Consider the following 110,636-nt stretch of genomic DNA (forward strand, 5'->3'; position numbering starts at 1 on the left):
GGCGAGGCCGCATCCCCAACGCCAACGACTCGGTGCACGGCTCCTACGGTGACCTGCGGGCGATCGATGACTGGGCCTACGGCTCGGACGGTGCGGTCGCGGTCGCACGCCTCGATCCGCTCGCGCCGCACGTGACCATCGCGAAGACCTCGTCGGTCGACTCCGCCACTCCGCTGCTCCGCGGCGCCCGCGTGCCCTACCGGGTGACGCTGACCTCGGACGGGACCGGGGACTACTCCGACGCCGCCGTCATCGACTACCTCGACAAGGGCGTGCTCGACGACGCCGAGCTCGACTCCGGCTCCCTCCGCGCCTCGCAGGGCACGGCCACGATCGATGCGGAGACGGGCCGCATCTCCTGGGCGGCCGGCAGCCTGCCGGTCGGGGCGACGGCCGAGCTGACCTTCGACGTGATCGTGACCGGCGAGGGGGACCGCGCGCTGACGAACACGGCCTGCCTCGCCGATGCGCCCTTCGCTCCCGCCTCGTCCGGCACGGGGACCGACGCGAACCCCTGCGCCACCGTCCCGCACGACATCGGCGAGGGGTCGCTCCTGATCCGGAAGACCGCGTCCCAGGCGAGCGCCGAGCACGGCGGCACGGCGGGCTTCGACATCGTCGTGGAGAACACCGGAACGGTCGACGCGACGGACGTGACCGTGACCGACGTCCCGACGCTCGACCACCTGCTCGAGGCGACCATCGAGAACGGCGCCGGAGGAACGCAGCCGGCCACGGAGCCCGTCACGGGTCTCGACATCCCCGCCGGCGGCCAGGTGTCGCTGCACGTCAGCGGCCGGGTCGCCGACGGGTACGACGCCGCGACCCTGCCCAACCGCGTCTCGATCACCCACCAGCCCGAGGGCTTCGACCCGCCGACGGTCGAGAACGCCTGCGCTGACGAAGCGACGTCGTCCTGCGCCGAGATCCCGGTGCCGCCCGTCGAGGGAAGGCTCTCCATCGAGAAGACGGCGATCGGGAATCAGGTCGACCACGGCGGGCGTGCCGGGTTCCGGATCGTGGTCGCCAACGAGGGGGCTCGGCCGGCGGACGGGGTGACCCTCACCGACATCCCCGAGCTCGCGCACCTGAGCGACGTCACGATCTCCCGGGACGGCGGCCCGGCGTCGTCCGACCTGACTGTCGAGAACCTGTCTCTGGCCCCGGGAGCGTCGACGACGTTCACCGTGACCGGACGGGTCGCCGACGGCGTGGACGCGTGGACCATCCCCAACCGGGCACGCCTGACCGAGGTCCCAGAGGGCTTCGATCCGACGACCGTCCTGCACCCGTGCGCGGACGACGGCGGAGCCAGCTGCGCCCAGGTGGCGGTGCCTCCGGTCGGACTCGTGCCGACGGTGCTCGCCTCGACGGGAGCGGCGGCCGGGCCCCTCGCGGCCGGAGCCGGCGCTCTGCTCCTGGCCGGCGGCGCCCTGACGGCGCTGCGCCGTCGCTCGACCCGCACCTCGTGAACCGGAGCCCGGGCCGCTGCAGCGCGGCTCGGGCTTCCGGACCCTCTCCTCGAAAGGCACTACTGCATGACCGAGCACGGCCTCCCGTACCGCATCACCGAGCGCTTCCCTCTCCCCGATGGACGCGTCGGTGTCAGCACCTGGTGGTCCGCCGACCCGGAGCAGCTGGAGCAGCAGCTCCGCACGCGCTCCGGGCATCCGCATCCCGAGAGGGAGCCGGTCCGGAGACTGCACCTCGCGACCGCGACGATCGTGCTGATCGAGGAGCGGACCGCGGGAGGCTTCCGCCCGCTCGACCCCCACCTCCGGGCCCGCACCGATCCGCGCTGGCGCCGGGCTCTCCTCCGGTCGCGCAGGTCGGCCCGGCTCCGGCAGATCATCGGCCCGCGGGACCTGCCGAGGACGGATCCGCCGGTCGAGGTGTCACGGCACGTCGATGCGACACGTCGAGTGTGAAGGAGGCGGGCGGAGAGCTCGGCACCTGATGCGCGGTGAGGGTCTCCCCGCAAGGACGCCGTCGGGTCAGGCGGCTTCCTCGAGGTCGTCCTCGACTGCGACGGGCGCGTCGACCGGGGCGCACGGGGGAGCCGACTCGGCCGGGGGCGCCGAGGCCGCGATGCGCGAGCGCTCGAGCCCGGCGAGGAGCACGGCGAAGGCCTCCTCGAGCTCGGCGGTGTCGCGGAGCAGGACGCGCTCACCGCTCGTCGGATCGAGGCGGACCGTCCGATAGGCCGGGCGGGGGAGGTCGGAGACCAGGGTGATGATGCCGAGGACGCCGCCGCTGCGGCGGGCGCGCGCGGTCCAGCGGTTGGCGTGGGTGCGGAGAAGGATCATGACCGGGGCCGTCCTCGGTGACGTGGTGCAGGAGCGGGGGAGGGGGGTGTCGCTGGCGGTGCGGGGATCCTCTCGAAGCTTGCTGCACGAAGGGCCACCGCTTCCTGTGCTTGACAGCAGAGCCGAGCAGCGGTCACCGGCGCCGGGCGGCCGCCGCGGCCTGCAGGGCCCGCAGGAACTCGGGGACGACCGGGTTCCCGGTGTCTCGGGCGAGCACACCGATCTCACGGCTCGCGACCGGATCGTCGATCGGGATCTCGCGGACGTCGTCGTCGACCGAGGACGGGCTCGGCGGCAGGATCGTGAGTCCGAGGCCGGCTGCCGCGAGTCCTCGGGCGGCGCGGTAGTCGCCGACCTCGAACGCCGGCACGGGGTCGCGGCCGTCCACGGCGAGCAGGCGCCGGGCCGACTCGTGGAGGCCGTAGCCGGGCGCCAGCATGATCAGGTCGAGGCCGCGGAGGTCCTCCACCGTGACCGAGCGCCGCGAGGCCAGCGGATGACGGGGGTCCACGACCGCGAGGAGAGGCTCCGAGTAGAGGGTCGTCGTGGTGGTGCCGGGGAGATCGGGCGGATCCGCGACGATCGCCAGCTCGGACTCGCCTTCCGCCACGGCCCGCAGGCAGAGGGCGCGGGAGCCGTGACGGAGCCCGAAGCCGACCTGCGGCCAGCGGCGGCGGAACCGGCGGATCACATCCGGCACGAAGCTCTCCCCGAGGAGCGTCTGGAAGGCGAGGTCGATCCGGCCGTGCTCCACGTCGCCCGCCTGTCGCACCTCCGCGAGCCCGGCGCGGATCACCGACATACCGTCCTGAGCGGCCTCGGCGAGACGGGTCCCCGCCTCCGTCAGCACCACTCCGCGGCCCTCCCGGCGGACCAGGGGAGTGCCGACCAGGGCGGACAGCCGGGCGAGCGACCGGCTCGCGGTCGGCTGCGGGATCCCGAGCTCGGCGGCCGCCGCCGTGACGCTCCCGGTCTGGGCGACCGCGACGAGCAGGGGCAGGAGGCGGAGGGTCGCGGGCCAATCGTCGGACACGCCACCACCCTAGATCCGGACATGACCAGAACGCATGAACAGTACGAGAAAGGGCATTAGTCATGCACCCGCAGGCGGTCTACCGTCGGAATCATGAGTACCGCCGCACGCCTCCGACCGATGCGCGCAGCGGCGCCCTTCTCGCCGCGGCGGCTGACCATCGCCCTCCTCGCCGCCGGAGTCGCGACCTTCGCCGAGCTCTACGCCGTGCAGAGCGTCCTCCCGCAGCTCGCGCGGGAGTGGGCCCTCGCCCCGTCCGACGCCGCGCTCACCGTCTCGGCCGCGACCCTCGGGCTGGCGCTCTCGGTGCTGCCGTGGGCCTCGGTGGCCGAGCGCATCGGACGGCTCGAATCCATGCGGATCGCGGTCCTCACGTCGGTGGTCCTGGCGCTGCTCGCCTGCGTCGCCCCGACCTTCGAGCTCCTCCTCGTCCTGCGCTTCCTCGGGGGAGCGGCACTGGGTGCCGTCCCGGCGCTCGCCGTCGCGGCGATCCACGACCGGGTCGGAGGCGCCGGAGCGACGGCCGCCGCGACGGCGTACGTCTCCGGGACCACGATCGGCGGTGCCGCCGGACGCCTGCTCGCCGGACCGCTCGCGGCGGCGCTCGGATGGCGCGGAGCCCTGCTCGTCGTGACGGCCGTCTGCGCAGCGGCGGCGATCGTCTTCGCCGTGCTCGCGCCCCGGGGCGGCGGCACGCGCGAGACTGCTCCCGGCGGCTGGCGAGCGAAGACGGCGCAGGTGCTCCGCGATCCGATGCTCGTCGCGATCGCGCTGCAGACGTTCCTCGCGGTCGGCGTGTTCGTCGCGGTCTACAACTACCTGGCGTTCCGGCTCGAGGCGCCGCCGTTCGCGCTGGCGCCCGCGCTCGTCTCCCTCCTCTTCGCCGCCTACCTCGCGGGAACCGTCTCCTCCCGGCTCGCGGGGAGATGGGGTCCGCGGATCGGTCCCCGCCTCGTCATGCGGATCGGCGTCGCCCTGATGATCGTCGGACTGCTGGTGATGCTCGCCGAGAACGTCGCCGTGGTGATCGCGGGACTCCTCGTCTTCACGGCCGGCTTCTTCGCCCTGCACGCGACCGGCGCCGCCTGGACGGGAGCGCGCGCGGCTCCGACACTCCGCGGGCACGCCGGCGCGGTCTACACGATCGCCTTCTACGCGGGCTCGGCCGCCGGCGGCTGGCTCCTCGGCCTGGCCGTCGGATCCGGTGGCTGGCCGGCGCTGACGGCGGTGACGATCGGCCTGCTGCTGGTCGGAGCGGGGATCGTCAGCCTCCCGTCGCGCACCACCGCGGCCGGGCGCTGAACCCCCGCCTCCGCCGACCGCACCCCGAGCTCCGCCCGGCACCTCCCCGCAGCGGGCGAGGTGCGACATGATGGCCCGACTGCACGAAGCGGGGGACGGCATGGCGCGGAGCACCGGAGCGGACGGCTCCCCACGCGAGAGCGGTGGGACGGACGAGGGCGGCACCGACCCGCGCTACCACGCGGGCTTCCAGCGCGGCTACGACGGACGCGGCGCCGAGCGGCGCGGCAGCGGCGAGGAGCGCCTCCGCTCCCCGTTCCTGTCGGGCGGGGCCGCGGGCACCGGGCGCTCGGCCGGCCGGAGAGGCGGCCGGTCCGCTCCCGAGCACGAGGACGTGCGATCGGTCGGCGGCCCGACGGGCTCCCGAGCCTCCGGCCGACGGACGGCTCCGGAGCGCGAGAGATCGGCGGTGCGGGCCGTCCCGACACCCGCGGAGCCGACCGCGCCGCGACCCGCGGAGCCGACAGTCCCACTCCCGACCGAGTCGACCGTCCCGCTCCCCGCCGAACCCGACTCCGCTCCCGGCGACGCGGCACCCGACTCCGGTGACCGTCACGACGCGACCGGCGCCGACCCCCGCCCCGCCGTCCCCACGCGCCGCATCGCCGGAGCCCTGGCGGTCGTCGGCGCCGTGAGCGTCCTCGTCGGACTCCTCGCCCTCTGGAACAGCTCCCACAGCTGGTACGACTACTCGCCGTCGCAGAGCGCCTTCGGGCCCGAGCAGTACCTCCGCGTGCTCAGCGACAACGCGATCGGACCGTTCCTCACCGTCGGCCTGATCGCCCTCGGCCTGGCGGTCGTGGTCCCGCTGCTGAGGGCTCCCCGCCGATGACGCGGGTCCGCCTGCTCTGGGCCACCGCGATCGCGGTCACCGTCGTCCTCTGGGCCGCAGTGCTCGCGCTCCCGGTCGTGGTCCTCCTGCTGCCGAACCAGTACCAGGGCGACTCGATCACGGTCCCGCCGGAGCTCTACGTGCGGCAGGCGCTCGCGATGGTCGCGCCGCCGCTCCAGACCGCCGCCCTGGTGATGCTGGGGGCGCTGATCGTCGTCGCAGTCGCGCGGCGCCCGCCGGCGAAGGCCCGTACGACGGAGGCGGCGAGCGGCTGGGACGACGCCGTCCTCCTCGACCCGGACGGCCGCGAGCAGCGCGGGACAGGCCCCGCAGGCCACTGAGCATCCGCTGCTCGATCGGAATCCGCCTCCCGCGAGCACCCGCTCCTCCCCGGTCGGAAGCCGCTCCTCCGGACGCACCCGCCCCTCACGCCGGCAGCAGCTGGAACCGCTCCCGCGCCGCTCCGCCGGCGACGAGGTCCGCGAGCAGCTCGCCCAGGACCGGGCCGAACTTGAAGCCGTGCCCCGAGAACCCGGTCGCCAGAGTCACGCGGCCCACGCGGTCGAGCACGAAGTCCTCGTCGGGCGTGCTGTCGTAGAGGCAGCTGATCGGAGCGGCGCTCGCCGCGTCCACGCCCGGGATCCACTCCGCGACGTAGCCGACGAGGCGGGCGAGCGCTCCGGGCTCGGGCTCGAAGGTGCGCTCGTCCGGATCGACGACGACTCCGGTGCTGTGTTCGCCCACCTTCACCCCGACTCCGGGCGTTGCGAGCCCGTAGACGACGGGCAGGCCGGCGCGGTGGTGGGCGAAGCTCGGCCACGAGTCGAGGGGGAGCTCCGTCGCGAAGTGCGCGGGCTGCTCCTGCGTGACGCGCAGCGGAGGGAGGCGTCGGCCGGCCGCGCGGACGAGGCCGTCCACGAGCGGAGGCGTCCAGGATCCGCCGGCCACGACGACCGCGTCGGCGTCGAGGGCGCCGTCGGTGGTCAGCACGCGCACGTCGTCGGCGCGCTCCTCGATGCCCAGCACGCGCGTCCGCGTCCGGAGGACGGCGCCGCGTCCGAGGGCGGAGTCGAGCATCGCGTCGATCGCGGCCGCCGCGTCGAGGCGTCCGCCCTCGGGGTGCAGCAGGACGTCGGTCTCGAAGCGGAGTCCCGGCCAGCGCCGCTGCGCCTCGTCCGCCCCGATCCGCACCACGGTGATCCCGTCGCGCAGGAGGACAGCCTCGACGGCGGCCAGGACGGCGGGGTCGCCGTGGTCGATCGCGCCGACCGGGTGCAGCAGGCGGCGGCCGGTCTCGGCCTCCAGCCGTGCCCAGGCGCGCCCGGCCCGTCCGGTGAGGGCGCGGTAGTCGTCCTCGAGGTAGCCGCGGCGGAAGATGCGCGTCTCGCCGTGGGACGAGCCGCGGTCGTGGCCCCGCTCGAACTGCTCGACGAGCACCACGCGATCGCCGCGCTCGGTGAGGGCGCGGGCTGTCGCCGCTCCGACCAGGCCGGCTCCGACGACGACGACCTCTCGGGTCACGGGGTCTCCCCGGAGCCGCGGCGCACGCCGAGCAGGACGACCAGGCGGAGGAACCCGACGAGTCCCATGCCGATCAGCGCGGCGATGAGCATCAGCACGGCGATCCCGGCCACCCAGGTCGTGTCGCCGGTCACCGACTGCGCCGCGAACTCGGTGCAGAACAGCGCCAGCCCGGCGTAGCTCAGGATGAGGACGGTGATCGTCCCGGGACGGCGGAGGCGCTGCGCAGGCGTCCGCCAGAGGGCCGGCGGCTCGAGCCAGCGGCGCAGCAGCCGGATCACGAGGGTGCCGACGAGGCCGAGGAAGCCGGCCGCGATCAGGATGATGCCCGCGCCGCCGAGCCCCGACGCCTCGACGCCGGCCAGCTCGAGGGCGATCCCGATCGCGACGCCGACGGCTCCGGCGCCCCCCGCGATCATGGCCGCCCACACTCCGAAGCCGCCGCGGAGGACGCTCTCACGCTCGGGACGTGACGGGTCGGCGTCCATCGGACGCTGCTGACGCGGACGGATCGGCGCAGGGGGAGCCGACGCCGGCGCTGCTGCCGGAGCGGCCGCGGCCTCGGACACGCCCCAGATCGGAGCGGCGTCCGGCGTCTGCGACTCGATCACGTTCTCGCGCACCGGCACGTAGCGCAGCGGCGCGTCGATCCGCACCTGCGGCCGCCCGCGCACGACGATCGTCGCCCCCAGGTCGGCCCCGCGCTCCAGCGCGACGGGTCCGAGGAGGAGCCCGACCGCCGGATCGATCCGCCACGCGTCCGACCGGGGAGCCGACCCGTACCACTCCGCCGACACGGCCCCGCCGAGATCGACCGAGATGGGCCGCCCGTCGCTGTAGCTCGTCGCCGGCACGAGCGAGCGGCCGGAGTTGCGCACCCGCGCGCCCACCCGCCACCAGTCGTCCCCGGCGTGCGTCAGCCGCACCTCGACGTCGACCAGCGACGCCGGCACCGCCCGCCGCCGTCCGATGACCACCGCGACGACCGCGAGCCCGGCGATGACCAGCCCGCCGAGCAGGCCGACCACTCCGATGAAGATCTCCATGGGAGCAGTCAAGCAGGCGCGGGTCGACGACGCGGGCGCGACGAGGTGGCCTCCGGGAGGCTCGATCCCGGCCGTCGACGCTGTCGCTCCGCGCGGCCGCCCCCTGTTCCCGACCCTCCGCCCGACCGTCGAGCCCGGAGCGGGCCACTCCGCATACTGAGGAGGCGCGTCGCGTCGACCGCATCGCGGGTCTCATCGCAGGAGGGTCGATCATGCGCCACTGGCCTACGTTCCCCGTGCGCCGGCGCCCTCGTCGACGGGCCGGTGCGATCCTCGCTCTGCTGGGAGCTGCGGCGCTCGCCGTCGCCGCCGTCGCGCTGTCGGACACGGCGGGAGGAGGCGGACCGGAGGTGGTGTCCTCCTCGGCCGGTGCTTCTGCGGCGTCGAGCAGTCCCGCTGCTCCCGCGCCGAGGAGCCTCTCAGCGGACGTCGAGCCGTCCGCTCCGGAAACGGAGCTGTCCGCTCCGGAAACGGAGCCGTCCGCTCCAGAAACGGAGCCGTCAACTCCGTCCCTCGCGACGCTGGCCGCTCTCCCCTCGGTCGAAGGCCCCGCCGCCGTCCCCTACGACCGCGACCTCTTCGGACAGGCGTGGTCGGACGTCGACCGCAACGGCTGCGACACCCGCAACGACGTCCTCGGCCGCGACCTGCTCGCCCCCGTGTTCAAGCCCGGCACCCGCGACTGCAAGGTCCTCACCGGCACCCTGATCGACCCCTACGACGGCGCCTCGGTCGCCTTCGTCTCCGGGACCGACACCTCCCGCCTCGTGCAGATCGACCACGTCGTCGCCCTCGGCTGGGCGTGGCACCACGGCGCCTGGTCGTGGACGGACGAGCAGCGCCTCGCCTTCGCGAACGATCCCGCGAACCTCGTCGCCGCCTCCGAGCAGACCAACCGCGCGAAGAGCGACGCCGGCCCGGGGGAGTGGCTGCCACAGGCCGCGGAGCTGCGCTGCGGGTACGTGGAGCAGTTCGTGGAAGTGCTCAGCGTCTACGGGCTCGGGATCGACGCGCGGGACCGGGCGGCGTCGGAGGCGGTGCTGGCGGGGTGCGGGGAGTGAGGGGCCGGTCCGGCCGTCGCGAGCGGAGCGTCGGCGACGGATGTCGGTTGCGCCGGCCAGAATGGCTGAGCCGAGAGGGGGCCCGATGACCGGGAGCGCGTACGAGGACTTCGACTACGAGGGGGAGCTGCCGATCGTCTGGAGGCGGGCTCTCCCCTGGCTCGAAGGGCACGCGACCGCCGACAGGGCGGAGCTCCGCTCCGTGCTCGCGGAGGCGGACCCCTCGGATCCGAGCGCGCGCTCGGCCGTCGTCGAGCACATCGTCGAGCACAGGTCCGCTTCGACCATGGGCGAGCTCTTCCCGTCCGTCCGGGTCCGCGGCCTGCCCGAGCGCATCGACAGCGTCCGGCTCGCCAACGTCCTCCTGAGGGAAGGACTCGTGGACTTCGAGGCACTGGCGCCGATGCGCGTCCGGGGGCTCATGGTCGTGCGCGGCATGGGCGCCCGCAGCCTCACGGATCTCCTGAGCTGGTACGTCGGAGAGGCTCTCCGGACCGGAGAGGACCGTGCGGCGCCGCTCGCCGAGCAGTCTCCGCCGTCTCGACGTTCCCGTCAGGCGGCCGAGGCCACCCCGCGCACGCGGCTCCTCGATGCGCTCCACCTCGCCTCCGCCTGGAACGAGGCGCTCGGCCTCAGCGACGAGCCGCTCCTCGCCGGTTCCCGGGACACGGCGAACGCTCCGGCCGAAGTCGTCGAGGCGTGGTCTCTGCTCGACTCGCTCACCTCTGCGGACTGGAGCGGAGGAGCGCCGGCAGCGACGCTCGCCGAGCAGCTCGGAGTCCACCTGTCGGAGCTGGACGACCGTCAGCGGGTGATCCTGCTCGAGCGGCACACAGCCGGTCGCCGCGCGACCCTCGACGTTCTCGGGGAGCGGTTCGGCGTCACTCGCGAACGGGTCCGCCAGCTCGAGGTGCGCCTGCGCGCCGCTCTGCCCCTCTGGCTCGAGCGCGATCAGGCGCTGGCCTTCCGCGCCTCCGCGGTGAGGGCCCGCATCGGAGCGCTGTCCCACCTCGACGGGCTGTCCGACGTCCCCGGACTCCTGGACGAGATCGACGACGACGGCACGTCGGCGCTCGCCGTGCTGGACGCCGTCGACGACGGTTTCGAGGGCGACGGCGCCTGGTTCGCCGCGCCCTCTCTCGGGGCCGCACGCGCCGAGACGGCCGTCCGGTTCGCCGACCTCGTCGATCCTCACGGCGGAGCGACCCACGCGGAGGTCCTCGCCTCCTTCGCCGAATGGACGTCGCTCAGCGAGAAGAGGGTCGTCGAGTGGATGGCGATGCTGGGCCACGTCCGCATCGGGGACGTCTGGACGAGTTCGCGTCGGAGGTCGATCGGCGATCTCGCAGTCGTCCTGCTGAGCAGCGAGGGCGAGCCGAGGTCCGTCGACTGGATCGAGGCCGCTTTCGAGGGCGAGCGCGAGGTCCGGTCGATCCGCAACGCCCTCGCAGCCGACGCGCGTCTGGTCCGGGTCGGCCGCGACGACTGGGCGCTCGCCGAGTGGGGCGGAGAGGCCTACACGAGCATCAAGGACGCCATCGCCGCAGAGGTGCGCCGCAACGACGGAGCGGTCGCGCTCGACGCGCTCCTGGAGGATCTACCGGAGCGGTTCTCGATCTCGGCGAACAGCATCAGGACCTACGCCGGAGGCTGGCCCTTCGTCGTCCAGGCCGGAGTGGTGCGCTTCGCGGAACGCAGAGCAGTCGTCCGGACGAAGCCGGGGATGACCAGGAACCTGTACTTCCTCGACGAGGGGCGCATCGCCTTCCGCATCGACGTCACCGGGGAGCACCTGCGGGGGAGCGGGACCATGCTCTCGTCCGGAGTCGCCCTCGCGCTCGGCGTGGCCCCCGGGGAGACCAGGCAGTGGAGCGGGGACGGGTGGGGTCTGACGATCACCTGGGCCCGCACGCAGCCGATGATGAGCACCCTCCGCGCAGGGCTCGCGACCATCGACAGCGCGGCCGGAGACAGCGTGCGGCTCGTCTTCGACGGCGAGCACGTGACCGTGGCCGGCATCGAACGGCCGGACGACCTGCTCGCCGTCATGGGCATCACCACCGCGGACTCCTCGACGATGGCCCGCGCGGTCGGCCTGCCCGAGGAGGCGAGCCGTGAGGAGCTCGAGGCCCGGCTGGAGGATCGGGGCGAGGGGGAGCTCGCGAGCGGGCTGGCTGAGGCCGGCCTGGGCTGAGGGGAGGGCGGCGGGGCGACCGCCTCAGTAGGCGTCCGCGGCGATGAGCCCGTGCTCCGCTACACGAGCCAGTGCTGCGAGAGCCCTCGTGGCCTGCCGCTCGGTCGGGGGCTTCCCCGGAGCAGTGAGGCGCTCGATCTGGGCGCGCTCGATCGGGCTGACGATACCCCGCTCGACGCCCTCGCCTAGGGCAGTCGTCCACACCGCCGACGGGACGTCGAGCACGCGCTGGACAGGATCCGCCTGAGGTGCCGGGTCCAGATCGGACTGGGGGGCCTCTGCGGCAGCATGCGCTCCTCCCACCTCGACCAGCTCGTCGACAAGGGCGGCAGGCAGGACGAACCGTCTCTTCTTGGCCGAGTCCCAGCACGCGACCTGCTTCGCCCACTGCGTCACGTTGATCTGCAGGCGGTAGGGGTCGGTAAGCACTCCGTGCATGGCATGCGCGAGGTCGAGGAGGACAGCCTCAGTGCGTGGTCCGAGCCGTTGCTCGCGCCAGACCCGCTCGAAGTCGAATCGGTAGCCGGGCATCTGTCGTCCGAGCTCGTAGGCGAACTTGGATATGGTGTAGGCGACGATGTTCGCGAGGTAGCCGGTCGAGTACCAGTCCGACTGCATGACCGCGGCGCGCAGCCGGTTGTACATGATGACCTTCGCGATGCTGTGCCGGAAGTACTCGTCGTCCACGGCGTCGGAGGCCTCTTTCCAGAGCCGGTCCGTCTCGGCGGCGAATGCCACGAAATTGCTCTGCGCACCCCTGCTGACCTCGTGGGGCTTCTGGTCCCAGGAGAAGGCGAACTTCGCCCAGTCCGTCTTCGCGATCACCTGGGCCCGGGGGAACTCGAGCTCGAACCGCTTCTGCTCCGGCGCCGAGCGCGCATTCTTCGAGTTCTCGTACTGCCCGCGGGTCCGCTCGTAGAACCAGCCGGTCGTGAACTGTGCACCGTCCTTCGCTGGTGCCTTGACTCGGAGACTGATCTGCTCGAGCTTCACGTGGTACGGGCTGTTCGAGAAGAAGTCGGCCTCGCTGACCTTGTTCTGACTGTTCGCGTAGCGGGAGACCTTCGCAACGAGTTCCTGAGCCTTGACAGGGGCAACCTTGACGAGCTTCATCTGGACGAAGACGCCGTCGAGCGACCTGTCCTTCGCCTGACGCACGAAGTGAGCGAGGGAGGACGTCGTCTGGCCTCCGTTGACGATCTGCCAGTTGTCGATCGCGGTCAGGTACGTCCCCCCGTCGCGCTGCTCGACGGTCACGTCGGAAGCGGTCGTGGTCAGGCCGTTGTTGTAGGCAAGGAACATCTCGGGCTCCTCAGCCAGCGTGGTCTGGATCCCCTTGTTCACCTTCCCCCGCGCACTCAGGAAGGTCCTCACATTCGATTCCAGCAGCTGGCTGCCGAACCGCTGGAAGGCGTCGGCGAGCACGCGGCCGGGGAGGACGGCGAGGTAGCTCTGAGCCTCCGCGCCGTTCTCCGCTCCGACCAGGCAGGGGAGGCCCTCGGGCATCCACTCCGTCAGGTCGAGCCGGATGTCATCCCGGCCGCTCTCCGAGGCGGCCAGCTCCTCGAAGCGGCGCAGATCCCAGATCGAGTAGGACGCAGGCCTGTCGAGGACGACCTCATCGTTGATCGTCGTGACCCTGGCGCTCAGAGTGGCATCGGTCACGAGGAGGAATTTGAAGCGCTGGAATCGGGCCAGATTGTCCCTCAGATACGCGGCATAGTCAGCCTCTCGGGAGCTGGGCTCGAGGTGCTCGGTGAGCCATCCGTCGAGTGCGTGCTCCAGGAAGGCGGCACCAGCGCCGAAGATCTTGTCCGACTCGGACTTCGTCAGCACGGCGCCCGTCGTCCCACGGAACGTCCCGACGATGATCACCAGCGAGTCGTCCGCGGAATCCTCTGCGGAGCCGAGGAGCTCGAGCTTCCTGCCCCGTCGCCCGATGCACCGCAACGGCTCGACCGTGGCATCGAAGACGACCTCGGCGTCCTCGAGACGCTCCACGAGCTCCTCGCCGAAAGCCTGGACTGCGAAGGAGGACGAGCCGGCGGCGCGCAGGGCGATCTGCTCGCGGAGATCTTCCTCGAATGTCATTGGTGCGTACCTCGTGTTGCTGATCAGTGCAGTCGGAGACTGGCGGTGAAGTCGGACAGCGACGTGATGTCCAGGCGGTAGCTGACGCTCCTGACGGCGGCCGGCACCGAGTGCGCGCGGATGCGCGGGAAGCCCTCCAGGACGTCGAAGGCGAGCATCTCGCCGAGGCGGAACCACCAGTCGGCGTAGTACGCATCGTCGCGGTCGAAGCCCAGCGTCTCGACCGCGTCCCGCCACAGCTTCCGGGAGACAGGATCAGCATCGGCGGCCTCTGCGAGCGCGTCGAAGAGCTGAAGGAGATTCCTGGCCTCGCCGTCGTCGGCGTTCGAGCGCTCCATCGGAAGGACCGCGAGCTGGAGAGTCGTGTTCGCGGGCTCGAGCTGCTGAAGACTCGAGATCGTCACCTCCATCGACGGCAGGCGTGCTGACTTCACCTCGACGCAGTGCCCCGAGGGGAAGATGAAGTCCTTGCTGTTGCCGTAGGGGCCGCTCCAGGCGCGGAGAGCGCCCGACAGGGAGTCCGCTTCGTCTGCAAGGCTCTCGAGCATCGAGAGCTCGGCCATCAGTCCGCGGAGCGCATCCTCTCCCAGACGGCCCCGGGGCCTGGCGAGGAGGTCCCGGAACGACTCCAGGCTACGCGCGAAGATGTCCACGCTCGCTGAAGCGCCGTCCGCTCTCCCGCTCTCGTCCAGGAGGTACTGGCACAGCGCCAGGAAGGCCGGCTGCACCTCTGAGTCCGACGAGCTGATCCTGAGGTAGCTCGTCGCGGAATGCACGGACTGCGTGAGCTGGACGTTAAATCCTCGACCGCCGTCGATGAAGTAGGCCGGCATAGACGGAAGCTCGAGGACGAGCGCAGGTTTCTGCTGGCTGTTCTGCGCGAAGACGCGCAACCACAGGTGCCGAAGCTTGACTACCTGGCCATCCGTCCCTCTCAATACCGCAGCGAATGCCTCGTCGAGTCTCACTCCTCGTCCCCCGCGAGCTCCTCGTCGTCGGGAAGTCCCAGGTTGAGCCGGGCGAAGACGGTGTTCGCGACGAAGCGAGCGACTCGATGCTTCTTGCTCCCAGCCCGCTCGGCGTCGTCGGGTGAAACAGGAAAAGCCACCACTACAGCGATCAGGGGGTCCTCCGGGGTGAACTGCAAGTCTGACTTGCGATCGCCGCCAGCTTCATGCTTCGACAGCATTTCAGAAGAGGAGTTCTTGTTGATCACAGAGAAGACGAGGAGAAGGGGGCGTACCAGCGCGCCCCTGATAACGTCCTGGTCGGACAGGCGCCTCTTCTTGCCCGAAACGTCGACCTCGAGCCCGTCCTCCAACTCGAGGATGCGAGCCGTGTCCATCGCGTTACGAATATCTGCGCCAGCTGCTACTCGCCGATTCCCGAAGCGCACCGAGCCGCCTGAGGCCGCCTCGAGGTTGTTGCGAATGCTCGGTTTAATCGCCCGGGGCAGTCCGAGCACGTTCGTCGTCTCATCATGCCGGCCTTCAACGAAGCCGACGTCCCAGGTCTCCGAGTTGACTGCATCGGCCAGGTGCGCGGCGAGCTGGGCCTTCCCACCGCTCTTGTTCGTCCTCCCGAAGAAGGTCTCGCTGTCGTGGCCGCGGAAGCGCGAGAAGAATCGCGCAACCACCTCGGCAGGCACGTTCGACCACACCATCGAGGAGCGCGTCTCATCCGGACCGCTGCCCGCATCCTCCTGCAGCGTCTCGGCCAGCTCCCTCGCCGCGTCCAAGTTCCTCTTCCTGTCGAGGGGATCGTTCGACAGCACATGAGACTCGAACGATGCGCCGTCGATGTCGACCTCCCCCTCGATCTGCGCGGCGTGCTTCTGCTTGTTCGCTGCGGTGATGAGGAACGCCTCGGGATGCCGTCGCATCTTCAGGCCGAACTGCTGAGGCGTCATCTTCAAGGAGTTCATCAGCCGCAGCGAGCCCCGCAGGTCGTCGGAGACGTCGGCGACGTACTTGAAGAGATCCACCACTGTGGAGTCGATCCAGACTCGGACAAGGTCCTCGTAGCCCGGACGGTAGCCGAACCACCGTCCCATCTGGAGGAGCGTGTCTGCTGCGGCGGCCTTCCGCACGAAGTAGCTGACCTGGAGCCCCTCGAGGGTGAGACCTCGAGCCAGCACATCGCCTCCGACGAAGATCGTCGGGAGCCGGGACTCGGCCTCCCGATCCTCTCGGGACATCTCGCTCAGCCGCTTGTTGCGCGGGCCCATCGTCCCGCTGTTGACGAGCACGACGCTCACCTCCTCGACGATTTGGAGGAGCAGCGGTCGCAGCTCGGCCCAGGAGGCTTCGTCGGCGAACTCGCCGTCGAAGGTGTCCTTCAGGATCGAGGCGGCTGTCGTCGTGTCGCCCTCCTCCTCCGGCATGGCGTACTCAGCCAGCACCGCCCGCCGGACATCGTCCACGAAGTTCTGGACCTCCGCGGTCACATTCGACTGGACGTCGTTGAAGCGCGAGACGTTGATCATCATCGATGCCGGTCGCACTGATCCATCGCGCCGGCGCCGGATGGCTGTCCCGACGAGGAACGCGCTGATGGCCTCAATCAGCGTGCCGGGGAGCTCGTCGAGCTGCGCCGTCCGCTTGTGAGTGAAGGGCAGCACCTCCAGGCAGTCCTGGACGTCGGTCCTGATCCGCGGGTCGGAGCCCCCCGCGTCGCGACCGAAGTACGCCTCGACGCCCGTGTAGTTCGAGGGGCTCTCCAGGGCCTGGATGAAGTCGCGAGGGAAGAGGTCCTCCTCGACAGAATCGTCGATCAGCACATTCGCGAAGGGCGTCGCCGTGATGCCGAGGTAGGAGCTGCGGCTGGAGGTGGCGAGCAACCGGCGGATGACGCGGTTGACTGCCGCCGCGTCATCCTCGGTCTTGGTGTTGACTGACGCCCAGTCGGCCTCGTCGTCGACGACGACGAGCGGCGCGGTGAGCTTCCCCTGGTGAGCCTGTCCGACGAGGTAGTTGGCGAGGTTCGCGAGCACTCGGGCGTTCTTCTTCACGACGAAGATCGTCGGAGTGTCGCCGCCCAGCGCTACGACCCCGGCGTTCTTGCTCGCCGCGCTGAAGTCGGAGCGGGTCGTCGTGAGTATGTTGCTCTGGATGGACCCGTCGATCGCTCCGACCCCGATGCGCATGTTGGCGTAGCGGGAGTCGATGTTGTCGGCGATGTACACCGAATCGACGCCGGTCATGTCCTTGTCGAGGCGCTGCTGCGTCTGACGGCGGAGGTCCTCCGTGTGTCCGCCGATGACGACGACGATCTTGTAGCCGTAGTCGATGGCCTTGTTGAGGATGCCCAGATAAGTCGCTGTCTTCCCCGACTGGACCTCGCCGATGACAAGTCCGCGACGGGCCCACTCGCCGCCCACTTTGGGATCGCCCATGCGCTCGAGGATGATGTCCGTCTGCTCGTCGAGCTTCCTGATGACGGTCGGGCCCCACTCCCGGTTGACGAGGAGCTGCTGGTACGCGTTCCAGCGCTTCGTCTCAATCGTCTTCTTGCGCTTCTCCAGCCACTCCGTGAAGGTCGTCGGGTCGACGACGACCGGCCCGATGATGATTGTGACCTCGTGGAGCTCCGTCACTCGTGCGATGACGGCGTCGACATCCCCTGGTTGCAGGTGCGGACCGACGATCGGCGCGAACAGGCGCGCCTTCGTCTCGAGCTCGTCCAGCTCGATTGAGTCATCGTTGACGAGCAGACCGGTGAGCATGTCCAGGAGCTTCTTCTTGTCCTTCTCGACGGCGGTGGTCGTCATGCGGGTGCGCTCCAGATCTGAGTGATGAGTCCGTCGAGGTCCTCGACGCGGTCGAAAGGCTCCGTGGCGCGGAGAGTGGAGGCCACCTGCGCCGGAGGAAGGTCGCCGAAGCCGCCCGAACGGCGGAGTGCCGCGAGCTGCGCGAGAACGTCGGCGGTAGCTGCCGCCGGTGCGGTGCTCGTCTGGCCCTTGGCGGCTTCGATGTAGAGATCCGCGGTCGGGAAGGTCTGGGCGAGATCGGTCAGCAGCCGGGAGAGCTGGCGCTTCTGCTCGTCGGTCATCGTCTCCTGCAGGGCCGCGACGAGCGGGTGCTCGGCGTTCACCTGGTAGCGGGAGCCCTCTCGATCGGTGATCTTGTCCCACATCCTGGCGATGGTCTCGCCGGACACGCGCCTTCCTCGGAACGTGTGGACCCGCTTGCTGCGATCGATGACCTTGTCCATGACCCGCCGGAAGTGGAGGCGGAAAACCTGAGGCGGCTCCGCACGTGACTTCTTGATGTCGAGCTGCCAGAGGTGGTCGACGGTGTTCGGGATGTCGACCATCACGCGGGACTGCTTGGAGAGCTCCTCGCGACGGGAGAGCCCGAACCAGTGGCCGTAGGAGATGAGGCGGCGGTTCCGGTAGATGTAGAAGCCCTGGCGCTCGCGCATCCCGGCGCTCAGATCCCAGCGCTCGCGGTCCTTCTTCGAGAGTGCCGACGGGTGCGGGAGCGTGTAGGCCTGGAACTCGATCCTCTGCCCCTCGATCGTGAGCGGCTCGCGGTGGGACTGCTGCGTCCGAGGGTTCTTCGACAGGAAGGGATCGAGCGCCGGAACGTCGAGGCCGTTGACGCTGATGACGAGGGGGCTGCGCGTTCCGTCGTCGAGGAACCGGTGGAAGGTGAGGGAGAGGTGGCCCCTGAGGTCGGCCAGCCGCTCCGCCATGACGAGATCCGGCCGTGACGCGGCGCCGAGCATGTAGTCGAGCTCCTGCCACACGATCAGCGTCCCCGACGGTCGGGAGAGAAGCGCATCCGCCCGGGGAAGCGACGTGTACTCGTTCTCGGCAAGCACGCTCAGGGACCATTCACCCGACGAGAGGACGTGGTCGATGTCCCACTGGAGAGCCGTCGTCTGAGCGTTCTTTCGGGTGAGCACGGTCAATCGCCGCGCCTGCGAGAGCGATGCGGTCTTGAGGCCGAGGCCGAACCGTCCGAGGTCGTTTCCCGCTCTCGTCGTCGTGCGCGCGCTGCCGGCGAGCTGCAGTGCTGTCCGAGCCTCGTCGGGGCTCATCCCCGCGCCGTCGTCCAGGACGGTGAGGAATGAGGAGTCCACCGGGTCGCCGACGATCTCGACTCGGACCGCCCCAGCGCTGATGCTGTTGTCCACCAGGTCTGCGATAGCCGCGTGGAACGAGTACCCGACGGAGCGCATCGATTCGAGCAGCTCCACGCCGGGAACAAGAATCTCGTGCTGCAAGCCGCCCCCTCGATGAACTCATCGACAGCCTAAGGGCAGGAAAGGACACTGAGTTTTCCGCGGAATGCCGAGGCCGGGTGCGATGAAGCAGGAGATGAGGCGCAAGCTGGTGGGCCTTCGGGCATTCCCGCACCCGTGCAGCCGACTCCTCCGGGAACGGTAAGCTGCTCCTGGCCCGACGGGGCATCGCGCGTGCTCAGCGGGGAACGCTCGCGCGGCGGTGCGCAGCTGCTCCGCTCTGCGCATGTCAGTGGCAAGCCGCACACTGTGTCGGGGTCGAACGAGAGGCAGCACGTGGACTTCAAGATGGGTGAGCTCTTCTGCGGACCGGGCGGGATGGCACTGGGTGCGCATCGCGCTGCGCAGGGGCTCGATGTTGGCCTCGAGCACGTCTGGGCCAACGACTACGACGCGGACACCTGTGAGACCTACCGTCTGAACATCCCCGGCGCCAGCCGGGAGTCCGTGATCCACGGCGACGTCCGCACCCTCGACACCGCTGCGCTCGACCCGATCGACGGCTTCGCCTTCGGATTCCCGTGCAACGACTTCAGCCGTGTCGGCGAGCGCAAGGGGATGATGGGGCGCTTCGGGCCGCTCTACAAGTACGGCGTGAACGTGCTGAACGAGCACTCGCCGTCCTGGTTCGTCGCCGAGAACGTGGGCGACCTGAAGGGCGCGAACGACGGCCACTCCTTCCGTCGGATCCTCCGCGAGCTGGAGGAAGCGGGGGACCAGGGCGGATACGTCCTGACTCCGCACCTGTACAAGTTCGAGCAGTACGGGGTGCCCCAGCGCCGGCACCGCATCCTCATCGTGGGCATCCGGAGGGACCTCGACGTCGAGTTCCGCATCCCGGCGGTGGAGCCCTATGCGCACATCGACAACTCGGCGGGCAATCGGCTCGAGAACCCGCCTATCGGCCCCGACGTGACTCAGAACGAGCTCGCCAAGCAGAAGCCCTGGGTCATCGAGCGGCTCACGCACATCAAGCCGGGGCAGAGCGCGTTCACTGCGGAGCTCCCTGAGCACCTCCGACTCAACGTCACAGGCGCGACGATCAGCCAGATCTACAAGCGTCTCGAGAGGGACAAGCCCTCGTACACCGTCACTGGTTCGGGCGGCGGCGGTACCCACGTCTACCACTGGGATGAGCCGCGAGCGCTGACGAATCGCGAGCGCGCCCGACTCCAGACGTTCCCGGACCAGTACCAGTTCGTCGGGGGAAGGGACAGCGTGCGACGCCAGATCGGCATGGCCGTGCCGGTGGAGGGGGCGGAGGTCGTCTTCTCCGCGCTCTTCAAGTCATTCCTCGGGGTGGACTACGAGACGACGCACACCAACCTTCCCCGCTCTGTCGCGAGCGTCCTGAGCTGAGGCCGGACCGCGGAGTGGGGGCAGAGTCGTGGGCGAGCACGCCCGGCTCCCGCCGGTCCATGCTCGGCAACAAGCGAAGGGACACCCGTCCTGAGCTCGAGGTGCGCCGTCGACTCCATGCCAGGGGGCTCCGCTACAGGGTCGATCACGCTCCGCTGCCGGGACTGCGGCGGCGTGCAGACGTCGTCTTCACCGCTCGTCGGATCGCGGTCTTCATCGATGGCTGCTTCTGGCACAGCTGCCCCGAGCATGCCACGCAGCCGAAGCGGAACGACGGCTACTGGACGGCCAAGCTGCAGGCGAACACCGCGCGGGACCGCGACACGGATGAGCGCCTGACTGGAGCGGGATGGCAGGTGCTCCGCTACTGGGAGCACCAGGATCCGGATGAGGTAGCGGCAGATGTGGAGAGCGAATGGCGCAAGGCGGTCCTGCGCGGTGCGCGACTCAATCCAGGTGGAATGCCGTGATCAGGACCTCGATGAGTTCGCGCGCCATCTTCTCGTCGAGCTGGAGGGTCTGACTGCTCTTGGGGCCGGACTTGCGGTCATCTGATCCGAAGGTCGACAGATGGACGTAAGTCCGGCCGTCATCGGACTGGATCTCCTGGAAGGTGCAGTCGACCTCGGTCGGATGAACGGTGACCCGCTGGTCGCCGCGCTCCAGCGATCTGATCCTGGCCATTGTTTGCTCTTCTCCATGCTCATCCGGATGAGGTCGACGACTACTCTCGCACCGACGCGGCAGAATGATGTTGTCCCGCTCTTAGTGACGAAGGCTCGTGTCGGTCCGATGAATGATTGCGCTCACCCATAAACCCCCCCTCTTTGACGCCCCACCCACCCCCGTGTTAGCGTCGCTCTCGGACATGTGACTGGTCGTGCAGGCAGGATCCGACGAAACGCGTAATGAGCGTCGTCGGGTCCTTTTTTTGTGCCCGGACGCCTCCTGACGCTCCGCCGGAGCACCGATGACGGTGCCGGTTTGGGCGGGGACGGCGACGGACGGCCGGGCAGCACAGCGCAGGGAAGCGCGCGTCCCCACACACCCGGAGGAGTACCGATGAGTACCCAGGAGAGCGCGAGGGCGATCCTCGAGCACGTCGGCGGCGCCGCCAACGTGGCGAAGCTGCAGCACTGCTCGACCCGTCTGCGGTTCGCGCTGGCGGACGACGCGAAGGCCGACGTCGAGGCGTTGAAGGCGGTGCCCGGCGTGATCGGCGTCGTCACCGGCCCGCAGACGCAGGTCATCGTCGGCAGCGGCGTCAGCGAGATGTACGCGGCGGTCGAGAAGCTGCGCGGCGGCACCACCGCATCCGCGGAGCAGGCGAAGCAGCCGCGGTCCCTCAAGCGCCTCGGCGCGACGATCATGGACTTCGTGGTCAGCGTGTTCACGCCGATCATCCCGGCCATCGCGGGCGCCGGCATCTTCAAGTCGTTCCTCGTCCTCACCTCGGCGCTGGGCTGGCTCGACCCGGCCTCCGACAACTTCAAGCTGCTGTCCGCCATCCCGGACGCGGTGTTCGGCTTCCTGCCGTTGCTCGTCGCCTACACGAGCGCGAAGAAGCTCGACGTGAACCGGCCGCTCGCGCTCGGGCTCGTCGGCGTCCTGGTCTTCCCGGCGTTCACGACGCTGCTCAACCAGGAGGGCGGCGTCGCGCTCTTCGGCATCCCGGTGCCGGTCATCGCCTACAACGCCCAGGTGTTCCCGGCCATCCTGGCCGTGCTGCTGCTCTCGGTCGTCGAGCGCTTCTTCACGAAGCACTCGTGGGGCCCGATCCGCACGTTCTACGTGCCGCTGATGTGCCTCGTGATCGTCGCCCCGGCCACGATCTTCCTGCTCGGCCCCCTCGGCTACTGGCTCGGCTCGATGCTCACCGGCGCGATGATCGGCCTCTACGGGGCGCTCGGCTGGGTGGCCGTCGCGCTGCTGGCCGGCGTGCTCCCGCTGATCATCTCGGTCGGCATGCACAAGGCGTTCATCCCGCCGACCATCGCGACGATGGCCAGCGCGGGCAAGGACACCTTCTACCTCGCCTCCTCGCTCGCCCACAACGCGGCGGAGGCCGGCTCCAGCCTCGCGATCGCCCTGCGCACCAAGAGCGCGACCCTCCGCGCCACCGCCTTCTCGGGCGGCCTCTCGGCCCTCTTCGGGATCACCGAGCCGGCGCTCTACGGCGTCACGCTGCAGAACAAGCGCGCCCTCGTCTCCGTCATCACGGGCAGCGTTGTCGGAGGCGCCTACATCGGCGCCACGCAGGTCGCTGCGTTCGCGCTGGTCAGCCCCGGCGTCGCGAGCATCTCGATGTTCATCGACGGGCTGAACCCCTGGAACCTGCTCAACGCCGTGATCGGCCTGCTGATCTCGGTCGCCGTCTCGTTCGTCGTCTCCTTCGTCATCTGGCGCGACGACGCCTCCGCCAGCGTCCAGGCGCTCGGCGACGTGGCGGCCGACGCCGGGAGCCCGCTCGCGCTGCAGGCGCCGCTCACCGGCTCCGTCATCCCCCTCTCGGAGGTTCCGGACCCCGTGTTCTCGGCCGGCGTGCTCGGCGAGGGGCTGGCGATCCGCCCCACCGACGGAGCCGTCCGGGCGCCGTTCGCCGGCGAGGTCATCGCACTGCTGTCCTCCCGCCACGCCGTGGGGCTGCGCCGCGCGGACGGCGTCGAGGTGCTCATCCACGTCGGCATCGACACGGTGCAGCTGGACGGCGCGCCGTTCGAGGCGCACGTCGCGGTCGGCGACCGGGTCGAGGCCGGGCAGCTCCTCCTCACCGCCGACCTGGCCGCGATCACCGCGGCCGGCTACGACACCACGACCCCGGTGCTCGTGACCAACTCCGCCGAGTACACCGTGCTCGTCGAGGCCGCCGAGCGGATCACCGCCGGCGACCGGATCATGACCGTGACGCAGAGAGAGAAGGAGCTCGCCGATGGCGCTTCCTGACGGATTCCGATGGGGCGGCGCCCTCGCCGCCAACCAGGTCGAGGGCGCGTGGCGCGAGGGCGGGCGCGGCCCGGCGGTCAGCGACGTCGCCTCCTACAAGCCGAAGGCGGACCCGAAGGAGTACGCGATCCACCACCGCAACACGGTGGAGAGCATCACGGCGGCGATGTCCGACGACGACACCGAGTACTACCCCAAGCGCCGCGGCATCGACTTCTACCACCGCTACCCCGGCGACCTCGCGCTGTTCGCCGAGATGGGCTTCACCACCCTCCGCGTCTCGATCGCCTGGACCCGCCTCTACCCGACGGGGGAGGAGGCGGAGCCGCTCGAGGAGGGCATCGCCTACTACCTCGCCCTCTTCACCGAGATGCGGCGCCTCGGGATAGAGCCGCTGGTCACGCTCTCGCACTACGACCCGCCGCTCGCTCTCGCGCTGAAGCACAACGGCTGGGTCGACCGCCGCACGATCGGGCTGTTCGAGCGCTTCGCCCGCACCTGCTTCGAGCGCTTCGGCCACCTCGTCGACATGTGGCTGACCTTCAACGAGATCGACGGCATCATCCGCCACCCGTTCACTTCGGGCGGGATCATCGAGGAGACCGTCGAGGGCAGCGTGGAGCAGGCCTGCTACACGGCGCTGCACCACCAGTTCGTCGCCTCCGCCTCGGTCACGAGGACGCTGAAGGAGCTGTGGCCCGAGTCGCGGATGGGCTGCATGCTCACGATGCTGACCACCTACCCCAACACCTGCCACCCCGACGACGTCGCGGCGACGCAGGCGAAGGAGCGGATGCTCTACCTCTGCACCGACGTCCAGGCGGGCGGCGCCTACCCGCGCCTGGCGCTGCGGGCGCTCGAGAGCCGCGGAGTCGAGATCCCGTTCGAGGCGGGCGACGCCGAGCTGCTGCGCGAGCACCCCGTCGACTTCATCTCGTTCAGCTACTACATGTCGATGACGGAGTCCGTGCGCCCCGACGCCGAGCGCACCCCCGGCAACACGGTCCTCGGCGTCAAGAACCCGTTCCTCGAGTCGAGCGAGTGGGGCTGGCAGATCGACCCCGTCGGGCTACGGATCTCGCTGATCGACCTCTACGACCGCTACGGCAAGCCGCTGTTCATCGTCGAGAACGGGCTCGGGATGCGCGACGAGCTGACCGAGGACGGCCGGGTCCACGACCCGTACCGGATCGACTACTTCCGCGCGCACTTCGAGCAGATGATCCAGGCGGTGGACGAGGGCGTGGAGCTGCTCGGCTACGTGAGCTGGGCGCCGATCGACCTGATCAGCGCCTCCAGCTCGCAGATCTCGAAGCGCTACGGGTTCGTCTACGTCGACATGGACGACCTCGGCCACGGCAGCACCGAGCGCTACCGGAAGGACTCGTTCTTCTGGTACCAGAAGGTCATCGCCTCCAACGGCGCGGATCTGGGATGATCCTCCTCTGCCCGGAGGCGCCGTCCGGCTCTCCGGGCAGAGGCCCCGCCACCCCCACCCCAGCCCTGACGCGGCCGTCGACGGAGACACGCATGCAGACCATCAAGAAGGTGCTCAACTCGAGCGTCGTCCTCGTCGTCGACGAGCGCGGCGTCGAGCGCGTGCTCCTGGGCAGGGGGATCGGCTTCGGAGCGAAGGCCGGCGAGGCGATCGAGCCCTCGAGCGTCGACCAGGTGTTCGTGGCGCTGGACGACTCGGATCAGCGCAACCTCGTCGAGCTCCTGGCGCAGATCCCGCCGGAGTTCGTCGAGCTCACCCGCGCGGTCGTCGCCGACGCGGAGGAGCAGGGGCTGAAGCTCGACCCGCACGTGTACCTCGCGCTCACCGACCACCTGCACTTCGCGGTGGAGCGGCAGCGGCGCGGGCTCTCGGTCGCCAACCGGCTGGCCTGGGAGATGCGGACGGTCTACCCCGTGCAGTACGCGGTGGGGGAGCGGGCGGTCGAGCGGATGCGCGAGCGCCTGGACGTGGAGCTGCCCGCCGACGAGGCCGCGAACGTCGCCTTCCACCTCGCCAACGCGGAGCTCGGCAAGGTCGGGATCGACTCGCTCCGGATCGTGCAGCTCATCCGCTCGGTGACCGCGATCATCCAGCACTCCAGCGGAGCCGCGCTCGACCGCGACGACCTCCGCTCCGCCCGCTTCGTGGCGCACCTGCAGTACTTCGCCGAGCGCTTCTTCTCGGGCGGCCTGCTCGAGAGCGAGGACGACTTCCTCTTCACCAGCCTCAGCGCCCGCTACCCGCGCGCGATCGCCTCCGCCGAGCGGGTCCGCTCCTTCGTGGCGGCCGAGTACCAGGCCGCCCTGCCCAACGAGGAGGTCGCCTTCCTGGCCCTCCACATCGCGCGCGCCGCTCCGGAGTAGCGCGCTGACCCCGGAGAACCGCATGCACCGCACCACCCCCGCCTGCCCGACCACGCCTGCGAGCGCGCGCCCGTGACCGGCACGATCCACCTCGTCCGCCACGCCGAGACCCTCTTCAACGTCGCCGGCCAGCTGCAGGGCTGGTGCGACTCGCCCCTGACCGAGCGCGGCGAGCGCCAGGCGGCGGCCCTCGGCGAGCGGATGCGCGAGGTGCCGCTCGTCGCGGCGTTCACGAGCGACCTCACCCGCACCCGCACCACGGCGGCGGCGGCGCTCGCCGGGCACCCGTCGCTCGAGGCCGAGCCGATGGTCGAGCTCCGCGAGTGGCACTTCGGCGCCTTCGAGGGGCAGCCGAACGCCTCGCTCTGGGAGCCGGTGTTCGCCGATCACGGCTACTCCTACGTGCCCTCCTCCGCCGACTGGCCGCGGATGACCGACGCCGGTCTCGACTCGGTGCTCGACGCGATCCACCGCCACGACCCCTCCGGCCGGGCCGACAGCGGTGCCACCGTGCAGGCCCGCGTGGAGGCCGCGATCGCGCGGTTCGTGCCGGCGGCCGAGCACGGGGACGTGCTGGTCGTGACGCACGGAGCGGTGCTCGGGAGCATCCTCCGCGCGCTCGACCCCGCGCACCGGCCGCAGCGGGGCTACCCGAACTGCGCGGTCGTGTCGGTGACGGACGGCGTCATCGGCGAGGTCGACGGGAGCTGCGCGACGGCCTGACCCCGCCCCTCCTCCTCCACGGACGCCCCTGTGCGCTCCGGTCGCCGACCGGACGAGCACGGGGGCGTCCGTCGTGCTCGGGACGCAGGCGGCCCGCACCCGGGCCGCCCCCGGACCTGCACGCGCGGCCGCCTCGGGACCTGCACGTCCGGTGATGCGGGACCTGCACTTTCGGCCACCTCGGCGCTGTACCGAAGTACAGGAGCCCGTCGCGAGAGCGTCCGTAGCGTCTGAGGAGTCAAGAGAAACGACTTCGAGGAGATGACATGCGAGGGCTTCAGCTCAGCGGCGTGAGCCGTGCATTCGGCGGCCACCGGGTCCTGCACGACGTGGACCTGTCCGTGGGCCGCGGCGAGATCGTCGGCTTCATCGGCGGCAACGGCGCCGGCAAGACCACGACGATGCGGCTGATCCTGGGCCTGCTCACCCCCGACACGGGGACCATCACCTGGGACGGCGCGCCGATCACCGCCGAGGACCGCCGCTCGATCGGCTACATGCCGGAGGAGCGCGGCCTCTACCCGCAGATGCGGGTCCGCGAGCAGGTGATCCACTTCGCTCTGCTCGAGGGGCACGACGCCCGGGGAGCCCGTGAGACCGCCGAGGAGGTGATCGACGCGCTGGGCCTGGCCGAGCGGGCCGACACGCTGGTGCAGGACCTCTCGCTCGGCAACCAGCAGCGCGTGCAGCTGGCCGTGTCCCTGGTGGGCGATCCGTCGCTCCTGGTGCTGGACGAGCCCTTCTCGGGGCTCGACCCGGTCGCCGTGGAGACGATGGCCGGCCTGATCCGGCAGCAGTCCGCCCGCGGCGTCGGCGTGCTCTTCTCCTCCCACCAGCTCGACCTGGTCGAGCGCCTCTGCGACACCGTCTGCGTGCTCGACTCCGGCCGTGTGACCGCGAACGGAGCGGTGGCCGAGCTGCAGGACGACGGCCGCAGCCGCTGGCAGCTGCAGTTCTCCCGCCCCCTGGACGACCTGCTCGTCGCCGAGCTCGGCGTCACACCGGGACTGTCGGCCGAGCCGGTCCCCGGTGAGCCGGAGTCGCTGCTCGTCTCGATCGAGGGCAGCGGCCGGGACGTCCCCGAGCAGGTGCTCGCGACCCTCACCCGCCACGGCGGCCTCCGGAGCATCCGCACCGAGCAGCGCTCGCTGACCGAGCTGCTGTCCGAGCGGCTCACCGCCGCCTCCACCCCTGCGGCCGAGCGCCGCCTCGAGATCCAAGGAGCAGGACGATGACCACCACGCACCCCCGCGCCGCCCACGCCCGGACCGCCGAGAGCTCCGCTCCTCCGACGCCGGCCCGGGGAGCCGCGACGATCGTCCGCCGCGAGATCCTGACCCGCACCGGGAACCGCACGATCCTCACCGCGACCTTCGCGCTGGCCGCGATCGCCGGCCTCGGCGCCGGGATCGGCGGCTGGTTCCTGGTCGACGCGACGAGGGAGGCGGGGACCGTGGTCCTCGACACCCGGATCCTGTTCGCGACCGCGATGATCAGCGCCCTGCTCGCCGCGATGGTCTACTCCTCGTCGAGTCTGGCCTCGGGGGTGGTCGAGGAGAAGTCGTCCCGGATCGTCGAGATCCTGCTGACGAAGATCGGCGTCGCCCCGCTGCTCGCCGGGAAGATGATCGGCGTCGGCCTGGTGACCCTGGCCCAGCTGCTCGTGATCGGCGGCGCCGTCGTCGGCGGGTTCAGCGTGGTCGGCGGGTGGTCGGTCCTCGAGATCGAGCTCGGCCCGAGCCTGGTCTGGTTCCTCGTCTGGTTCCTGCAGGGCTACGTGCTCTTCGCGCTCCTCAGCACCCTGCTCGCCTCGACCGTGTCGAGGCAGGAGGACCTGGGCACCGCCGCCATGCCGCTCTCCGTCGTGCAGATGGCGCTGCTGATCATCGCGCTCTACGTGGTGCCGGCGAACCTCGACGAGGCCTGGGTGCACGCGCTCTCCTTCGTCCCCCTCTTCTCCTCCTACCTGATGCCGATGCGCTTCGGCCTCGACTCGGTCGGCACCCCCGAGATGGTGATCGCCGCCGTCGTCGCCGCGATCACGGTGCCGCTGCTGTTCCGCCTGGTCGTCCGCGTCTACCGCAACAACGCGCTCCGCACCGGCTCCCGCGTCTCGCTCCGCGCCTCCCTCAAGGCCGCCGACGCCTCCTAGGCCCGGCTCCCGATATCCACCACCACCACCCCTCGGAAGGACACCACCATGACCACCTCGCGCACCGCCTCGACCCGCCCCTCGCCCCTCAAGAAGCTGCTCGTCAACACCGCCCTCCTCGTCGGGGGAGCGGGCGGCGCCTACCTCGTCGTCACCTACCTCTTCTGATCCGCTCGACCGACCGAAGGACACGATCGTGACTCTCCTCGCGACTCCCGGGCTCCGCCCCGCGACCCCCGGGCACCGCCCCGCGGATCCGGCGGCCCTCCGGGCGGCGGCCTCGACCGAGCGGCTGCTCGGCGGCGGACGCCACCGCGTCGCCGCGATCGACCGCCCCGCCTTCGCCGGCCGGAACGCGTCGTGGACGATGACCCTCGACGACGGCGCCCGCGTCTTCGTCAAGCACGTCTCGCCCCGGACGGCGGGCCCCGCGGCCTTCCGCCGCTCCAGGGACTTCGCCGGCTTCGCCGCCCGGAGCCCCGAGCACGCCCCGGCCGGACCCCGCCTGCTGGCGGCCGACGAGGACGACTCCCTGCTGGTGTTCGAGCACTGCCCCGGCACCAGCCTGGCCCTCCTGCTCGTGGAGGAGCGCGTCCCCGCGGACTTCCCCGAACAGGCCGGCCGGCTCCTGGCCCGGCTGCACGCCGGCCCGGTGGCGGGCCTCACCGCGACCTCGCACCCCAGCCCTCCCGTCGAGATGCTGCGCGTCGGCATCCCGCACACCCGCTACGTCGACCTCACCCTCGCCGAGCTCGCCTTCTGGGGCGACCTGCAGCACGACGAGCAGCTCGTCTCGGCCACGGAGGATCTCCGCGAGTGGGAGAGCGGCAACCGCACGGCCCCGATCCACGGCGACCTCCGCCTCGACCAGTTCCACCTCCGCGACGGGCGCCTCCAGCTGCTCGACTGGGAGGAGTTCGGGATCGGGGATCCGGCCCGCGACCTCGGCACGCTGGCGGGGGAGTGGATCCACCGCGCGGTGCTCGACACCGTGACCACCCGGGAGGGCGCCTCCGCTCCTCCCCTCGCCTTCGACACCGCGGCCGCGGACGCCCGCATCGCGGAGCGGATGGCGGCACTGGTCCCGAGGATCCGGCGGATGTGGCTCGCCTACGCCGCCGAGACCGCCGGCGCGGACGACGCCCTCGCCGTCCGCGCCACCGCCCACCTGGGCTGGCACCTCGTCGACCGCACCCTCGCCCGGGCCTCGATGGTCTCCCGCCTCCCCGGGATCGAGCGGGCCGCCGCCGGCATCGGCCGCCGCGTCCTGCTCGCCCCCTCCGCCTACTCCACCGCCCTCGGATTCGACAGGAGCCCGCGATGACCGCCCTCACCACCCGCTCCGTCCTCGACGAGGCCGTGATCAGCGTCGACGCCGCCCGGCTGCGGGCCGAGGTCGACGGGACCGTGATCGAGGCCACCGGGCCGATCGAGCTGCGGGCCCGACTCGCCGCCACCGTCTACACCCACCTGCACCTCCGGAACCCGCTGCTCGGCGAGACCGCCGGAGGCGACGGCCAGGACCTCGCCCCCCGGCTGATCGACGCGATCCCGCACCGCACGGTCCTGCAGCCCGCTCCCTCCGGGGTGCTCGGCTCCGCCACCGTGCAGGGGGAGGAGCGCCGGGTCGTCGAGCTGGGCCGCGTCCGGGTCCTCGTGCCCGAGGTCGATCTCGTCCGCTCCGCCGACGGGGCCGTCGCCGGCGTCCGGCTGCCGAGCTGGCGCACCCGCACCACTCCCGGCTACCTCCTCGCCCTCGGCCCGATGGGACTCGATCCCGCCGACCGGGTCGTGCGCCTCTCGCTCGTCGCCGACTCGGCGGAGGACGCGCTCGCCCTGTGGGGCCCGCTCCTGGAGGCGCTCGCCGCCTCCGGAGCCCGCCACCAGGCCAAGGCGCTCTCGGACCCGCGGGCCTTCCCCCGCTCCGACGCCCTCGTCGTCTACCTGCCCGCCGACTCCGCCGACGACGTCGCCCGGAGGATCACTCCGCTGCTCGATGCCCGGCCCTCGCCCCGCACCGCCGTCTCGGCCTTCGCCGAGAGGCTCGCCGACGGCCTCGCCTACGCCGAGGACCCGGCCGACGAGCGCTCCTCCTACCGCGGACTGAGCTTCGGCCAGCACCGCTCCCGCGTCCTCGCCGAAGCGCTCCTGCGCTCCTCGGCCGAGACGATCCCCGCCGCCGACGCCTGGGCCGACGCCGCCCGCGCCGCGCGCATCGACCCGGACCGCCCGGGACTCACCGCCCGCTAGGGCCCCACGAACCTCCCCTCGATCCCGAGGGGACCACCACCTCAGCCCGAGGTACTCCACGAAAGGGACACATCATGACCACCATCTCCACCGACGCCCAGTCCGCCGACCTCACCGCCCTCGCGGGAGCGCACGACACCTTCGCCACCGTCGACGAGCTCGGCTCGGACGCCGCGACCGAGGCGCCCGCCACCACGCCCCTGTGCGTCGGCATCATCGTCGGCGCCACCCTCGGCGCGGGCTGCTGACCCGGCCCTCCTCCCGCCCGGGTGCTCCCGCAGCACCCGCTCCCCGGCCCTCCGGCCGGACCACCCGCACCACTCCCCGCACGACCCGGCGGATCCGCCGCCACCACTCATCCAAGGAGAACACCATGTCGACCATCACCGCCCAGACCGTCCAGTCCGCCGACCTCGCCGAGCTCGCCACCGCCCACGACACCTTCACCGCCGCCGACGAGATCGGCACCGACGCCGCCTCCGAGGCGCCCGCCACCACCCCGTTCTGCGCCGGCGTCATCATCGGCGTCACCCTCACCGCAGGGTGCTGACGGGCACGGGGCGACCGGTCCTCGACCGCGTCGCCCCGGCCCCTCCCGGGCGCGTGCCGTCCGCTCGCGCCGTCCGCCCATCCCCGTCCGCCCTTTCCGCGGGCACGGTCCGCCCATCCCCGTCCGCCCTTTCCGCGGGCACGGTCCGCCCGTCCGCCGCCGTCCTCACCGCCGGCCGCGACCCGATCCGCCCTCCCGCCCGCCGCCCTCTGAGGAGACCGCCATGACCACCCCGCCCGGTGCGCAGAGCGCCGCACTCTCCGACCTCTCGCTCGGCCGCTTCGGCTACTCCCGGGTGGCCCTCGTCCTGACCGGCTCCGCCATGACCCAGGTCATGCCCTACTGGATCCAGTGGGCGCGCGCCGCCGCTCCGGCGACCGAGTTCCGCGTGCTCGTCCGCGACTCGGCCTACCGCTTCACCACCCGGCACAACCTGGAGTCGCGACTGCGCGGCCGGATCCAGGACGACCGCTGGGACGACGAGATCGTCGTCGCCCACGTCGACCTCGCCGAGTGGGCCGACCTCATCCTGATCTACCCGGCCACCCTCGACTACGCCTCGCGCCTCGCGCACGGCATCACCGACTCCCCGTCGCTGCTCGCGGCCCTCACGACGGAGGCGCCGGTGTGCATCGCTCCGTCGCTGCCGCCGCGGGCGCTCGGCAACCCGGTCGTCGAGTCCACCCTCGCGCTGCTGCGCGAGCCGGCCAACTTCACCGTCATCGACCCCGTGCCCGGGCCGAGCGAGTCCAGCGACACGGCGCTCGCCTGGGTGCCGCCCGCGTTCCCCGCGGTGCTGCGCCACCTGGAGTCGCTGCGCACGGCACCGGCGGCCGCGGAGGAGGCGAGGTCGGCGTGAGCACCACCGCCCCTCCGCGGGCCCTCGTCACCGGGCTGCTCGTCACCGAGCTCTCGGAAGGACCCGACGGGACCACCGTCTGGACCCGCCGCCTCGGAGAGCAGGCGCCGCTGCCGTTCTCGCCGGTGCCCGTCCGCCTCGCAGCGCCCGATCCCCGGATCGTGCCGGGAGGCGCCGACCCGTCGATCCGCCGCTACCGCACCACCGCCCGCGCCCTGCTGCCCGCGCTCCTCCACGAGCTGTCGGAGGAGGCGCTCGTCTCCGTCGGCCGCGAGTGGAAGGGCGCGCTGGACGCGCTCCACGGCGCCCGGCCCGCCGGGGAGCCGCTCCCTCCGCGTCCGCTGCAGCGCGCCCGCGGCTGGCTCGCCGGTGGCTGGGCGCCCGCCGCCGAGGAGCTCGGCGCCGGCGGTCTCCTCGAGCTCGCCGACTGGGCGGAGGCGGTCGTCGCCTCGCCGGCCGCGGTCGTGGTCCACGGCCACCCCGGCCTCGCCCACCTCGTCGTCGGCGGGACCCGCGTCGCTCTGCTCACGGGCGAGGACGTCGGGCTCGCCGACCCGGTCTGGGACGCCGCCTGGGTGCTCGGGGAGCTCGCAGAGCTGCACGCCTTCCACCCCGCGCTCCGCCCGGCCCTCGACGCGCTCCGCCGCGGACTCTCGCTCGAGGAGGACCACGACGCCGAGCTGCTGCGCGTCGGCACCGCGTTCCGGCTGGCCCAGCACGCCGTCGACTGGCACCGCTCCGGGGGCGCCAGCAGCGATCAGGCGCGGCTGCTGCTGCGCCTGTCCGCCGCACAGCTGGGGGAGCGGGCGGAATGAGCGCCCGCGACGTCCCGACCCTGTCCGCCGCCCTGCCCTCCGGCGCCCGCGCGCTCGTCGTGCACCGGCCGGAGGTCCGCAACGACTCGGTCGCCCTCGCCGTGCCCGCCGGTATGCGCCACGAGCGCGACGGCGAGGAGGGGATGCTGCACCTGATCGAGCACCTCGTCTACCAGGACAGCGAGGGGGTCGCCGGTCTCGTCCGGCAGACCCGCGTCGCCGAGAGCGGCGGCGTCCTCGGCGGTCACACCCACCTCGACTACTCCGAGTTCTTCGAGACGGGCTCTCCCGGGTCGGCCGCCGTGATCGCGGAGCGGCTCGTCGAGCAGGTCTTCCGCCCCGCCTTCCTGCCGGAGCAGATCGCGGAGCAGATCCGCGCGGTCGCCTCTGAGCGGGCCGCGCGCCTCGCCCCCGCTCCGGGCGGCGTGCTGCCGTGGCCGCACCTGACCGCCCGCTACTGGGCCGACGCCCCCAACGCGCACGACGGCAGCGGCGACCTCGACCTCGAGGGCCGCGCGACCGAGCCCGTCCTGCGCGCGCTGCACCGGCGCCACTACAGCCCGGCCGGCTCCGTGCTGGTCGGCGTCACGGCCGACGACCCCGCCCGGCTCCTGGACCGCCTGGTCGCGGCCCTCGCGGAGGCGCCCGATCGCGCGGCAGGACCGGTCGCCGTCCCACCTGGGACGGCCCGCCCCGAGTACCGCGCCGAGCCCGCCGCCCGCCGGCTCGCCGCGACCGCCGCCGCGCCGTCGACCCGCGTCTCCGACGAGCTGCTCGGCGACCTGATCGCCGCCGAGGCGCTCGCTGCGCAGGCCGGACTCGACGCGAGCGCCGGACTCTTCGGCCCGGGCGACACCGTCGCCGACGACCTCTTCGTGCTGGTCGACGACACCGCCGTGCCCGTCGATCCGTGGCACCGCCTCCGCGCCCTCGCGGTGAGCGACGACTCCGCCCTCGAGCACGCCCGGCATCGCGCGGTGCTGCGTGCGGAGCGGCTGGTGCACGACGACGAGCGTCTGGCCCGCACCGTCGCCCGGGATGCCCTGCTGCGCGGTGCGCCCGGCTTCGCGGGCGAGCTCGTCGACTCCCTCGCCGCGCGGCCGCCGCGCCCGCTGCTCGCGGACGCCGCGGCCCGCCTGGCCGAGCAGCCCTTCGCCGCACTGGGCGTTCCCGCCGCCTCCACCCCTCCAGGAAGGAGGAGCCCATGACCGCCGCACCCCCGCTCGCCGTCGTCGACGAGCGCTCCCGCTTCGCCGTCGTCGCCCTCGGCTGGCGCGACCCGGCCGGAGACGACGGGCCCGACCGCGCTGCCCGCCTCCGCTCGGCCGTTCCCCCCGGAGCGGTCTCGCTCGCGTGGACGGCGACGGCCGGGGCGCAGAGCCTCACCGCGGTGCTCCCTCCGGAGGGCGCCGCGGCCTGGACCGCCCTGACGCTCGAGCGCGCCCAGGGAGCCGGGGATCCGGTGCTCGCCGTGGTCGGGCCCGAACGCGCCGTCTGCGAGACGTCCCGGCCCGTCTCCGTGCCCGCCGCGGCTCCGCTGCCGAGCGCTCTGCACCAGTCCCGCGAGCAGGGCTACGAGAGCACGATCGTCACCGGCGCGGACCCGTCCGGCGAGGTCGGCCACGCCGCGACATTCCTGGCGCTGTGCCGCCTCACCGCGGGGGCCGAACCGCTCGTCCCCGCCGCACTGCGCTCCGCCGGCGGCGATGCGGTCGCCCAGGTCGCGCGGGGCCTGCGCTCGAGCCGCCCCTCCCTCACCTGGCAGGTCGTCTCCCCGGCCGGCCAGGGCATCCCGACCCTCGAGACCGTGCTGCGCACCGTCCTCGACGGCCGCGCCGCGCACGGGGAGGGAGCACGCGCCGCGCACGCGTTCGCGCGGGCGAACCTCCTCCGCGCCTGGCGGTCGCCCGAGACGCTCGCGCGCACCCTGGTGGAGTACGAGGTGATGGGCTGGGGCGGCGCCCTGGTGCTCGATCCGGAGCCGGCGCTCGCCGCGGTCGACGAGAGTGCGCTCGAGCGGGCGGTCGCGGGGCTCGTGCGGCCCGTCGCCGACGTGGTCGGCTGGGGCTGAATCCGGCGGGCTCGATCAGCTCCGGCCGGGACGCGTCCCCAGGTCGACGAGCCCGTGCTCGATCGCCGAGACCAGGATCTGCACCCGGTCGCGCACGCCCAGCTTCTCCATCACCTTCACGAACCGCGCCTTCACGGTCGACTCGGTGACGAACAGCTCCTGCGCCATCTCGCGGTTGCTCATCCCGCGGGCGAGCAGGCGGATCACCTCGAGCTCCTTCTCGGTGAGCGCCTCGAGCAGATCGGGGTCCGGCACCGTCTCCGCCGGCACCGACTCCTCGAGCCCCTTCACCACGTGGCGCGTGACCTCGGCGGAGAGCACGGACTCGCCCGCGAGCACCGCGTGCACCGCCGCGATGATCTCCCGCGGCTTCGTGTCCTTGACCAGGTAGCCGGAGGCGCCCGCGCGGAGGAGGTCGACGACGTAGCGGTCCGTGGTGAACGTGCTGAGCCCGAGGATCGCGATGCCCGGGTGCTCGGCGTGGATCCGCTCGGTCGCAGCGACGCCGTTCATGACCGGCATCTGCATGTCCATCAGGATCAGGTCGGGCTGGAGCGTCGCCGCCTGCTGCACCGCGATCCTCCCGTCGGAGGCCTCGCCCACCACCTCGATCGCCGGGTCCTGCGAGAGGTAGTCGCGGAGGATCTCGCGGGTCATCGATTCGTCGTCCACCAGCAGCACGCGGGTCATCGCTCTCGTCCTTCGTCGGTCGCCCCCGCGACGAGCGCACCGGACGCCCGGCCCTCGAGGGGGATGGTCATGGTCGTGGTCCAGCGGCCGCCGCGGGCTCCCGCGTCCAGCCGCCCGCCGAAGACGGCGCAGCGGGCCGACATCGCCTCGATCCCGAGGTGCGAGGAGACGATCGGAGCCGCGGAGGCGATCGCGTTGGAGGAGCTCAGCTGCACCTCGCCCCCCGACACCTCGAGCCGGAGCTGCACCTCACCGGCGGTGTCGCCGTGCTTGAGCACGTTCGTGCCCAGCTCCCGGACCGTGCGCCGCAGCACCTGGCGGAGGCTCGCGGGCACCTGCGCCACGGAGCCCGCCACGTCGAGGCGGACCCGGAAGCCCGCGCGCTCGATCGCGTCGGCGACGTTCCGCACGTCGTGGACGAAGCCGACAGCGGTGGTCGTGGCGCCCGAGACCTCCGGGGTCCCGAGCAGGTCGGAGTCGCCGCGGGCGGGAGCGCCTGCCTCGTCCTCGTCCTGGAGGAGCGTCACGAGGCTCCGCAGATCCTGCAGCGCCTGCTGCGCCGCGTCGCCGATGCTCTCGAGGATGCGCTCGGTCTTGGCCGGGTCCTCGACCGAGGTCGCGCGGCGGGCCTGCATGGCGATGATGGTGACCTCGTGCGCGACGATGTCGTGCAGCTCGTGCGCGAGCCGGGTCCGCTCCTCGTTGCGGATCCGCGCCTGCTCCTCCTGGATGCGGTCGGCCCGGCGCTCGCTCCGCTCGCTGCGGCCCCGGAAGGCGTTCAGGCCCAGCCCGGCGGTGCCGCCGAAGAGGACGAACGCGCCCAGGACGTAGACGGCCGTGCCCATGGCGCGGTCGACGAGCAGCACCGCGGGCAGGAGGACGAGGGTGCCGAGCACGAAGACGAGCCCCGCGCGCCAGGGGAGGAGGAAGGTGACGAAGCCGACCACCACGATGGTCGGGAAGATCAGCGCCGCGAGCAGCAGCGGCGGGGCGCCGAGCATCAGGACGACGGCGTAGACGAGGTAGAGCGAGACCGCCGCGGGGATCGCGCCGGCGAGCAGCGCCAGGAGCGGCAGGTAGGGGAGCGCCAGCTCGATCCAGCCGCGGACCGACGTGAGGTCGACGCTGCCGCCCATCAGGTCGATGACGACGAGGAGCGTGAAGGAGCCGAGGAGGAGGGACCGGGTGATCCAGCCGCCGGGCAGCGTCCGCACGTCGTTCGTCCACCGCGTCGTCCCCACCACGGGACCAGGGTACCGAAGCCTTCTCCGAGCCCCGTCGGCCTTCCGTACAAGGGCGGACTGGTCTTTCGTACAGGAGCGGTGCGACGGGGCGTCGCCATGCTGGTGGAGCGGTCGAGCCGATCGCACCCCTCGATCACAGGAGAACGACCATGGCCCCGATCCTCGCCGCCGCCGCACTCGCCCTCGGAGCCGTCCTCGCTCCCGCCGCTGCTCCCGCCGCTGCTCCTGCCGCCGCTCCCGTGCAGGCCGCCTCGTCCGCCGGCGTGCAGACGGTCGCCGCCTCCTACGAGCTGCCGAAGGTGCAGAAGCCGGGCGGCATGGAGTCGATCCAGGACCGCGGCGCCCTCTGCAACCTCTTCGGGATGTGCTGAGCGCAGCTCTCGGACCGGGTCAGCCCTTCAGCGGGTCGTTGCCCCAGTTCATCAGGGAGTAGCGCCACTTCGTCTCGGTGACATCGCCCGAGGGACGCTGCTTCGCGTGCCGGTGCACGTAGCCGACGACCTTCGTCATGTGGGCGTAGTCGTCGTCGCTCAGGTCGGCCTGCTTCGTGCCGAGCAGGTCGACGATGCGGCGCCCGCTCTCGTGGCCGACGGACTCGCCGCCGCCCTCCGGCTTCTGGCCGACCTCCTTCGACTCGTCGGTGCCGAGCCACTCCTCGAGCTCCTTCGCGGTCATGTTCACGGCGTCGTGGAACTCGTCGCGGGTCGTCCGCTTCTCGTCGTTGGTGGGCATCGCGGGGCTCCTCGGGTCGGTCGGTCCGGGTCGGTCGGTGACCTCCAGCGGAGCGTGTCGGAGGGGGAGAGGTCAAGCCCCGTGCGCGGTTCCAGGGCGCGCGTAGCGTCGGAGGAGTCCGCACCAGCCGACCACCGCCGACGTCCGCCGCCGGCAGAGAAGAGGCCCACATGCCCTCCCGCAACACCCTCGTCCGCAGTCTCCACGACCTCGGAGCCGCCGCCTGGTTCGGCGGCTCGCTCATGGGCGCCGTCGGCCTGAACGGCGCCGCGTCCACCTCGTCCGACCCGGCGGAGCGCCTCCGCCTCTCCTCGAACGGCTGGGCCCGCTGGACCCCTGTGCAGCTCGCCGCGATCGCCGCCCACGGCGTCGGCGGCATCGGACTCGTCCTCGCCAATAAGACCCGCCTGGCCAACCAGCAGGAGAGCCGCACGAACACCGTCGTCAAGACCGTCGTGACCGGGCTCGCCGGTGCCGCCTCGGTGATCGCCGCGGTCGCCGGAGCGACGCAGGCCAAGCACGCAGACGAGGGCGCCCCCGGCGTGACCGAGGCGTCGGAGCGGAACTCGCAGGAGCTGACCACCGCCCTCCGCGTGCAGAAGGTCACCCAGTGGGCCATCCCCGTGCTGACCGCCGTCATCATCGTCCTCGGCGCCCAGCAGGGCGAGCAGCAGCGCCCCGTGAAGGGCCTCTTCGAGACCACGGCGCGGATGTTCCGCAAGTAGTCCCCGCGCTCGCGCGCAGACCGTCGGCCGAGAGTGCCCGCCGTCCCCGAGGGTGGAGGGCGGCTGCTCTCGGCCGACGTTCTGCGTGCGGGGTCCGGCTAGCGGCAGTGTCCGCGGCTGCTGCGGGGTCGCCGTGGGGATCGCCGAGGCGGACGCGCCTGTGCTGATCTGCTCGGCGACCACCCCGCCGTGAAGGGTGATGCGGCAGCTGATCCCGCCCTGGTCATCGGAGTATCAAGGCGCCGATCCAGCCGATCAGGGAAGCGGGGGCGGGGCCGACGCCGGTCCTCCTCGGACGGGGGCGGCGCAGTCGTCGAACGTTTGAGGGCCCGACCGAGGCCGAGGAGTGGCGTGGAATCGCCCGGACGCACGGAGGCGGTCCGATTGACCCCGCTATCTCTACATAGGTAGCGTCATCCGTGTGCAGCCACTCCCTCGCCTCACGTCCGCCACCGCGGACGTCCTCCGGACCCTCCTCGATGCCGACGGCCCGACCTGGGGCATGGTCGTGATCAAGGCCACCGGGCGACCGGCGGGCAGCGTCTATCCGATCCTGGAGCGGCTCGAGGGAGCGGGCTGGGTGGTCTCGGAGTGGGAGGCCGCGAGCGAGCGGAGCGGCCCGCGTCGCCGGCTCTACGAGCTGACCGCGGAGGGCGCCCCGGCAGCCCGGGCCGCCGTCGAGCGGATGCGGTCGACCGCGCGGACGGCGCCGCGAGCGGCGGAGGCGACCGCATGAGCGCGCTTCTGCGGCTCCTGTCGCTGCTGCTGCCCCCGCTCGCCCGCGAGCGCTACCTCGAGGAGTGGCGGGCCGACCTGGCCGGGGCCGCCGAGCTGGGACTGCCCCGGCGCGGCGTCGTCCTCGGAGCGCTCGCCCTGCTGGTGAGCGTCGACCGCGACCTGCCCGCGCACACCGGCGAAGCGCGGGGCACGCTCCCGCGCCGCCTCGCCCGCCGCGGACTCGCGCTCTTCGCCGCGGCCGCGCTGATGCTCAGCGGCATCGCGCTGACCGGCGGCGGGATCGTCCCCGAGCCGGGTGCCGCCTCCGACACAGCCCTGGCCGCCGTCGGCGCCGTGCAGACCGCGGTGCTCGTCGCCGCCGTCGCGGTCGCGGTCCTCGGCGCGGTCCACCTCCTCGGCGCTGCGGCGTCGGCCCGCACGGTGCTCGCGCGGATCTCCCTGGTCGCGGCCGTCGTCGGCCCGGTGCTCACCGCGGCCGGCCTCCTCCTCCCCGGACCCCTCGCCCTCGTCGGCCTGCCCGTCTCCCTCGCCGGGCTCGTCTGCGGGGCGATCGTCCTCGGCGGCTCGAGGACCATCGCCCTCGCACCGCGGACGGCGACCCGCGCTCAGCGCCTCCCCGTCGCCCTCGCGGGCCTCGCGCTCGTGGCGGGCGTCACGGTGGTGGGCGCCGTCGATCTGCTGGTCTGGAATCCGCAGGCGAAGGTCCCCGGCGTGGCCCTGGCGGAGATCTACGCGACCATGTCCGAGCGCGACGGCTTCGAGTTCGGCTCCCACGCGATCTGGGTCACCGGGTGGGCCGCGTTCTGGACGGCCGCCGCGATCGTCGTGACGGTCGGCGCCCTGGTCGGCCGGAGGTCGCCGCTCACTCCGCGGCGGATCGCGGTGCTCATGCTCGCCCTGGTCGCCGGCGCCGTCGTCTTCCGCTTCTTCGCCGGGTTCGGCTTCGGGATGTCGGTCGCCGACACCTTCGTCACCTCCGGCGGCGACGGCTCCCTGGTCTCGGCGATCCTGCCGCCGCTCGGACAGCTCGCGCTCGCCGGCGCCGCGATCGCGGTGGGCTGGGCGCCCCGAGTCGCCCGACCGGCGGCGGCCTCCGCGGCCTGACAGTGCTCGTGCCGGAGGAGGGCTTCGCCCGGGCGGCTCAGGATGCGCGAGATCGGGGCGGCCTGCCGACGTACTTCCCTCCGTGGTGAACACGAACGGCCCGTTCCGGCGCGGCCGAGCGCCCTCCGACCTACTCCAACCGGCGCAGGAAGCGGGCCGGCTGGTCGAGGAAGCCGCGCCAGGTCCGCACCAGGTCGAGGTCGTCGTAGCGGCAGCGGCGCAGGCCCGTCTCGTCGAGCTCGTAGAGGTCGGCTCCGGGGAGGGCCGCGAGGATCGGCGAGTGCGTGGAGAGGACGACCTGCGAGCCGCCGGCGACCAGATCGCGCAGCTGCCCGATCAGGACGAGGCAGCCCGACACCGAGAGGGCCGACTCCGGCTCGTCGAGGAGCCACAGCCCGCTGATCCGGGAGCGGTTCGCCACGATGTCGAGGAACGACTCGCCGTGGCTCCGCTCGTGGTAGCCGCCGTCGATCCCCACCTCCTCCAGGTAGCTGAAGAAGCCGTGCATCGTCTCGGCGCGGAGGAAGAAGCCGCGCTTGGACGCGCCCGCCCCGCGGACCAGCTGGAGGTGCTCGGCCAGGTCCGACTCCGAGGCGCGGGAGGAGTGCATCGCACCCGTGGATCCGCCCTCCGCGTTCAGCCCGTAGGCGAGGGCGACCGCCTCGAGCAGCGTCGACTTGCCCGAGCCGCTCTCGCCGGTGATCACCGTCACCTGGCCGAGATCCCAGCCCTCGGCCAGCACCTGCCGCACGGGCGCGAGCGTCGCGGGCCAGCGCGCGAGGTCGGCGGGGTGCTCGGGTCGGGCCTGCACGCGGCGCACCGGGAGGGTCGAGAACACCCGGTCAGTCAAGCAGGTCGACGCTCCAGCCGGCCTCGGCCAGCGCGCGGGCCGTGTCGGCGCGGGGCGAGTAGGGGAGGTCGTCGGCGCCGACCACGCGGTAGTCGGTGTCGCCGGGGCCGACCCAGAGGACGGAGTCGGACGGGCCGGCCCGGTGCAGGGCGGCGCGGACGGCGTCGGCCGGCTCCGCGATCTCGAGCACCTCGCAGCGCTCGACGCGGCGGGCGCCGTCGACCAGGGCGCGGCGGATCCGCGCGGGGTCCTCGAAGCGTGGGTGGTGGTCGGTGACGATCACCAGGTCGGCGCGCTCGGCGGCGGCCCGGCCCATCGGCGCGCGCTTGCTCGGGTCGCGGTCGCCGTCGGCGCCGAGGAGGACGAGCACGCGGCCGGGCGTCACCTCGCGGAGGGCGTCGACGGTGCGCGCGACCGAGTCGGGGGTGTGCGAGAAGTCGAGGAAGACCCGCGGCCCGTCGGCGCCGGACACGAGCAGCGTCCGCCCGGGCACGGTGACGTCGATCCCTGAGCCGACCGCCGCGGCCACCCGGTCGCGCGCGTGGCCCGCCTCGATCAGCATCACCAGCGCGAGGGCCGCGTTCGAGGCCATGTGGCGTCCGAGGAGCGGGACGGAGGTGGTCGTCGACCAGCCGTCGCGGGCGGTGAGCCGGAAGCGGGTGCGGTCGACCGCGGTCTCGAGCACGTCGATCCGCCAGTCGGCTCCGTCCCCGGCGGAGAGCGTCACGACCGGGACGGAGGCCTCGCGGGCGACCCGGCGCCCCGCCTCGGTGTCGACGACCGCGACGCCGCGCCGGCTCCGCTCGGGCGTGAACAGGCGCTGCTTGGCGCGGAGGTACTCGTCCAGGTCGCCGAAGTCGTCGAGGTGGTCGTGGCTGAGGTTGGTGAACCCGGCGACGTCGAGCACGATCCCCTCCATCCGGGAGCGCACGAGCGCCTGAGCGCTGACCTCGATCGCCGCCGCCTCGACGCCGTCCTCCGCCATCCGGGCGAGGAGCGCGTGCAGCTCGGAGGCCTCGGGCGTGGTGAGGCGGCTGGCGACGACGTGGTCGGCGCTGCGGCGCTCGGCGGTGGAGCTCAGCCCCGAGACGACGCCCAGCTGCCGGAGCACCGCGTCGAGGAGGTGCACGGTGCTGGTCTTGCCGTTGGTGCCGGTCACGCCGAGGAGCACCGGCCCGCTCCTCGTGCCGTACACCTGCGCGGCGACCGGGCCGAGGGCGGTGCGGGGGTCGTCGCTGAGGAGGACGGGCAGTCCGGATGCGCGGGCCTCGTCGAGCCCGCCCGCGTCGGTGAGCACGGCGACCGCTCCTGCCGCCGCCGCGTCGGCCGCGAACCGGGCGCCGTGGCTCCTCCTCCCGGGGAGCGCGGCGAAGAGGGCGCCGGGGCCCGCCTCGGTGTGCGCGACGGTCACCGCGGTGATGCGGACGTCGGAGCCGTCGCCGTGGAGGCGGAGCCGATCGCTCGCGAGGTCGGCGAGCGCGACGCCGGCGGCGTGGAGCGGTTCGAGGAGCCGGAACACCGGCATGCGGGCCTCCTGCGGGGCGGGCGGGGCGGTATCGCCGAGGGCCCGCGGGCGCCGCCGGGCGACCGGAGGGGGAGGGCCGGGAGGCCCATGCCTCAGCCTGCGCGCCGCTCCCCCCATCGGGGAGGCCCTTGCCACCGCCCGGCCGGGCCGCTACCCGCCTCCGCCTACTGCCGCGAGAACGCCTCCTGGTACAGCGCCGCGAGCTCGGGGGAGCTCTCGCCGCTGAGGCCGCAGGTCAGGATCGTGTCGCCGTCGGCCGCGACCAGATAGTCGACCCCGGTCTCGAAGACGATGGGGGCCCCGTCCACCGCCGTCTCCCTGCCCTGGGTGACCGTGACGCCGTCGCCGACCTCGCCCGCGTAGCGCTCGAGCACGTGCAGGGTGACGGTGCTCCCGTCGATCGAGCGGACCTCGGCCCGGAACGCGAGCTGAGCAGGGGCCAGCGCGGCGGCCGTCACCGGCGAGCACGCGGCCATCGGCCCGCCCGTGCTCGGCAGGATCAGCGTCGAGGTGCTGCCCCCGCCCACGCCGAGCGCGAAGGGCAGCAGGAGGGAGGCGGCGGCCCCGGCGCTCAGCGCGCCGACTCCCACGATCAGCCAGGGGGAGCGGCGGCGGGAGTGCACCGTCCGCGTGCCCTCACCCGTCGCGGCGGCGATCTGCTCGGCGAGCTCGTCGCGGTCGAGCGCGGGGAGGCTCCGCGCGGGGTCGACCGTGCGGAGGAGGCGGCGGACGTCCTCGTCGTCGGTTCCGGTCATCGGAGTCCCCCTTCGGGCGCGTGCGGGTCGGTGGAGTCGTAGAGCTCGGCGAAGCGGCGCCGCGCGCGATGGAGGCGGATCGAGACGGCGTTCGCCGTGACTCCGAGGACCGCGGCGATCCCGCGGACGTCGAGCTCCTCCCACGCCCAGAGGCGCAGCAGCTCGGCGTCCTGCTCGCGCATCCGGGCGAGCACGAGGCGCACGGTCTCCTCCGCGCCCGACGCCTCGCCCTCGTCGATCTGCACCTGGGGCGGATCGACGACCGCGATCCGCTGGGCGAGCATGACCTGGCGGCGCTGCATCCGCCGGGCGTTCTGCAGCTGGAGCCGGGCGACGCCGATCGCCCACGGCACCGGGTCGTCCTCGGGCACGTCGGCGCTGCGGCGCCAGAGCGCCGAGAGCGTCGCGGCGAGCACGTCGTCGGCGGTGGCGGAGTCGGTGCGCCGCCAGAGGTAGCGGCGGACGGGATCGGCGACCGCGGCGGCGACCGCGGCGAACCGGTCGGGACCCGCGAGGGGAGCTGGCATGTGCCTCATGCTCCCTCCTGTCCGGGATCGGCGCACATCTTTCACCGGCGCGCCGGGCGGGACTCCGCGCTCTCCCAGCAGCGCGGGAGCGCGGGTCGGCGCTCAACGCCGCGAGGCGCCGACGAACTCCAGCCAGCCGGCCACGAACGGCTCGATGTCGTCCACCTCGTCCAGCGCGAGAGCGTCCAGATCGACTCCGCGGCACTCCAGCGTGAGGACGTGCCCGCGCACCCACGCGGCCGCGCGCACCGCGCCGGCTCCCTCCCAGACCTCGAAGGGCTCCGGAGCCCCGTCGACCGGGATCTCCGCGATCCGCGTGGGGGCGGGCAGCGCCTCCGGCTGCACGAACGAGACGGGCGCCTCCTCCCGGCAGCAGAGCAGCGCGACGTCGTGCCGCGGATCGCCGAGGGTCGTGCGGATCTCGACGGAGGGCCCCGGCCCGCCCGGGACCGCCTCGTCGGCGAGGAACGAGAGCCCCCGGGGGCCACCCGTCAGCGTCCACTCCGCCAGCAGCCGCGGACCGCTCCAGCCCGAGACCGCCCAGAGCGGGAGGTCGCCGAACGACCCGCGGATCCGCGCGACCCGCTCGGCGAGGTGCGCGGAGAACTCCTCCTCGCCGAGACGCCGCGCTCCGTCCATGGCCCGATCGTAGGTCGGGTGCCGCGGCACGGCCAGACCCCTCGCTACTGTGAACGTCGACCCCCGCCTCCCTTCCCCGCCGAGGAGCCCCATGCCCATCTGGACCCTGCACGGAGACGGCCGCACCGTCGAGCCCGGCGCCGTCGTCGCCCCCGGCGAGCGGCTCGCCTGGCCGGCGACGATCGCCATCGGCATCCAGCACGTCGTCGCCATGTTCGGTGCGACGTTCCTCGTGCCCGTGCTCACCGGGTTCCCGGTCGCCACGACCCTGCTCTTCTCCGGAGTCGGGACGCTGCTGTTCCTCCTGATCACGCGCAACCGGCTCCCCAGCTACCTCGGCTCGAGCTTCGCGTTCATCGCGCCCGTCACGGCCGCGACCACCGTCGGAGGGACGGGGTCGGCGCTCGCCGGAGTCGTCGCCGTGGGCCTCCTCCTGGTCGCCGTCGGCGTCCTCGTGCAGGTCGTCGGCCTCGGCTGGATCGACAGGCTGATGCCGCCGGTCGTCGCCGGCGCGATCGTGGCCCTGATCGGGTTCAACCTGGCTCCGACCGCGTACCTCAGCTTCAAGCAGGCACCGATCACCGGGACGATCACGCTCGCCGCGATCATCCTGTCGAGCGTGTTCCTCCGCGGCTTCCTCGGCCGCGTCTCGATCTTCCTCGGCGTGGTCATCGGCTACGTCGTCGCCCTGCTCCGGAACGAGATCGACTACTCCGCGGTCGGTGCGGCCGACTGGTTCGGCCTGCCGCCGTTCACCTTCCCCGACTTCGCCTCCGGATCCACGTGGTCGGGCATCGCGATGTTCCTGCCGGTCGTGCTCGTCCTCATCGCCGAGAACGTCGGCCACGTCCGCGGCGTCGCGACGATGACCGACGCCTCCGCCAACGCCAGCACCGGCCGGGCCCTGATCGCGGACGGAGTGGCGACCACCCTGTCCGGTGCCTTCGGCGGCTCCGGCACCACGACCTACGGCGAGAACATCGGAGTGATGGCGGCCACCCGCGTGTACTCGACGGCCGCCTACTGGGTCGCCGGCGTCACCGCGATCCTGCTCAGCCTCTCGCCCAAGGTCGGCGCCGTCTTCAACTCGATCCCGGCCGGAGTCCTGGGCGGCGCCACCACCGCGCTCTACGGCCTGATCGGCGTGATCGGCATCAAGATCTGGATCGACAACCGCGTCGACTTCTCGCGCCCGGTCAACCAGTACACCGCCGCGGTCTCCCTCGTGATCGCGATCGCCGGCTTCTCGTTCTCCTCCGGCGGCTTCGAGCTCGGCGGCATCGTCCTCGGCGCCGGCGCCGCCCTCGTGATCTACCACCTGGGCAACGCCATCGCCCGCTGGCGCCGCACCGGCGCCGACGACGGCGGCCCCCTCCCCGCCATCGGCCAGCTCGGCGGGGACCCGCAGGACCGCTGACCACGGCCTGCTCCGGCCTGCCGCTCCCGAGACGCCGCCGTGCCGTCCGGACGCCGCCCTCCCGCGGACGTCCCGGCGCGCACGGCGGCGTCTCGGCACCCGACGGAGCCGTCCCGGCGCGCGCACCGCAGCACCGCCTCCGCTTACCACGTTCGGGTCAGTCCGCAACCCGGTGCGCTCCCAGGCGGCTCCCGCCTAACGTCGAGCGTGACGACCGCAGCAGCGGAACGCCGCACACCGAGTGAGACAGCAAGGAGCACCACCGTGCCGCAGATCATCGAGACCGTCGACGTCAACGTCCCCGTGTCCGTCGCCTACAACCAGTGGACCCAGTTCGAGGAGTTCCCGCGCTTCCTCGACGAGGTCGAGTCGATCCAGCAGGTCACCGACACCCTCACCGTCTGGAAGGTGAAGGTCGGCCCCGTCGAGCGCGAGTTCGAGGCGAACATCACCGAGCAGCACCCCGACGAGCGCGTCGCGTGGAACAGCACCGGCGGCGAGACCGACCACGCCGGCGTCGTCACCTTCCACAAGCTCTCCGACACCGAGACCCGCGTCACCGTGCAGCTCGACTGGGAGCCCAAGGGCTTCCTCGAGACGCTCGGCTCGCTCGTCGGCGCCGGCAGCCACGCCGTGAAGAAGGACCTGAACAACTTCAAGGAGTACATCGAGAAGCAGGGCACCCCCGACGGTGCTTGGCGCGGCGACGTCGAGGCCTGAGCCGTGACCGACGCAGCCACCTCGTCCGAGGGCGAGAAGAAGGCGAACGGTCTCGGCGACGACGAGACCATCCCGCACTCCGAGGACGGGCTGGCGGTGGGGGTCTCCGGAGACTCGCACTTCAACCCCGAGGAGGACGCTCCCGAGGAGCCCTCCGAGAGCTGACGTTCTCCTCCGGGGAGCCCGACCGCTCTCCTCCGCGAGATGCCACTTGTGCACATGACACGCCACGAGGCGTGCGCACAGGTGGCATCTCGCGGTTGAAGGCTCAGCGCCAGGCCCGGGTGTACTGCGGGGGCACCGGCAGGTCCGCGCCGAGCTCGTGCGCCATCCGCACCGGAGCGTTCGGGTCGCGCAGCAGCTCGCGGGCGAGCAGCACGACGTCGGCGTCGCCGTTCGCGACCACGCCCTCCGCCTGCTCCGCCGTGGTGATGAGTCCCACGGCGCCGACCAGTGCACCGGTCGCCTTCCGCAGGTCGCGCGCGAACGGCACCTGGTAGAGCGGCGCCACCGGGATGCTGGCGTGCACGAGTCCGCCGGTCGACACGTCGAAGAGGTCCACGCCCTCAGCGCGCGCCCACTCCGAGACGGTGATCGTCTCCTCCAGCGTCCAGCCGCCCTCGGCCCAGTCGGTCGCGGAGAAGCGGACCAGCAGCACGAGCTCCCCGATCTCGGCGCGGACCGCGCGGACGACCTCGAGCAGCAGGCGCGCCCGGTTCTCGAGCGAGCCGCCGTAGGAGTCCTCGCGCGTGTTCGAGAGCGGCGACAGGAACTGGTGGAGCAGGTACCCGTGCGCGGCGTGCAGCTCGATCACGTCGAAGCCGGCGTCCGCGGCGCGGCGGGCGGAGGCGCGGAACGCCTCGACGAGGCCGGGCAGCTCCTCCGCGGCCAGCTCGCGCGGCTCCGCGTAGCCCTCGAACGCGACGGCCGAGGGAGCGACGGTCGGCCAGCCGCCGTCCTCCAGCGGCACGGATCCGCGTCCGCTCCACTCGCGGTAGGTCGACGCCTTCCGGCCCGCGTGGGCGAGCTGCACGCCGGCGAGCGCGCCCTGCCCGTGCACGAACTCGACGATCGGAGCCCAGGCGTCGCGCTGCTCGTCGTTCCACAGCCCGGTGTCCCAGGGGCTGATCCGCCCCTCGGGGACGACGGCGGTGGCCTCCGCGATGACGACGCCCGATCCGCCGCGCGCGAGCCCGCCGAGGTGCACGAGGTGCCACGAGGTGGGCACGCCGTCCTGCGCCTCCACCGAGTACTGGCACATCGGTGCCGCCCAGAGGCGGTTGCGGGCGGTCCTCGAGCGGAGCGTCAGCGGCTGGAACAAGGCGGTGTCGGTCATGTCTCTCCTGTCGTGCTTCTCCGCGGAACGCCGCTTCGGTACGCGATACGCCGGTGAGGGCGCACGCCGGCGGCATCTCGCGGAGGGGGTCACGTGCTCCAACCGGGAGGAGAGCCCGGCTATGCCCGGATCAGCGCGGCCAGGTCGACCCGGGCGCGTCCTGCCAGACGGTGCTCGGCGGAGCGAGCGACTCCAGCTCCTCGAACAGCGCGTCGGGGATCTCGAGCGCGTCGTCGGCCACGAAGGAGTCGTAGTGCTCGGCGGACGTGGCGCCGACGACCGTCGTCGTCACGCGGGGGTCGCGCGTCGAGAACTGCAGCGCGGCGGCGGCGAGCGGCACGCCCGCCCGCTCGCAGGCCGCTCCCATCGCCGCGACGGCGTCGACGATCTCGCGCGGCGCCGGCCGGTAGGCGTAGGAGGCGACCGGCTCAGGCCAGCGCACGAGGGCGCCTCCGCCGTAGACCGCCGCGTTGACGACGATCACGCCGCGGTCGACGGACGCGTCGATCAGCTCCTCGGAGGAGCGGTCGACGAGCGTGAAGCGGTTGTGGGTGATCACGGCGTCGAACAGGCCGGTGTCGACGTAGTGGCGCAGCATCGGCGCGGGTCCGCCCGAGATCCCGATCGAGAGGGCGACGCCCGCCTCCTTCATCGCGACGAGCGCGCGGACCGGGCCGTCCTCGGCGAAGGCCTCGTCGTACGAGATGCGCTCCGGGTCGTGCAGGTAGAGCAGGGGGAGGACGTCCATACCGAGGCGCTCGCGGCTCTCGTCGAGGCTGCGGCGCATCCGCTCGGCCGAGTAGCTGCCGGTGCTCGGGTCGCGGTCGAGCTTGGTGACCACGGTGATCCCCTCGGGGACGCCGCCGCGGGCCTGCAGGGCCTCGCCGATCAGGCGCTCGCTGTGGCCGCCGGCGTACTCGTTGGACGTGTCGACGACGGAGACGGCGCGGGTGGCGGCGTCGGAGTCGAAGACGCGCTCGAGGGCCGGCACCCGGTCGAGGTCGGCGACGCGCTCGGGGCGCCAGGAGGTGCCGAGGGTCAGCCGGGTGACGGTAACGCCGGACGGGCCGAAGGGCCGGAGGCGGGAGGACTGCGGAGTCATCCGCTCAGCCTGGCAGCGCCGGGGTCCTCCCCGCATCCCGCGGAGGATGAACGGTCAGTGGACGAGAGGGCTCTGCCCGACGACGCCGAAGCCCAGGAGCGTCGTCGCGAGCGTCCCGGCGGAGAGGTGGGCGATCCGGAAGACGGTGTCGGAGCGGCGCGGCCGCCTCCGAGGTCGACGAGGTGTCGTGCTCGACGGGATCCCTCCGCGGGGCCTTCCTCGGGGCGCGATGACCGGCGGCGGACCGGCGCGAGGCCGCCGTGACGGCCGGACGCGGGCCGGTGGTGCGGCCTAGGCTCGGCGCGTGACCGTCGATACCGCCGCCGCCGACTCCTCCGCCCGCTCCGCCGTGCTCGACGCTCTCGCCACTCCGGCGCTGGTGCTCGACGAGGCGGTGCTCGACCGCGACATCGCCGCCGTCGCCGCGGCTTCCCGCGAGCGGGGCCTGGCGCTCCGCCCCCACGCGAAGACGCACAAGTCGCTCGAGATCGCCCGGCGCCAGCTCGCCGCGGGGGCCGTCGGCCTCACCGTCGCGACCGTCTCGGAGGCCGAGGTCTTCGCCGCGGGAGGGATCCGCGACCTCTTCATCGCCTACCCGCTCTGGGTCGACGCCGAGCGCGCCGGGCGGCTCCGCCACGTCCTCGCGAGCGCCCGTGTGCGGGTCGGCGTCGACTCGGCGGAGTCGGCCGAGCGCCTGGCCGCGGCCCTGCCCGAGCGCGAGGGGCTCGAGGTCGTCGTCGAGATCGACTCCGGCCACCACCGCAGCGGCGTGCTCCCCGCCGAGGCCGGCGCGATCGCCGCGGCCGCCGTCTCGGCCGGGCTCGACGTCGCCGGCGTCTTCACCTTCCCCGGCCACAGCTACGCGGCCGGAAACGGAGCGGCGGCCGCCCGCGACGAGGCGCGCGCGCTCGCCGAGGCGGTCGCGTCGCTCGCGGCGTCCGGAGTCGAGGCCCGCGTGGTCAGCGGTGGCTCGACCCCCTCGGCGGCGTTCGCCGACTCCTCGGTGCTCACGGAGCTGCGCCCCGGGGTCTCGGCCCTCGGCGACGCCCAGCAGTGGGAGATCGGCACGATGGCGCCCGAGGACATCGCCGTCACCGTCCTCGCCACGATCGTGTCCCGCCGCGGCGACCACCTGATCGCCGACGCGGGCAGCAAGGTGCTCTCCTCCGATCGTGGCGCGGCCTCGAGCGGCTTCGGCCGCCTCCCGGAGCACCCGGAGGCGCGCATCCCGGTGCTCTCGGAGCACCATGCGACGATCACCGGTGTCGACCTGCCCGTGGGGACGCGGGTCCGGATCGCGCCGAACCACGTCTGCGTCGCGGTGAACCTGGCCGACGAGTACCGCGTCCTCCTCCGCGACGGCGGCGGCGCCGTCTGGCCCGTCGACGCCCGCGGGCGGAACAGTTAGGCGATCCGCGAGCGCGGGATCCGCAGGCCGAGCAGCGCGCTCGCCGCCAGCAGCACGAAGGCGGAGGCGAAGGCCGCGGTCGGCGATGCGGCGTCGGCGAGAGCGCCTGCGAGCAGCGGCCCGATCACGCCGCCCAGGTCGGACGCGGCCTGGAACACCGACACCGGCTTGCCGCCGCGCTCGCCCGCGGCGTCACCGACCAGCGCACCCGGGGCCGTGCCCATGAAGGCGGCCGCCGCTCCGTAGACGCAGAGCAGCACGACGAGCAGCCACAGCTCCGAGACGAACGGCATCGCCAGCATCGCCACCGCCGCGACGGAGAACCCGCCGATCAGCGCCGGGCGCCGGCCGACCGTGTCGACGAAGCGGCCGGCGGGCGCGAGCGCGATCGTCTGCACCACCGCGGCGATCGCGAACGCGATGCCGGTCCAGGCGGGCTGCCCGCCGAGCCCCTCGACGACGAGCACGGGGACGAGCGTCGCGCGGACTCCCATCGCCGACCAGCCGAGGGCGAAGTTCGCCAGCACCGCGCTCTGGTACCGGCGATCGCGGGCCACCTCGCGCAGAGGCTTCGTCCTCGCCGCGGCGGACGGTGCCGCGTCGCGCTCCGGCCGCTGCAGCAGGATCAGCGCGACGAGCCCCGCGATCGCGAGCGTGCCGGCGTAGAAGAAGAAGGGGGCGGTGAGCGAGATCGCCGTGAGCACGCCGCCCACCGCGGGGCCCGCCATGCCGCCGAGCAGGAAACCGCCCTGGTAGAAGCCGATCGAGCGGCCGCGCCGCTCCGGGCTCGCGGTGCGCAGGAGGAGCGTCATCGCCGCGACGGAGAACATCGCGGAGCCGATGCCGCCGACTCCGCGCAGCAGGAGGAGGTGCGGGTAGTCGGAGGCGAAGCCGACCAGCGCCGAGGAGAGCGCGACGATGCCGATGCCGACGGCGAGCACGACCCGCTCGCCGAACCGGTCGACGAGCGGCCCCACGAACGGATTCGCGACCAGCCGCATCAGCGCGAACGCCGAGACGACCGCGCCGACCGCCGTGTAGTCGACGCCGAAGCTGCGCACGTAGGTCGGCAGCACCGGCACGACGACGCCGAACCCCAGCATCACGAAGAAGGCGACGACCCCCAGCACGAGCACGTCCCGCGGCAGTCGCTCGCTGTCTCGGGAACGCCACGGGAATCGCACCTGTCGACGCTACCCCTTCTCGAGCGCCCGGCCCGCGCCTCGATGTGTCGAGTTCGCGCCGACCGTCCGACACCCTCTCCGCGATGGATACGGTCCCAGGACCCGGCGGATCTGCAGGCGAATGAGGAGACGTCATGAAGAGTTCTCTGTGGTTCGGGTCCGGTCTCGCTGTCGTCGCGCTGGCGCTGACGTCGGTTCTCGGGGCGCAGGTGGCCTCGGCCGCTCCGATTCAGCCGAACAAGAACTGCGAGTACGAGTTTCAAGGGGGGTGCGTGAAGTGGTACACCGGCGTCTCGACCTGCGATCACATCGTCGAGACCAGTGCCCCGGAACATCGCAAGAAGGCCTGCGCGGTCTGGGTCACGACGGGGACGATGCACATCGAGCGATGAACGATGGTGGACCGCACGACCGCCTCATCGGCGGTACTCGTATCCGTGCTGCTCCTCGTGGGCTGCACCGAGCCGGGAGGCGATCAGGAGGCCGCTCCCTGCGTCCCGCTCGAGCGCACGTGGAACGACTACGCGCCGGAACTCGATCCCGTTCTGCGTCCACCGTTTCGCGAAGCCCTCGAGGGCTTCGACGGAAGCTCCTCGAACTCGATCGCGTCCGACGCTGCTCGTCTCGCCACGAGCAATCTGCTCTCCGCGATCTCCGGGGATCGACGAGCGAGCGAGTACTTCTGGAACGCCATGGACCTGATCGGCCGTGAGTGCGCCGAGGCGGGAGTCCCGCTGTCGTTCGACCACCACAGCGAGCAGCTGACGACGGGGAGCAGCGCCGACCTTGGGCGCCCGCCCTGGGCTCTCGATCCGCCGCCTCAGCCGGAGAGCGGCACGATCGAGCCGACGATCCCGGAGTAGCTCACGTAGTAGAGGACGCCGTCGCGGTGGAGGACGCCGCGGCCGGGGTAGCTCTCGTCCGGTCCGTCGGGCCCGTCGAGGAAGCCCGGAGCCGCGGTGTCGTCGGCGGTGAACCCATCCGCGAGGAGCGCGGCGCTCCGATCCGGCCACTCCGCGTCCGGGACCGCCAGCTGCCCGACCACGACCGACACGTCGCCCTGGCCGCTCCACCGGCAGAGCACCCCGTCCTCGGCGATCTCCTGCACGACGGGGTAGTCGACGTCGTAGACCGTCGCCTCGGGCGAGAGGGCGAGGCCGTCCTCGGCGAGCGACGCCTCCTCCTCGGCCGTGAGCAGGTCCTCGCAGGGGAGCAGGGCGGTGGCCGGGGTCGCGGTGGGCAGCGGAGTCGCGCTGCCGGCGCTCGCGGTCGGCACGGCACTGCTCGGCGTCGGAGCGCTCGAGATCAGCGGTGGAGCTGTCGTCGAGGCCGTCCCCCCGTCGGCGCTTCCCGTGCAGCCGCTCAGCGCGAGCAGCCCCGCCGCGCAGGCGAGCAGCGCACCGGCGCCCCTCGCGGTCGTCGTCCGGATCATCGCGAGCCCCCTCGTCCGCGGCAGCCGCATCGCCGCCCCCTCGATCCTCTCCTCCGCCCTCGCCGGCTGTCCACCGCCCCCGGCCGGCGCAGAGGCGACTACCGCTTCGGCCCCGCGCCGATCGCCCAGACCCGCGGCGGCACGGTGCCGTTGACCGCGTGGTCGCCGACGATCCGCGCCTTGAACACCCACGGATTGTGGCTCGCGGCCGTGCGCGCGTTGCGCCAGTGCCGGTCGAGGTTCTTGCGGGTGCTCACCCCGGAGGCGCCCAGCGCGTCGAAGAGGTCGGAGGTCGCCCGGGTGGCCAGCTGCGTCAGGACGATCTGGGCCTGCGCCGTCTCGAGCTCGGCGAGGTCGTTCTGCCGCTCGTCCTCGAGCGGGTCGCCGTCGAGGGCCGCGTCGTGCGCCCGCTGCAGCGCGACCGCCGCGCGCTCCACGATCGCCGCTCCCGCATAGGCGGCGGCCGAGACCTGTCCCACCACCTGCAGAATCTGCGGATCCGCCGCGAACGACTCGGCGTTCCCGTGCGAGAAGATCCGGGTCCGCGCCCGCACCTCGGCCGCGATCTCGCGCTCGGCCCCCGCGATCGAGCCCGCCAGCACGGCCAGCAGCACCGCCTGGTAGAACGCGGTCTGGTAGCGGAACCGGGTCTCGAAGTCGATCACGTCCTCGGCCGCGACCACCGCCTCCGTGAAGGTGCTCGTCCCCGAGCCGGTGGTGCGCTGGCCGAAGCCGTCCCAGTCGTCGGCGTGCTCGACGCCCGCCTGGCGCGCGTCGACGATCGCGATCACCTTCTGCCCGGTGTCGGTGCGCTGGGCGAAGGTGTCGATCCAGTCGGCGAAGACGCTGCCGGTGGAGTAGTACTTCGTGCCGGTCACCGTGAACCGCGTCGGGTCGCCCTCGACCGGAGCGACCTTCGTCTGCACGTCGCCGATCGCGACCGTGCCGACCTCGGTCCAGGCGTTGCCGCCGAGCTCGCCGTCGGCGAAGCGCCGGAGCCAGCGCTCGCGGGTCCCGTCGGTCGCGAGCAGCCGGTCCTCGACCAGGGCGAAGTGGCCGCGGAGCGCCTGGGGCAGGTTGGAGTCGGCGGCGGCCAGCTCCGTCAGCAGGCGGAACAGCTGGGGGAGGCTCGCGCCGGCCCCGCCGGACTCCAGCGGCACGCGCACCGCGCCGAACCCGGCCTCCGCCAGCGCTCGGATCTGCGCGACCGGCAGCTGGCGCGCGCTCTCGCGCGCCGCCGCCCCCGCCGCGATCTCGGCGAACAGCGGCCGGAACCGCCCCGCCAGCTGCTCGTAGTCCACCTCGGGCACGGCCCGCACGTCGGTCGCGGTCATCGTCGGCTCCTGTTCCGCTGCGCCCACCTCGGGCCGCTCGTGCTCGACGGTAGGGGAGGAGCCCGGTCCGCGGTCCGCCCGTGACGCCCGGTGTCCCTCCGTGACCTCCGGTGTCCCTCCGTGACGCCCGGATCGGGGAATGCCTCGCCCCCGGGGCTGTTGGCCCAGGGGATGTCCTCCACCACTCCCGTCCCCCCGTCCGACCCCCGCAGCGCCCTCGTCGTCGGTGCGACCGGCATCGGCGGCTCCGCCCTCGTCGACCTGCTCACCGAGCAGGGCTGGCCGGTGACCGCCCTCTCGCGCCGCCCGATCGACGCGCGCCCCGGCGTCACTCCGCTCGCCGCCGACCTGCGCTCCGCCGAGGACCTGGCCCGCGTGCTCGCCGACCAGCGCCCCACGCACGTCTTCTTCACCGCCTGGTCGCGCCAGGCGACGGAGGAGGAGAACATCGCGGTCAACGGCGGCATGGTCCGCGACCTCCTCGCCGCGCTCGCGCACGCTCCCGTCGAGCACGTCGCGCTGGTGACCGGCCTCAAGCACTACCTGGGCCCGTTCGAGGCGTACGGGCAGGGCGCGATGCCCGACACCCCGTTCCACGAGGAGGAGGAGCGCCTCGACGCCCCGAACTTCTACTACGCGCAGGAGGACGAGCTCTTCGCCGCGGCCGGGCGCGCCGGGTTCACCTGGTCGGTGCACCGTTCGCACACGGTCATCGGGCACGCCGTCGGCAACGCGATGAACATGGGGCTGACCCTCGCGGTCGCGGCGTCGATCCACCGTGCCGAGGGCACCCCGTTCGTGTTCCCCGGCTCGCTCACGCAGTGGAACGGACTCACCGACATGACCGACGCGACGATCCTCGCCGAGCAGATGCTCTGGGCGTCGACGTCGGAGGCGGGCCGTGACCAGGCCTTCAACGTGGTCAACGGCGACGTCTTCCGCTGGCGCTGGATGTGGACCCGGATCGCGGAGCACTTCGGCGTCGAGCCGGTCGGCCCGGGGGAGGAGCCGCAGCCGCTCGAGCAGCAGATGGCCGGTGCCGAGCCCGTCTGGCGGCGCCTCGTCGACGAGCACGGGCTGATCGAGCCCGACCTCTCCCGCGTCGCCTCCTGGTGGCACACCGACGCCGACCTCGGCCGGAACCTCGAGGTCGTCACCGACATCGGCAAGTCCCGCCTCGCCGGCTTCACGGCGTTCCACCGGACGGTCGACTCGTTCACGGCGCTCTTCGACCGCTACCGCGCGGAGCGCCTGATCCCCTAGCGGTTCGCTGCGGCGCCCCTCGCGATGAGCACGTCCGGCGAGAGCTGGTGGCGCACGAAGCGGAGCGTGAAGCTGCGGCGGTCTCCTCCGGAGACCCGCTCGGCGAGGACGCGGATGCCGAGGACGGCGACGACGCGCCACTGCTCGGTCTCGTGGGCGACGACGGCGCAGAAGAGGTCGCCCGGGCGCACCTCGTCGACGGTGGTGGTGAGGCTGTTCGTTCCGTGGGTCATCTGGCCGCTCCTGGTTCCGGCGGACCTCGCGGACGGCGCTTCGGGTGCGCCGCGCAGCCGTCCGCCGGTCGCTCGAGAGGGGGGCCCGAGCGGCCGGCGGCCGGTCATGCGTGCGACAGCAGGGACGAGCCCGCCGGAACGACCCCGTGCCGCAGGAGCAGTGTAGGACTGCGACCCTGACCGTGGCGCGGAATGTCAACCACTTGCGAGCGCGCTCCCGGGGTTCTCAGGCCCGGAGACGACGGAACCCGCCTCCCGGGCGGGAAGGCGGGTCGTGTCGGTGTGCGGCGGCGGAGCCTGATCGGGAGCGGCTCCGGCGCGGAGGGTCAGGCGGCGGGCTCGGCGCGGCGCAGCGGAACGGCGGCGTTGCTCGTCGGCTCGGGCACGATGCGGAGGCCGGCGCCGCTGTTGGCGCGCTCCATGAGGGCCTCGACCCACTCCGGGTTGATCGTGGGCTGACGGCTGCCCTTGAACTCGAACTGGATCGGGATGGTCGGGTGCATCCATACGCCGCGGCGGCCGGTGCCGGCCTGGGGGCTCGCGTCGAGGGTGAGCAGGAAGCGCTCGTCGCGGCGGAACTTGTTGATGATGACGATCTGGAGGTGGGCGAGGGCGCGGTCCTCGACCTCGATGGCGGCGGGGGGAGTGCCGTACAGGATGTTGCCCATGGTGTGCTCCGATCTGACGTGCGAGTGGCTGACGTCCGTCACTCTATATCGCTAGAAAGACTTCCTACTAGTTGAGCTAGCTACTTACGTCGCGGACTGCGTTTTCTGTCCATCGCCGCCGGTCGCCTCGATTCTCCGACGGACCCGGGGCGCGGCAGAAGTCCCTCGGAGTGAACTCTCGGGGACGCACGGCCACGGCCGCGTGGACGCGCGTCAGGCGCGGCGCTGCTCCAGCACGCCGTCGGCGTACTCGCCGATCGGCTCGCCCGCGAGCTCCTGGGCGGCGTCGACCGTCTCGGAGTCGGCCGGGCGCTCGACGATGTCGCGCATCGTCTGCAGGAAGCGGATGACGGTCCCGGCCTCGGAGGGGTTGAGCGTCTCGGCCGCCTCGAGCATGCGGCGGTGCATCTCGTCGAGCGTCTCGCGCACCTCGCGGTGGGAGGTGGGGGTGGCGACGATGCGGATGGCCCGGCGGTCGCTCGGGTGCGGCTCCCTGACCACGTGCCCGCTCTTGACCAGCCGGTCGATCAGCACGGTCGTGGAGGCGGAGGAGATGCCGAGGTAGGAGGCCAGGTCCTTCGGGCTGACGTGCACGCCCTTCTGCTGGCGGCGCATGAGGAACTGCACGGCCAGCAGGTCGTTCTCGCCCATGCCCATGGATCCGCGGGTCCGTCGGCGCATCGCGGCCTCCGCCGTGCGGAAGGCGCGCATCGCGGCGAGGACCTCCACCGCTCCGGGCTCGGTCGCCTCACCCGAGAACCAGAAGGCCCCGGGTCGCTTCAGCGTGACCTCATCCATGCCGAACAGTCTAGACAGTCTCGTAGCAAGAACATCTAGACAAGCCAACCTCCCCCGAGGTGCTTGCCTGGAAGGGCGGCGACCACTACGAAGGGACTACTAGTTAGACGAGCTAGTGACTCATTCGCGAAGGGAGCTGCCCGTGCTGGACGAACTCGACCGCCTGCAGCCGCTCCTGGCCGACGTCGTGGATCCGCTGGTCGGCTCCACCCTGGCCGGTCGCTACCTCGTGCTCGAGCGGGTGGGGGAGGGCGGCAGCGCCGTCGTCTACCGCGCCCGCGACCTCCGCCTCGCCCGCCAGGTCGCGGTCAAGGTCCACCGCGACGTCCCGGACACCCCCAACGAGCGGGCGCGTCGCGAGCGCGAGATCCGCTTCCTGATCGACTCGCGTCACGCCTCCGTGGTGGACGTCCTCGACCAGGGCGAGATCCCCGGCGAGGAGGGCGACCTCGCGTTCCTCGTCCTCGAGTACTTCGACCGCAGCGACCCGGCGGCCGACTGGTTCGGCTCCGGCGATGAGCGGCTCGTCGCGGAGGTCGGCGCTCAGGTGGCCGATGCTCTCGCGCACCTGCACGCGCAGGGCGTCCTCCACCGCGACGTGAAGCCCGAGAACGTCCTCGTCCGCTCGCGCGCCACCGCATCCGGCTTCTCCGCGCACGAGGCCAAGCTCAGCGACTTCGGGATCGCCCGCTCGGTCGACGACGCCCGGCTCACCCGCTCCGACGTGCTGGTGGGCACCGCCGCGTACCTCAGCCCCGAGAGCCTCGGCTCCGGCCCGGTCGGACCGGCGTCCGACGTCTACTCGCTCGGGCTGGTCCTGCTCGAGGCCGTCTCGGGCCGCAGGGCCTACACCGGCACGACGCTCGAGATCTCGATCCAGCGCCTCCACCACGCGCCCGTCGTCCCGGAGTCGGTCCCGGCGGAGTGGCGCGAGCTGCTGACCGCGATGACCGCTCTCGATCCGGCCGACCGCCCCTCCGCCGAGGAGGTGGCACGCCGGCTCTGGGCGCGCCTGGCCGGCGGCCCCGCCGCAGCCCCCTCCCGCAGCGGAGTCACGGGCACGGTCGCCCTCGTCGCCACGGGCCTGGTCGGCGCGGTGACGGCCCTCTCGCTCACCGGCTGGCTGGGCTGAGCGCCCCGAGCGGTCCTCGTCCGCTCAGGTTCCTCGCGAGCGTGCTCCCGTAGGCTCCGGGCGACCCTCGACCGACCCCGAGCCGCGTCGCCGCGGACCGAACGGAGCCGATCCCATGAGCCCGCGCCGCCTCTTCCGCCTGCTGTCGATCGTCGAGGCGGTGACCTGGACTCTCCTGATCGTCGGGATGCTGCTGAAGTACGCGGCCGGTGCCGGCGACTGGCCGGTGAGCGTCGCCGGGCCGATCCACGGGTTCGCGTTCCTCGCCTACGGAGCCGCGGGCCTGGTGCTCGCGGTGAACCAGCGGTGGTCGGCGGGCGCGACGGCGCTCGCCGTCGTCAGCGCGGTCGTGCCCTACGCGACGGTGCCGCTGGAGCGCGGCTTCGAGCGCCGCGGCCTGCTGGAGGGCCCGTGGCGGACGCACGCGACGGACGACCCGCGCGACCGGCGCGTGACGAGCCGGCTCCTCCGCTGGGCGCTCGCGCGGCCCGTGCTCGCCGGGGCGCTGGTCCTGGCTCTGGTCGCCGTCGTCTTCGCGGCGCTGCTGGTGGTCGGCCCGCCCGGGGGCGGCGAGGCCTGATCCCGAGCGCGGCGCGCCTCAGACGGGGCGCGTCTCCGCGTCGATGAGGATCTCGGCGGCGCGACGCGCGTGCAGGGCGGCCTCCGGGGTTCCGGCGATGGCCGCGGTGGTCTGGGCGCCCTCGGCGAGGATCGCGAGCTGCGCGGCGAGCTCGGCGCCGCCACCCGCCTCCTCGGCGAGGGTCGCGAGGAAGCGCTGGAACGTCTCCTTGTGGTCGCGCGCCATCTCGGCGACCATCGGGTTCGACGAGCCGAGCTCCCCGAAGGCGTTGATGAAGCCGCAGCCGCGGAACGAGTCCTCGGAGAACCAGTCGAAGAGGAAGTCGTAGATCGCGAGCAGCTTGCCGCGAGGTCCGTCCGCCGCGGCGACCCGGGTGGTCACGCCGAGGGTCCACTGCTCGTGCCGGCCGTGCAGGACGGCGACCACCACCGACTCCTTGCTCGGGAACTCCGAGTAGAGGCGCTTCAGCGAGACGCCCGCGGCCGTGCGGAGCTCGTCCATCCCGACGGACTGGATGCCGCGCTCGTAGTAGAGCCGGTCGGCGGCCGCGAGGATCGCCTCGCGGGGAGGGCGCTCGTCGAGGATCGGGGACATCCCTCCATGGTAGGCGGTACCAGAACGGGCGTTCTCGGTCGGCGGCCGCGCTCTCCGCAGGGGATCCGGGGGTCGGACGCTGCTGCTAGCGTCGCGCTCGGGTGCGCGGGCGCCCGGGAACGGGAGGCGGACGCATGGTCGTCGCGATGCAGGCCGAGGGATTCGACGGGCCGGAGGCGCTGCGCGCCGTCGAGGTCGATCCGGGGGAGCCGGCGCCCGGCAGGGTGCGGATCGCGGTGCGCGCCGCGGGCGTGAACCCGGCCGACGCGAAGCTCCTGCGCGGGATGTTCGGGCGCGGGCGGGTGCCGGTCCGGCCGGGCAGCGAGATCTCCGGAGTCGTGACCACGGTCGGCGAGGGGGCCGAGGGGCCGCTCGGCGCGATCCGCGTGGGCGACGAGGTCGTGGCGTTCCGGGTCTCCGGCGGCTACTCCGCCGAGCTGGTCGCGCCCGCGAGCGCGGTCCTGCCCAAGCCCGCCGGGCTCGGCTGGGCGGCGGCCGCGGGCCTGCTGCTGGCCGGGACGACCGCCGAGCACCTCGTCGAGGCCACCCGCGTCTCCTCCGGGGTCACCGTCCTGGTGCACGGGGCGAGCGGAGCCGTCGGCTCGCTCGCTGTGCAGCTCGCGGTCGCCCGCGGAGCACGGGTGCTGGGCACCACGAGCGAGCGCGGCGAGGAGGTCGTCCGCCGCTTCGGCGCGGAGCCGGTCCGCTACGGCGCCGGGCTGGAGGAGCGCGTGCGCGCCCTGGCCCCCGGCGGCGTCGACGTCGCGCTGGACACGGCGGGCACCGACGAGGCGCTGGACGCCTCGGTGGCTCTGGTCGCCGACCGCTCGCGCATCGCCACTGTGGCCGGCTTCGAGCACGCCGCCCGCCTCGGCGGGATCCTGATGCTCGGCGGCGGACCGGGAGCCGATCCCGGCACCGCGCTCCGCGACGCCGCCCGGCCGGGCCTGCTCGACCGCGCCGGTCGCGGGGAGCTCGAGGTCGTGCTCGGGCCCTCCTTCCCGCTGACCGAGGCGGCCGCCGCGCTCGCCCTCGTCGAGTCGGGCCGCGCGCGCGGCAAGACGGTCCTGCTCCCCTGAACGAGACGTCCTCCCTCGACCTGCCGGCCCTCGGGCCCTTCGACTCCGCCGGCGCCGCGAGCCTCCTCCGCAACCACGCCCTCCCCGGAGTGGAGCGGGTCTCGGCCGACGGCCGGCGCCTGGAGCGCCTGCTCACCCTCGACGGGGCGCCGCGGCCGATCGTGCTCGAGGTGACGGAGACCGGGCTGCGGGTGGAGGCGGAGCCGGACGTGCTGACGCCGGCGGCCGCGGTCGTCCGTGCCTGGTTCGACCTCGACTCCGACGTCGTGGCGATCGGCGCCGAGCTCTCGCGGGACCCGCTGCTCGCCCGCTCCATCGCGGCCCGACCGGGGCTGCGCGCGACGCAGTACCCGGAGGCGTTCGAGGCGGCGGTGATGGCGGTCCTCGGCCAGCAGGTGTCCGTCGCCGCGGCCCGGACCTTCGGCGGACGGACCGCCGCGGCCTTCGGCGCCCCGGGGGAGCGCGGTCTGCTGGCGTTCCCGGCACCCGCCGCCCTGCTCGCGCCGGAGTTCGAGGCGCTGCGCTCGGCGATCGGGATCACCAACGCCCGGGCGCGGACGGTCCGGGCCGTCGCCGAGGCCTTCGCCGCCGGACCCGTGCTCGACCGCGCGGGCGACCTGCCGGAGCAGCGGCGCGCGCTCCTCGCGATCCCGGGCATCGGGCCGTGGACGGCCGACTACCTCGCGCTCCGGTTCCTCGGCGATCCGGACGCCTTCCCCGCCGGCGACCTGGTGCTGCGGAAGGCGCTCGGCCGGGTGAGCACGGCGGAGGCGGAGGCGGCGTCGCAGGCGTGGCGGCCGCACCGGGCGCACGCGGCGTTCCACCTGTGGGCGAGCACCGGAGCGGTCTGAGCGGGTGGACGACCCGAGTCGAGAGCCGCGCCCGGACCGGCGGCCGGGACCGGCCGCCGACGGATCAGGTCAGGTACTCGACGTCGTCGTACAGGATCGGTGCGTCCTCGGCGTCCGGATCCTCGACCGGGACGTCCTCGTGCTCGAGGATGACCGCGACGCCCGGGGAGACCAGCACGCAGACCTCGCGCTCGCCGGCGACCGTGAAGCTCACCATGTCGCCGCGGTTGCGCACGGCCTCGACCAGGCGCTTCTCGAGCTCCTCGGTGTCGAGGGAGACGGCGAGGAGGAAGCGGCGGCCGTCGATGCTGAGCGTGGTGCGCCGCATCGTCGCCTCGGGCTCGGGAGGCGTGCCCCGTCCGCCGCGGCCCGGCGTGACCGCCTTGACCCGCAGCGACGAGGCGTGCATCCGGATGACGGCGTTCACGAGCCCGCCTCCGGGCGCGACTCGTGGTGGCGGCGGCCGCCGGAGCGGCGGTCCTCCTTCATCTCGGACTCGAAGAGGTGGCGGCGTCCGCCTGCGAGCTCGTCGCGCGCGGCGCGCTCCTGCTCCCGGAACGCGGCGTAGTAGGTGTCGTCGTAGTCCTCGACGATCTGGAAGGTCCAGCGCCCCTCGATGACGTTGCGGCCGACGAGCTCGGCCTCGATCCGCTCGGCGGTCGCGGCGTGGCCGGCCTCGCGCAGCGCGTCGACGGCCTCGCCCAGAGCGAGGTCGGCCGCGCCGGTGAGCCGGTGGAAGCCGTAGAGCAGACCGCGGGCATGCTCGACCGTCTCGAGCGCCTCCGAGAGCTTCCCGAGCGCCGCCACGGTGGCGTCGTCGAGACCCTCCGGGCGCAGGTGCGCGGAGTCGGGGTGGTCGTGTGAGCTGCTCATCCAGGTGAGCTTAGGCCGACCTAAATGCTCTGTGACCCCCTTGCGCCGCCGCCGGGAATGGTTCGTGCCCGGAGCGGCAGGGCGGTCAGGTGCACGTCGCGGAGCACTCCGTCGTCGGCGATGGCCGTCAGGAAGGTGCAGGCCGGCTGGCGCCTCCGATCCGTCGGGGAGCCCGGGTTGAGCAGGCGGAGACCCGCCGGGGAGACGGTGTCCCAGGGGATGTGGCTGTGCCCGAAGACGAGCACGTCGGAACCCGGATGGGCGGCGTCGGCGCGGGTCTCGCGGCCGGTCGCCGCTCCGGTCTCGTGCACCACGCGGACGTCGAGGCCGGCGATGCGCGCGCGCGCGACCTCGGGCAGGCGGGCGCGCAGCGGCTCCGGATCGTTGTTGCCCCACACGGCCAGCAGGAGCGCCGCCCGCTCCTCCAGCGCGTCCAGCGTCGCCTCGTCGACCCAGTCGCCCGCGTGCACGACCAGGTCTGCCTCGTCGACCGCGTGCCACACCTCGTCCGGGAGGGCCTTCGCCCGCTTCGGGAGGTGCGTGTCGGCGAGCAGGAGGAGGCGGACCGGACCGTCGACCTCGGGTGGAGAGCCGTCGGGGCCGGGCTGGAGCAGGGGCATCAGCGGGCGGGGCCGGGCGTCGGCTCCACTCCGCCGTCGGCGCCGGGCTCGGTCGCGGTGCCGGAGCTGCGGAGGCGGGCGTCGAGCGCCTCGAGGTCGGCGGCGAACCAGAGGTGGTCGCCGCGGTTCGACTCGACGACGAAGGCCTGCAGCGCGCTCGACTCCGCCACCGGTCCGCTGACGTCGCCGAGGATCACCAGCCGCTTGCCGTACGAGACGAACTTCTGCACGAACTCGCCGGCGATGCCGGAGCGCAGGCGGAGGAACTCGGGGTCGAGCCGGCCGACGGGCACCACGATCGTCTCGACATCGCCGCCGTAGGTCTCGCCGATGAGCGCGATCGCGTCGTCCGGGGTCGAGAGCGCGCCTCCGTCGTCGTCGACGAGCAGGAGGGGGACGCCCTGGCGGGTCTCGGTTCTCATCGGGCCAGCCAAGCACGTCGGCCGGGGAGAGGCGAGCAGTGCCGTCCGGGCCTCCGCTCGGGGCGTCCCCTCCTGCGCCGGTCGTGCTTGCGGGGACACGCCGATCAGGCGTCCGGACGGGCTGCCCGCACCGCCGCTACGAGCCCGGCAGCTCGACGCGGCGCTTGAAGCCCACGTGCGAGTCGACGAAGCCCAGGCGCAGGTAGAAGCGGTGGGCGTCGGTGCGGGCGGCGTCCGAGGTCAGCTGGACGAGCGGCGTGCGGAGCTCGATCGCAGCGACGTCCAGCACCCAGCGCATCAGGGCCGTGCCGATCCCCGCCGACCGCTCGGCGCTCGCCACCCGGACCGCTTCGACGAGCAGGCGGGAGCTGCCGCGGCGCGCCATCCCGGGGATCACGGTCAGCTGCAGCGTGCCCACCACGGCTCCGGTGCGGTCGATCGCGACCACGAGATCGTTGCCCGGGTCCTGCGCGATGCTCCGGAAGGCGGCCTCGTAGGCGGCCTCGTCCTCCTCGGCGGCGACGTCTCCGCGCCCGGCGCTGATCGGGTCGTCGGAGAGGAGCCGGACGAGCGCGGGGAGGTCGTCGAGCACCGCGCGGCGGAGGAGGAGGCTCCTCTCCCCGGGGCCGGCGTCGCAGGGGAGGGTCAGGTCGGCGATCATGCCCTCATCCTCCCTCTGCTCCACGGCGGGAGCGGTCGTCGGAGGCGGGCAGGAAGCGGCTGAGAGCGACAGGGGGATCCTGGTGCCCGGTCCGCACGTCCACGCGCCGCGTCCCGCAGCCGACGCAGCGGACGTACACGACGACGCCCTCGCTGGTCCGGTGGGCCGACTCGGTCGTCCAGCCGTGCTCGTGCGGATCGACGGCGGGAGCGAGCGGCTCGGAGGGGTGCGGGGAGGGGGCGGAGGTGCGCATGGGAGCCACTGTGCTGTCATGGTCTTATGCAGCTCAACCCTTACGGCGAGTACGCGGTCCTGCTCGCCGCCTCCCTCGCGAACGACTGGCCGTCCGACCGCGAGGGCATCGAGGCGCGCACGCGCGAGTTCGGCATGACGATGGCCTTCGAGTCCGGCCCGGACGACCACGCCCGGACACGCGACGTGATCGACGAGTGGCTGGAAGTGGTCGACGCGCCGACTCCGAGCGACCGGGCGACGTCGCTGAACCGCCAGATGGCCGCGATCGCCGCGTATCCGCGCCTGACCGACCACGACGACGAGGGCTGGCACCTGCACTACCGCGACCGGGACCAGTCCCTGGCGCACGTCCTCCACGCCGTCATCGCGGTGGGCACGGCGCTGCACCTGACGACCCGGGGGATGAGCCGTCTCCTGCGGTGCGAGGCCGGTCGGGCGCCGGGCGACCACTGCAGGAACGTCGTCGTCGACGTGACGCGGAACGGCCGGCAGCGGTACTGCTCCGTCCGCTGTGCGAACCGGGCCGCGGTCCGGCGGCACCGCCTGCGGCACGCGGAGTGAGTCCGCGCGGCCCCGTCACTCCGCCGCGTCGCCGCCCGGCTTCATCCAGAACGGGGAGTAGTGGTAGCCGTCGAGGTCGTCGAACTGGCGCTGGTACATGAAGGGGTAGTCGTCGGTGTCGCCGATCCGGCCTCCCGCGGCGGCGGCCCGCTCGACGAGCTCGTCGACGGCCGCGCGGCTGTCGAGGTCGAACGAGACGGTCACCTTCGAGGGGGTGCCGGGGGCGCCGATCAGCTCCTCGGTGGCGCCGACGCTCTCGTACATCGCGCGGCTCGCCAGCATGACGGACGTGTCGGGACCGATCGCGAAGCAGGAGACGTCCTCGCGGGACATCTCGGCGTTCAGGGTCCAGCCGAGCGCGGTGTAGAAGGCGGTGGCACGCTCGACGTCGTCGACCGGACAGGTGATGAAGAGGCTCATGCGCTCACCCTCGCCACCTGCGGGCGGGCCGTCAAGAGCTCCGCGAGGGAACTCCGGACGGCCCGCCGGGACTCAGCGGAACGACCGCAGCCGCAGGCTGTTCAGCACGACGAAGACGCTCGAGAACGCCATCGCGGCGCCGGCCACGAGCGGCCCCAGGAGTCCGGCCATCGCGAGCGGGATCGCGGCCACGTTGTAGGCGAAGGCCCAGAAGAGGTTGCCCCGGATGACCGCGAGGGTGCGGCGCCCGAGGCGCAGGGCGTCGGGCACCCGGCCGAGGTCGTCGCCGACGAGGGTGATGTCGCTCGCCTCGATCGCCGCGTCCGATCCGGCGCCCATCGCGATCCCCACGTCCGCGGCGGCCAGCGCGGCGGCGTCGTTCACACCGTCGCCGACGAAGGCGACGTGGCGGCCCTCCGCACGGAGGCGCTCGATCACGGCGAGCTTCTCCTCCGGCAGCACCTCGGCGACGACCTCGTCGATGCCGACGGCCGAGGCGACGGCCTGCGCCGCCCGCGGGTTGTCGCCGGTCAGGACCATCACCCGCAAGCCCCGCTCGCGCAGGGCGCGGACGGTGCGGGACGCCTCCGGCCTCGGCTCGTCGCGGAGGACCGCGAAGCCGCGCAGCGCCCCCTCCCAGCCGACGCCGACGACGGTGCCGCCCTCGGCGGTCGCTCGCTCGGCGCGCTCGGCGAGACCGCCCGGCGCGAAGCCCCACTGCTCCTCCAGCCAGCGCAGCCGGCCGGCGACGACCAGGCGGCCCTCGACCCGGGCGCGCACGCCGAACCCGGTGCTGGAGCGGAATCCGGTCGCCTCGGGGACGTCGAGGTGCGCGGCCCCGGCCACGATCGCTGCGGCGAGCGGATGCTCCGACCCGCGCTCGACGGCGGCGAGCAACCGCAGGCTCTCGTCGTCGCTGGACTCGACGACCTGGAACGCGCCCGTGGTGAGCGTGCCGGTCTTGTCGAGCACGACCGTGTCGATCCGGCGCCCGGCCTCGAGCACCTCCGGCCCGCGGAGGAGGATCCCGAGCTGGGAGCCGCGGCCGGTGCCGACGAGGACGGCGGTCGGGGTGGCCAGGCCCAGCGCGCACGGGCAGGCGACGACGAGGACGGCGACGGCGGGAGAGACGGCGGCGGCGAGGTCGGCGCCGGCGATCAGCCAGCCGGCGAGGGTGGCCAGGGCGAGCACCACCACGACCGGCACGAAGACGGAGGAGACGCGGTCGGCGAGCCGCTGGACGCGCGCCTTGCCGGCCTGCGCGTCCGAGACGAGGCGGCCCATCCGCGCGAGCGTGGTCTCGGAGCCGACGCGGTCGACGCGGACGGTGAGCAGGCCGTGCGCGTTGAGCACTCCGCCGGTCACGGTCGAGCCCGGGCCGACCTCGACCGGCACGCTCTCGCCGGTGAGCATGCTCGCGTCGATCGCGCTCGAGCCCTCGAGCACGGTGCCGTCGGCGGCGACGGTCTCGCCGGGGCGCACGCGGAGGAGGTCGCCGACGGCGAGCGAGGACGCGGGCACGCGCTCCTCCTGTCCGTCGGCGGCGACGCGCACGGCGTCCTTCGCGCCGAGGCGGAGGAGCGCCCGGAGCGCCGCACCGGCGTCGCGCTTCGACCGCGCCTCCAGGTAGCGGCCGGCCAGCACGAGGACAGGGACGGCGGCGGCGACCTCGAGGTAGATCTCGTCGTGGCCGGACCGGCTGCCCAGCAGCTCGAACGGCATGCTCATGCCCGGCCGCCCGGCGTCGCCGAGGAACAGAGCCCAGACCGACCAGGCGAAGGAGGCGCTGACACCGAGGCTGATCAGGGTGTCCATGGTGGTGGTGCCGTGCCGCAGCGCCCGCCAGGCGTTGCGGTGGAAGGGGAGCGCGCCCCAGACCGCGACCGGCGAGGCGAGGGCGAGGCACAGCCACTGCCAGTTCGCGAACTGCAGCGGCGGGATCATCGAGAGCAGGACCACCGGCACGGCGAGCAGGGCGGAGACGCGGAGCCGGGTGCGCAGGGCGCGCCGCTCGCGGTCGTCGTCGCTCTGCTCCTCCTGCTCCTCCGCGGGAGCCGCCTCGCCGGTGGAGGGGACCGTCGCGCTGTAGCCCGCGGCCTCGACGGCGGCGATCGCGTCGGCCGGAGTCGTGCCGGGCGGGAGGGTCAGCGTCGCGCGCTCGAGGGCGAGGTTGACGGTCGCGTGGACGCCGGGGAGCGCGTCGAGGCGCTTCTCGACCCGCGCGACGCAGGAGGCGCAGGTCATCCCTCCGATGGCGAGCTCGAGCGGGGTGCCGGTGGTCTCGGCCACGTCAGCTCAGGGGAGCGAGGCGGTAGCCCGCGTCGGCGACGGCGGCGGCGATCTCCTCGCGGCCGAGCGGCCGGGAGGAGCCGACCGTGACGGTCGAGACCCCGTCGGGGGCGAGGGACACGTCGACCGCCGAGACCTCGGGGTAGGCGGCGAGCTCCTCGGTGACGCTGCGGACGCAGTGCTCGCAGGTCATGCCCGCGACGCCGAAGCTCTGCACGGACGCGGCGGACAGGGAGCCCTGCGCCGCGTGGCCGGCGTCGGAGCGGCCGGCGCCGCCGTGGCCGCCGCACGCGCAGGCGCCGCCTCCGCCGCAGCCGCACCCTCCCGTCGATCCGCTCGCGGTCAGGCCGAGGTCGATCCTGGTGCTCATGGGTCCTCCTGTGTGGTGCGTCCGGTCCGATCCGGTCGATCGGCTCCGTGGGCGTCCGGTCGGCACGCCGGTCGCGGCATACCCCCGGGGGGTACTCCATGGTAAGCCCGCCGAGCCCTCTCGGCAAGGCGGGAGGGCGGAGGAGGGATGATCTCAGGGGCGGCTCGGAGCCGCGCGAGGAGGGAGGGGCGCATGGATCCCGCATCGACGCCGCACTGGGGCGAGCCCCCGCCGCGCACGCCGCCGGCGGTCCCGCTGCCCCCGCGCACGCGGTTCGAGCCGACGGCGCTGCTCGCCGCGCCCCTGCCCGCCCCGGCCGCCGTCCGGGCCCGGGTCCGTCAGGCCGCCCCGGAGCGGCAGCGCCGGCTGGCGGCGCTCGCCGCGGTCACCGAGGGGTTCGCCGTCCTGCGCACTCCCGAGCTCGCCCGGGCGCTGCGCCGGATCGCGGCACCCGCCTCCGCCGCTCCGGCCGCCGCCGCCGCGGTGCTGGCCGTCGGCCGCGACGGACTCGAGCTCGCCGCCGAGCGCGCAGACGCCCTGCGCATCGCCGAGTGGGATCGGATCGTCTCGGTGGGCGTCGGCACCTCGCCCTCGGGTGCCCACCGGGTCCGCGCGCTGGTCCTGGCGGTCCTCGCCCCGCCGCCCGCCTCCGCCGTCCTGCGTGCGGCGAGGCGGCGCCCGCGCACCGTCCTCGTGCCCCTGGTCGTCGCCGCCCCGGCCGCCCTCGGCTGGCGCGTGGCCGACGACCGCACGTTCCTCCTCGCTCTCGAGCGCCTCCAGCGCGCCCTCGAGGAGCGTGCCCGGTGAGGGCGCGGCTCCGCTTCGCCCTCGCGGCCGTCGCCGTGCTCGGCCTGGGCCTGGCGCTGCGGTTCGTGCTCACGGGGCTGCTCGCCGACCTCGCCGGCGGAGTGGCCTACGTCGTGCTGGTGGCGCTGCTGATCGCGGTGCTCCTGCCGCGCATCCCGGGCGTGACGGCTGCCGGGATCGCGCTGGCCTGGTCGATCGCGATGGAGCAGCTGCAGGCGATCGGAGTCGCGGCGCGCCTGGTCGAGCTGTGGGCGCCGCTCCGCCTCGTCGTCGGCACCACCTTCTCCTGGCTCGACATCGCGGCCTACGTCCTCGGCGCGGTCGTCGCCGCGGCCGTGCACCTCGCCGTCGCTCCGCGCGAGCAGTCCGCCTGACGGGAGTCCGCGCCCCCCGTCTTCTGTTCGCCCGTCGGCCGGGCTGCCGCGGGGCGTCCCGGCGTCCGCCGAGGCGCCGGCCTCGCCCACCGGACCGCCGAGGTGTTCGTGCGCTCCCCGAGGCGCCGCCGTCCCCGCGGTGCCTCGCCGGCGGACGCGGTGTCTCGCCGCAGGAGCGACGCCGACCGGAGGAGCGACGCCGACCGCCGGAGCGGCGCGGTCCCTCCGCCCCCGCGCCCCTGATTAGGGTGAAGCCATGAGCGAGCCGGCACTCCCCGAGACGACGGCCCCGCGGGCCTCGGCCCCGCACGACCACCGCCGCGACCGGCGCATCCCCGAGCCCGTCGACCGGTTCGCCACCGGCGAGGAGTACCCCGAGTACCGCGTCGACCTGGAACGGATCCGCTTCTCGCCCTACTTCGCCCGCCTCTCCGCGGTGACCCAGGTCATCTCGCCCTCGGGCGTCGGCCAGGTCGTGCACAACCGGCTCACGCACTCGATCAAGGTCACCGCGGTCGCCCGCGCGATCGCGATGCAGCTGACCACCACCGATCCCGCCCAGCGCGAGCTGGTCGAGCGGCTCGGCGGCTGCGACCCGGTGGTCGTGCAGGCCGCGGCCAGCGCGCACGACCTCGGCCACCCTCCGTTCGGCCACCTCGGCGAGCAGGCGCTCGACCGCCTCGCGCGCGAGCGGCTGGGGCTCGCGGAGGGCTTCGAGGGCAACGCGCAGTCGTTCCGGATCCTCTCCGAGCTCGACGTCTGCGAGACGGTGGAGGTGGGGCTGAACCTCACCGCCGCCTCCCGAGCCGCCGTGCTCAAGTACCCGTGGGGGCGGACGGTCCACCGCCCCGGCATCGACTCCGCCGACCCGACCGAGCTGCCCCGCGGCTCGACCGCCAGCCGGTGGGAGACCGCTCCGCCGAAGTTCTCGGCGTACACCCTCGACCTCGACGACCTGCTCGACGCCCGCTCCGGCTTCGCCGCGATCGCCCCCTGGCAGCAGACCCTCGAGTGCTCGGTGATGGACGTCGCCGACGACATCGCCTACTCGCTGCACGACCTCGACGACTTCTACCGCGCGGGAGTGCTGCAGCAGGCGGCCGTCGCCGTGGAGTTCCGCGCGTTCCTCCGCGAGCAGAACGCGCTCGCCGCCCTCGACGCCGAGGAGCTGTGGGCGCGCGCCCCCGGGCACTCGCTCGAGATGCTCCGCCGGAGGCTCGTGGCCCGCGACCCGTGGATCGCGAGCGACGAGCACTTCCGCGCCTCCGTGGAGCGGGTGTCGACCGAGCTGGTCGAGGGGCTCCTCGCGCTCCCGTTCGACGGATCGACGCGCACCGAGCGCGCGATCGAGGCGTTCGTCTCCTCCTGGATCGGCCGTCTGCAGCGCTCCGTGGTGGTGCTCGCCGAGCCGAACGTCCGCTCGGGCCACCTCTCCCTCCTCCCCGACGCCTGGCACGACGTGGCCGTGCTGAAGTTCGTGCACACCCGCTTCGTGATCGATCGGCCGGACTTCGCCACCTACCAGCGCGGCCAGTCGCAGGTGCTCGAGACGCTGGTGACCCACCTCGACGCCTGGCTCGAGGATCCGCGCGACGGCTCGCGGGCTCCGCAGAAGCTGCTCGACCTGATCGAGCTCGCGACCGACGGCTACTTCCGCCTGCGCGCCGACCACCCCGACTGGCTCCCGTCGGACGAGCGCGGCCGGCCGACCTCCGACCCGGCCGCGCTGCAGCGGCTCGGCCGGGGGCGCGGTGTGGTCGACTACGTCGCGACCCTGACCGACGAGCAGGCGATGGCGCTCGCCGCCCGCCTCCGCGGCGATCGCGAGCCGTGGGCGATGGGGACCTGACGCCCCGGCGGGTGGGTTGACACCGCGCGTCGCGTGTGGACTCGGCGGCTCCTCGCCCGTCGTTCCGGGGGAGGAGCCCCCGCCCGGCCGCCGAGGACGCGTTCCGCGACCGCCCAGCGGGCGTCCAGGAAGCGCAGCCTGAACGACAGCGTAAAATCACGGAGGCACATGCCAGGATCGACAACTCGACAGGGAGTTCCGTTGGACGGAAACGCAACGACCACGCACCGCAACGTCGCATTGCTGTCCGTCGCGACCACGCTGGCTCCGCGCGTGACCACCTCGGCCGAGATCGAGGCGCGGCTCGCTCCGGCGCTCAAGCGCCTGCGGCTCCCCACCGGGCTCCTCCAGCGCGTCGCCGGAGTGCACGAGCGCCGCAACTGGGGCTCCGAGCAGGGCTTCGACGGAGCGGCGATCGACGCGGGCAAGCGCGCTCTCGCCGAGGCCGGCGTCCGCGCCGACCAGATCGGCCTGATCATCAACACGTCGGTGACCCGCAAGCACCTCGAGCCCTCGGTCGCCGTGCGCCTGCACCACGGGCTCGGCCTGCCCTCGTCGGCCATCAACTTCGACATCGCGAACGCGTGCCTCGGCTTCGTCAACGGCATGACCCTCGCCGCGCAGCTGATCGACTCCGGCCAGATCCGCTACGCGCTCATCATCGACGGCGAGGACGCCGACGAGATCCAGGTCAACACCATCGAGCGCCTGAGCCGCGAGGGCGTCAAGCGCAAGGACTTCATGAGCGAGTTCGCGAGCCTGACCCTCGGCTCCGGCGCCGCGGCGGCCGTCCTCGGCCCGGCCGACGAGCACCCCAAGGGCCACCGCATCCTCGGCGGCATCACCCGCGCGGCCACGCAGTTCAACGAGCTCTGCGTCGGCAGCGTCGACGGCATGTTCACGGACGCGAAGGCGCTGCTCAAGGGCGGCATGGAGCTCGTCCTCTCGGCGTGGAAGGAGGCCACCCGCGACTGGAACTGGAGCGGGATGGACCGCTACATCACGCACCAGGTGTCGGACGTGCACACCGACGCCCTGGTGAAGGCGGTCGGCATCGACCGCAGCCGCGTCCCCACGACCTACCCCACCCTCGGCAACGTCGGCCCGGCGTCGATCCCGATCACCCTGGCCCAGGAGGCCGAGACCCTGCAGCCCGGCAACCGGGTGCTGCTCATCGGAGTGGGCTCGGGCATCAACACCGCGATGCTCGAGATCGCCTGGTGACCGCGCCCCACCCGGCCGAGCGGATCCGCGGAGCGCTCGGCTCCACGGCCGCCGCGCAGCTGCCCCCGGCCGGGCTCGACGGGCTCGATCCCGCGTGGTCGCGCCTCGTCGACGCTCCGGACGCCCAGGGCGTGCCGCGCCGCTGGCACCTGCTCGACACGGGCGAGGCCCTCGGCACGGAGCCCGTCGGCACCGTCCTCTGCGTGCACGGCAACCCCACCTGGTCCTACCTCTGGCGCCGCCTCGCGGCCGCCACGCTCGAGTCCGCCCGCCGCGGAGGCCCCGCCTGGCGGGTGGTCGCTGTCGACCAGCTCGAGATGGGCTTCTCCGAGCGGACCGGCGCCCTGCACACGCTCGCCGACCGCGTGCGCGAGCTCGCCAACCTCACCGACGTGCTCGGCCTCGACGACGTGGTCACCCTCGGCCACGACTGGGGCGGAGTCGTCTCGCTGGGCTGGGCGGTGGACCACCCGGAGCAGCTGCGCGCCACGATGCTCCTGAACACCGCGATCCACCAGAGCGCCGACGAGCCGATCCCGGCCCCGCTCCGGCTCGCGCTCGCCTCGGGCGTGCTCGGCGCCTCGACGGTCGGCACGCCGGCCTTCCTCGAGACGACCCTCGCGCTGGGGCACCCCGCGCTGCCCTCCGCGGTGAAGGAGGGGTACCGCGCGCCCTACCGGTCCGCGTCGCGCCGCGGCGGAGTGGGCGGCTTCGTCGCCGACATCCCGGTCGACTCCGCGCACCCGAGCGACCCGGAGCTGCAGCGCATCGCCGAGGGCGTCAGCGCCCTGACGACGCCGGCCCTGATGCTCTGGGGCCCGCTGGACCCGATCTTCTCCGACCGCTACCTCGACGACCTCGTCGACCGCCTCCCGCACGCGCAGGTCCACCGCTACGAGGGAGCGGGCCACCTGGTGGCCGAGGACGTCGACTACGCGTCCGCCGTCCTCACCTGGCTGGGCGACCTCTCCGACGGCGAGGAGCCGTTCGGCGGCGACCCCGCCCCCGACGTCCGACGCCCGACCGCGCCGGTCGAGCCGCTCTGGGCGCACCTCGACCGCAACGCGCAGGACGACTCGCTCGCCCTGGTCGAGATGGCGCCTCCCGGAGGCGGCGGGCCCCGCTCGGTCTCGTGGCGCCTGCTCTCGCAGCGGGTCCGCGAGCTCGCCGCCGGGCTAAGCGTCTCCGGCGTCTCCCCGGGCGACCGCGTCTCGCTCCTCGTGCCGCCCGGCGCCGACCTGACGGCGCTGCTCTACGCGTGCCTGCGCATCGGAGCCGTCGTGGTCGTCGCCGACGCGGGCCTGGGCCTGCGCGGTCTCACCCGCGCGGTCCGCGGCGCCTGGCCGGATCTGGTGGTCGGCGCCCTGCCCGGCCTCACCGTCGCGCGGGCCCTCCGCTGGCCCGGCGGCCGGGTCTCGACGCAGACCCTGCCCCGCGCCTCCGCCTCGGCCCTCGGGGTCGACACCTCGCTCGGGCAGCTGATCGAGCTCGGCCGTGCCGAGCTGGCCGCCGACCCGGAGGCGCTGGGCGAGGCGCCCGCCGCCGACGCCGTGGCCGCGATCCTGTTCACCTCCGGCTCGACCGGCCCCGCCAAGGGCGTCGTCTACACGCACCGGCAGCTCGCCGGCGTCCGCGACGCGCTCGCCCGCCAGTACGGGATCGGACCGGGCACCGGCCTCGTCGCGGGCTTCGCGCCGTTCGCCCTGCTCGGTCCCGCGCTGGGCACGCGCTCCGCCACTCCGGACATGGACGTCACCGCGCCCCGGACGCTCACCGCGGCCGCCGTCGCCGCGGCCGCCGCCCGGGTCGACGCGACCGTGCTGTTCCTCTCGCCGGCCGCACTGGCCAACGTCGTGGCCACCGCCGGCGCGCTCGACGCCGACGACCACCGCGCCCTCGCCGGCGTGCGCACCTTCCTCTCGGCCGGGGCCCCCGTCTCGGCGGGACTGCTCGGCGAGGCGCAGGCGCTCATGCCGAACGCCTCCGCCCGCACTCCCTACGGCATGACCGAGGGGCTGCTGCTCACCGACGCGTCGCTGGAGGGCATCCGCGAGGCCGCCGCCGATGACGATCCGCGCGGAGGCGTCTGCGTGGGCGTACCCGCCGCGGGCGTCCGGCTGCGGATCGCCCCGCTCGACGCCGACGGCCGCGCCGCGGACGAGCCGGAGGAGATCACCGGCACGACCGGCGAGATCGTCGTCTCGGCCGGTCACGTCGAGGACCACTACGAGCGCCTCTGGCTCACCGACCGTGCCGCCCGCGTCGGCGCCGTCCCGGGTGAGCGCTGGCACCGCACCGGGGACGTCGGGCGGATCGACTCCGCCGGCCGCCTCTGGGTCGAGGGCAGGATGCCGCACGTCGTCGTCACGCCCGACGGTGTGGTCACGCCGGTCGGACCCGAGCAGCGGATCGAGGCGCGCGTCGCCTCGGTCGCCCGCGCCGCGATCGTCGGAGCCGGCCCGCGCGGAGTCGCGCAGCTGGTCACCGTGGTCGAGCTGCGCTCGGGCGCGCGCCGCGTGGTGCTGGCCGAGGAGGCCCTCGCCGCCGAGGTGCGCGCGGCCGTCGACCGGCCCGTCGCCGCGGTGCTGGTCGTCCCGGCGCTGCCCACCGACATCCGCCACAACTCCAAGATCGACCGGGCCGCGCTCTCGCGCTGGGCCGAGGGCGTGCTCGCCGGCGGCCGGATGGTGGCGCCGTGAGGGTCCTGGTCACCGGCGCGAGCGGCCTGCTCGGCGGTGCGGTGGCCGCGGGCCTCGTCGCCCAGGGGCACGAGGTCCGCACCTTCCAGCGCCGGCCCTCCGGGGTCGCGGGCGTCGAGGAGGCGCGTGGCTCGCTGACGGATCCGCGCGCGGTCGAGGAGGCCGTCGACGCGGCCGAGGGCGTCGTCCACCTCGCCGCGAAGGTCTCGCTCGCCGGCGATCCGGGCGACTTCGACCGTGTGAACATCGACGGCACCCGGCGTCTGCTCGCCGCCGCCGCCCGCGCCGGCGTGAGCCGCTTCGTCCAGATCTCGTCGCCCTCCGTCGCCCACTCCGGCTCCTCGATCACCGGCGACGACGCCGAGCCCGCCGATCCGGACCGGGCCCGCGGCGACTACGCGCGCACCAAGGCCCGCGCCGAGCTGCTGGCCCTCGCTGCCGACGCCCCCGGCTTCGCGGTGGTCGCCGTGCGCCCGCACCTGGTCTGGGGTCCGGGCGACACCCAGCTCGTCGCCCGCATCGTCGAGCGGGCGCGCGCCGGCCGTCTGCCGCTCCTCGGGCACGGCCAGGCGCTGATCGACTCCACCTACATCGACAACGCCGCCTCGGCGATCGTCGCCGCTCTCGGGCGGGCGGAGGAGGTGCACGGCCGCTCCTACGTCGTCACCAACGGCGAGCCGCGCCCGGTCGCCGAGCTGCTCGCCGGGATCTGCCGCGCCTCGGGCGTCGAGCCGCCGCGCTGGTCCGTCCCCGCCTCCGTCGCCCGCGCCGCGGGCTCGCTCGTCGAGCGCGTGTGGGCCGTGCGGCCCGGCGCCGATGAGCCGCCGATGACCCGCTTCCTCGCCGAGCAGCTCTCGACCGCGCACTGGTTCGACCAGCGCCGCACGCGCGCCGATCTGCAGTGGAGCCCGTCGGTCACCCTCGACGAGGGACTGGCCCGTCTGTCCGCCGCCCGCTGAGGCGCCGGCTCCCGAGACAGAGGAACGGACGGGACCCCGTCGCCGAGGCGAGGGGGTCCCGTCCGTCCGGGGGCTCCCGCGACGGATCGCGGGAGGGGAGCCGAGGTCAGTCGGCGAGGATGAGATACAGCGCGCGACGGGTCTCATCGAGCTTGGCGGACGCGGCGGCGCGCTGCGCCTCGGTCGCTCCGCGGAACTGCTGCACGACGCCCATCAGCTTGCCGACGTTCTCCATGAAGGCGCGATCGGCGTCGCTCGCGCCGGGAGTGGCCTCCCAGGCCGCGTCGAGCTCGTCGGCGTGCTCGCGCACGTAGGTGCCGCCCGCGTCCGTGAGCTGGTACTCGGTGCCGCGGCCCTCGCCGACGGCCGTGATGAGGCCCTCGTCGACGAGCTGCTGGAGGGTGGGGTAGACGGAGCCGGGGCTGGGACGCCACGATCCGTTCGTCTTCTCGGCGATGGCCTTGATCAGGCCGTAGCCGTTCGAGGACTTCTCGGAGAGGAGGGAGAGGAGAGCCGCGCGGACGTCACCGCGTCGGGCGCGTCCTCCGCCGCGGCCGAAGGGGCCGCCGAAGCCGGGGCCGAAGCCCGGGCCGAAGCCGAAGCCGGGCCCGAAGCCGCGGCCGTGACCGCCGGGTCCGCGGCGCTGTCCGCGGCCGGGGTGCTCGTGGCGGGAGGAGTGGTCGCCGTCGCAGGAGTCGCGGCGGTCGTCGGAGAAGAAGGTCCTGGAGTTCATGGGTGTGCTGCTCTCTGTCGTGAGGGGATCCCTTTCGATCGGATCCGGTCGCCCGTCGGGAGCGGCTGCTCCCGATCTGTCGGCGATGCAGTAACGATATATCGGTGACGGATCGGATGTCAACACCTGAATTGCCCGTAGCCTGGGAGCTCCCCGTCGATCGAGAGGTCCCGCATGCCGCGTCCCGACTCCGAGCTCGAGGCGTACCTCGACTCCTCCCTCCTCGCCGGGGACGTCCTCACCGGCCGCGCGAGCAACCTCGGCAACCTGCGCGGCCTCGCCGCCCGCGAGCCCGCGCACCTCTACGGGGTGGACGTGGCCGAGGACTGGACGTTCGAGAGACTGCTCGCGCTGATGGGGGAGCGCGTGGGGATCAGCACCGACCCCTCCTTCGAGAGCGGGCAGGACCGGATCGACGCCCGCCTGACGGTCGCGGGGCTCGCCCGCTACCGCGAGCGGTTCGCCGCCGCTGTCCGCGAGGGGGCGCTCCTCCTGTTCGCCACCGCGCACCCCGCGACCCTGATGGACGTCTACCGCCGCTTCGCTGCTGCCGCGACGGAGCGGGGCGCCCGCGTGATCGACGTGAACGCGCTCCCGTTCGCCGCCCCCGACGGCATCCGCGTGCCTCTCGCGGACGAGCACCAGGCCCTGTGGTGCACCGGCGGGGTCACCTGCGTCTACCGCGGGGGAGGGCTGCAGCACACGCACTCGCCGGAGCCGATGGACGCGCTGCTCGACCGCCTCGACGAGCTCGGCGTCCGCCCCGACCTGGTCGTCGCCGACCACGGCTTCGCGGGCGCGGCCGGCCGGCGGGGGCTGCCGGTCATCGCGATCGCGGACTGCAACGACCCGGCGGTATTCGTCGCCGAGGCGCAGGGCTCGATCGAGGTGGTCGTCCCGATCGACGACGGGCTGGCCGTCCACCTCTACGAGCCGGTGATCGACTTCGTCCTCCGCGCCCTCTCGGAGCCCGCGCGCACCTGACGGCTCGTAGAATCGCCTTCGGCTCGTCGCGATCCCGGATCCGACGGGCCGACCGTTTTCGCGAGTCCCCGCACTCGCCCACCACTGCAGACGGAGCATCCGTGACCCAGCCCCACGACGGCCTCCTCCCGCGCTTCGCCGTCGGCGTCGACATCGGGGGGACGTCGATCAAGGCGTCCCTCGTCGACGTCACCACCGGCGAGCGGGCGGCTCGGCGCTTCGCGGTCGCGAACCCGCTGGGCAAGGAGCCCGAGGACTTCGCCGAGGCGATCGCCGGAATCGTCCGGGACGTCTCGCCGATCGCGGGCACGCCCGTGGGCGTCGGCTTCCCCGGGATCGTCCGCGGCGGCGTCGTCCGCCAGACCACCCACGTCTCGCAGCGCTGGGTCGGGCTCGACGCGCAGGTCCTCCTCTCGGAGGCGACCGGGGTCGACGTCGTCGTCGTCAACGACGCGGACGCGGCAGGGGTCGCCGAGCGCGAGTTCGGCGCGATGCGCGGACGCGAGGGCCTCCTCCTGCTGACCACCCTCGGCACCGGCATCGGGACGGCGCTCGTCCACGAGGGCGTGGTGATCCCCAACTCCGAGCTCGGTCACCTGCACATCGACGGTCCCGACTTCGAGCCGAAGGTCGGCTTCTCGGCCGTCCGGCGCGAGGGCATCACCCTCGAGGAGTGGGCGGGTCGCCTCAGCGTCTACTACCGGCACCTCGAGATGCTGCTCTCGCCGCAGCTGTTCGTGATCGGCGGCGCGGCGGCGCACGTCTTCGACGAGTTCGCCCGCTTCCTCGACATCGGCACCGAGATCGTCCCCGCCCGCTTCGGCAACGACGCCGGATTCACGGGCGCCGCGATGGTCGCCGTCTCGCCCGACCGCCTCGCGCCCTGGTACCGCTCCACCCGCGGCGCCCGCCTCGACCCCGGGGCGCCCGCCATCGCCGACTGACCCCCTCCCTTCATCGAGGGAGCCCCGACCCGTCGAGGTGACCCGGCGGAGCGGGGTCCCTCGACGGTCCGGGGTTCCCTCAGCGGGCCGACAGGCCGCGGTAGACGGCGTCCAGCCGGGCGGCGGCGGCCGGCCAGGAGTGGGCGGCCGCCCAGTCGACGCCGCCGCGGCCGAGTCGCGCCAGCTCGCCGGGCGAGCCCAGCAGGGTCAGGATCGCCTCGGCCCACGCCGCAGGGGAGTCGGAGTCGAGCAGCACGCCGCTCCCGCCGTCGCGCACCGCGTCCACCAGGCCGGTCGTCCTGCGCGCGAGTACCGGAGTGCCGCTGCCGGCCGCCTCGAGCGCGATGAGCCCGAAGGTCTCGGCCGCCGAGGGCACGAGCGCCAGCTGCGCGCTCCGGAGCCGCTCCGCCACCCGGTCGCGGTCGGCGGCCCCCTCGATCAGCACGCGGTCCCCCAGCGGAGCCGCCGCGGCGCGCACCGCGTCGAGGTAGGACTCCCGGCCCGGTGCCGCCCCGCCCACCAGCCGCAGCACCGGCCGCTCCGCCGGCGCCATCGCCGCGAGCGCCTCGACCGCCAGCAGCTGGCCCTTGAGCGGCTGCACCCGGCCGACCAGGACGACTCCGGAGCGCTCGCCGCCGCCCGGGCGGAACCGCGCGTCGACTCCGGGCGGCACCACGACGACCCGGTCCGGATCCGCGCCGTACCCGCTGACGACGTCCTCCCGCTCCGAGGCGCCCGCCACCACGATCGCGTCGGCGGAGGCGAGCACGGAGCGCTCCGCGTCGATCCGCTGCTGCGGCTCCGCGACGTCGCCCGGGGCGAGCCGGGCGTTCTTCGCGAGCGAGCCCGAGTGCATCGAGTGCACGTGCGGCCTGCCGGTGAGCGCCCCCGCGAGGCCCGACACCCAGTAGTGGGAGTGCACGACGTCGGCCCCCTCCGCGGCGCGCGCGAACTCCGGCGCCGCGGCCGCCAGCGCGTACTTGTCGCCCGCCGGCACCGGCACGCCGACCACTCGCACACCCGGCGCGAGCATCCGGACGCCCTCGCCGCGGGTCAGCACCTCGATCTCCCAGCCGAGCGCAGCCAGCTCCGGGAGCACCGCCGCGAGGTACACGTTCATCCCGCCCGCGTCGCCCGTCGACGGCTGCTCGAGCGGGGAGGTGTGCGCCGAGACGACGGCCAGACGGGGCATCCCTCCATCGTAGGGACGGCCGTGCGTCCTCCACGGATCCCGGCCCGCGGCTCGCAGCGCCTCCGGAATCGGGTTGAATAGACGGATGCGCTCGTTCGAGCGCGGAGAGCGTGAGGTCCATGGCCCGCCAGAGTCCCCCCGGTGAGGTGCTGCCGTCGGCCGCACCCGGGCCGGTGACCGCCGGCCACGAGCCCTTCTCCGAGCAGGACATCCGCGCCCTCGTCGGAACCGCCGCCGTCGAGAAGGGCACCGCGTACGCGGACGAGGGCCGCGTGCGCGAGCTGCAGTGGTTCGGCGGCCGCACCCGCCTCTTCGGCCAGGTCCGCGGATCCGGGCGCTCGCCGTACGCCGTGAGCGTGCAGCTCCGCGACGAGGGCGAGCACTGGACCCTCCTCGGCGGCGCCTGCAGCTGCCCGGTCAAGCACGAGTGCAAGCACGTCGCGGCCGTCCTGATCGAGGCCCTGCGCCGCGAGCGCGAGGGCGGAGTGGCCGGTCCCTTCCCGGGCGAGGCCGCTGTCGACGCCGTCCCGGAGTGGCGCAGCGCGCTCGCCCCGCTCCTCGCCGGCGCGGAGCGCTCGCACACCGGCATCCCGCTCGGCCTGCAGTTCGAGCTGCTGCCCGGCGAGCCCGTGCGTCGCCCGCCCGGCCGCTACAACTCCTACCGGCCGCCGCCCGAGCCGCGCCCGCGCCTGGGCGTGCGCCCGGTGCGGATGGGCGACCGCGATCGCTGGGTCCGCACCGGCACCAGCTGGCGTGACCTCGGCTACCTGCACTACAGCCACGACTACGACGAGCGCCAGATCGACGTGATCCGCGAGATGCAGGGCCTGCTCTCCGGGCACAGCGCCTCCAGCTACTACTCGCCCGACACCTGGCTCTACCTCGACCAGTGCCGGAGCGAGGCGATCTGGGCGGCCCTGCACGGAGCCGTCCGCGCGGGCATCGGCCTGGTGATGGGCGACCGCGACCAGACGCCGCTGAAGATCCTCGACACGACGGCCACCGCCTCCATCGACGTCACGCGCACCGCCGCCGGCCTCGAGCTGCGCTCGCTCGTCGCCATCGGCGACCACCCGGCGCCCGAGGAGTTCGGCTTCATCGGCGACCCGGCCGTCGGCCTCTACACCTGGGAGGGCGGCGACGAGATGCGCGCCCGCCCGGTCACGCTCATCCCGTTCGCCGCGCCGCTGCTGTCCTCCGCGCGCACGTTCCTCTGGAGCCGCGAGGCCATCCGCATCCCGGTGGCCGAGGAGTCGGCGTTCCTCACCGAGCACTACCAGCGGCTGCACCGGCTGTTCGACATCGTCTCCCGTGACGGCTCCTTCGAGGCGCCGGCGGTGCCCGAGCCGCGCCTCGGCCTCACCCTCGAGCACACCGACGGCGCGGGCCTGCGCGGCTCGTGGTGGTGGCGCTACGGAGTGGAGGGAGCGCGCGGCGGCGTGGACGCCGAGCGGCTCCCGCTGCGGGTCGGCGAGGACGCGGGCTACCGCGACCCCGAGGCCGAGCAGCGGATCCTCGACTCCCTCGTGGGAGCGGGTCTCGACCCGGAGTCGACGCCTGCCCTGGTGTCCCCGTCGAGCAGGCGCCTGCGCCCCACCTTCGACCTGCGCGGCATGCAGACCGTCGGCTTCCTCACCGGCGAGGTCGAGCGGCTCCGCGAGCTCGGCACCGTCGAGATCGAGGAGATCGGCGAGCGCGTCGAGTACCGCGAGGCGCAGACCGCGCCCGTGGTCGCCGTGCAGACCGTCGCCCAGCCCGACAGCCGCGACTGGTTCAACCTCGAGATCTCCGTCACCGTCAACGACGAGGCGGTCCCGCTGGCCGAGATCTTCCTCGCGCTCGCCCGCGGCGACGAGTACATGGTGCTGCCCAGCGGCGTCTACTTCGCCCTCGACGACGAGCGGTTCGGCCGCCTCCGCGAGCTGATCGCCGAGGCCCGCGAGCTCTCGGACGACCCCGGCGAGACCCTGCGGATCAGCCGGTTCCAGTCCTCCCTCTGGGACGAGCTGGTCGAGCTGGGCGTCGTGGAGGCCCAGGCCGCCGCGTGGCGCCGCTCCGTGGAGGGGCTCTCCGGCTTCACCGCGACCGGTGCACTGGAGTCGCGGGTCCTGCCCGAGGGCTTCGCCGTGGAGCTGCGGCCCTACCAGCAGCTCGGCTACGACTGGCTCTCGTTCCTCTACGACAACCAGCTCGGCGGCGTGCTCGCCGACGACATGGGCCTGGGCAAGACCGTGCAGTCCCTCGCCCTGGTCACCCGGGTGATGCAGGAGCAGCGCGCCGCGGCCGCGGAGGCGGGCACCTCGCCGCGCCCGTTCCTCGTCGTCGCGCCCACCAGCGTGGTGCCCAACTGGGTCGGCGAGGCCAAGCGCTTCGCCCCGGACCTCCGCGTCGTCGGGATCGACGAGACGTCGAAGAAGAAGCGGAAGGCGCTCTCCAGCGTCATCGGCGAGGCCGAGCTGGTCGTCACCTCCTACGCCCTGTTCCGGCTCGACTACGAGTCGTACTCGGGCATCCAGTGGTCGGGGCTCCTCCTCGACGAGGCGCAGTTCGTCAAGAACCGCCAGTCGGCGACGCACCAGCTCGCGCGCCGGCTCGACGTGCCCTTCAAGCTCGCCATCACGGGAACGCCGATGGAGAACAACGTGATGGAGCTCTGGTCGCTGCTGTCGATCGTCGCTCCGGGCCTGTTCCCCTCGCCCGCCGGGTTCGTCGAGTTCTACCAGAAGCCGATCGAGCGCGAGGCCGACAGCGAGAAGCTCTCGCAGCTGCGTCGGCGCATCCGCCCGCTGATGCTGCGGCGCACCAAGGAGCTCGTCGCCAAGGAGCTGCCGCCCAAGCAGGAGCAGACCCTCGAGGTCGAGCTCGGCCCGAAGCAGCGGAAGGTCTACGACACCTACCTGGCGCGGGAGCGGCAGCGCGTGCTGGGCCTGATCGGCGACTTCGAGAAGAACCGCTTCGCGATCTTCCGCGCGCTGACCGTGCTGCGCCAGGTCGCGCTCGACGCGGCACTGGTCGACGAGGCGCACGAGAGCGTGCCCTCGACCAAGCTCGACCTGCTCGACGAGCTGCTGGGCGACGCCCTCGGCGAGGGGCACCGCGTGCTGGTGTTCAGCCAGTTCACGCGGTTCCTCGGCCGGGTCCGCGGCCGGCTGGACGCGGCGGGCATCGAGTACGCCTACCTCGACGGAGCGACGAAGAAGCGCGACGAGGTCATCGAGCGGTTCCGCTCGGGCGCGGCGGGCGTGTTCCTGATCTCGCTCAAGGCCGGCGGCTTCGGGCTCAACCTCACCGAGGCCGACTACTGCATCCTGCTCGACCCGTGGTGGAACCCCGCCACCGAGTCGCAGGCGGTCGACCGCGCGCACCGCATCGGCCAGACCCGCTCGGTCATGGTCTACCGCCTGGTCGCGAAGGACACGATCGAGGAGAAGGTGATGGCCCTCAAGGAGGCGAAGGCCGCGCTCTTCGCCGCGGTCATGTCGGACGACGGCGCGGCGGCCACCGGCGGGATCACCGCCGAGGACGTGCGCGAGCTGCTGGGCTGAGCGCCGCCGCTACTCGCGCACCTGCTCCAGCAGGGTCGTGACGGCGGCGCGGGTGTCGGCGGCGAGTCGTCCGAGGCGGTGCGCGGCACGGATCGATACCGGCCGGTACGGGTGCACGAGCCGCCGGGCCGCCGTGCAGGGCAGCGCGAACGCCGCGACGACGCCCGCGTCGATCCCGTCGAGTCCGCCGTCGTCCCGGCCGAAGACGAGCTCCCGACCCTCGCGGGCGAGAGCCTCCGGCAGGTCGGCCTCGCCGATCGGGAGGCGCAGCACGGCGAGCAGGCCGGCCGCCTGCACCCGGCGCGGCAGCGGGCGTCCGAGGCGTCCCGCCGCGTGCACCGTGAAGAAGTCGGCCTGCCGCTCGAGGATGCCCGTGACCGTCTCGGCGAGGCGTTCCATCTCGGGGTGCAGCGAGAGCCGGGCGAGCCGGCGGTAGCCGTGCACCGCGACCCGGGCGTCCACCGCGAGGGCCAGCGCGACGGGGCCGGCGAGGGAGGCCGCGGCGCGGTCGAGGAGCGGGCGTGACCTCACCGTCGGCTCCGGCGGGCGGATGTCGATGCCGCGGATCTGCGGCGAGGCCGCGAGCACGTCGCCCAGGGCGTCGGCGATCCGGTGCCGCTCGGCGGCCCAGACGGACGCGAACGCGCGGACCTGCTCGTCGGGGTGGGCGCGCGCGAGGGGGAGCACCCGGGCCACGGTGGCGTGCTCGATCGCCCGCAGGTACGCGGTGGCGACGATGGCCTCGCGGTCCAGCGGCACCTCCTCGAACTCGCGCACCGAGAAGTGCTCGCGCAGGGCGCCGTGCGCGCTGCGGTGGTGGTCCTCGAGGTCGAACGGTTCCGCGATGCCCACGTCGTGCTCCTCCGCTAGTCCGGTCCCTCCATCCTGGGCCCCCGGTGCGAGAGGCGGAAGAGCACGCGCCCATCCCTGGGACACTGGGAGCCGGTCGTCAGGCGGCCGGGGGAGCGGGGCGGGATGAGCGGGGCCCGGACCTCGGCGATCGGCGCCGTCCTCCTCGCCGCCGTCTGCTTCGGCACGACGGGGACCGCCCAGGCCCTCGGAGCGGCGGGCGTGGATCCGATCCTCCTCGGGGCGGCGCGCATCGTCCTCGGCGGCGCCCTGCTGGCCGCTCTCCTCGGCGTGGAGGCTCTGCGCCGGCGGAGCCGCTCCCGCCCGACCCGCGCCGTCGTGCTGCTCGTCGTGCTCGGAGCGGTCGGCGTCGCCGCGTACCAGCCCGCCTTCTTCACCGGCACCGCGCAGAACGGCGTCGCGGTCGGTACGATCGTCGCCCTCGGCTCCGCTCCCGCCTTCACCGGCCTGCTGGAGTGGCTCGTCCTGCGGACGACCCCGGGCCCGCGCTGGTTCGCCTCGACCGCGCTCGCCGCGGTCGGCGTGGTGCTCCTCAGCGGCGGCGGATCCGGCGGCGTGACGCTCCCCGGCCTCGCCGCCTCGGCCGGCGCCGGCGCCTCCTACGCGCTCTACGCCGTCTGCGGCAAGCTGCTGCTCGAGCGCGGGCTCAGCCCCGTCGCCGCCATGGGAGCCCAGTTCGGAGCCGCGGCGCTGCTCGCGCTCCCGTTCCTGCTGCTGGGCGATCCGTCGCGGCTCTCCGGCTCGATCCCGGCCGTGCTCTGGCTCGGAGTGGTGACGGTCGCCGTGGCCTACACCTTCTTCGCGCGCGGCCTGCGAGTGCTTCCCGCGGCGACCGTCTCGACGCTCACCCTCCTGGAGCCGGCGACCGCGACTCTCCTCGGCGTGGGGGTGCTGGGAGAGCGGCTGACCACGGGAGCCGTCCTGGGCGTCGCGGTGCTGGTGGCGGCGGTGCTGCTGCTGGCGGTGCGGGGGCGCCGCCGTTCCGGTGCGCGGAGAGAGGCGCCGCCGCGCTCCGCGGAGTAGCGTCGACTCCCACCGACCCGACGACGAGGCGGAGCGCATGACCAACCCGTGGCTGGCCCGCCCTGGCAGCGGTCGGCGGCGCGCGCTGGTCGAGGAGTCGTGGGAGCGCGCACGGCGGCGGCGCCTCGATCCGGACCGGCTGACGGCACCGCTCTCGTTCTCGGGCGACGACCTCCGCGAGTACCGCACCGGGCATCCGCTCGCCTCGGTCCTCCCTGTCATCCGCCGCCTGCTGGTGCGCGACGCCGACGAGGACAGCGGCGTGCTCGTCGCGGTGGGCGACGCGCTCGGGCGGCTGCTCTGGATCGACGGGGACCAGCACCTCAAGAGCCTCGCCGAGGGGATGTCGTTCGTCGAGGGCGCGGCGTGGGCCGAGCCGGACGTCGGGACGTCCGCGCCGGGGACGGCCCTCGTGCTCGATCACGGCGTGCAGATCCACGGCGCCGAGCACTTCGCCTCGCTCGTGCACCCGTGGAGCTGCACCGCCGTCCCCGTGCACGACCCCGAGACGCACGAGATCCTCGGAGTGATCGACATCACCGGCGGCGCCGACGTCGTCGCCCCGCAGACCCTCCCGCTGATGGAGGCGACCGCCGCCGCCGTCGAGAGCGAGCTGATGGTGCAGCGGCTCCTCCGCCCGCGGCGGCCCGCTGCACGGAGCACAGCGGCGGCCCGGGCGCCGAGCCTGCGGGTCCTCGGGCGCGAGACGGGCCTGGTGACGGCCGCCGGAGCGACGCTCGAGCTGAGCACCCGGCACGCCGAGATCCTGACCCTGCTCGCCTGGCACCGGGCCGGGCTCTCGGCCGAGCAGCTCGCCCTCCTGCTCCACGGCCGGGACGACGCGGTGGTCACCGTCCGCGCCGAGATGGTGCGGCTGCGCCGCGCGCTCGAGCCGACCCTCCCGCGCCTGGTGCCCCTCTCGCGCCCCTACCGCCTGGCGAGCCCGGTCGACCTCGACGCCCGCCAGGTGCTCGGCCTGCTCGACCGCGGCTCCCACCGCCTCGCCCTGGACGCGTATCGGGGCGCGCCGCTGCCCTCGTCCGAGGCGCCGGGGATCCGGGCGATCGCCGGCGAGCTGCGCCTGCGGGTGCGGGCGAGCGTCCTCGCCGATGCGGCGCCCGCGACCCTCCTCGCCTGGGCGGAGGGCCCCGACGGCCGCGACGACGCGGAGGTGTGGCGGGAGCTCCTGCGCGTCCTCCCGCCCCGCTCGCCCCGCCGTGCCGGTGTCGCCGCCCACCTCGAGACGATCGAGGCGGAGCAGCGCTGAGCCGTTCCGGTCGCTCCCGGGAGCGCCGCCGGAGCCGTGAGGCCGCGGAGCCGTCTCGCTAGCCTCGACGCATGAGCACCCTCGCACCACCTCCCCGGGCCCTCGCGAGCGGAGTCGCGGGGGGCCTGCTCCTGATGGCGGTCTTCACGATGTGGTGGGCGAGCGACACCACGGTCGGATGGCCGGCACCGGCGGCGACGACCGCCGTGACCGTCTGCGCGCTCGCGGCCGTGGTCTTCGCCGTGCAGGCCGTCCGCCTCCTCGTCGCCCGGCGGAGGATGGCGGTGGAGCTCACCGACGCCGATCGCGCGGCGAAGCCGAACGGCGTGCTCTTCGGGGCGGTCTTCGCCGCGGAGGGCGTGCTGATCGGTGTCGCGGTGGGAGTCCTCACCGGCACCGGGCTCGACCGGTTCCTCGTGCCGGCCATCGCCGTGATCGTGGGCCTGCACTTCTACCCGATGGCGAGGATCTTCGGCCGGACCCTCGACCTCTGGCTCGCCACCTGGACGACGCTGGTCGGAGCGATCGGAGTCGTCGTGGTCCTCGTCGACGGCTCCGCCTGGCCGCAGGTGTGGTCCTGGGTCGGCGCGGGAGCCGCAGCGGCCACGGTGACCTACGGCGTCTACATGAGCCGGATCGCCCAGCGCCTGCTCGCGAGCGTCTGAGGTCCGGGCCGCGGGGCCCTCCTCCTCGGGCGGCCGCGTCTCCGCCCGGCCGGTCCGGTCTCCGTCCTCGCCGCTCCCGCCGGTGCGTCGACCCGTGCAACGTCGTGCAACCCCCCGCGACGTAGCGTCAGGACCGGGCGCCCACCCCGCGCCCACGACAACGACGTCGATGGAGGTCCACATGACGCTGTACGCCGACCAGGTCGCCGAGCAGGCACCGCAGGAGCCGGGTTCCACGGTCTACGCGAATCCAGGCACGGAGGGATCCGTCGCCTCCTTCCGCTCGCGCTACGACCACTACATCGGAGGCGAGTACGTCGCCCCCGCGAGCGGCCAGTACTTCGAGAACATCACCCCGATCACCGGGAAGCCCTTCTGCGAGATCGCCCGCGGCACCGCCGCCGACGTCGACCGCGCCGTCGAGGCGGGCTGGAAGGCGTTCGCGAGCTGGGGGAAGACCAGCCCCGCCGAGCGCTCGAACATGCTCCTGAAGATCGCCGACCGCATGGAGGCGAACCTCGAGCTGCTCGCCGTCGCCGAGACGTGGGAGAACGGCAAGCCCGTGCGCGAGACCCTCGCCGCCGACATCCCCCTCGCGATCGACCACTTCCGCTACTTCGCCGGAGCGATCCGCGCGCAGGAGGGAGGCGTCTCCGAGATCGACCACGACACGATCGCGTACCACTTCCACGAGCCGCTGGGTGTGGTCGGGCAGATCATCCCCTGGAACTTCCCGATCCTGATGGCCGTGTGGAAGCTCGCGCCGGCGCTCGCCGCAGGCAACTGCGTAGTGCTGAAGCCGGCCGAGCAGACGCCGGCGTCCATCCACGTGCTGCTCGACCTGATCGGCGACCTCATCCCCGCCGGCGTGCTCAACGTCGTCAACGGATTCGGGTTCGAAGCGGGCGCCCCGCTCGCCTCCCACCCGCGCATCCGCAAGATCGCCTTCACCGGCGAGACGACCACCGGCCGCCTGATCATGCAGTACGCCAGCGAGAACCTCATCCCGGTGACGCTGGAGCTGGGCGGCAAGAGCCCCAACGTGTTCTTCGCCGACGTCGCCGCGGAACGCGACTCCTTCTACGACAAGGCGCTCGAGGGCTTCTCGTTCTTCGCCCTCAACCAGGGCGAGGTCTGCACCTGCCCGTCGCGGGCGCTCGTGCAGCGCTCGATCTACGACGACTTCGTCGGTGACGGCCTCGAGCGGGTCAAGCGGATCAAACAGGGCAACCCGCTCGACACCGCCACGATGATCGGCGCCCAGGCCTCGAACGACCAGCTCGAGAAGATCCTCTCCTACATGGACATCGGCAAGCAGGAGGGAGCGAAGCTGCTCATCGGCGGCGACCGCGCCGACCTGGGTGGCGAGCTCAGCGGCGGCTACTACGTCAACCCGACCGTGTTCGAGGGCCGCAACTCGATGCGCATCTTCCAGGAGGAGATCTTCGGACCCGTCCTCGCCCTCACCTCCTTCGACGACTTCGACGACGCGATCGGCATCGCCAACGACACCCTCTACGGCCTCGGCGCCGGAGTGTGGAGCCGCAACGGCGCCCAGCTCTACCGCGCCGGCCGGGCCATCGAAGCCGGCCGCGTCTGGTCGAACACCTACCACCAGTACCCCGCGCACGCGGCGTTCGGCGGCTACAAGCAGTCGGGCATCGGACGCGAGAACCACAAGGTGATGCTCGACCACTACCAGCAGACGAAGAACCTCCTCGTCTCCTACGCGGAAGGACCGATGGGCTTCTTCTGAGTCGGTTCGCACGGGCTCCTCGTTCCTCGTCGCCCGTGCCGCGGTCGGCTCGCCGACGTGGCCGGGTGGGGAGGAGCGGGGAGCGTCCGCACCGAGACGGATCCGCTGGCACGCGGATCCGCCGTTCGGTGCTCGGCCCTGCGGGCGAGGCACCTGGCGGCGCGCGGGAGAACGGTGCTCGGCCCTGCGGGCGAGGCACCTGGCGGCGCGCGGGAGAACGGTGCTCGGCCCTTCGGGCGAGGCACCTGGCGGCGCGCGGGAGAACGGTGCTCGGCCCTTCGGGCGAGGCACCTGACGGCGCGCAGGAAAACGGTGCTCGGCCCTGCGGGTGAGGCACCTGGCGGCGCGCGGGAGAACGGTGCTCGGCTCTTCGGGCGAGGCATCGGACGAGGGGGCGCCCCCTCATGTTGATCGAGTAGTCCGCGCTGCGGCGTATCGAGATGCCGCCCGGAGGAGCGTCCGCCGTCAGCGGTCGGGCGCATATAGACATTCCGCACAACGAGCGAAGGAGCACCACCCATGACCTCCACGAGGGTCGACGTCACTGCGGAGGCGGCAAGCATGCTCCGCCGGATGACGGCGCTGCACGGGCCGCTCATGTTCCACCAGTCGGGCGGATGCTGCGACGGCAGCTCCCCGATGTGCTTCCCCGCCGGGATGTTCCGCACCGGCGCCTCGGACGTGCTCGTCGAGTCGCTCCGGCTTGACGGCCTGGACCCGATCGACTTCTGGATGTCCCGCTCCCAGTTCGAGTACTGGAAGCACACCCACCTCACCGTCGACCTCGTCGACGGGCGGGGCAGCGGATTCAGCGTCGAAGCCCCCGAGGGCAAGCGCTTCATGATCCGCAGCCGACTGCTCACCGACGACGAGCTCGTCGAGTTCGGGCTCCTCCCCGCCGGAGCCGTCGGGCCCTGAGCCGGCTTCCCTGACCCGTTCCCCCTGACCCGTTCCCGTCGCAGATCCTCACCGACCGGCGACATCCCGGTCCAGCGGTGTCAGCCGCCCGGAGCAGGAGCGGGCGGCGCCTTCCCCGTGCTCAGCTGCACGCCCACCACCGATCCCTTGTCCACGCGGGTGCCCGCGGCCGGACCGGTGCCGGCCACGGTGTTCATCGGCTGCGTCGAGTCGACCTGCGACGTCGCTCCGGGAGTGAGCCCTGCTGCGGTCAGCGCCTGTGCGGCGGAGTCGCTGGTCCGGCCCGACAGGTCCGGCACGGTGACCTGCGGCGCCGCGATGAGCGACTGGTCGGCCTGCGGGAAGTCGGAGCCGCCGTAGCGGGAGTCGATCGCCGTCATCAACGGCTTCCAGATCCGGTGGCGTGCCGAGGGCGCCCAGCCGCTGTCGAAGTCGATCGAGTCGAGGTTCACCCTCGAGCCGTCCGCGCGTGCCGAGATGCTGCCGACCCAGACCGCGAGGGAGGTCTCGGTCGAGGCGCCGATGGCCCAGGTGTCGGCGGAGTTGTCGGTGGTGCCCGTCTTGGTGATGTGCTGGATGCCGTTCTTCGGATCGTCCTCGACACCCGTGCCCTCGGCGGTCACCTTGAGCATCGTGTACTGCATCGCCGAGGCGACCCTCGACGACACCGCCCGGCTGCAGGTCGTCTCCACCGGCTCGATCTCGCGGCCGTCCGCTCCGACGATCGCCGTGATCGCGACGGGGGTGCAGGTCGTGCCGTTCGCGGCGATGCCGGAGTAGGCGGTCGCCATGGTGAGCGGTGCGATCTCGTTGGTGCCGAGGACCGCTCCCGGCGACTGCACGAGCGCGGTCCCGTCCGCGCGGTGCACTCCGAAGGCCTCGGCCTGCTTGCGGATCTCGCACTGGTCGAGCAGGTGCGACATCCCGGTGAAGCCCGTGTTCAGCGAGTAGATCGTCGAGTACAGCGCCGTCTGGGTGTCGGTGTAGCCGCCGTCGCCGGCGTTCTTGGGGTTGTAGGAGTCGTAGTCCCAGGTGCCCTCGCAGCTGTCGGCGAAGCCGGTCCAGTTCTTCTGCTTCGAGTCGAACTGCTCGAGCAGGGTGTGCCCGCGGTCGAGCCACTCGGCGAGCGTGAACACCTTGTAGGCGGAGCCGGTCTGGAAGCCGTTGCCGCCGCCCGCGGACGCGTCGACGTTGAGGTTGATCGCCGAGAACTCCGGCCCGCTCGCGATCACGTCCGGGTCCTGGCTGTAGCGCTTGTTCTGCACCATCGTGAGGATGCGCCCGGTGCCGTTCTGGACGGCGACCGCCGTCGCCCCGACGTCGAAGCGCGGATCGGAGGAGGGGACCTGCTCGTCCATCAGCTCCTGCGCGGTCCTCTGCAGATCGAGATCGATCGTCGTGTAGACCTTGATCCCGCCCTGCTTGATCGCCGCGTAGCGCTCGTCGTCGGTCGCTCCGAGCGCCGGGTCGTCTCGGAGGACGTGGGTCACGTAGTCGCAGAAGTAGGCCGCGCTGCCGGCCGTCTGGCAGCCGGTGGACGGCGGGGTGATGTCGGGGGTGATCGCCTCGGCGGCCGCGGCGTCGTGCGCGGCCTGGTCGATGCTCCCCGTCTCGAGCATCCGGTCGAGGATGTAGTCGCGCCGCTCCCGGGTCTGCGCGTAGCCGTTCGCTTCGCCGTTGGCCGTGTCGTCCGGACGGTCGAAGCGGAACTTCTCGGGGTTGTTCACGATGGCCAGGAGCGAGGCGGACTGCGCGAGGGAGAGGTCGGCCGCCGGGATGCCGTAGTAGTACTCCGCCGCGGCCTCGATGCCGTAGACGGTGCCTCCGAACAGCGCGATGTTGAGGTAGCCGAGGAGGATGTCGTCCTTCGAGGACACCTTCTCGAGCCCGATCGCGAGCCGCATCTCCTTGAGCTTGCGCTCGGCCGTGGTCGCCGTCGCCTCCGCGTACGCGCGGTCGCGGTCCGCCTCGTCCGGGATCGACTCGGCCTTCTGCACCAGCACGTTCTTCACGTACTGCTGCGTGATCGACGAGCCGCCCTGGGTGTCGCCGTCGAGGAGGTAGGTGCTGGCGATGGCGCGGAGGGTGCCCTGCAGGTCGATCCCGCCGTGGTCGTAGAAGCGCGGGTCCTCGCTCGCGACGAGCGCGTCCTTCACGGAGTCGGCGATCCGGTCGGCCGGCACCTCGATCCGGTTCTGGTCGTAGAAGGAGGCCAGCAGCGTCGGATCGTCCGGGTCGCCCGCGTAGACGTCGCTCTTCTGCATCAGGCGCCCGACCTCGAGGTAGCTCGGGAGGGACTGGAACGCCGAGATGGTGCCGGAGGTCGCCGCGCCGGTGAGCGCGGCGGCGGGGGCGACCACGAGCGAGGCGAGCAGACCCGCCAGGACGCTGACGATCACGAATCCGAACAGCGCGCCGAGAGCCCCGTGGACGGTTCGACGGGGCTGGAAGACGGGGACGTTCGGTCGCTTCAGGATGGATCCTCTCGCTGCACCAGCACCCTAGGCGAGGCCTGCGACATCCCCGACGAGGCGCGCCACGGCCGCGCCGGACGCCCGTCCGCCCGGAGTCGGCGCGACGGCGCCCGCGCAGGCTCGGCGCCACGACAGCAGAGTGGGCCGACCCCCGGAGGGATCGGCCCCTTCACGGGACGGGCGACGTCTCTACTCGATCAGGTCGCCGTTCAGGTCCGAGATGTCGTTCGGATTGGCCGGAGCCTTGCCCGTGCTCACCTGGAGGGGGATCACCCCGCCGGCGACCGCCGTCTCCTCCGCGCTCGGCGTCGTCGACACGACGGAGCCTTCAGGGATCGTCGCGGAGTCGACCGACTCGTGCATCCCGACGACGAAACCAGCGGCGGTGAGGATCGCCGTGGCGCTCTCGACCGTCTCGCCCGTGACGTCGGGGACCTCGGAGTTCGCCGCCGATCGCGGCGAGTACGCGAGCATCGAGGCCGGCGGTGCCGTGAAGTCGTCGCCGCCGTACTTCTCGTCGAGCGCCGTCATGATCGGCTTCCAGATGGCGTGCCGGGCGTTGGAGGCGCGGATGGTGCCCTTCTCGCCCGTCAGGCTGATGAAGCGCAGGTTCTGCTTGGTGTTGTCGGCGAAGCCGTTGATGCTGCCGACCCAGACCGCCAGGGAGGCGGCCTTGCTGGCGCCCGCCGTCCACACGTCGGCGGCCTCGTCGGTGGTGCCCGTCTTGCCGATGTGCTCGATCCCGTCGAAGGGGTTCGAGGCGTAGGCCGTTCCGGAGGTCATCACCCGCTGCATCGCGTACTGCATCCCTCGGGCGACCTCGGGCGACACGGAGGGCGTGCACGCCGATGCCGGGGCGGCGACGGCGTTGCCCTCGCTGTCGGTGATCCGGTCGATGACGATCGCCGAGCAGGTCGTGCCGTCGTTCGCGATCCCCGCGTAGGCGTTGGCCACCGTCAGGGGCGCGATCTCGTTCGTCCCGAGGACCGAGGCCGGCCCGTTGGCGAGCTCGCGGCCGTCGGCGCGGTGCATCCCGAACGACTCGGCGGTGGTGCGGATGTCGCAGAGGTCGAGCTGCTGCGCCATTCCCATGAAGCCGGTGTTGATCGAGTTCGTGGTCGCGCCGAGCGCGCTCATCGAGCTCGCGTCCTCCGACGGGTCGTCGTTGCGAGGCGAGAACTTGCCGTAGTAGCCGCCGTCGCCCTCGACGTTGCACTTCTGGGGGTAGGAGCTGAAGCCGGAGGTGGGGGAGGCGAACGACTCGTTGACGGTGTGCCCCGCCTTCAGCCACTGCGCCAGCGTGAACACCTTGTAGGTCGATCCGGTCTGCACGCCGGAGCCGCCGCCCATGCTGAGGTCGACGTTGAGGTTGATCGCGCTGTAGCCGGGGTTCGCGGCGAGGAACTGCTCGTCCTGGCTGTACTGCGTGTTCTGCACCATGGAGAGCACGCGGCCCGTCTTCGCCTCGACGGAGGCGGCCGTCGCGCCGACCTGGAAGCGCGGGTCGACGGAGGGGATGTAGGCGTTGAGCGCCGCCTGCGAGACCTGCTGGATGTCGAGGTCGAGGGTCGTCACGACGTCGAAGCCGCCCTGGCGGATGCGCTGGTAGCGCTCGTCGTCGGTCGCCCCGAAGACGGAGTCGTTGCGGAGGACGTTCAGCACGTAGTCGCAGAAGTACGCGGCGTTGCCGGCGGTGGTGCAGCCGGTCGAGGGCTCCGTGATGTTCGGGGTGATCGGCTCGGCGACGGCGGCGTCGTGCGCGGCCTGGTCGATCCGGCCGTGCTTGAGCTCCTCCGACAGGATGTAGTCGCGGCGCTCCTTGGTGGCGGCGTAGCCGTTGGCGGCGCCGTTCGCCTCGTCGCCCGGGTTGTCGAAGCGGAACTTCGCCGGGTTGTTCACGATCGCCAGCAGCGCGGCCGCCTGCGAGGTCGAGAGCTGGCTCGCGGGGATGCCGTAGTAGTAGTTCGCCGCGGCCTCGATGCCGTAGACGGTGCCCCCGAAGAGGGCGATGTTGAGGTAGCCGAGCAGGATGTCGTCCTTCGACGCCTCCTTCTCGAGTCCGATCGCGAGGCGCATCTCCTTGAGCTTGCGCTCGGGGGTCGGGTCCGTCGCCTCCTGGTAGGCCTTGTCGCGCGCGGCCTCGTCGGTGATCGACTCCGCCTTCTGCACCAGGACGTTCTTCACGTACTGCTGCGTGATCGACGACCCGCCCTGCAGGTCGTCGCCCGTGAGCGTGACGGCGATGGCCCGGAGCGTGCCCTGGAGGTCGATGCCGCCGTGCTCGTAGAAGCGCGGGTCCTCGCCGGCGACGGCGGCGTCCTTCGCGGACTGCGCGACGTCGTCCCAGCCGACCTCGACGCGGTTCTGGTCGTAGACGGAGGCGAGGAGGGTCGTCCCGTCGCTCGCGTAGACGTTGGTGCGCTGCATCAGCTGGCCCACGTCGAGGTAGCCCGGCAGGTTCTGGAACATGCCGATCGTGTTGCTCGTCGCCAGGCCCGTCAGCGCGAGGGCCGGCGTGACGCCGACGGTGATCAGGACGCCCGCCACGGCGCTCATCCCGATGAACCCCATGACCGCCCGCAGCGACATCCCGAGCGGCCGGACGGAGCGGCGGGATGCAGTGGGAAGTGCCATGGAGCGGTCGTCCTTTCGACGCGGCGCCGGGCCGCGGAGATGTGAGGGAGGGTGGCGAGAAGCCTCGCGAGCAGTCGCGCGATCCCCCGGGTTCATGGTACGTGACGGGTGCGCCCGCGGGGCGTCCTCCTCCCGGTGGAGATGAGGAGCTGGCGGGTGATGCGCAGGAGCGGGCGCGTCCGGGGTGCTGACCTCGGGTCGATGCATCCGTATCGTGGGGGGAGCGCCGCTCCGAGGGGCGCTGCAGCACCCGTTCCACCCACCGCTCCGGGGCCCCGGGCGGCCGGCCCCGGCAGAAAGCGCACACCATGGCACGCATCCACGACGACGTGACCCAGCTCGTCGGCAGGACCCCTCTCGTCCGCATCAACCGGCTGGAGGGCGCCGACCAGGCGACGGTCCTCGCCAAGCTCGAGTTCTACAACCCTGCGAACAGCGTGAAGGACCGCATCGGCGTCGCCATCATCGACGCGGCCGAGGCCTCCGGCGAGCTGCACCCCGGCGGGACGATCGTCGAGGGCACGAGCGGCAACACCGGCATCGCGCTCGCGATGGTGGGTGCCGCCCGCGGCTACAAGGTCGTCCTCACGATGCCCGAGACGATGTCCGTCGAGCGACGGGTCCTCCTCCGCGCCTACGGAGCCGAGATCGTGCTCACCCCCGGCAGCGAGGGCATGCGCGGAGCGGTCGAGCGCGCCCGCGCGATCGTCGACGAGACCCCCGGCGCGATCCTCGCCCGCCAGTTCGAGAACGCCGCCAACCCCGAGGTGCACCGCCGCACCACCGCGGAGGAGGTCTGGGAGGACACCGACGGCGAGGTCGACGTCTTCGTGGCCGGCATCGGCACCGGCGGCACCATCACCGGAGTCGGCCAGGTGCTCAAGGAGCGCAAGCCCGGCGTGCAGATCATCGGAGTGGAGCCGATCGACTCCCCGCTCCTCACCCAGGGCACCGCCGGGCCGCACAAGATCCAGGGCATCGGCGCCAACTTCGTCCCCGCGATCCTCGACCGCGAGGTCTACGACGAGATCATCGACGTGACGCTCGACGACTCCGTGCGGGTGGCCCGCGAGATGGCCGCGCAGGAGGGGATCCTCGGCGGCATCTCCTCCGGCTCGATCATGTGGGCCGCGCTCGAGGTCGCGAAGCGCCCCGAGAACGCGGGGAAGACCATCGTCGCCATCGTCTGCGACTTCGGCGAGCGGTACATCTCGACCGTCCTGTACGAGGACCTCCGCAGCTGAGCCCCTCGAGACGAGGCGGGACGCCCCGCTCCGGACGCGACGGTCGGCCGGAGCGCCGCGTCCCGTCCGGACCGGAGCGTCCCAAGCTCCTCGCCCTGCTCCGCGAGGACGTCCGCACCGCCCGGGAGCGCGACCCCGCCGCCCGGAGCGCGGTGGAGGTCGTCCTCTCCTACCCGGGAGTGCACGCGGTCTGGGTGCACCGCGTCGCGCACGCCTGGTGGCGGCGGGGCCTCCGCCTGCCCGCCCGGCTGCTCAGCCAGGCGGCGCGCGCGGCGACCGGGGTGGAGATCCACCCCGGTGCGACCATCGGCCGACGCCTGTTCATCGACCACGGCATGGGCGTCGTCATCGGCGAGACCGCGCGGATCGGCGACGACTGCATGCTCTACCACTCCGTCACGCTGGGCGGGAGGTCGGCCCGGCGCGAGCGTCGGCACCCCACGCTCGGCGACCGGGTGGTCGTCGGCGCCGGCGCGGTCGTCCTGGGCCCGCTCGTGCTCGGATCCGACGTCAGCGTGGGCGCGAACGCCGTCGTGGTGAAGGACGCGCCCGACGGAGCGGTGCTCGTCGGCATCCCGGCCCGCGATCTGCGCGATCAGGGCGGGGAGGAGGACCCGCTCGCCGGGTCCGGCCGCTCCACCGGCCCGGCGGGACGCGTCTAGCCGGCGACGCTCAGTCGTCGCCCCTCGGCGAGATGTCGCGCGGGGCGCTCTTGATCTGCGCGAAGGCGTCCAGTGCGTGCGCCCGCGTCTCCTTGAGGTCGACGAGGGGCGCCGGGTAGCCGTCCGCGCCTCCGGTCAGCGTGTCCCCGAGCGTCCACGGCTCGTGCACGGCGGCGCCCTCGACTCCGCCGAGCTCCGGCACGTTGTGGCGGATGTACTCGCCGGCCGGGTCGAACTTCCTCGACTGCGTGACCGGGTTGAAGACCCGGAAGAACGGCGACGCATCGGCTCCCGAGCCCGCGACCCACTGCCAGTTCGCGGCGTTGCTCGCCGGGTCCGCGTCGACCAGGGTGTCCCAGAACCACTCCTCGCCCACCCGCCAGTCGACCAGCAGGTTCTTGATCAGGAACGACGCGGTCACCATCCGGACCCGGTTGTGCATGTAGCCGGTGCTCCAGAGCTCGCGCATGCCGGCGTCCACCAGGGGGTAGCCGGTGCGCCCCTGGTGCCAGGCGTCGATCGCCTCCTGGCCGGGGCGTCCCCACGGGAAGGAGTCGAACCGGGTGTCGAAGTTCGCGGTCGCCAGATCCGGCCAGTGGAACAGCAGGTGGTAGCAGAACTCGCGCCAGAGCACCTCGGAGAGGAACCGGTCGCTGCCGTCGCCGCGGTGCAGGCCCTTCGCGTGCGCCTCCTCCAGGGCGTGCCACACCTGGAAGGGGCTGATCTCGCCCCACCTCAGGTGCGGGGAGAGGTTCGAGGTGGCGTCCTCCGCCGGCCGGTCGCGGCCGTCGGCGTAGTCGTCGAGCTGCTCCGCGAGGAACGCGCGCAGCCGGTCGGCCGCCGCCTTCTCGCCGGGGACCCAGCGCTCGCGCAGCCCTTCCGCCCAGTCGGGACGCGTGGGCAGCAGCTCCCAGTCGTCGAGGGAGTCGGAGGCGATCTCTCCCGTGACGCCGTCGAGCGAGCGGGGGCGGGGGAGCGGCGCGCGCGGCGTCGGCTTGGCGCGGCAGGCGCGGGCGAAGGGCGTGTAGACGGAGTAGGGGCCGCCGGCGCCGGTCTGCACGGTCCACGGCTCGAACATCAGCGAGCCCTGGTGGCTCTCGGCCTCGAGGCCGCCGTTGCGGAGCGATTCCTTCACCGCCGCGTCGACGGTGCGCTCGGCCCTCCCGTAGCGGCGGTTCCAGTGCACGGCTCCGGCGCCGATCTCCTCGGCGAGCTGGAGGACGACGGCCTCGGCCGGCCCACGGCGCAGGATCAGCGGGGCGCCGTGCTCGCGCAGGTCGGCGGCGAGGGCTGCGAGGCTGCCGTGCAGCCACCAGCGGGAGGCGCCCCCGAGCGGACGGATGCCCGCCGACTCCTCGTCGAGCACGTAGCAGACCGCGACGGGGCCGCCACGGTCGATCGCGGCGCGCAGAGCGGGGTTGTCGGCCAGGCGCAGGTCGTCGCGGAGCCAGACGAGGGTGGGGGAGGTGTCACTCATGGTGACCACCATGATCCGCGAGTCCCGCGCCGCGGCGAAGACCTGGCCGGTCGCTGCGGCCCGTGCTAGCGGGGACGGATCAGGCGGAGGCGATGCCGTCGCGGAGCTTGTCGCAGAGCGCGGTCAGCTGCTTCAGCTCGTTTTCGTCGAGGACGCCGCCGACCTGCTCCGAGATGGTCCTCATGTGGGTGAGCGCGACGCGGCGGAAGAGCGCGTAGCCCTCGTCGGTGATCGCGATGATCGTGCCGCGGGCGTCCGCCGGATCCTCGCTCTTCTCGACGCAGCCGCGGGCGGCGAGCCGGTCGATCAGCCTGCTGACGCTGGGCTGCGTCAGGAGGACGTGCCGGTTCAGGTCGCGCAGCCGTGCGCGCCGACCGGGCTGCCGGGTGAGGTTGAAGAGCACGTCGTACTCGTTCATCGAGATCTCCCGCGAGGGGAACTCGGTGCTCAGGGTGCGCATCACCTGGACCTGGGCGCGGAAGAGCGACTCCCAGGCGGCGACGGCCTCTCTCGACCCCACTGGTCCTCCTTCACGGCACTCAGGAAGCGGTTCCCTGACATCCAGACGCCGTACAGCCTACGCCGGGGTGCTGGGAGGAGGGGAGTCGGAGGAAGGGGGCCGGGGGAACGACAGAAGGCCGGCCGCTGAGGCGAGCGGCCGGCCTTCATTCCCTTGCACCAAGAGTGTCCTGCAATCACTTCTCGCGCTTCCCGCCACAGCAAACGGTCGACGCACTTGAACTATATAACGACCCGGTAACGACGCAACCCTCTCTTTCCTGAATCCTCCCTGAGCCGCCCCGCCCCGCCCGTCGCCGCGCCCGCCCGCGCTCCGCACGACTCTCTCCTGACCCAGGACGCCCCGTCTGCTGCCTCCGACGTCCGCACCGAACCGCAGCCCATCCCTGACCGTTGACGGACGCGACGAGCACCCCCTGCCCTCGTCCCCCGCCGACGCGGCCCGGCCCCGTCGTCCTGCCCCGCGAGGCGCGACCCGCCCCGCCACGGCTTCGACCACGCAGCGGGCCGTCGAGCAGCCCTCCAGGTGTGAGGAGCGGTCGCGCGCATCCGTCGAGGTCGAGAGGACGTCCCGCCCTCGAGGCGAACGCGGGAAACGCGTGTCAGCGTTTCCCGCTAGCCGGTCGCGATCCGCTCTCCGAATCGCGACAACGGGTGAAGCCGACCGCGGCGAGGAGAACGCAAGCGTTCTCCTCGCAATTCAGAACAGATCCGGCGACGGCGTCGACGCGTAGCGGATGGCGACGTCGGCGTGGCGGTCGAAGCGGTAGCCGACTCCGCGGACGGTGCGCACGATCTCCTCGTAGCGGCCGAGCTTGGCGCGGAGGCGGCGGACGTGGACGTCGATGGTGCGCTCGTTCGGCGCGTCGTCGTCCGCGGCGCCCCAGAGCGAGGCGATGAGCTCGGCGCGCTCGATGGTGCGGCCCTCGCGGAGCACGAGGTACTGGAGGAGCTCGAACTCCTTGTAGGTGAGGGGGGTGGTCTCCTCGTCGAGGATGACGCGCTTGCGGGAGATGTCGATGACGACGCCGCCGGGTGCACGGTCGGGATCGGGCTCGGCGTCGGAGCGGCGCTTGGCGACGGCGGCCGGGTCCTGCAGCGCGAGGCGGACCACGTCCACGTCGCGGCCGCCGGCGCCCTGCGGGGCGAGGGCGACGGAGGCGTAGGTCTCGGCGTCGGGGGCGAGCTGCGCCGTGACGCGCTTGAGCTCCTCGACCAGGCGGCCGAGGTCGACTCCGGCGGCACGGGCCTTGGCCTCGTCGATGCCGACGTAGAGGGCGAAGCCGCGGGCCTCGGTGCCCTGGGGGACGGCGCGGAGGCGGGGCGCTGCGGGCGCGGCGTCGGCGACCGGCTGGAGGCGGGGCGCCTCGGTGGGGGTGGTGGCGGTGGCGGTGCGGGTGTGGAGGAGGGTCATGACGAGTCCTTGGCTGGTCGGATCCGGGACGAGTGTCCGAGGGAGCGGATCCGGGTGTGCGCGATCGAGCCGGCCCGCGGTGCGCGGTGGCGGCAGAGACGGATGCGGGGCATCCAGGGGATCGTCCGCGCCTCGGACGCTCAGCCGATCGTGACGATCAGCGGGCGGAGGCGGTGCGGGGATCCGGCGAGGTCAGTTCCTCATGCACACATTCGACAGCACATGACGGGGCCACCGGCCATCATCATGCCGGCATTCCCGATGGCCTCGAGGGAGGTCGGGGCGTGCAGGGTGTCAGTCATGTCCGCCAGTAAAGCGGAGGCCGGTGCACGGCGTCAACACTTCCGTGGGGATGGACGGCGCGTCGGGGGTGGTTCCGGTGCTCGGGAGGAGGCGCGCGCCGTGATTGGGGACCTCGATGCGCCCGCTGCGCGGGCTGCTCGATCCGCAGGACGGGCTTTGCCGGACGGTCGCGGTGGGGGCTGTCGAGACCCTCGCTGCGCCGGCCGACCGGCACGGCTCAGCGGGGCTTCCTGTTCCGGGGCGCGACGGAAGGCCCGCTCGTCCGGGGGCCGGCGGGCTCAGCCCGCGAGGCCGTAGAGGCGGTCGCCCGCGTCGCCGAGGCCGGGGACGATGTAGCCGAGCTCGTTGAGCTTCTCGTCGAGGGAGCCGAGGACGATGGTCACGTCGCGGTCGCCGAAGGCCTTCTCGACGGCGGCCAGGCCCTCGGGGGCGGCGAGCAGGCAGACGGCGGTGACGTCGACCGCTCCCCGGTCGAAGAGGAACTGGATGGCCGCGACGAGCGAGCCGCCGGTCGCGAGCATCGGGTCGAGGACGAAGCACTGGCGGTTCGACAGGTCGTCGGGCAGGCGCTCCGCGTACGTGGTCGGCTCGAGCGTCTCCTCGTTGCGCGCCATGCCCAGGAAGCCGACCTCGGCGGTCGGGATGAGCTTGACCATGCCCTCGAGCATCCCGAGGCCGGCCCGGAGGATCGGGACGACCAGCGGCTGCGGGTCGCTGAGCGCGAGGCCGGTGGTCTGCGTCACGGGGGTCTCGATGGTGACGGTGCGGGTGCGGACGCCGCGGGTGGCCTCGTAGGCGAGGAGCGTCATCAGCTCCTCGGCGAGCTGCCGGAAGGTGGGGGAGGGGGTGCGCTTGTCACGCAGCACGGTGAGCTTGTGGGTGATCAGCGGGTGGTCGGCTACGTGGACGCGCATAAGCTCAATCTACTGGCCGGAGCGGCGCCCCACCGGCCGCAGCGGGCCGCCGCAGGAGGGGGAGCGATGCGCGACAGCGATCTCCGCGTCCCCCGCCGCTCCGAGGAGTGGATGGGCCTGGCGCTCGACGAGGCGAGGCGGGCCGCGGGCTGGGGCGACGTCCCCGTGGGCGCGGTGGTCCTCGACTCGGAGGGTGCGGTGCTCGGGCTCGGGCGCAACGAGCGCGAGCTGCGGCGGGATCCGACGGCGCACGCCGAGGTGGTCGCGATCCGCGCGGCGGCCGAGGCCCGCGGCGACTGGCATCTCGAGGGCTGCACGCTGGTGGTCACGCTCGAGCCGTGCGTGCTCTGCGCCGGAGCGATCCTGGCGGCGCGGATCGACCGCGTCGTCTTCGGTGCGTGGGACGAGAAGGCGGGCGCCTCCGGATCCGTGCACGACCTCCTCCGCGACCGCCGGCACAACCACGTGGTCGAGGTGTACCCCGGGGTCCGCGCCGCGGAGTGCTCGCGGCTCCTGCTCGACTTCTTCGCCGACCGCCGCTGACGCCGACCGCCGCCGAACCCCTCAGCTCGGAGCGCCCAGCCACTCCGTCAGCGCGAGCCGCGTCGCCGCGTGCATCCGCTCGAAGCGCTCCGCCGCGACGTCGTCGGCGAGCGCGGCGGCGTCGTAGCCCGCCGCTCCCGCCCACTCCCCGTCGCCCTCGAGCCACTGCGCGGCCATCGTGCCGGTCAGCTCGGGGTGGAACTGCACGCCGAGGAGCCAGTCCTCCACGGCGAACGCCTGCACCTCGCCCGCCGGCGACGACGCCAGCAGCGCCGCTCCGCTCGGCAGCGCGAAGGTGTCGCCGTGCCACTGCATCACGTGGACGCCGGCCAGGTGCCGGAGCGGGGAGCCGGCGCCCTCCTCCGTGAGCACGACCGGGCGGAAGCCGACCTCGCGGGCCGATCCGGGATGGACGGACTCGCCCAGGGCGGTCGCGATCAGCTGCGCTCCGAAGCAGACGCCGAGCGTGGGACGGCGGTGGTGCATCCGGTCCTGCAGGAGCGCGATCTCGGGGCTGATGAAGGGGTGCCGCGAGGTCTCGTAGACGCCGGCGCTGGAGCCGAGCGTGACGACGAGGTCGGGGGCGAAAATGTCGATCGCGTCGAGGTCCGTCCCTGCGACGGCGTCGACGGCGAACCCCCGCTCGGTCAGCATCGGCTCGAGCGCGCCGAGCCCGGCACCGCGCTCGTTGACGATCGCCAGGGCCCGGCGCATCTCAGGCGCTCCCGTGCGGCGCGGCCGGCGGGGAGGCGGCGGGCGGAGCGGCGGCGGCCGGAGCGGCCGCGGCGGCCGTCCCTTCCGCCTCCGTCACGGCCGGACGGGCCGCCGGCGGTCCCGCGCGTCCGCGGTCGACGTCGGGCTCGAGGTAGATCGTGGTGGCGGCGGGAACGGCCTCGCGGATCCGCTTCTCGGCGGCGTCGATTCCGGCGGCCACGTGCTCGAGGGTCTCGGCGGCCGGGAAGGCGAGCTTCGCGGCCACGAGGATCTCGTCCGGTCCGAGGTAGAGGGTGCGCATGTGGATGACGCGCTCGACGTCGCGACCGGCCTCGAGCGCGGCGCGGATCGAGGCGGCGTCGGCGGGAGTCGCCCCCTCGCCGACCAGCAGGCTCTTCGTCTCGACGCCCAGCACGATCGCCACCACGATCAGCAGGGTGCCGATCATGATCGTTCCGATCGCGTCGTAGACCGAGTCGCCGGTGATCACGGTCAGCCCGACTCCGAGCAGCGCGAACGTCAGACCGGTGAGCGCGGCGACGTCCTCGAGTAGCACGACCGGCAGCTCCGGCGCCTTCGCCCGGCGGATGAACTGCAACCAGGACTGCGAGCCGCGGACCCGGTTCGACTCCTTCACTCCCGTGCGCAGCGAGTAGCCCTCGAGGCAGATCGAGATCACGAGGACCAGGATCGGCAGCCAGGCGTTCTCGAGCTCGTGCGGCTCGGCGATCTTCTCGATGCCCTCGTAGAGCGAGAAGACGCCGCCGACGGAGAACAGGATGATCGACACCACGAAGGCGTAGACGTAGCGCTCGCGCCCGTAGCCGAACGGGTGCTCCTCGTCGGCGGCCTTCCGCGACTTGCGGCCGCCGAGCAGCAGGAGCAGCTGATTGCCGGAGTCGGCGAGCGAGTGCACGCCCTCGGCGAGCATGGAGGCGGATCCGGAGAAGAACCAGGCGACGAACTTCGTCAGGGCGATGCCGAGGTTGGCCGCGAGCGCCGCGATGATCGCGGTGCCGCCTCCGGATGCGCTCACGTGGTCTCCTCGGGCTCGCCGCTGGATGGTCGGGCCATCCTACGAGGCGCCGGACCGCACCCGGACCCCCTTGCCGCGGGCTCTTCGTAGGATGAGCGGCGTGACCGATGCGCCCGTCCTGCTCCCGTCCATCGCCGTCCTCGGCCTCGGCTCGATGGGGGGCGCGATCCTCCAGGGCCTGCTGGCTCCCGGCGTGCGCGTCGAGGGGGGCGTGCGGGTGACCAACCGCGACTCCGCGAAGGCCGCCGCGTGGGACGGCCACCCGGTGGTCACCGCCTTCGCCACCGCGGACGACCCGGAGGCCAACCGGCGTGCGGTCGAGGGCGCGGCGATCGTGCTCGTGGCCGTCAAGCCGCACATGGTGCCGGACCTGCTCGACGAGATCGCCGACGCGCTCGCCCCGGGCGCGGTCGTCGTCTCCGTCGCCGCCGGTGTGACCGCGGCCACGTTCGAGCGGCACCTGCCCGCGTCCGTCGCCGTGCTCCGCTCGATGCCGAACACTCCCGCGGTCGTGGGCCGCGCCGTCACCGGCCTCAGCGCGGGCACGCGGTCCGGCGACGAGGACCTGGCGCTCGTGCGCCGCCTGTTCGAGACGGTCGGCGAGGTGGTCGAGGTGCCGGAGTCGCAGCTCGACGCGCTCTCGACGATCTCCGGCTCGGGGCCCGCCTACGTGTTCCTGCTGATCGAGGAGCTCATCGCGGCCGCTGTCGCGAAGGGCTTCACTCCGGAGCAGGCGTCGACGATGGTGGTCGGCACGTTCCGCGGCGCGGCCGAGCTGCTCGCGGACTCCGGCGAGGAGCCCGCGGAGCTGCGCCGGCGGGTCACGAGCCCGAAGGGCACCACCGAGCGGGCCGTCGCGGTCCTGCAGGAGGCCGACCTCGCCGCCCTCTTCACGCGGGCGACCGACGCCGCGCTGGCCCGCGCCCGCGAGCTCGCCGCCTCCTGACTCCGCCCTCCTCTCCGCGAGACGCCGCTCGGGTACGCGACACGCCGGAGCGGGCGTACCGGAGCGGCATCCCGCAGAGGAGGAGGAGGGAGGGGGCGCGGGTCAGGAGCCGAGGGCCGCGAAGCGCTCGATGTCGCTGGGGGTGCCGCTGACCACGATGAGGTCGTGGTTCGAGACGACGGTCTGCTCGGTCGCGTAGGTGAAGGGCTTGCCCGGGCTCTTGACGCCGACGACGGTCACGCGGTGCTTGCGGCGCACGCCCGACTCCGTGAGCGTCAGCCCCCGGATCGGCTTGGGCGGGTACATCTTCGCGAGCACGAAGTCGTCGTCGAACTCGATGAAGTCGAGCATGCGGCCCGAGACCAGGTGCGCGACGCGCTCGCCCGCCTCCGCCTCGGGGTAGATCACGTGGTTCGCGCCGATCCGCTCGAGGATCTTGCCGTGCGAGCGCGAGATCGCCTTCGCCCAGATCTGCGGGATCTTGAGGTCGACGAGGTTCGCAGTGATCAGCACGGACGCCTCGATGGAGGAGCCGACCGCGACGACGGCGACCTGGAAGTCCTGCGCGCCGATCTGCGCGAGGGCGTCGAGCGAGCGGGCGTCGGCCTGCACCGCGTGGGTGACCCGCTCCGACCACTTCTGCACGAGACCGGCGTCGGCGTCGATGGCGAGGACCTCGCGGTCGAGGCGGTCGAGCTGGCCGGCCGTGGCGGCTCCGAAGCGCCCGAGGCCGATCACCAGCACCGGGGCGTCGTACCTGATGCGGTCAACCAACGATGGGCCTCTCTTCCGGTCGTCTGAACAACTGCCTCCGCTGGCTCGCGGCGAGCGCGGCGGCGAGAGTCACGGTACCAACGCGGCCCATGAACATCGTCAGCGCCAGGATGTAGACCCCGGACGGCGGCAGCTCCGCGGTGAGCCCCGTCGAGAGCCCGGAGGTCGCGAAGGCCGAGATCACGTCGAAGAGCACGTGGTCGAGCGAGGCCTTGGTGATGTGCAGGATCAGGACGCTCGACACGGCGACCGTCGTCGCGCCCCACAGCACGACCGAGACGGCCAGGCGCAGGACGTCGTTCGGGATCCGGCGGCCGAAGGCCTCCATGTCGTTGTTGCCGCGGGCCTCGGCGAAGGCGGCCAGGAAGAGGATCGCGAGGGTCGTGACCTTGATCCCGCCGGCCGTGGAGGCCGATCCTCCGCCGATGAACATCAGCATGTCCGTCACGAGCAGGCTCGAGCCGTTGAGGTCGGGGACCGAGATCGTCGAGAAGCCGCCCGACCGCGTCATCGTCGAGAGGAAGAAGGACTGGAAGACGGTGTCTCCCGCATCGAGGCTGCCGAAGGTCCTCGGATTGTCGAACTCGAGCACGATGTAGAGGACGGCCCCGGCGACGAGCAGGATCACGGAGGTGACCAGCGTCAGCTTCACGTGCACCGACCACTTGCGCGGGCGCCGCCAGCCGCGGGAGAAGGCGTAGATGACGGGGAAGCCGATCGAGCCGAGGAAGACGCCGAGCATCAGGATGCCGAGGAACCAGTAGTCGTCCTCGAACGGGGTGAGTCCCGCGGCGTTCGGGGCGAAGCCGGTGTTCGTGAACGCCATCGCGGAGTAGTAGAAGGAGTGCCAGACGGCCTCGCCGATCGGGATCCCGTCGATCAGCATCCGCGGGAACAGCAGGAGCGCGACGATGATCTCGATCGCGGCGGCGCTGATCGCGACGGTGGCGAGCAGCCCGCCGATCTCGCCCAGGCGCACGGCCTGGCCCTCGGCGACGGGGCCGGAGTGGATCCGCAGCGGGTTCGAGTCGCTGGCGACCATGAGCTTCGCCCGGAGCCCGAGGCGGCGCGAGATCGCCAGGCCCATGATCGAGGCGAGCGTCAGCACTCCCAGAGCGCCGATGTTCACGCCGACGAAGATGATCGAGTGGCCGAACGCCGACCAGTGCGTCGCCATGTCGACCGTCGCGAGGCCGGTCACGCAGATCACCGACATCGCGGTGAAGAAGGCGTCGTGCAGCGGAGTGACGGTGCCCGTGGTGCTCGACACCGGCAGCGAGAACAGCAGGGTGAACACGAGCACGAGCGCCGAGAAGATGAGGATCGCGAAGCGGGACGGCGAGCGTCCGGCGAAGTCGTCGATGAGGTCGCGGGCCCGCTCGAAACCCGACCAGGGGGAGACGGGCGAGACGCCCACGGGGCTGCGGAACTGCTGCCGAACCACCACGGCGGATCCTCCACTCGATCGCGGCCATGCTACCCGCTCGGTGCCGGGCTCCCGGGGCGCTGACTAGCCTGGGCGCATGGCTGACATCTTCGGGGTGATCGCGGACGGGACCCGCCGGGACATCCTCGCCCTGCTGCTCGAGCAGCGGCGGGACGGCTCGGCCGAGGGCATGAGCGTGTCGCGGATCGTGGCGCGCCTCGAGCTGAGCCAGCCGACCGTCTCCAAGCACCTCAAGGTGCTGCGCGAGACCGGCCTCGTCACGGTGCGCGAGAGCGGACAGCACCGCTTCTACGCGCTCGAGTACGCGCCGCTGGCGGAGGTCGAGGACTGGCTGCTGCCCTTCCTCGCCGAGGACGAGGCGGCCGGCGCCCTGCTCGACGCTCCGACCGCGGCCCGGGCGGAGTCGCTGGGCCGGGCGCTCGCCGAGCGCACCCACCAGGTCAGCACCGTGGTGCAGGACATCCAGCGGGGCGTCAGCGAGGGAGCGACGAAGGTCGCGGAGGCGCTGCGCATCCGCAAGTGAGGGGCGCCGAGGAGCCGGAAACGGTGGAGCCCCGGGTCGTGTAAGCTCGCGGGAGCCAGTTTTTCGTAAGCGGCCGCCCGTCGGGCGGTCGACCCCCTGAACGTTGTGAGGTCTTCGTGGGTTCTGTCATCAAGAAGCGTCGCAAGCGTATGGCGAAGAAGAAGCACCGCAAGCTGCTTCGCAAGACTCGCCACCAGCGTCGCAACAAGAAGTAGGCTCGCGCCTCTTCCCACTCGAGCGTCCGCCCTTCCGGGGTCGGGCGCTCGTCTGCGTTCACGGATCATCCCGGCGGCGCTCGCCGTCTCGGCGCCCGTCGCCGGGGCCGCCGTACACTGACCGCATGGTGGACGTGGAGCTGACGCTCGTGGGCAAGCCGGGCTGTCATCTCTGCGACGACGCGCGGACCGTGGTCGAGCAGGTGGTCGCCGATCTGGGCGGCGAGGCGTCGGTCGCCGTCTCGGAGGTGTCGATCCTCGACGATCCCGAGCTGCACGAGCGCTTCGTCGAGGAGATCCCGGTGGTGCTGATCGACGGGCGCGTGCACACCTTCTGGCGGGTCGATCCCGCGCGGCTCCGGCGGGCCCTCCTCGATCGCGGGTGAGCTTCGACCGGGCCGTCCGGACGGAAGCACGACCGCGACGTCCCTCTGACGGGGGACGGGACGGCTCGCGAAAGCTCGCCTCTCGCCCTTACCCTCGTGAGGGGGGAGTGCGCTCCTCCGTGCGCGGACGCAGATCGTCGCCCGTGGAGGAAGGAACCGCCATGCCGTCATCCCGCCGACTCGCCCTGCCCGCCGCCGCTCTCGCGGCGCTCGTGCTCGGCCTGGCCCTCCCCGGAGCGGCCGTCGCGGCACCCTCCGCCTCGACGGTCTCGACCACGGTCGAGCAGCCGGCCGCGACGACCATCCCCGGCGTGCCGGAGGATCCCGAGCAGCCGGGCGACGGCGGCTCCGACCCCGTTCCCGGCGTCCCCGAGGAGCCGTCCGTTCCCGGAGTGCCCGAGGAGCCGGCAGAACCCGAGCAGCCCGCGCCCGTCGACCCCGCGCCCGTCGACCCCGCGCCCGTGGACCCCGCGCCGGTCGATCCGGCACCGGTCGACCCCGCGCCCCAGCAGCCGAGCCAGCCCTCCACCGGCGGCGGATCCACCGGCGGCGGCTCGACCGGCGGCGGCTCGACCGGCGGCGGCTCGACCGGCGGCGGCCAGCAGGGCGGCTCCGGCGGCGGTCAGCCCTCCACCGGCGGCGGATCGTCCTCCGGCGGCTCCGGCTCCGGCGGCGGCACCACCGGCGGAGCGACGTCCGGCGGCACCTCCGGCGGCGGCACCACAACCGGCACCACCACGTCCGGCAGCGCCGGCTCCTCCGGTGCGGGCGCCGTCACTCCGGCGGCGTCGGCCCCCGGACGCACCGAGCTCGGCACCTCGACCGAGGGCGCGAAGCCGGCGGCCGGTGCCGCGACCGCGGACGTCTTCCTCACCCGCGAGCTCGCCGTGCAGCCGGAGGCGCTCACCGTCGAGCTCGCCCGCTTCTACGGCGTCGGCTTCTCGTACACCGGCTTCGCCAGCGGCGAGGCCGTCTCCGCGGTCCTCCGCGACCCGAACGGCACCAAGACCCCGCTGACCCTCGAGGCGGGCAGCGGCACCGCGACCGTGCCGACCGCGCTGATCACCAAGTCGGGCGCCTTCACGGTCGACCTCACGGGCGACCAGGGCTCCGCCGCCAAGGTCGTCTTCCGGCTCGCGCCCTCCACCGGCAACGGCCTCCTGCTCGAGCCGCGCGAGCTCGGCGACGGCAGCACCGAGGCGCCCCGCGGCGCCGTCTGGGGCTTCGACGCCGACGAGGAGGTCGCCGTGGGCGCCTTCGAGACCTCCGGGTCCCGCGCCGACCTGGCCGCCGGCGACGTCGCCGTGCAGTCCGACTCCATCGGCTGGGCCGAGCTGGCGCTGGGCGACGCGGTCATCGCCAACCCCGACCCCTCCGTCTACTGCGTCGTCGCCTTCGGCCGCGAGTCGCACCGCACGGCAGCTGTGACCGTCTCCTACCGTGACAGCGACACCACGGCCGCACCGTGGGAGGCGCAGCAGGTCTGCGGCACCGCGATCAGCGCCGCGCGCACCGCCTTCCTCAGCACGGCCGCCTCGGCGGGACCGGCCGGCATCACGCCGACCACCGCGCTGATGATCGGCGGCGGCGCGGTCGCCGCGTCGCTCGTCGCCTGCGCGGCCGTCCTGGTCGTGATGCGCCGCCGGCGCATGAACACGGACCTCTTCATCGGCGGACCGCTGCCGCGCACGCAGAGCGACTGACGCGTCCGGAGGACGAGGGAAGGTCCGCGGGACGCGATCCCGCGGGCCTTCCCTCGTCCTCTCCCGGCGCTCAGCCGGCCGCGGTGAAGCGGAGGAGGATCGTCCGCGCCTCCGGCCGCAGCTGGAAGTCGGGCCACACGTCCGGACCGCACGCGCGGGAGCCCAGGCCGTGCTGGGCGGCGTCGATCACGAGGACCGCGCGCTCCGACTCCGGCAGCTCGTGCGGGTGCGCGGCTGCCGTGATCTCCTGCGGCGTGTGCCGCGCCAGGGTGAAGCCGGGGAGGCGCCCGTGCAGGTCGCGCGCGGCTTCGATGCGGAGCCGGGGCGAGCCCGCCTCCGTCAGCGTCAGCTCGCGCACGCTGCTGCGGTGACCGCTCTCCTGCGGGCGGGCGTACGGAGTCGTCAGCCGGTCCATGTCCGCCGTGAAGCGCCCCACCCGCGCGGCCCGGAGGCTGTCGGGGTAGGACTCGAGCGGGCCGGTGCCGAACCACTCCGCGCCGTCGATCGACGCGGGCATGTCGATCCGGATGCCCAGCCGCGGCCAGACGGAGTCCCAGCCCCGGGTCGGCACGAGGTCGACGCGGAGGACCGTGCTCTCCCCGTCGACGCTCCAGCGCTCCTCCATCAGGAGTCCCGCATCGAGGTCCGCGGCCGAGAAGCGGGTCACGCGGCGGAGCCCGGCGGAGGCGTCCACCTCCTGCACGCGGCCGACCAGGCGGTCGAGTCCGGCCTCGCGCCAGCGGGCGGCGGAGGAGGGGGCCGGCATCCCGCGGCCGTCGCCGTCGTACGGGTCGCCGGTGACGTAGCCGGGGAAGCCCGCGCCCTCGTCGTTGTCGGTCGGGGCGCGCCAGAGCTCGGCGCGCGGTCCGTCGACGGGCAGGCCGGCGAGGGAGGCGAGCCGGCCGTCGCGGAACCGCGCGACTCCGAGCGCGCCGCCCTCGAGGGGCGGAGCGGCGCGGACGGCGCGGGTCCACGCGGGCACCGCCGACGGCACGGCGAGGAGGTGCTGACCGGTGGAGAGCACGTGGCCCTCCTCCGCCCAGGCGGTCGAG

General features: G+C 73.1%; 111 protein-coding genes (2 of these 111 running past the window's edge). 62 read left to right on the forward strand and 49 right to left on the reverse strand.

The genetic code is table 11. From position 1 onward, the window contains the following. Both C5C30_RS05125 and C5C30_RS05130 read left to right on the forward strand, forming a co-directional pair. Positions 1 to 1,472, forward strand: the 3' portion of a protein-coding gene (locus C5C30_RS05125; protein WP_146081483.1) for a DUF11 domain-containing protein. Its footprint begins 1,390 nt before the window's first position; the window shows 1,472 of its 2,862 coding nt (coding positions 1,391-2,862); its start codon lies off the left edge, out of view; its stop codon occupies positions 1,470 to 1,472. Between the two features lie 66 nt (positions 1,473 to 1,538). Next, positions 1,539 to 1,928, forward strand: coding sequence for a hypothetical protein (locus C5C30_RS05130; RefSeq protein WP_104333297.1), 390 nt, complete (start codon positions 1,539 to 1,541; stop codon positions 1,926 to 1,928). 66 nt (positions 1,929 to 1,994) lie between these two features. Here C5C30_RS05130 and C5C30_RS05135 read toward each other — a convergent pair whose 3' ends face one another. Beyond that, positions 1,995 to 2,306 carry a hypothetical protein gene (locus tag C5C30_RS05135; protein ID WP_104333298.1) on the reverse strand — a complete coding sequence of 104 codons (312 nt, stop codon included), beginning with the start codon at positions 2,304 to 2,306 and terminating at the stop codon, positions 1,995 to 1,997. Positions 2,307 to 2,439: 133 nt separating this feature from the next. Next, on the reverse strand, positions 2,440 to 3,339 hold the full coding sequence (locus C5C30_RS05140) for a LysR family transcriptional regulator (RefSeq protein WP_104333299.1): 900 nt from the start codon (positions 3,337 to 3,339) through the stop codon (positions 2,440 to 2,442). A gap of 93 nt (positions 3,340 to 3,432) precedes the next feature. Here C5C30_RS05140 and C5C30_RS05145 point away from each other — a divergent pair, with 93 nt between their 5' ends. The 3 genes from C5C30_RS05145 to C5C30_RS05155 all read left to right on the forward strand — a co-directional run bounded on the left by C5C30_RS05145 (position 3,433) and on the right by C5C30_RS05155 (position 5,814). Continuing rightward, complete coding sequence (locus C5C30_RS05145; RefSeq protein ID WP_104333300.1) at positions 3,433 to 4,641, forward strand: MFS transporter; 1,209 nt, start codon at positions 3,433 to 3,435, stop codon at positions 4,639 to 4,641. Between the two features lie 67 nt (positions 4,642 to 4,708). Beyond that, a complete protein-coding gene (locus tag C5C30_RS05150; RefSeq protein WP_146081484.1) occupies positions 4,709 to 5,473 on the forward strand; it encodes a hypothetical protein in 765 nt (254 codons plus the stop codon). Then, on the forward strand, positions 5,470 to 5,814 hold the full coding sequence (locus C5C30_RS05155; protein ID WP_104333302.1) for a hypothetical protein: 345 nt from the start codon (positions 5,470 to 5,472) through the stop codon (positions 5,812 to 5,814). The genes C5C30_RS05150 and C5C30_RS05155 overlap by 4 nt, the downstream gene beginning before the upstream one ends. Positions 5,815 to 5,899: 85 nt before the next feature. Here the strand turns inward: C5C30_RS05155 and C5C30_RS05160 are convergent, their stop codons facing one another. Continuing rightward, positions 5,900 to 6,994: an FAD-dependent oxidoreductase gene (locus tag C5C30_RS05160; RefSeq protein ID WP_104333303.1), complete on the reverse strand. Its 1,095-nt coding sequence runs from the start codon at positions 6,992 to 6,994 to the stop codon at positions 5,900 to 5,902. After that, entirely contained in the window at positions 6,991 to 8,040 is a 1,050-nt protein-coding gene (locus C5C30_RS05165) for a hypothetical protein (RefSeq protein WP_104333304.1), read from the reverse strand. The genes C5C30_RS05160 and C5C30_RS05165 overlap by 4 nt, the downstream gene beginning before the upstream one ends. On the opposite strand from C5C30_RS05165, the gene C5C30_RS17570 reads away from it, so the two are divergent. The 3 genes from C5C30_RS17570 to C5C30_RS05175 all read left to right on the forward strand — a co-directional run bounded on the left by C5C30_RS17570 (position 8,039) and on the right by C5C30_RS05175 (position 11,295). After that, positions 8,039 to 8,200 carry a hypothetical protein gene (locus C5C30_RS17570; RefSeq protein WP_181131457.1) on the forward strand — a complete coding sequence of 54 codons (162 nt, stop codon included), beginning with the start codon at positions 8,039 to 8,041 and terminating at the stop codon, positions 8,198 to 8,200. The genes C5C30_RS05165 and C5C30_RS17570 overlap by 2 nt on opposite strands. A gap of 52 nt (positions 8,201 to 8,252) precedes the next feature. Next, complete coding sequence (locus C5C30_RS05170) at positions 8,253 to 9,101, forward strand: HNH endonuclease family protein (RefSeq protein WP_104333305.1); 849 nt, start codon at positions 8,253 to 8,255, stop codon at positions 9,099 to 9,101. A gap of 85 nt (positions 9,102 to 9,186) precedes the next feature. Continuing rightward, positions 9,187 to 11,295, forward strand: a complete 2,109-nt coding sequence (locus C5C30_RS05175; RefSeq protein ID WP_181131459.1) for a sigma factor-like helix-turn-helix DNA-binding protein — start codon at positions 9,187 to 9,189, stop codon at positions 11,293 to 11,295. A 24-nt stretch (positions 11,296 to 11,319) separates the two neighbouring features. On the opposite strand, the gene C5C30_RS05180 is transcribed toward C5C30_RS05175, so the two are convergent. The 4 genes from C5C30_RS05180 to C5C30_RS05195 are packed head-to-tail and all read right to left on the reverse strand — an operon-like array spanning position 11,320 to position 18,615. Then, positions 11,320 to 13,386: an AIPR family protein gene (locus C5C30_RS05180; RefSeq protein WP_104333307.1), complete on the reverse strand. Its 2,067-nt coding sequence runs from the start codon at positions 13,384 to 13,386 to the stop codon at positions 11,320 to 11,322. Between the two features lie 23 nt (positions 13,387 to 13,409). Continuing rightward, a complete protein-coding gene (locus C5C30_RS05185; protein ID WP_104307929.1) occupies positions 13,410 to 14,354 on the reverse strand; it encodes a PD-(D/E)XK motif protein in 945 nt (314 codons plus the stop codon). Then, positions 14,351 to 17,155 carry a Z1 domain-containing protein gene (locus C5C30_RS05190; RefSeq protein ID WP_104224064.1) on the reverse strand — a complete coding sequence of 935 codons (2,805 nt, stop codon included), beginning with the start codon at positions 17,153 to 17,155 and terminating at the stop codon, positions 14,351 to 14,353. Before C5C30_RS05190 ends, C5C30_RS05185 begins: the two co-directional genes overlap by 4 nt. Continuing rightward, positions 17,152 to 18,615 (reverse strand): ATP-binding protein, encoded by a 1,464-nt coding sequence (locus tag C5C30_RS05195; protein WP_104333308.1) that lies wholly within the window; start codon positions 18,613 to 18,615, stop codon positions 17,152 to 17,154. The genes C5C30_RS05190 and C5C30_RS05195 overlap by 4 nt, the downstream gene beginning before the upstream one ends. Before the next feature lie 294 nt (positions 18,616 to 18,909). Between C5C30_RS05195 and C5C30_RS05200 the strand changes: the two genes are divergently transcribed. After that, entirely contained in the window at positions 18,910 to 19,992 is a 1,083-nt protein-coding gene (locus C5C30_RS05200) for a DNA cytosine methyltransferase (RefSeq protein WP_104224062.1), read from the forward strand. A 59-nt stretch (positions 19,993 to 20,051) separates the two neighbouring features. After that, entirely contained in the window at positions 20,052 to 20,462 is a 411-nt protein-coding gene (locus C5C30_RS05205) for a very short patch repair endonuclease (protein ID WP_104224061.1), read from the forward strand. Here C5C30_RS05205 and C5C30_RS05210 read toward each other — a convergent pair. Beyond that, positions 20,440 to 20,676 (reverse strand): hypothetical protein, encoded by a 237-nt coding sequence (locus C5C30_RS05210; RefSeq protein ID WP_104224060.1) that lies wholly within the window; start codon positions 20,674 to 20,676, stop codon positions 20,440 to 20,442. The genes C5C30_RS05205 and C5C30_RS05210 overlap by 23 nt on opposite strands. A 378-nt stretch (positions 20,677 to 21,054) precedes the next feature. On the opposite strand from C5C30_RS05210, the gene C5C30_RS05215 reads away from it, so the two are divergent. The 14 genes from C5C30_RS05215 (at position 21,055) to C5C30_RS05270 (ending at position 34,716) form a co-directional block, all read left to right on the forward strand. Next, on the forward strand, positions 21,055 to 22,935 hold the full coding sequence (locus tag C5C30_RS05215; protein ID WP_104333309.1) for a beta-glucoside-specific PTS transporter subunit IIABC: 1,881 nt from the start codon (positions 21,055 to 21,057) through the stop codon (positions 22,933 to 22,935). Beyond that, positions 22,922 to 24,373, forward strand: a complete 1,452-nt coding sequence (locus C5C30_RS05220) for a glycoside hydrolase family 1 protein (protein WP_104333310.1) — start codon at positions 22,922 to 22,924, stop codon at positions 24,371 to 24,373. Before C5C30_RS05215 ends, C5C30_RS05220 begins: the two co-directional genes overlap by 14 nt. Before the next feature lie 92 nt (positions 24,374 to 24,465). Further along, on the forward strand, positions 24,466 to 25,296 hold the full coding sequence (locus tag C5C30_RS05225) for a PRD domain-containing protein (RefSeq protein ID WP_104225973.1): 831 nt from the start codon (positions 24,466 to 24,468) through the stop codon (positions 25,294 to 25,296). A gap of 72 nt (positions 25,297 to 25,368) precedes the next feature. Next, positions 25,369 to 26,019, forward strand: coding sequence for a histidine phosphatase family protein (locus C5C30_RS05230; protein ID WP_181131461.1), 651 nt, complete (start codon positions 25,369 to 25,371; stop codon positions 26,017 to 26,019). 290 nt (positions 26,020 to 26,309) lie between these two features. Next, positions 26,310 to 27,254: an ABC transporter ATP-binding protein gene (locus tag C5C30_RS05235; RefSeq protein WP_258065802.1), complete on the forward strand. Its 945-nt coding sequence runs from the start codon at positions 26,310 to 26,312 to the stop codon at positions 27,252 to 27,254. Beyond that, entirely contained in the window at positions 27,251 to 28,171 is a 921-nt protein-coding gene (locus tag C5C30_RS05240; protein WP_104333313.1) for an ABC transporter permease, read from the forward strand. Before C5C30_RS05235 ends, C5C30_RS05240 begins: the two co-directional genes overlap by 4 nt. 196 nt (positions 28,172 to 28,367) lie before the next feature. Then, positions 28,368 to 29,495 (forward strand): class V lanthionine synthetase subunit LxmK, encoded by a 1,128-nt coding sequence (lxmK, locus tag C5C30_RS05245; RefSeq protein ID WP_258059357.1) that lies wholly within the window; start codon positions 28,368 to 28,370, stop codon positions 29,493 to 29,495. Continuing rightward, positions 29,492 to 30,421: a T3SS effector HopA1 family protein gene (locus tag C5C30_RS05250; protein WP_104225969.1), complete on the forward strand. Its 930-nt coding sequence runs from the start codon at positions 29,492 to 29,494 to the stop codon at positions 30,419 to 30,421. Before lxmK ends, C5C30_RS05250 begins: the two co-directional genes overlap by 4 nt. Positions 30,422 to 30,495: 74 nt before the next feature. Then, positions 30,496 to 30,669, forward strand: coding sequence for a hypothetical protein (locus tag C5C30_RS17575; protein ID WP_181027122.1), 174 nt, complete (start codon positions 30,496 to 30,498; stop codon positions 30,667 to 30,669). Positions 30,670 to 30,794: 125 nt separating this feature from the next. Continuing rightward, positions 30,795 to 30,971 (forward strand): hypothetical protein, encoded by a 177-nt coding sequence (locus C5C30_RS17580; RefSeq protein ID WP_181027123.1) that lies wholly within the window; start codon positions 30,795 to 30,797, stop codon positions 30,969 to 30,971. A gap of 223 nt (positions 30,972 to 31,194) precedes the next feature. Further along, on the forward strand, positions 31,195 to 31,830 hold the full coding sequence (locus C5C30_RS05255) for a flavoprotein (protein ID WP_104225100.1): 636 nt from the start codon (positions 31,195 to 31,197) through the stop codon (positions 31,828 to 31,830). Further along, positions 31,827 to 32,645 carry a hypothetical protein gene (locus C5C30_RS05260; RefSeq protein ID WP_104225968.1) on the forward strand — a complete coding sequence of 273 codons (819 nt, stop codon included), beginning with the start codon at positions 31,827 to 31,829 and terminating at the stop codon, positions 32,643 to 32,645. Before C5C30_RS05255 ends, C5C30_RS05260 begins: the two co-directional genes overlap by 4 nt. Continuing rightward, complete coding sequence (locus C5C30_RS05265) at positions 32,642 to 33,853, forward strand: pitrilysin family protein (protein WP_104246981.1); 1,212 nt, start codon at positions 32,642 to 32,644, stop codon at positions 33,851 to 33,853. The genes C5C30_RS05260 and C5C30_RS05265 overlap by 4 nt, the downstream gene beginning before the upstream one ends. Further along, the gene (locus C5C30_RS05270; RefSeq protein ID WP_104225097.1) at positions 33,850 to 34,716 is read left to right on the forward strand and encodes a hypothetical protein; all 867 of its coding nucleotides are present in this window, start codon (positions 33,850 to 33,852) and stop codon (positions 34,714 to 34,716) included. Before C5C30_RS05265 ends, C5C30_RS05270 begins: the two co-directional genes overlap by 4 nt. 15 nt (positions 34,717 to 34,731) lie before the next feature. On the opposite strand, the gene C5C30_RS05275 is transcribed toward C5C30_RS05270, so the two are convergent. Then, positions 34,732 to 35,406 (reverse strand): response regulator transcription factor, encoded by a 675-nt coding sequence (locus C5C30_RS05275; protein ID WP_104225096.1) that lies wholly within the window; start codon positions 35,404 to 35,406, stop codon positions 34,732 to 34,734. Continuing rightward, entirely contained in the window at positions 35,403 to 36,650 is a 1,248-nt protein-coding gene (locus tag C5C30_RS05280) for a sensor histidine kinase (protein WP_258059356.1), read from the reverse strand. Before C5C30_RS05280 ends, C5C30_RS05275 begins: the two co-directional genes overlap by 4 nt. 149 nt (positions 36,651 to 36,799) lie before the next feature. Between C5C30_RS05280 and C5C30_RS05285 the strand changes: the two genes are divergently transcribed. Beyond that, positions 36,800 to 37,021 carry a hypothetical protein gene (locus C5C30_RS05285; protein WP_104333314.1) on the forward strand — a complete coding sequence of 74 codons (222 nt, stop codon included), beginning with the start codon at positions 36,800 to 36,802 and terminating at the stop codon, positions 37,019 to 37,021. A gap of 19 nt (positions 37,022 to 37,040) precedes the next feature. On the opposite strand, the gene C5C30_RS05290 is transcribed toward C5C30_RS05285, so the two are convergent. Continuing rightward, positions 37,041 to 37,382 (reverse strand): DUF3140 domain-containing protein, encoded by a 342-nt coding sequence (locus C5C30_RS05290; protein WP_104333315.1) that lies wholly within the window; start codon positions 37,380 to 37,382, stop codon positions 37,041 to 37,043. A 170-nt stretch (positions 37,383 to 37,552) separates the two neighbouring features. Here C5C30_RS05290 and C5C30_RS05295 point away from each other — a divergent pair, with 170 nt between their 5' ends. The 3 genes from C5C30_RS05295 to C5C30_RS17585 all read left to right on the forward strand — a co-directional run bounded on the left by C5C30_RS05295 (position 37,553) and on the right by C5C30_RS17585 (position 39,949). Then, entirely contained in the window at positions 37,553 to 38,107 is a 555-nt protein-coding gene (locus tag C5C30_RS05295; protein WP_104333316.1) for a hypothetical protein, read from the forward strand. 421 nt (positions 38,108 to 38,528) lie between these two features. Further along, positions 38,529 to 38,843 (forward strand): PadR family transcriptional regulator, encoded by a 315-nt coding sequence (locus tag C5C30_RS05300; RefSeq protein WP_104249735.1) that lies wholly within the window; start codon positions 38,529 to 38,531, stop codon positions 38,841 to 38,843. Continuing rightward, on the forward strand, positions 38,840 to 39,949 hold the full coding sequence (locus tag C5C30_RS17585) for a hypothetical protein (RefSeq protein WP_104225091.1): 1,110 nt from the start codon (positions 38,840 to 38,842) through the stop codon (positions 39,947 to 39,949). Before C5C30_RS05300 ends, C5C30_RS17585 begins: the two co-directional genes overlap by 4 nt. A 130-nt stretch (positions 39,950 to 40,079) precedes the next feature. Here C5C30_RS17585 and C5C30_RS05310 read toward each other — a convergent pair whose 3' ends face one another. The 5 genes from C5C30_RS05310 to C5C30_RS05330 form a co-directional block, all read right to left on the reverse strand. Then, a complete protein-coding gene (locus C5C30_RS05310) occupies positions 40,080 to 40,787 on the reverse strand; it encodes an AAA family ATPase (RefSeq protein ID WP_258065804.1) in 708 nt (235 codons plus the stop codon). A gap of 4 nt (positions 40,788 to 40,791) precedes the next feature. Further along, entirely contained in the window at positions 40,792 to 42,324 is a 1,533-nt protein-coding gene (locus C5C30_RS05315) for a Mur ligase family protein (RefSeq protein WP_104333317.1), read from the reverse strand. A 164-nt stretch (positions 42,325 to 42,488) separates the two neighbouring features. After that, on the reverse strand, positions 42,489 to 43,079 hold the full coding sequence (locus tag C5C30_RS05320; protein ID WP_104237812.1) for a hypothetical protein: 591 nt from the start codon (positions 43,077 to 43,079) through the stop codon (positions 42,489 to 42,491). Next, positions 43,076 to 43,606, reverse strand: a complete 531-nt coding sequence (locus C5C30_RS05325; RefSeq protein ID WP_181027124.1) for an RNA polymerase sigma factor — start codon at positions 43,604 to 43,606, stop codon at positions 43,076 to 43,078. The genes C5C30_RS05320 and C5C30_RS05325 overlap by 4 nt, the downstream gene beginning before the upstream one ends. Positions 43,607 to 43,708: 102 nt before the next feature. Further along, complete coding sequence (locus C5C30_RS05330; protein ID WP_104225957.1) at positions 43,709 to 44,245, reverse strand: hypothetical protein; 537 nt, start codon at positions 44,243 to 44,245, stop codon at positions 43,709 to 43,711. 91 nt (positions 44,246 to 44,336) lie between these two features. On the opposite strand from C5C30_RS05330, the gene C5C30_RS05335 reads away from it, so the two are divergent. The 3 genes from C5C30_RS05335 (at position 44,337) to C5C30_RS17590 (ending at position 46,547) form a co-directional block, all read left to right on the forward strand. Then, on the forward strand, positions 44,337 to 45,662 hold the full coding sequence (locus tag C5C30_RS05335) for a uracil-xanthine permease family protein (RefSeq protein ID WP_104333318.1): 1,326 nt from the start codon (positions 44,337 to 44,339) through the stop codon (positions 45,660 to 45,662). A gap of 264 nt (positions 45,663 to 45,926) precedes the next feature. After that, the gene (locus tag C5C30_RS05340) at positions 45,927 to 46,382 is read left to right on the forward strand and encodes an SRPBCC family protein (protein ID WP_104224157.1); all 456 of its coding nucleotides are present in this window, start codon (positions 45,927 to 45,929) and stop codon (positions 46,380 to 46,382) included. 3 nt (positions 46,383 to 46,385) lie between these two features. Next, positions 46,386 to 46,547, forward strand: a complete 162-nt coding sequence (locus tag C5C30_RS17590) for a hypothetical protein (protein ID WP_167299017.1) — start codon at positions 46,386 to 46,388, stop codon at positions 46,545 to 46,547. 103 nt (positions 46,548 to 46,650) lie between these two features. On the opposite strand, the gene C5C30_RS05345 is transcribed toward C5C30_RS17590, so the two are convergent. Both C5C30_RS05345 and C5C30_RS05350 read right to left on the reverse strand, forming a co-directional pair. Beyond that, positions 46,651 to 47,718: an NADH:flavin oxidoreductase/NADH oxidase gene (locus tag C5C30_RS05345; protein WP_104246991.1), complete on the reverse strand. Its 1,068-nt coding sequence runs from the start codon at positions 47,716 to 47,718 to the stop codon at positions 46,651 to 46,653. 130 nt (positions 47,719 to 47,848) lie between these two features. Continuing rightward, entirely contained in the window at positions 47,849 to 48,820 is a 972-nt protein-coding gene (locus C5C30_RS05350) for an aldo/keto reductase (protein ID WP_181131463.1), read from the reverse strand. 304 nt (positions 48,821 to 49,124) lie between these two features. Between C5C30_RS05350 and C5C30_RS05355 the strand changes: the two genes are divergently transcribed. Beyond that, entirely contained in the window at positions 49,125 to 50,228 is a 1,104-nt protein-coding gene (locus C5C30_RS05355) for an alanine racemase (protein WP_258065805.1), read from the forward strand. Here the strand turns inward: C5C30_RS05355 and C5C30_RS05360 are convergent. Then, on the reverse strand, positions 50,225 to 51,412 hold the full coding sequence (locus tag C5C30_RS05360) for an MFS transporter (protein WP_258065806.1): 1,188 nt from the start codon (positions 51,410 to 51,412) through the stop codon (positions 50,225 to 50,227). The two genes, C5C30_RS05355 and C5C30_RS05360, sit on opposite strands and share 4 nt — an antisense overlap. Positions 51,413 to 51,546: 134 nt before the next feature. Here C5C30_RS05360 and C5C30_RS05365 point away from each other — a divergent pair, with 134 nt between their 5' ends. Both C5C30_RS05365 and C5C30_RS05370 read left to right on the forward strand, forming a co-directional pair. Next, positions 51,547 to 51,804 (forward strand): hypothetical protein, encoded by a 258-nt coding sequence (locus C5C30_RS05365; RefSeq protein WP_104333320.1) that lies wholly within the window; start codon positions 51,547 to 51,549, stop codon positions 51,802 to 51,804. A 3-nt stretch (positions 51,805 to 51,807) separates the two neighbouring features. Further along, entirely contained in the window at positions 51,808 to 52,275 is a 468-nt protein-coding gene (locus C5C30_RS05370) for a hypothetical protein (RefSeq protein WP_104333321.1), read from the forward strand. On the opposite strand, the gene C5C30_RS05375 is transcribed toward C5C30_RS05370, so the two are convergent. Further along, entirely contained in the window at positions 52,233 to 52,844 is a 612-nt protein-coding gene (locus C5C30_RS05375; protein ID WP_146081485.1) for a hypothetical protein, read from the reverse strand. The genes C5C30_RS05370 and C5C30_RS05375 overlap by 43 nt on opposite strands. Before the next feature lie 98 nt (positions 52,845 to 52,942). Beyond that, positions 52,943 to 54,178, reverse strand: a complete 1,236-nt coding sequence (locus C5C30_RS05385; protein ID WP_104333324.1) for an acyl-CoA dehydrogenase family protein — start codon at positions 54,176 to 54,178, stop codon at positions 52,943 to 52,945. Positions 54,179 to 54,349: 171 nt separating this feature from the next. Between C5C30_RS05385 and C5C30_RS05390 the strand changes: the two genes are divergently transcribed. After that, a complete protein-coding gene (locus C5C30_RS05390) occupies positions 54,350 to 55,441 on the forward strand; it encodes an SDR family oxidoreductase (RefSeq protein WP_104333325.1) in 1,092 nt (363 codons plus the stop codon). Here the strand turns inward: C5C30_RS05390 and C5C30_RS05395 are convergent. From C5C30_RS05395 to C5C30_RS05405, 3 genes are all read right to left on the reverse strand, one after another. Next, a complete protein-coding gene (locus tag C5C30_RS05395; RefSeq protein ID WP_104225949.1) occupies positions 55,438 to 55,674 on the reverse strand; it encodes a hypothetical protein in 237 nt (78 codons plus the stop codon). The genes C5C30_RS05390 and C5C30_RS05395 overlap by 4 nt on opposite strands. Before the next feature lie 326 nt (positions 55,675 to 56,000). Further along, entirely contained in the window at positions 56,001 to 56,342 is a 342-nt protein-coding gene (locus C5C30_RS05400; protein WP_104224199.1) for an ATP-dependent DNA ligase, read from the reverse strand. Positions 56,343 to 56,555: 213 nt separating this feature from the next. Beyond that, positions 56,556 to 57,140 carry a MarR family winged helix-turn-helix transcriptional regulator gene (locus tag C5C30_RS05405; RefSeq protein ID WP_104224167.1) on the reverse strand — a complete coding sequence of 195 codons (585 nt, stop codon included), beginning with the start codon at positions 57,138 to 57,140 and terminating at the stop codon, positions 56,556 to 56,558. Positions 57,141 to 57,282: 142 nt separating this feature from the next. On the opposite strand from C5C30_RS05405, the gene C5C30_RS05410 reads away from it, so the two are divergent. After that, positions 57,283 to 58,272 carry a serine/threonine-protein kinase gene (locus C5C30_RS05410; protein WP_181127363.1) on the forward strand — a complete coding sequence of 330 codons (990 nt, stop codon included), beginning with the start codon at positions 57,283 to 57,285 and terminating at the stop codon, positions 58,270 to 58,272. 115 nt (positions 58,273 to 58,387) lie between these two features. Continuing rightward, complete coding sequence (locus tag C5C30_RS05415) at positions 58,388 to 58,852, forward strand: DUF3817 domain-containing protein (protein WP_104333327.1); 465 nt, start codon at positions 58,388 to 58,390, stop codon at positions 58,850 to 58,852. 18 nt (positions 58,853 to 58,870) lie between these two features. Here C5C30_RS05415 and C5C30_RS05420 read toward each other — a convergent pair whose 3' ends face one another. Further along, entirely contained in the window at positions 58,871 to 59,446 is a 576-nt protein-coding gene (locus tag C5C30_RS05420; RefSeq protein WP_104224170.1) for a TetR/AcrR family transcriptional regulator, read from the reverse strand. A gap of 134 nt (positions 59,447 to 59,580) precedes the next feature. Between C5C30_RS05420 and C5C30_RS05425 the strand changes: the two genes are divergently transcribed. Together C5C30_RS05425 and C5C30_RS05430 are read left to right on the forward strand one after the other, a co-directional pair. Further along, positions 59,581 to 60,525, forward strand: a complete 945-nt coding sequence (locus C5C30_RS05425; RefSeq protein WP_258065807.1) for an NADP-dependent oxidoreductase — start codon at positions 59,581 to 59,583, stop codon at positions 60,523 to 60,525. 20 nt (positions 60,526 to 60,545) lie between these two features. Then, positions 60,546 to 61,376, forward strand: a complete 831-nt coding sequence (locus tag C5C30_RS05430) for a DNA-3-methyladenine glycosylase (protein ID WP_258065813.1) — start codon at positions 60,546 to 60,548, stop codon at positions 61,374 to 61,376. A 64-nt stretch (positions 61,377 to 61,440) separates the two neighbouring features. Here C5C30_RS05430 and C5C30_RS05435 read toward each other — a convergent pair whose 3' ends face one another. The 6 genes from C5C30_RS05435 to C5C30_RS05460 all read right to left on the reverse strand — a co-directional run bounded on the left by C5C30_RS05435 (position 61,441) and on the right by C5C30_RS05460 (position 64,205). Beyond that, positions 61,441 to 61,803 carry a hypothetical protein gene (locus C5C30_RS05435; RefSeq protein WP_104224172.1) on the reverse strand — a complete coding sequence of 121 codons (363 nt, stop codon included), beginning with the start codon at positions 61,801 to 61,803 and terminating at the stop codon, positions 61,441 to 61,443. Continuing rightward, entirely contained in the window at positions 61,800 to 62,249 is a 450-nt protein-coding gene (locus tag C5C30_RS05440) for a hypothetical protein (protein ID WP_104224173.1), read from the reverse strand. Before C5C30_RS05440 ends, C5C30_RS05435 begins: the two co-directional genes overlap by 4 nt. Before the next feature lie 20 nt (positions 62,250 to 62,269). Continuing rightward, on the reverse strand, positions 62,270 to 62,869 hold the full coding sequence (locus C5C30_RS05445) for a metallophosphoesterase (RefSeq protein ID WP_104333329.1): 600 nt from the start codon (positions 62,867 to 62,869) through the stop codon (positions 62,270 to 62,272). Continuing rightward, the gene (locus C5C30_RS05450) at positions 62,869 to 63,291 is read right to left on the reverse strand and encodes a DUF4180 domain-containing protein (protein ID WP_104247004.1); all 423 of its coding nucleotides are present in this window, start codon (positions 63,289 to 63,291) and stop codon (positions 62,869 to 62,871) included. The genes C5C30_RS05445 and C5C30_RS05450 overlap by 1 nt, the downstream gene beginning before the upstream one ends. Positions 63,292 to 63,427: 136 nt before the next feature. Next, positions 63,428 to 63,952: a GNAT family N-acetyltransferase gene (locus C5C30_RS05455; protein WP_104268558.1), complete on the reverse strand. Its 525-nt coding sequence runs from the start codon at positions 63,950 to 63,952 to the stop codon at positions 63,428 to 63,430. A gap of 4 nt (positions 63,953 to 63,956) precedes the next feature. Then, entirely contained in the window at positions 63,957 to 64,205 is a 249-nt protein-coding gene (locus tag C5C30_RS05460) for a hypothetical protein (protein WP_104268559.1), read from the reverse strand. A 26-nt stretch (positions 64,206 to 64,231) separates the two neighbouring features. Here C5C30_RS05460 and C5C30_RS05465 point away from each other — a divergent pair, with 26 nt between their 5' ends. Further along, positions 64,232 to 64,768: a CGNR zinc finger domain-containing protein gene (locus tag C5C30_RS05465; RefSeq protein WP_104333330.1), complete on the forward strand. Its 537-nt coding sequence runs from the start codon at positions 64,232 to 64,234 to the stop codon at positions 64,766 to 64,768. Positions 64,769 to 64,783: 15 nt separating this feature from the next. Here C5C30_RS05465 and C5C30_RS05470 read toward each other — a convergent pair whose 3' ends face one another. From C5C30_RS05470 to C5C30_RS18000, 3 genes are all read right to left on the reverse strand, one after another. Further along, positions 64,784 to 65,188 (reverse strand): VOC family protein, encoded by a 405-nt coding sequence (locus C5C30_RS05470; RefSeq protein ID WP_104333331.1) that lies wholly within the window; start codon positions 65,186 to 65,188, stop codon positions 64,784 to 64,786. A gap of 72 nt (positions 65,189 to 65,260) precedes the next feature. Then, positions 65,261 to 67,477 carry a cation-translocating P-type ATPase gene (locus tag C5C30_RS05475; RefSeq protein ID WP_258065808.1) on the reverse strand — a complete coding sequence of 739 codons (2,217 nt, stop codon included), beginning with the start codon at positions 67,475 to 67,477 and terminating at the stop codon, positions 65,261 to 65,263. 1 nt (position 67,478) lies between these two features. Next, entirely contained in the window at positions 67,479 to 67,847 is a 369-nt protein-coding gene (locus C5C30_RS18000; protein ID WP_104233449.1) for a heavy-metal-associated domain-containing protein, read from the reverse strand. 192 nt (positions 67,848 to 68,039) lie between these two features. Here C5C30_RS18000 and C5C30_RS17595 point away from each other — a divergent pair, with 192 nt between their 5' ends. The 6 genes from C5C30_RS17595 to C5C30_RS05505 all read left to right on the forward strand — a co-directional run bounded on the left by C5C30_RS17595 (position 68,040) and on the right by C5C30_RS05505 (position 75,759). After that, the gene (locus C5C30_RS17595) at positions 68,040 to 68,654 is read left to right on the forward strand and encodes a hypothetical protein (protein ID WP_104261052.1); all 615 of its coding nucleotides are present in this window, start codon (positions 68,040 to 68,042) and stop codon (positions 68,652 to 68,654) included. Continuing rightward, positions 68,651 to 69,028: a DUF2809 domain-containing protein gene (locus C5C30_RS17600; RefSeq protein WP_181027128.1), complete on the forward strand. Its 378-nt coding sequence runs from the start codon at positions 68,651 to 68,653 to the stop codon at positions 69,026 to 69,028. Before C5C30_RS17595 ends, C5C30_RS17600 begins: the two co-directional genes overlap by 4 nt. Before the next feature lie 256 nt (positions 69,029 to 69,284). Further along, on the forward strand, positions 69,285 to 70,877 hold the full coding sequence (locus C5C30_RS05490; RefSeq protein ID WP_104224182.1) for a deoxyguanosinetriphosphate triphosphohydrolase family protein: 1,593 nt from the start codon (positions 69,285 to 69,287) through the stop codon (positions 70,875 to 70,877). Positions 70,878 to 71,045: 168 nt separating this feature from the next. Further along, entirely contained in the window at positions 71,046 to 72,101 is a 1,056-nt protein-coding gene (locus C5C30_RS05495) for a 3-oxoacyl-ACP synthase III (RefSeq protein WP_104224183.1), read from the forward strand. After that, positions 72,098 to 74,800: an alpha/beta fold hydrolase gene (locus C5C30_RS05500; protein WP_258065810.1), complete on the forward strand. Its 2,703-nt coding sequence runs from the start codon at positions 72,098 to 72,100 to the stop codon at positions 74,798 to 74,800. Before C5C30_RS05495 ends, C5C30_RS05500 begins: the two co-directional genes overlap by 4 nt. Continuing rightward, entirely contained in the window at positions 74,797 to 75,759 is a 963-nt protein-coding gene (locus tag C5C30_RS05505) for an NAD(P)-dependent oxidoreductase (RefSeq protein ID WP_104224184.1), read from the forward strand. Before C5C30_RS05500 ends, C5C30_RS05505 begins: the two co-directional genes overlap by 4 nt. Before the next feature lie 106 nt (positions 75,760 to 75,865). Here the strand turns inward: C5C30_RS05505 and C5C30_RS05510 are convergent, their stop codons facing one another. Then, positions 75,866 to 76,492, reverse strand: a complete 627-nt coding sequence (locus tag C5C30_RS05510; RefSeq protein ID WP_104224185.1) for a PadR family transcriptional regulator — start codon at positions 76,490 to 76,492, stop codon at positions 75,866 to 75,868. A 174-nt stretch (positions 76,493 to 76,666) separates the two neighbouring features. On the opposite strand from C5C30_RS05510, the gene C5C30_RS05515 reads away from it, so the two are divergent. Next, entirely contained in the window at positions 76,667 to 77,476 is an 810-nt protein-coding gene (locus C5C30_RS05515) for a phosphatase (protein WP_104333333.1), read from the forward strand. A gap of 101 nt (positions 77,477 to 77,577) precedes the next feature. Next, a complete protein-coding gene (locus C5C30_RS05520; RefSeq protein WP_258065811.1) occupies positions 77,578 to 78,420 on the forward strand; it encodes an ROK family protein in 843 nt (280 codons plus the stop codon). Between the two features lie 79 nt (positions 78,421 to 78,499). Here the strand turns inward: C5C30_RS05520 and C5C30_RS05525 are convergent, their stop codons facing one another. Continuing rightward, a complete protein-coding gene (locus C5C30_RS05525) occupies positions 78,500 to 79,612 on the reverse strand; it encodes a glycosyltransferase (protein WP_104333334.1) in 1,113 nt (370 codons plus the stop codon). Between the two features lie 119 nt (positions 79,613 to 79,731). Here C5C30_RS05525 and C5C30_RS05530 point away from each other — a divergent pair, with 119 nt between their 5' ends. After that, positions 79,732 to 83,157, forward strand: coding sequence for a DEAD/DEAH box helicase (locus tag C5C30_RS05530; protein WP_104224188.1), 3,426 nt, complete (start codon positions 79,732 to 79,734; stop codon positions 83,155 to 83,157). Positions 83,158 to 83,166: 9 nt separating this feature from the next. Here C5C30_RS05530 and C5C30_RS05535 read toward each other — a convergent pair whose 3' ends face one another. Beyond that, positions 83,167 to 84,009, reverse strand: coding sequence for a hypothetical protein (locus C5C30_RS05535; protein ID WP_104225933.1), 843 nt, complete (start codon positions 84,007 to 84,009; stop codon positions 83,167 to 83,169). Positions 84,010 to 84,132: 123 nt separating this feature from the next. Between C5C30_RS05535 and C5C30_RS05540 the strand changes: the two genes are divergently transcribed. From C5C30_RS05540 to C5C30_RS05560, 5 genes are all read left to right on the forward strand, one after another. Beyond that, positions 84,133 to 85,050, forward strand: a complete 918-nt coding sequence (locus tag C5C30_RS05540; protein ID WP_104295871.1) for a DMT family transporter — start codon at positions 84,133 to 84,135, stop codon at positions 85,048 to 85,050. 37 nt (positions 85,051 to 85,087) lie between these two features. Next, on the forward strand, positions 85,088 to 86,317 hold the full coding sequence (locus C5C30_RS05545) for a GAF domain-containing protein (protein ID WP_104224191.1): 1,230 nt from the start codon (positions 85,088 to 85,090) through the stop codon (positions 86,315 to 86,317). 71 nt (positions 86,318 to 86,388) lie between these two features. Beyond that, on the forward strand, positions 86,389 to 86,982 hold the full coding sequence (locus C5C30_RS05550) for a hypothetical protein (RefSeq protein ID WP_104233438.1): 594 nt from the start codon (positions 86,389 to 86,391) through the stop codon (positions 86,980 to 86,982). 181 nt (positions 86,983 to 87,163) lie between these two features. Continuing rightward, entirely contained in the window at positions 87,164 to 88,738 is a 1,575-nt protein-coding gene (locus C5C30_RS05555; RefSeq protein WP_104233506.1) for an aldehyde dehydrogenase family protein, read from the forward strand. Between the two features lie 519 nt (positions 88,739 to 89,257). Next, positions 89,258 to 89,656, forward strand: coding sequence for a DUF779 domain-containing protein (locus C5C30_RS05560; RefSeq protein ID WP_104233437.1), 399 nt, complete (start codon positions 89,258 to 89,260; stop codon positions 89,654 to 89,656). Positions 89,657 to 89,736: 80 nt separating this feature from the next. Here the strand turns inward: C5C30_RS05560 and C5C30_RS05565 are convergent, their stop codons facing one another. Together C5C30_RS05565 and C5C30_RS05570 are read right to left on the reverse strand one after the other, a co-directional pair. Then, positions 89,737 to 92,055 (reverse strand): transglycosylase domain-containing protein, encoded by a 2,319-nt coding sequence (locus C5C30_RS05565; protein WP_104287699.1) that lies wholly within the window; start codon positions 92,053 to 92,055, stop codon positions 89,737 to 89,739. Between the two features lie 264 nt (positions 92,056 to 92,319). Beyond that, the gene (locus tag C5C30_RS05570) at positions 92,320 to 94,764 is read right to left on the reverse strand and encodes a penicillin-binding protein (RefSeq protein WP_159939720.1); all 2,445 of its coding nucleotides are present in this window, start codon (positions 94,762 to 94,764) and stop codon (positions 92,320 to 92,322) included. Between the two features lie 308 nt (positions 94,765 to 95,072). Between C5C30_RS05570 and cysK the strand changes: the two genes are divergently transcribed. Both cysK and epsC read left to right on the forward strand, forming a co-directional pair. Next, positions 95,073 to 96,008, forward strand: coding sequence for a cysteine synthase A (cysK, locus tag C5C30_RS05575; protein WP_104237779.1), 936 nt, complete (start codon positions 95,073 to 95,075; stop codon positions 96,006 to 96,008). 95 nt (positions 96,009 to 96,103) lie between these two features. Then, positions 96,104 to 96,670, forward strand: coding sequence for a serine O-acetyltransferase EpsC (gene epsC / locus C5C30_RS05580; RefSeq protein ID WP_104224204.1), 567 nt, complete (start codon positions 96,104 to 96,106; stop codon positions 96,668 to 96,670). A 10-nt stretch (positions 96,671 to 96,680) separates the two neighbouring features. Here the strand turns inward: epsC and C5C30_RS05585 are convergent, their stop codons facing one another. The 4 genes from C5C30_RS05585 to upp form a co-directional block, all read right to left on the reverse strand. After that, positions 96,681 to 98,147 (reverse strand): deoxyribodipyrimidine photo-lyase, encoded by a 1,467-nt coding sequence (locus C5C30_RS05585; protein WP_104268611.1) that lies wholly within the window; start codon positions 98,145 to 98,147, stop codon positions 96,681 to 96,683. A gap of 79 nt (positions 98,148 to 98,226) precedes the next feature. Beyond that, positions 98,227 to 98,607: a MarR family winged helix-turn-helix transcriptional regulator gene (locus C5C30_RS05590; protein ID WP_104257198.1), complete on the reverse strand. Its 381-nt coding sequence runs from the start codon at positions 98,605 to 98,607 to the stop codon at positions 98,227 to 98,229. A gap of 759 nt (positions 98,608 to 99,366) precedes the next feature. Beyond that, entirely contained in the window at positions 99,367 to 100,080 is a 714-nt protein-coding gene (locus C5C30_RS05595) for a winged helix-turn-helix domain-containing protein (RefSeq protein ID WP_104262947.1), read from the reverse strand. Between the two features lie 581 nt (positions 100,081 to 100,661). Continuing rightward, positions 100,662 to 101,297: a uracil phosphoribosyltransferase gene (gene upp, locus C5C30_RS05600; RefSeq protein ID WP_104224850.1), complete on the reverse strand. Its 636-nt coding sequence runs from the start codon at positions 101,295 to 101,297 to the stop codon at positions 100,662 to 100,664. A gap of 66 nt (positions 101,298 to 101,363) precedes the next feature. Here upp and C5C30_RS05605 point away from each other — a divergent pair, with 66 nt between their 5' ends. Next, entirely contained in the window at positions 101,364 to 101,840 is a 477-nt protein-coding gene (locus tag C5C30_RS05605; RefSeq protein WP_219812140.1) for a nucleoside deaminase, read from the forward strand. A 21-nt stretch (positions 101,841 to 101,861) separates the two neighbouring features. Here C5C30_RS05605 and C5C30_RS05610 read toward each other — a convergent pair whose 3' ends face one another. After that, positions 101,862 to 102,554, reverse strand: coding sequence for a gamma-glutamyl-gamma-aminobutyrate hydrolase family protein (locus C5C30_RS05610; protein WP_104333335.1), 693 nt, complete (start codon positions 102,552 to 102,554; stop codon positions 101,862 to 101,864). 1 nt (position 102,555) lies between these two features. Beyond that, complete coding sequence (locus C5C30_RS05615) at positions 102,556 to 103,590, reverse strand: cation diffusion facilitator family transporter (RefSeq protein WP_104233430.1); 1,035 nt, start codon at positions 103,588 to 103,590, stop codon at positions 102,556 to 102,558. Positions 103,591 to 103,681: 91 nt separating this feature from the next. Between C5C30_RS05615 and proC the strand changes: the two genes are divergently transcribed. After that, on the forward strand, positions 103,682 to 104,536 hold the full coding sequence (gene proC, locus C5C30_RS05620) for a pyrroline-5-carboxylate reductase (protein WP_104233429.1): 855 nt from the start codon (positions 103,682 to 103,684) through the stop codon (positions 104,534 to 104,536). Between the two features lie 102 nt (positions 104,537 to 104,638). Here proC and C5C30_RS05625 read toward each other — a convergent pair whose 3' ends face one another. Both C5C30_RS05625 and C5C30_RS05630 read right to left on the reverse strand, forming a co-directional pair. Further along, positions 104,639 to 105,310, reverse strand: coding sequence for a TrkA family potassium uptake protein (locus tag C5C30_RS05625; protein ID WP_068255410.1), 672 nt, complete (start codon positions 105,308 to 105,310; stop codon positions 104,639 to 104,641). Next, entirely contained in the window at positions 105,303 to 106,673 is a 1,371-nt protein-coding gene (locus tag C5C30_RS05630) for a TrkH family potassium uptake protein (RefSeq protein WP_244229642.1), read from the reverse strand. Before C5C30_RS05630 ends, C5C30_RS05625 begins: the two co-directional genes overlap by 8 nt. A 160-nt stretch (positions 106,674 to 106,833) precedes the next feature. Between C5C30_RS05630 and C5C30_RS05635 the strand changes: the two genes are divergently transcribed. The 4 genes from C5C30_RS05635 (at position 106,834) to C5C30_RS17605 (ending at position 109,584) form a co-directional block, all read left to right on the forward strand. Further along, positions 106,834 to 107,280, forward strand: a complete 447-nt coding sequence (locus tag C5C30_RS05635; protein WP_104224854.1) for a helix-turn-helix transcriptional regulator — start codon at positions 106,834 to 106,836, stop codon at positions 107,278 to 107,280. 116 nt (positions 107,281 to 107,396) lie between these two features. Then, entirely contained in the window at positions 107,397 to 107,495 is a 99-nt protein-coding gene (locus tag C5C30_RS05640) for a 30S ribosomal protein bS22 (protein ID WP_003792170.1), read from the forward strand. 125 nt (positions 107,496 to 107,620) lie between these two features. Then, on the forward strand, positions 107,621 to 107,881 hold the full coding sequence (locus tag C5C30_RS05645; protein WP_104224855.1) for a glutaredoxin family protein: 261 nt from the start codon (positions 107,621 to 107,623) through the stop codon (positions 107,879 to 107,881). A 161-nt stretch (positions 107,882 to 108,042) separates the two neighbouring features. Next, positions 108,043 to 109,584: a hypothetical protein gene (locus tag C5C30_RS17605; protein WP_181131465.1), complete on the forward strand. Its 1,542-nt coding sequence runs from the start codon at positions 108,043 to 108,045 to the stop codon at positions 109,582 to 109,584. 70 nt (positions 109,585 to 109,654) lie between these two features. On the opposite strand, the gene C5C30_RS05660 is transcribed toward C5C30_RS17605, so the two are convergent. Further along, on the reverse strand, positions 109,655 to 110,636 hold the 3' portion of the coding sequence (locus C5C30_RS05660; RefSeq protein ID WP_219814156.1) for a glycoside hydrolase family 2 TIM barrel-domain containing protein. The gene runs 2,051 nt beyond the window's last position; only the last 982 of its 3,033 coding nucleotides appear in the window; its start codon lies beyond the right edge, outside the window — the gene reads right to left on this strand; its stop codon occupies positions 109,655 to 109,657.

The organism is Rathayibacter sp. AY2B5, assembly GCF_002931645.1.
Lineage (GTDB): Bacteria > Actinomycetota > Actinomycetes > Actinomycetales > Microbacteriaceae > Rathayibacter.

Excerpts from the sequence above, each read along its gene's own strand:
- C5C30_RS05130 (WP_104333297.1), top strand. The coding sequence starts at position 1,539 with ATGACCGAGCACGGCCTCCCGTACCGCATCACCGAGCGCTTCCCTCTC.
- C5C30_RS05135 (WP_104333298.1), bottom strand. The coding sequence starts at position 2,306 with ATGATCCTTCTCCGCACCCACGCCAACCGCTGGACCGCGCGCGCCCGC.
- C5C30_RS05145 (WP_104333300.1), top strand. The coding sequence starts at position 3,433 with ATGAGTACCGCCGCACGCCTCCGACCGATGCGCGCAGCGGCGCCCTTC.
- C5C30_RS05150 (WP_146081484.1), top strand. The coding sequence starts at position 4,709 with ATGATGGCCCGACTGCACGAAGCGGGGGACGGCATGGCGCGGAGCACC.
- C5C30_RS05155 (WP_104333302.1), top strand. The coding sequence starts at position 5,470 with ATGACGCGGGTCCGCCTGCTCTGGGCCACCGCGATCGCGGTCACCGTC.
- C5C30_RS17570 (WP_181131457.1), top strand. The coding sequence starts at position 8,039 with ATGGGAGCAGTCAAGCAGGCGCGGGTCGACGACGCGGGCGCGACGAGG.
- C5C30_RS05165 (WP_104333304.1), bottom strand. The coding sequence starts at position 8,040 with ATGGAGATCTTCATCGGAGTGGTCGGCCTGCTCGGCGGGCTGGTCATC.
- C5C30_RS05170 (WP_104333305.1), top strand. The coding sequence starts at position 8,253 with ATGCGCCACTGGCCTACGTTCCCCGTGCGCCGGCGCCCTCGTCGACGG.
- C5C30_RS05175 (WP_181131459.1), top strand. The coding sequence starts at position 9,187 with ATGACCGGGAGCGCGTACGAGGACTTCGACTACGAGGGGGAGCTGCCG.
- C5C30_RS05180 (WP_104333307.1), bottom strand. The coding sequence starts at position 13,386 with ATGACATTCGAGGAAGATCTCCGCGAGCAGATCGCCCTGCGCGCCGCC.
- C5C30_RS05190 (WP_104224064.1), bottom strand. The coding sequence starts at position 17,155 with ATGACGACCACCGCCGTCGAGAAGGACAAGAAGAAGCTCCTGGACATG.
- C5C30_RS05205 (WP_104224061.1), top strand. The coding sequence starts at position 20,052 with ATGCTCGGCAACAAGCGAAGGGACACCCGTCCTGAGCTCGAGGTGCGC.
- C5C30_RS05210 (WP_104224060.1), bottom strand. The coding sequence starts at position 20,676 with ATGGCCAGGATCAGATCGCTGGAGCGCGGCGACCAGCGGGTCACCGTT.
- C5C30_RS05215 (WP_104333309.1), top strand. The coding sequence starts at position 21,055 with ATGAGTACCCAGGAGAGCGCGAGGGCGATCCTCGAGCACGTCGGCGGC.
- C5C30_RS05220 (WP_104333310.1), top strand. The coding sequence starts at position 22,922 with ATGGCGCTTCCTGACGGATTCCGATGGGGCGGCGCCCTCGCCGCCAAC.
- C5C30_RS05225 (WP_104225973.1), top strand. The coding sequence starts at position 24,466 with ATGCAGACCATCAAGAAGGTGCTCAACTCGAGCGTCGTCCTCGTCGTC.
- C5C30_RS05240 (WP_104333313.1), top strand. The coding sequence starts at position 27,251 with ATGACCACCACGCACCCCCGCGCCGCCCACGCCCGGACCGCCGAGAGC.
- C5C30_RS05250 (WP_104225969.1), top strand. The coding sequence starts at position 29,492 with ATGACCGCCCTCACCACCCGCTCCGTCCTCGACGAGGCCGTGATCAGC.
- C5C30_RS17575 (WP_181027122.1), top strand. The coding sequence starts at position 30,496 with ATGACCACCATCTCCACCGACGCCCAGTCCGCCGACCTCACCGCCCTC.
- C5C30_RS17580 (WP_181027123.1), top strand. The coding sequence starts at position 30,795 with ATGTCGACCATCACCGCCCAGACCGTCCAGTCCGCCGACCTCGCCGAG.
- C5C30_RS05255 (WP_104225100.1), top strand. The coding sequence starts at position 31,195 with ATGACCACCCCGCCCGGTGCGCAGAGCGCCGCACTCTCCGACCTCTCG.
- C5C30_RS05265 (WP_104246981.1), top strand. The coding sequence starts at position 32,642 with ATGAGCGCCCGCGACGTCCCGACCCTGTCCGCCGCCCTGCCCTCCGGC.
- C5C30_RS05270 (WP_104225097.1), top strand. The coding sequence starts at position 33,850 with ATGACCGCCGCACCCCCGCTCGCCGTCGTCGACGAGCGCTCCCGCTTC.
- C5C30_RS05275 (WP_104225096.1), bottom strand. The coding sequence starts at position 35,406 with ATGACCCGCGTGCTGCTGGTGGACGACGAATCGATGACCCGCGAGATC.
- C5C30_RS05285 (WP_104333314.1), top strand. The coding sequence starts at position 36,800 with ATGGCCCCGATCCTCGCCGCCGCCGCACTCGCCCTCGGAGCCGTCCTC.
- C5C30_RS05290 (WP_104333315.1), bottom strand. The coding sequence starts at position 37,382 with ATGCCCACCAACGACGAGAAGCGGACGACCCGCGACGAGTTCCACGAC.
- C5C30_RS05295 (WP_104333316.1), top strand. The coding sequence starts at position 37,553 with ATGCCCTCCCGCAACACCCTCGTCCGCAGTCTCCACGACCTCGGAGCC.
- C5C30_RS17585 (WP_104225091.1), top strand. The coding sequence starts at position 38,840 with ATGAGCGCGCTTCTGCGGCTCCTGTCGCTGCTGCTGCCCCCGCTCGCC.
- C5C30_RS05315 (WP_104333317.1), bottom strand. The coding sequence starts at position 42,324 with ATGCCGGTGTTCCGGCTCCTCGAACCGCTCCACGCCGCCGGCGTCGCG.
- C5C30_RS05320 (WP_104237812.1), bottom strand. The coding sequence starts at position 43,079 with ATGACCGGAACCGACGACGAGGACGTCCGCCGCCTCCTCCGCACGGTC.
- C5C30_RS05325 (WP_181027124.1), bottom strand. The coding sequence starts at position 43,606 with ATGCCAGCTCCCCTCGCGGGTCCCGACCGGTTCGCCGCGGTCGCCGCC.
- C5C30_RS05330 (WP_104225957.1), bottom strand. The coding sequence starts at position 44,245 with ATGGACGGAGCGCGGCGTCTCGGCGAGGAGGAGTTCTCCGCGCACCTC.
- C5C30_RS05335 (WP_104333318.1), top strand. The coding sequence starts at position 44,337 with ATGCCCATCTGGACCCTGCACGGAGACGGCCGCACCGTCGAGCCCGGC.
- C5C30_RS05345 (WP_104246991.1), bottom strand. The coding sequence starts at position 47,718 with ATGACCGACACCGCCTTGTTCCAGCCGCTGACGCTCCGCTCGAGGACC.
- C5C30_RS05350 (WP_181131463.1), bottom strand. The coding sequence starts at position 48,820 with ATGACTCCGCAGTCCTCCCGCCTCCGGCCCTTCGGCCCGTCCGGCGTT.
- C5C30_RS05365 (WP_104333320.1), top strand. The coding sequence starts at position 51,547 with ATGAAGAGTTCTCTGTGGTTCGGGTCCGGTCTCGCTGTCGTCGCGCTG.
- C5C30_RS05370 (WP_104333321.1), top strand. The coding sequence starts at position 51,808 with ATGGTGGACCGCACGACCGCCTCATCGGCGGTACTCGTATCCGTGCTG.
- C5C30_RS05375 (WP_146081485.1), bottom strand. The coding sequence starts at position 52,844 with ATGATCCGGACGACGACCGCGAGGGGCGCCGGTGCGCTGCTCGCCTGC.
- C5C30_RS05385 (WP_104333324.1), bottom strand. The coding sequence starts at position 54,178 with ATGACCGCGACCGACGTGCGGGCCGTGCCCGAGGTGGACTACGAGCAG.
- C5C30_RS05390 (WP_104333325.1), top strand. The coding sequence starts at position 54,350 with ATGTCCTCCACCACTCCCGTCCCCCCGTCCGACCCCCGCAGCGCCCTC.
- C5C30_RS05395 (WP_104225949.1), bottom strand. The coding sequence starts at position 55,674 with ATGACCCACGGAACGAACAGCCTCACCACCACCGTCGACGAGGTGCGC.
- C5C30_RS05400 (WP_104224199.1), bottom strand. The coding sequence starts at position 56,342 with ATGGGCAACATCCTGTACGGCACTCCCCCCGCCGCCATCGAGGTCGAG.
- C5C30_RS05405 (WP_104224167.1), bottom strand. The coding sequence starts at position 57,140 with ATGGATGAGGTCACGCTGAAGCGACCCGGGGCCTTCTGGTTCTCGGGT.
- C5C30_RS05415 (WP_104333327.1), top strand. The coding sequence starts at position 58,388 with ATGAGCCCGCGCCGCCTCTTCCGCCTGCTGTCGATCGTCGAGGCGGTG.
- C5C30_RS05420 (WP_104224170.1), bottom strand. The coding sequence starts at position 59,446 with ATGTCCCCGATCCTCGACGAGCGCCCTCCCCGCGAGGCGATCCTCGCG.
- C5C30_RS05425 (WP_258065807.1), top strand. The coding sequence starts at position 59,581 with ATGGTCGTCGCGATGCAGGCCGAGGGATTCGACGGGCCGGAGGCGCTG.
- C5C30_RS05440 (WP_104224173.1), bottom strand. The coding sequence starts at position 62,249 with ATGAGCAGCTCACACGACCACCCCGACTCCGCGCACCTGCGCCCGGAG.
- C5C30_RS05445 (WP_104333329.1), bottom strand. The coding sequence starts at position 62,869 with ATGCCCCTGCTCCAGCCCGGCCCCGACGGCTCTCCACCCGAGGTCGAC.
- C5C30_RS05450 (WP_104247004.1), bottom strand. The coding sequence starts at position 63,291 with ATGAGAACCGAGACCCGCCAGGGCGTCCCCCTCCTGCTCGTCGACGAC.
- C5C30_RS05455 (WP_104268558.1), bottom strand. The coding sequence starts at position 63,952 with ATGATCGCCGACCTGACCCTCCCCTGCGACGCCGGCCCCGGGGAGAGG.
- C5C30_RS05460 (WP_104268559.1), bottom strand. The coding sequence starts at position 64,205 with ATGCGCACCTCCGCCCCCTCCCCGCACCCCTCCGAGCCGCTCGCTCCC.
- C5C30_RS05465 (WP_104333330.1), top strand. The coding sequence starts at position 64,232 with ATGCAGCTCAACCCTTACGGCGAGTACGCGGTCCTGCTCGCCGCCTCC.
- C5C30_RS05470 (WP_104333331.1), bottom strand. The coding sequence starts at position 65,188 with ATGAGCCTCTTCATCACCTGTCCGGTCGACGACGTCGAGCGTGCCACC.
- C5C30_RS18000 (WP_104233449.1), bottom strand. The coding sequence starts at position 67,847 with ATGAGCACCAGGATCGACCTCGGCCTGACCGCGAGCGGATCGACGGGA.
- C5C30_RS17595 (WP_104261052.1), top strand. The coding sequence starts at position 68,040 with ATGGATCCCGCATCGACGCCGCACTGGGGCGAGCCCCCGCCGCGCACG.
- C5C30_RS05490 (WP_104224182.1), top strand. The coding sequence starts at position 69,285 with ATGAGCGAGCCGGCACTCCCCGAGACGACGGCCCCGCGGGCCTCGGCC.
- C5C30_RS05495 (WP_104224183.1), top strand. The coding sequence starts at position 71,046 with ATGCCAGGATCGACAACTCGACAGGGAGTTCCGTTGGACGGAAACGCA.
- C5C30_RS05510 (WP_104224185.1), bottom strand. The coding sequence starts at position 76,492 with ATGAACTCCAGGACCTTCTTCTCCGACGACCGCCGCGACTCCTGCGAC.
- C5C30_RS05515 (WP_104333333.1), top strand. The coding sequence starts at position 76,667 with ATGCCGCGTCCCGACTCCGAGCTCGAGGCGTACCTCGACTCCTCCCTC.
- C5C30_RS05525 (WP_104333334.1), bottom strand. The coding sequence starts at position 79,612 with ATGCCCCGTCTGGCCGTCGTCTCGGCGCACACCTCCCCGCTCGAGCAG.
- C5C30_RS05530 (WP_104224188.1), top strand. The coding sequence starts at position 79,732 with ATGGCCCGCCAGAGTCCCCCCGGTGAGGTGCTGCCGTCGGCCGCACCC.
- C5C30_RS05540 (WP_104295871.1), top strand. The coding sequence starts at position 84,133 with ATGAGCGGGGCCCGGACCTCGGCGATCGGCGCCGTCCTCCTCGCCGCC.
- C5C30_RS05545 (WP_104224191.1), top strand. The coding sequence starts at position 85,088 with ATGACCAACCCGTGGCTGGCCCGCCCTGGCAGCGGTCGGCGGCGCGCG.
- C5C30_RS05550 (WP_104233438.1), top strand. The coding sequence starts at position 86,389 with ATGAGCACCCTCGCACCACCTCCCCGGGCCCTCGCGAGCGGAGTCGCG.
- C5C30_RS05555 (WP_104233506.1), top strand. The coding sequence starts at position 87,164 with ATGACGCTGTACGCCGACCAGGTCGCCGAGCAGGCACCGCAGGAGCCG.
- C5C30_RS05560 (WP_104233437.1), top strand. The coding sequence starts at position 89,258 with ATGACCTCCACGAGGGTCGACGTCACTGCGGAGGCGGCAAGCATGCTC.
- C5C30_RS05570 (WP_159939720.1), bottom strand. The coding sequence starts at position 94,764 with ATGGCACTTCCCACTGCATCCCGCCGCTCCGTCCGGCCGCTCGGGATG.
- cysK (WP_104237779.1), top strand. The coding sequence starts at position 95,073 with ATGGCACGCATCCACGACGACGTGACCCAGCTCGTCGGCAGGACCCCT.
- C5C30_RS05585 (WP_104268611.1), bottom strand. The coding sequence starts at position 98,147 with ATGAGTGACACCTCCCCCACCCTCGTCTGGCTCCGCGACGACCTGCGC.
- C5C30_RS05590 (WP_104257198.1), bottom strand. The coding sequence starts at position 98,607 with ATGCGCACCCTGAGCACCGAGTTCCCCTCGCGGGAGATCTCGATGAAC.
- C5C30_RS05595 (WP_104262947.1), bottom strand. The coding sequence starts at position 100,080 with ATGACCCTCCTCCACACCCGCACCGCCACCGCCACCACCCCCACCGAG.
- upp (WP_104224850.1), bottom strand. The coding sequence starts at position 101,297 with ATGCGCGTCCACGTAGCCGACCACCCGCTGATCACCCACAAGCTCACC.
- C5C30_RS05605 (WP_219812140.1), top strand. The coding sequence starts at position 101,364 with ATGCGCGACAGCGATCTCCGCGTCCCCCGCCGCTCCGAGGAGTGGATG.
- C5C30_RS05610 (WP_104333335.1), bottom strand. The coding sequence starts at position 102,554 with ATGCGCCGGGCCCTGGCGATCGTCAACGAGCGCGGTGCCGGGCTCGGC.
- proC (WP_104233429.1), top strand. The coding sequence starts at position 103,682 with ATGAGCGGCGTGACCGATGCGCCCGTCCTGCTCCCGTCCATCGCCGTC.
- C5C30_RS05635 (WP_104224854.1), top strand. The coding sequence starts at position 106,834 with ATGGCTGACATCTTCGGGGTGATCGCGGACGGGACCCGCCGGGACATC.
- C5C30_RS05645 (WP_104224855.1), top strand. The coding sequence starts at position 107,621 with ATGGTGGACGTGGAGCTGACGCTCGTGGGCAAGCCGGGCTGTCATCTC.
- C5C30_RS17605 (WP_181131465.1), top strand. The coding sequence starts at position 108,043 with ATGCCGTCATCCCGCCGACTCGCCCTGCCCGCCGCCGCTCTCGCGGCG.